Genomic DNA, 110,076 nt, shown 5'->3' with positions numbered 1-110,076 from the left:
AAGTCCTGATCGTTGAGGCGCAGCCGGGCGCCGTTTGGATGGGTGAGACCGGTGAATTTGATATCTCCGGCAGCATGCACGTTCATGGCATTCTCCGATCTGAGGCCATTCATCCCGGAGCCGAGCGCACGTAACTTGCCGCTCCTCACCGTGGCGGGGCAGGGACTTGGCTTGATGTCATCTTGCGAATTTCAGGCCAGTCGGAGCGCGATGCAGCGCGTCGGCCCGCCGGCTGCACGCGGCGCGCAAATAATCGAGATTGCACGGGGGGTTAGACGATAGGTGCCGCTGACGAGACTTACTCGTCCGCGCGTGCCGCAAGGCGGGTAGGGCGGCTTGCCTTGTCTAATTTGTCGGCATGTCCCGCAAAAGTGCATGCAGCCGCGACGGGCAAACGCCGGCGGCTCAGCGTCTGGTGCGGTTCACTCGAATGATCGACGGAGCGTCGGCGCGGGCTTGCCGGATGGGCTGTCAGCCCATTTCGCCATGTCCAAGGCGCGCGCGTCGAAGCCTTCGCACCAGAGGCAGCTCGGCTCGGCGCGGCCTTTGGCCGTCAGCATCGGGACAAGCGCATGGCCGCAGCCGGTGCAGGATATGATGCGATTCATGTGCTTCTCCACGATCGGCGAATTCAGGAATGGCAACTTCGTCGCCGAAGCTTGCGCGGGCGCTATGACGACGCAGGAGCGCTGCGTTGAACAGGCGCGCTCGTTCCGGACAGCGTCGAGGTAGCAATCCATTGTGACACGGCTGCGATGTCGTCGCCGCTTTCGCGATAGGCGCGAAGCTGGAATTCCGCCGAGCTGCCGCGCTCCACGATGGTTCGGCAATGCTCGATCTCGGCGGGGCAGTTCAGTGCGGCTGCATCCTCCGCAATATCGTCGATCAGGCGAGTGAGCAGCTCCGAGATCGTCACCGGTCCGTCCTTGGAGGCGAAGATGCAGTCGGTGCCATAGCGCTGGGCGCGCCATTTGTTCTCGACCGCAATCGCGCGTTCGACCGCGGTGACCTCCCGGGACAGCTGAGGGCGCAGATAGAGATGCCGCGTCAGGCAGCGGTAGAGCGAGGCAATCGCAATCGCGTCGTCGACGAAGGTGCAGGTGTCGGGCGCGCGAAGCTCCAGGGTCGGATGCTTCATGGAAGGACGCATCGCCCACCAGATGTGGCTTTCGTCCGGGATCACGCCGGAGCGCTGCAACGCGCCGACATAGGCGTCGAAATCCTGCTTGCCCTCGAACAATTCGGGCAGGCCGGTGCGCGGCAGCTCGGAATAGGCCGCGAGGCGGTAGCCCTTCAATCCGGTCTTGTGCGAATTCCAGAACGGTGAGGACGCCGACAACGCGATGAACAACGGCAGGTGCGGCAGCATCGCCCGCATCACCGCCATGCGCTTCTCGGGATCCGGCAACTGCACGTGCACATGCATGCCGCACATCATGTTGCGGTGACCGATGCTGCGCAGATCCTCGATCATCTCCTCGTAGCGCGGTTTCGGGCTGGGCTGGGACATGCGCCAGACCGCGCTCGGGTGCGTGCCGGAGGCCATGATCACGAAGCCGTATTGCGCAGCGACGTTCGCGACCTCGCGCCGCAGGAAGCGCAGCTCCTCGCGCGCATCGTTCACATCGACATGAACATTGGTTGCGACCTCGAGCTGCGATTGCAGCATCTCGCGCATGGCCTGGCCGCCGGTCGACCAGTTTGCCGATTCGAACAGCTCGTTGGGCGTGTGGATCGCGACCTCGAAGCTGCGGCGATCGGCGAGGAAGTATTCCTCCTCGATGCCGAAGGAATATTCCGCCGGATTGCCGCCGCCGCCGGCAGAACGGATGACGACGTGCTGCCTGTCCTCGGAGGGGGTGAGGCGCAGCAGCTTTGAAACGTCTGAAGCAAATGTCATTGGCCACCGGCGCAGTCACTTACCTGCGGGCGATAATCCGTCTGACTGTGGCCGGTTCCGCACCCGATGTACTGGAAATTGCAGGATCGAACGGAACAATTTTGACGGCTTCGGACGCTCGCGCGATCAGGGCGTGATTCGGCGGGACTTCCGCCCAGCTCGATTCCTTGTCGAACGGCTCGGAGACGACGATGACCTGCCCGCCGTCTTCGCGGAAGTAGAGCGTGTTGGCGGCATCGTTGACCGAGACGCGAAAGGCGTAGAGGTCGCGGCCGTTGGCGATCGCGCTGGTAAAGCGCAGCCGTTCGCGAAGCCCACCTTCGTTGACCAAGCCGACGAGGGATTGCAGCACGGATTGCGTCGCGCCGAGTGGATCATGCTCGAGACCGGCCCCCATCATCGCCAGGAACACGGCTTCGGAGTCGGTCGTGCCCAGCCGCGACGGGTAATGGGCATCGGGAATCAGCGCCTCGACCTTGCGTCGCAGCCGATTCCAGCTGCCGACGAATCCGTTGTGCATGAACATCCAGTGTCCGCAGGCAAAGGGATGACAATTCTGCCGCGTCACGGCTGTGCCGGTGGCGGCACGCACATGGGCGAAGAACAGATGAGAGCGCAGATGCCGGCAGAGATAGCGCAGGTTTTCATCCGACCACGCCGGGCGCGTCTCGCGATAAAGGCCCGGCTCAGGGTGCTCGCCATACCAGCCGAGACCAAAGCCGTCGCCATTCGAGCCCGCCGTGGACTGAAGCGAGCGGATGCTCTGCGCAATCAGCGAATGCTCGGGTTCGGTGACATAAGGCTCGAACGAGGTGGTTTCGCCCCGGTATGCGATCCAGCGGCACATGCGGGTTCCTGCCAGTCGATTGACGTGTCGCGAGGTGCACCAACACTCGGTGCGGCTGCATGGTTCCCGATGCAAGGGACTGCTTAACCAAAACCAGTAACGCCAATCCGATGCGGCCGCTGGTCGCAGCGGGATCGCCTTGATTCCGACAGGTCCACCTTTATCTCTGAGGCGAACAAGAATCCGGGCCCCTCTGGCGAGGACGCCGACAGACGTCGGCAAACCTCGTGATGTCGGATGACCTGTCCCGCGCGAATGCGATGGATCGGCCGATTGTCGGGCCCCTGTTCCTTCTCTCCGACCATTCGTCTCCATCGCAGCTCCGTGCGGCCATTTCGCAAGCAAAGGGAGCTATGATGTCTGACACCAAAACCTCAAATCCGATCGAGATCACGGAGCCGTCCAGCCTGAACGAGCAGGCCGCGGCCGCGTTGGTGATCGTTGGCGCCCTGGTTGCGGTTGCCGACCGGCGCGTCTCGCCGGTCGAACGAGACGAGGTGATCCGTTTCATCAGGGATCGCAAGCTGGCGCCGCACATCGCCGACGAACGGCTCTGTGCGATGTTCGACGAGCTGGCCGAGCGGCTCGATGAGCCGGATTTTGCCAATGTCGTGATCGACACGCTGCGGCCGGTTTCGAACCTGCCGCTCTCGTCGCATCTGGTGGAGCTGTCGGAGCGCGTTGCCGCCGCAGACGAGGACGTGCATCCGCACGAAGTCCAGGCGATCAAATTGCTGCGCTTGCTGACGCTGGTGCTGCCGCGCGCCAAGCCTGTCTTGGAAAGTGCAGCGGGTCCCAAGCTGCAGGCCGCCGCCAAGGAGTAAGCATGAGCACGGTTTCGAACGAGCGCGCCAGGCAAACCGAGGGCACCACCGGCCAGATCGCCGGTGGGGACCCGCGCCTGGCCAAGCTCGTCGACCGCCTGCCGCCGCGCATGGCCGACACGGTGACATATCTGCTCAAGCCGTCGAGCCGCTGGGTCAGGATTCCCTCGGGCGCGCTGCTGGTCGTCGGCGGTGTGCTCGCCTTCCTGCCGGTACTCGGCGTCTGGATGCTGCCGCTCGGCCTCGCGCTGCTCGCCGAGGATGTGCCTGCGCTGCGCTCCTCCCGTTCAAGGGTCTTCGACTGGATCGAGCGCCGCAAGCCGCATTGGCTCGATCCGTCGGCATCGAAGAATGATCAAACATGACAGAATTAATCACCCCCGAAGCGCTGACCGCGCTGTTCCAAGTCATCCTGATCGACCTCGTGCTCGCCGGCGACAACGCTGTCGTCATCGGTCTCGCCGCGGCGGGCCTGCCGGCCGGGCAGCGCCGCCGGGCCATCATCGTCGGTATTGCCGCCGCCACTGCGCTGCGCATCGTCTTCGCCGGCGTCGCAACCCAGCTCCTGCAGGTCATCGGCCTGCTGCTCGCCGGCGGCGTGCTGCTGCTCTGGGTATGCTGGAAGATGTGGCGCGAGCTGCGCGAGCAATCCGCGCATTCGCGGCAACTCGCGTTCAGCCATGGCGGCGGCCCGGATGCTGCACCCGTGCAGCGAAAGACCTTCGGCCAGGCAGCGGTGCAGATCGTCGCTGCCGACGTCTCGATGTCGCTCGACAACGTGCTCGCAGTCGCGGGTGCCGCGCGCGAGCATCCCTACATTCTGGTGTTCGGCCTGTTGCTGTCGGTCGCGATGATGGGCGTCGCCGCCGATCTGCTCGGCCGCGTGCTCCAGAAGCATCGCTGGGTTGGCTATGTCGGCCTTGCCATCATCATTTACGTCGCCTTCGAGATGATCTATCGGGGCTCCCTCGAGCTCGCGCCCGTTATCGCGAGTCTCTGAGACGCATGCCTGTCTGCCATCCGGAGTGATCAATGACGTCTGAACCCAAAGCACCTTCGGCGCCGCTGCCGCCGGTCGGCCTGCTTCCAAAGCTGATCTTTGGCTCGCGCTGGCTGCAATTGCCGCTCTATGTCGGCCTCATCGTGGCTCAGGCCGTCTATGTCCTGTTGTTCCTCAAGGAGCTCTGGCACCTCGTCCTGCACTCGTTCGACGCCAGCGAGCAGCAGATCATGCTGGTCGTGCTCGGGCTGATCGACGTGGTCATGATCTCGAACCTCCTGATCATGGTGATCGTGGGCGGATACGAGACTTTCGTTTCCCGGCTGAACCTGAGCGGCCATCCCGACGAGCCGGAATGGCTCGGTCATGTCAATGCCAGCGTGCTCAAGATCAAGCTCGCGATGGCGATCATCGGCATCTCCTCGATCTCGCTGCTCAGGACCTTCATCGAGGCCGGCAACCTCGGCACGACGCGAAGCAATTTCACTGAGACCGGGGTGATGTGGCAGGTGCTGATCCACATGACCTTCATCATCTCGGCGATCGGCATCGCCTGGGTCGACCGCCTCAGCGAGAGCGGCCATCGCAGGGAGGCCGAGCACGGCTGATCTGGCCGCCCAAAGACCTCCCGAGCGGCCAATCCTGGAGCCCGCCTGATCCGTCCCGTCGGGCGGGTTCTTCTTTCGAGATCGATAAAATCGTCTGCAATCGGTTCAGCGCCGGCAAACGCTGCGGACAAGAAGCGTGGCGCCTTAAACCAGGCCTTTGGAACCGATCTGCATCCTGCCCGCAAAAGGGCAGGGCTATCGGATGACAATTCTCAGGGAGATCGTCGCAGCGGTCGCGGGAGTCTACGCGCTCCTGCTGGTCTGTGACGCATTGTTCGGCGTCGGGGAGGCACGCTTCGACGACGCTTATTACCGCGCCAGCTTCTACGCACCGCGGCCGAAGGAGTTTCGGTTCGCGAGCGATACGCCGCCGGCGGTCCGCGTCAGCGACGCCTTCGCACAGTTCGCACCTAGCGAGGCCAAGCCGAACCGGCGCTACTCGTCGCTGACGACGATCATCCGCTAGTGGTTGATAATATCGGGCTGGGTCGGCTTGCTCCGCTACACCTCTCCCCAGCGAGGAGAGGTCGGATTGCGCAGCAATCCGGGTGAGGGGCCGCGGTAATTCGGTGAGACCGTAACCCCTCACCCGGATCGCATCTTTGATGCGATCCGACCTCTCCCTTCGGGAGAGGTGAACAAATCTCATTCCCCCTGAATCCATTCCGCGACGCCGCGCCAGAGCGTGTCGCGGTGCTCGGGGCGGAAGAAGCCGAAATGGCCTATTCCCTTGGCGCCGACGTCGGACGGTCTGACCGTCAGCACCTCCGGCTTGATCGCAGTGAAGCCGCCCGTGAGCAGCTCGACCGCGGGGCGCGTCGCCCAGGGATCGTCGGAGAAGCACAGCGCCCGCAGCTCGCCCTTGAAATTCGCGAAATTCGCCAGCGCCGACAGCTTTGAATCGAAGAGATAGCGGGGGCTCGAGACCCATTCGGTCCATTGCAGGAAGACGCCCTTGGGCAGGTCCTCGCCGACACCGGCCCAGCCCGGTGCGTAACCGAGTGCATGGGCCAGCGGCACGCCGACAAAATTCATGAAGGCGTAGACGCGGTATTTTTCCGGCGAGGTCATCAGCCGCCACGTCGCGGCCTGCGAGGCCACCAAGGCGGCGCGCGAGATCTCGGTGTTGTTGGCGATCAGCCCGAGCGCCTGGCCGCCGAAGGAATGGCCAATATAAGCGAGCGGCAGGGCACGATAGCGCTCGCGCATCCAGCTGACCGCGGCGGTGACGTCGAGCGCGGCCCAGTCGGACATCGAGGCCTTGAAGCCGACCAGCGATTTCGGCTGGTTGTAGCCGACCATCGCCGGCAGGCGGGAATCGCCGATGCCGCGATAATCGTAGGTCAGCACCGCGCAGCCGCGCTGGGCGAGGTAGGAGGCAAAGCCTCGATAGATCTTTCGCGGCACGGCGGTCGCCGAATTGATCAGGACGGCATGGCACTTGGCGCCGCGCGGCAGGAACAGGGTGCCGCCCAGGGCATAGCCGTCGGTTGCCGGGAAGCTGATCTCGTCGATGAAAACGTCGTCCAGTGCCGCGTCCATGGCGGTCGGTGTCCCGTCGGATTCCTTAGCCGGCCCAAGCAAATGCGAATTCGGCTTTGGCCGCAAGGGTTTGCGCTGCGAAATGGATTTACAACTGGCGGGGCGTGGCCGGCCTGTGTATAAGGCGGCCCTCGCAACCCCTAGATCAGGTTGTGGTTTTTGCTTCACGGAGAGATTGCGATGTCCGAGCTGTGGACGCCCGAGTCCTGGCGCAGCAAGCCGGTGCTACAGGTGCCCGACTATCCCGACGCCAGGGCTTTGGCCGACGTCGAGGCGCAGCTGGCGACCTTTCCGCCGCTGGTGTTCGCAGGCGAGGCGCGCAATCTGAAAAAGGCCTTGGGCCGCGTTGCGGCCGGCGAGGCCTTCCTGCTCCAGGGCGGCGACTGCGCCGAGAGCTTCGCCGAGCACGGCGCCAACAACATCCGCGACTTCTTCCGCGTGCTGCTGCAGATGGCGGTGGTGCTGACCTATGCCGGCGCCGTGCCGGTGGTGAAGGTCGGCCGCATCGCCGGCCAATTCGCAAAACCGCGGTCGTCGCCGACCGAGAAGGTGAACGGCGTCGAGCTGCCGAGCTATCGCGGCGACATCGTCAACGACATCGCCTTCACCAAGGAAGCGCGCATTCCCGATCCGCAGCGCCAGCTGATGGCCTATCGCCAGTCGGCGGCGACGCTGAACCTGCTTCGTGCCTTCGCCACCGGCGGCTTCGCCAATCTCGGCAGCGTGCATCAATGGATGCTCGGTTTCCTCAAGGATTCACCGCAGTCCCGCCGCTACAAGGAGCTGGCCGACCGCATTTCGGACGCGCTCAACTTCATGCGTGCCTGCGGCCTCGATCTCGAGAGCCATCCGGAGCTGCGCGCCACCGATTTCTACACCAGCCACGAGGCGCTGCTGCTCGGCTACGAGCAGGCCATGACCCGCGTCGATTCCACCACCGGCGACTGGTACGCCACCTCGGGCCACATGATCTGGATCGGCGACCGCACCCGCCAGCTCGATCACGGCCATGTCGAATATTTCCGCGGCATCAAGAACCCGATCGGGCTGAAGTGCGGCCCCTCGCTCAAGACGGACGAGCTGTTGAAGCTGATCGACGTGCTCAATCCCGACAACGAGCCGGGCCGGCTGACGCTGATCGGCCGCTTCGGCTCCGACAAGATCGGCGAGCATCTGCCGAACATGATCCGCGCCGTGAAGCGCGAGGGCCGGGTGGTGGTCTGGTCGTGCGATCCCATGCACGGCAACACCATCAGCTCGACGTCCGGCTACAAGACGCGGCCGTTCGACCGCATCCTGTCCGAAGTGAAGTCGTTCTTCGCGATCCATGCCGCCGAGGGCACCCATGCCGGCGGCGTGCATCTGGAGATGACCGGCCAGGACGTGACCGAATGTCTCGGCGGCGCCCGCGCGATCACGGACGAGGATCTCAACGACCGCTACCACACGGTCTGCGATCCCCGCCTCAACGCCGAGCAATCCATCGACATGGCTTTCCTGGTGGCGGAGCTGCTCAAGCAGGAGCGCGCCGGCAAGACCCAGCCGATTCCGGCCGCAGCGGGGCTGTAAGACCTTGCTGCGGATCTGGAAGGCCACGATCAATTCCCGCAACGGTCTGGCCTTTGCGTTCCAGTCGGAGCAGGCCGTCCGCGAGGAGATCTTTGCGTTGCTGTTGTCGGTGCCGCTGGCCTGGTTCATCGGCGCGACCGCGATGCGCGCGGTCGAATTGGTGTGCTCTGTCGCGTTCGTGCTGACGGTCGAGCTGCTCAATACCGCGATCGAGAAGCTCGCCGACCGGCTGACCATGGATCACGACAAGCAGATCGGCCGCGTCAAGGACATGGGCTCGGCCGCGGTCGGCATTGCGCTCTTGATGACCGGTGCGTTCTGGATCATTGCCGTCATCGAGCGATTGGGGTTCCTGTAACTCGGGATCGGATGGGGCGGCCATGACCGAACGTTTCGACACATTCGCGGTCACGCTCGCCCAGCTCAATCCGACCATGGGCGACGTGGACGGCAATGCGGCCAAGACGCGCGCGGCGCGGGCGCAGGCCAAGTCCGACGGCGCCGATCTCGTGCTGTTTCCGGAACTGTTCATCGCCGGCTATCCGCCGGAAGACCTGGTGCAGAAGCCCGCCTTCCAGGCCGCCTGCCGCGCCGCGATCGAAAGCCTCGCGCGCGAGACCGCCGATGGCGGGCCTGCGATGCTGGTCGGCACGCCCTGGGTCGAGGAGGGCAGGCTGTACAATGCCTGCGCGCTGCTCGATGGCGGGCGCATCGCGAGCCTGCGCTTCAAGTGCAACCTGCCGAATTATGGTGTGTTCGACGAGAAGCGGCTGTTTTCGCGCGGCCCTGCCGCCGGCCCCGTCACCGTGCGCGGCGTCCGCATCGGCGTGCCGATCTGCGAGGACATCTGGCTGGAGGAGTCCGAGGACTACGAGAACGTGGTCGAGACGCTGGCCGAGACCGGCGCCGAGATCATCCTGGTGCCGAACGGCTCGCCTTATGCCCGCGACAAGAACGACGTGCGCCTGTCGGTCGCGGTGGCGCGCGTGACCGAGAGCGGGCTGCCGCTGGTCTATCTCAACCAGGTCGGCGGCCAGGACGAGCTCGTCTTCGACGGCGCTTCCTTCGCGCTCAATGGCGATCTCTCGCTCGCGGCGCAGCTGCCGGCCTTCGAAGAGAGCATCGTCACGCTGCGCTTCAGCAGAAACGGCGACGACTGGCGCTGCACCGGGCCGATCGCCGAACAGCCCGAGGGCGACAAGGCCGACTACGCGGCCTGCGTACTGGGCCTGCGCGATTACGTCGCCAAGAACGGCTTTCCCGGCGTGCTGCTCGGCATTTCCGGCGGCATCGATTCCGCGCTTTGCGCGGCGATCGCGGTCGACGCGCTCGGCGCCGACCAGGTGCATGGCGTGATGCTGCCTTACCGCTACACGGCCGCACACTCCATCGCGGATGCCGGCGAGCTCGCCGGCCATCTCGGCGTCCGCTACGAGGTGCTGCCGATCGCGGAGGCCGTGACCGGGTTCGAGACGATCTTGTCCGGCATCTTCAAGAACCTGCCGCCCGATATCACCGAAGAGAATCTCCAGGCCCGCACCCGCGGCACGCTTCTGATGGCGATCTCCAACAAGACCGGGCTGATGGTGGTGACGACCGGCAACAAGTCGGAGATGTCGGTCGGCTACGCCACGCTCTATGGCGACATGAACGGCGGCTTCAACCCGCTCAAGGACATCTACAAGACGCAGGTGTTTCGGCTGGCGAACTTGCGTAACAGCTGGAAGCCCGATGGCGCGCTCGGCCCCGCGGGCGAAGTGATCCCGCCCGACATCATCACGCGCCCGCCGACGGCGGAGTTGCGCGAGAACCAGACCGATCAGGACTCGCTGCCGCCCTATGACGTGCTCGATGCCATCCTGGAGCGCCTGGTCGAGCGCGACGAGCCGCTGGATCAGATCATCGCCGCCGGCTTCGACCGCGAGATCGTCACCCGCATCGACCACCTGCTCAACGTCGCCGAATACAAGCGCCGCCAGGCCGCGCCCGGCGTGAAGGTGACGCGACGGAATTTCGGCCGCGACCGCCGCTATCCCATCACCAACCGCTTTCGTGACAAAGGCGAGCCGTTGCCCGCCGCGGATGAGGCGCTGGTGTCACGTGGCAGCACGGCGTCAATCGACGCGTTCGAGGGCTGAACTCCAGCTTGAGCACCGGCAGGCGCTACGACGGGGTTGCGAAAAACAGCACCCTCAGGAAGTGCGTGTATTCGGATTCGAGCACCATGATCGACACAAAAACCAATACCGCGACCGGGGGCAGCAGGATGGCATAGGTCAAGGCCAGCCGCTCCCAGGCCATGTGCATGAAGACGGCGACGATCAGGCCGGCCTTCAACATCATGAACAGCAGGATCAGCGACCACCTGAGATAGCCATGCAGGCCAAAGTAGTCGACGAGGTAGGAGCACGTGCTGAGGACGAACAACCAGCCCCAGACCACGAGGTAGAGCTTGATCGGGTGCTGTTGCCCCTTGGCGTGAACGGCTCCCGTTGCGACTGCGCCATGCGCCGGAGCGTGGAGCTGTCCTTCCATGTGTACCGCCGCGTTTGTCATGCGCCGACCTCACCAAAGATAGAAGAATGCGAAGATGAACACCCACACGAGATCGACGAAGTGCCAGTACAGGCCCGTGATCTCGACGATCTCGTAATACCCCTTGCGGCTCGTGAAGAAGCCGCGCCTCTCGACGTCGAAGTCGCCGCGAAAAACCTTTCGCGCAATGGCGATCAGGAAGATCACACCGATCGTCACGTGGGTGCCGTGGAAGCCGGTGATCATGAAGAAGCTCGCACCAAACTGCGGCGCACCCCATGGATTACCCCAGGGCCGGACGCCCTCCATGATCAGCTTGGTCCATTCGAAGGCCTGCATTCCGACGAAGGTTGCACCGAAGGCTGCAGTGATCAGCATCAGGATTGCGGTTCTCACGCGATCGCGGCGGTAGCCGAAATTGACGGCCATCGCCATCGTGCCGCTGCTGCTGATCAGGACAAACGTCATGATGGCGATCAGGATCAGCGGAATGTGCTGTCCGGCGATGTTGAGGGCGAAGACCTCGCTGGGATTGGGCCAGGGTACGGTCGTCGACATCCGCGCCGTCATGTAGGAGAGCAGGAAGCAACTGAAGATGAAGGTGTCGCTGAGGAGGAAGATCCACATCATGGCCTTGCCCCAGGACACGTTCTTGAAGGCGCGCTGATCGGACGCCCAGTCAGCGGCGATGCCGCGCCAGCCTTCAAGCCGCGCAGGCGATTGCCCCGGATTTGTCAGCACGGTCTCAGCCATCTGGTCTCGCCTCCCTAGCTCAGCAATTGGCGGCAAATGTTGACGAAATCGTCGGTCCAGCCGGTGAGAAGACCGAGCAGGACAAGCCAGACCAACAGCAGGAAGTGCCAGTAGATGGCGCACAGCTCGACGCTCAAGCGCATGTCGGCGATCTCGGCGCCGCGCCACATCTTGGCTGAGGTTCGGCCCAGGGCCACCAGACCGCCCGTCAGATGCAGCCCATGCACTGCGGTCAACACGTAGAAGAAGGAATTCGCCGGGTTGGACGCCACGAAATATCCCGCAGCCCCGAGCCGTTGCCAGGCCAGGAGCTGCCCGGCGAGGAAGATCACGGCAGATGCTCCGCCGGCGAGCAGACCGATCATAACGGTCTCAGTATCGTGGCGGCGCGCGGCCGCGTACGACCATTGCAGCGCGACACTGCTCAGGACAAGGACGCCCGTGTTGACCCACAGCAGCCGCGGTATCGGCAGCGGCCGCCAGTCCACCACGCTCATGCGCATCGAGTAGGCGCTGATGAAGAGGACGAACAAAGCGCTCGCGACCGCGAGAAACACGCCAAGACCGACCTTCGCTGCCGGCCAGGTCATGGCATCGCCGCCGGGGAAGTCGCCGGCCGCGCCTTCCTCCAGCCAGGGCTTGGCCGTCAGGCGCTGCTGCGACAGCCACCATCCGGCGATCACCGCAAGCACAGCCAGGAACAGGATGACGGCGCTCACGAAGCAGCTCCTTGAGCGAGCTGCGTCGCGCGCGGCGGCTGGTTCTGCGGAATGAAATCCTCCGCGGCGCCGGGCACACTGTAGTCATAGGCCCAGCGGTACACGACCGGGAGCTCCTTGCCCCAGTTGCCGTGCCCCGGGGGCGTCTCCGGCGTCTGCCACTCCAGCGTCGTCGCCCGCCACGGGTTGCCGCCTGAGGCCTCACCTTTGAACAAGCTCCAGACGAGGTTGAACAGGAACACCATCTGGCTGAAGCCGACGGTCAAGGCCACCACCGAGATGAAGGCGTTGAGTGAATGGGCCGAGGACGGGATGAACGTCGTATCTCCGAGTTCGAAATACCGGCGCGGGACCCCGAGCAGTCCTAGATAGTGCATGGGGAAGAAGATCAGGTAGGCGCCGAGGAAGGTGACCCAGAAGTGAAACTTGCCCATGGCCTCGTTCAGCATCCGCCCCGTGACCTTTGGGTACCAATGATAGATCGCGCCGAGCACGACCATGATCGGCGCCACGCCCATCACCATGTGGAAATGGGCGACCACGAACATGGTATCCGAGAGGGGCACGTCCACGACGACGTTGCCGAGGAAGAGGCCGGTGAGCCCGCCGTTCACGAAGGTGATGATGAAGCCGAGGGCGAACAGCATCGGCACCGTGAGATGAATGTCGCCGCGCCACAGGGTCAGCACCCAGTTGTAGACCTTGATCGCGGTGGGGATTGCGATGATGAGCGTCGTGGTGGCGAAGAAGTACCCGAATTGCGGGAACATGCCGCTCACATACATGTGGTGCGCCCAGACGATGAAGCTGAGCGCGCCGATGGCTACGATCGCCCAGACCATCATGCGATAACCAAAGATGTTCTTGCGCGCATGCGTGCTGATCAGATCCGAGACGATGCCGAAGGCGGGCAGGGCGACGATATAGACTTCGGGATGGCCGAAGAACCAGAACAGGTGCTGGAAGAGCAGCGGGCTGCCGCCGCCATATTTCGAAAGCGTACCCATCTCGACGAGGGAGGGCATGAAGAAGCTGGTTCCCAGGAGACGGTCGAGCAGCAGCATGACCGAGGCAACGAACAGTGCAGGGAATGCCAAGAGCGCCATGACGGTCGCGGTGAAAATGCCCCACACCGTCAGGGGCAGGCGCATCAAAGTCATGCCGCGCGTGCGCGCCTGCAACACCGTGACCACATAATTCAGCCCGCCCATGGTGAAGCCGATGATGAACAGGATCAGGGACGCCATCATGAGAATGATGCCCCAATCCTGCCCGGGCGTTCCGGAGAGGATTGCTTGCGGCGGGTACAGCGTCCAACCGGCGCCGGTGGGGCCGCCGGGCACGAAGAATGTCGAGGCAAGCACCAGGACCGCGAGCAGGTAGACCCAGTAGCTCAGCATGTTCACATAAGGGAAGACCATGTCCCGGGCGCCGACCATCAGCGGGATCAGGTAGTTGCCGAAGCCGCCCAGGAACAATGCGGTGAGCAGGTAAATCACCATGATCATGCCGTGCATGGTGATGAATTGCAGGTACTGATTGGCATCGATGAAAGAGAAGGTGCCGGGGAATCCCAGTTGCAGCCGCATCAGCCACGACAGCACCAGGGCCACCAGCCCGATGGCCGTGGCCGTCAGCGAATACTGAATGGCGATCACCTTGGCGTCCTGCGAGAAGACGTATCGTGTCCACCAGCTCCGCGGATGATAGAGCTCGACCTCAGGTACTTCGGCAGGCGGGATGCCGCGGATTCCTTCATATGGAATATCGACCATAGAAACCTCCTCGGTCGTTTCCATCGGGGGTGAGGCGTTGGCCTCTTGCGCCCGATCTATCTGCGGCGGCAGCTTGCTACTTGCCGCCGGATTGGTACGTCGCCTTCACGACGGCTTTCGCCGGCGATAACTCAGCGAACGTTTTTTGTTGCTCCAGCCAAGCGTGATATTCACCCTCTTCGTCGACGATGACCTTGGCCCGCATCTGATAATGAGCAGCGCCACAAAGCTCCGCACAGAGAACATCGAACGTTCCGGTTCGGATCGGCGTTATCCAGAAATAGGTCACCATGCCTGGAACCATGTCCATCTTGGCCCGGAATTCGGGCACGTAGAAATCGTGCAGGACATCAACCGAGCGGAGGAGAACCTTGACCGGCTTTCCGACTTGAAGGTGCAGGTCGCCGTTCTCGATCACGACATCGTCCTGCGCGTGCCGGTCGTCACGATTGAGGCCCATCGGATTGTCGGAAGCGATGTTGCGGACATCCGATGTGCCCAACTTCCCATCCTTGCCCGGAAGGCGGAAGCTCCACTGCCATTGCTGGCCCATGACCTCGATCTCGGTGGCATCCGCAGGCACCGTCACGAACTGGTGCCAGACCACGAGGCCAGGCGCCAGCATGGCCGCGACGCCGACGCCAGTCCCGACGCTCAGCCACCATTCGAGCCTTTTGTTTTCCGGATTGTAGTCAGCCCGTCTTCCCTCTCTGTGGTGAAAGCGGAAGACGCAGTAAGCCATGAAGGCGATCACGGCGACGAAAACAAAGCCCGTGATCCAGAATGTGATGTTGATGGTGTGGTCGATATAGGCCCAGTTCGTGGCGATCGGCGTCCACCACCACGGGCTGTAGATGTGAAACAGCACCGAGCCGATCGCGACCAGAAGCAGTATCAGTGCGACAGCCATCCTGATCCATCCTTGCCATCGAAGGCTACGGATACGAATCCAGGGCGGAGCTCATGTCTGTCGCGATGGCTGGCCTTTCTTGGCATATGCCATCGCCGGCCTCTTGCCTCGCCCATTCCACTGATCGCGAAATCAAGAGAACGCTCGCGACCATCAACTCTAAGGGCGTCTGCGTCTAAAATGATACCAGCCCAATCCGGCGTCAATAGAGCAATGTGGGTGTCCGAATTGGTGTGATCGCCGTGCTGGCAAACCACCCAAGAGCATGGGTGCGCATGTCTGGGTTTGGGTGATGCAGCGCACAAATCCGTGCTGGTGCGCAATTCACCCAACCGTGAGTGCAGCCGTGCTCCGCGCGCGCTAAGCTTGCCAGGCAGGTCGCGACGGGTTCCGTCCGGCCAGGCTCGGTTGCTGAACCTGGGTTGCCGTACCCGACCCATCGCGTTTCCTGCTCGTCAGGGGGACACGCGTGGCTGAAGAGCGCGTGTTGTCGAAAACCGCGATTTTCAGCACGGGAGGCTCCGTACATGGCCACTCTGTACTCCCACGACATCAGGCGGCACGCATTCGGCGAAGCGGCCTCCTATCCCATTCGCAAGATCAGCTTGTCCGACTTGACCGAGGCCCTGCGCCTGGGCTGGGACGATTTCCAGGCGATGCCGAGTCACGCGATCGTCGTGTGCCTGATTTATCCCGTTCTCGGTCTCGTCCTGTTCAGGATGGTGCTCGGCTATTCGGTGCTGCCGCTGCTGTTTCCGCTGGCCGCCGGCTTTGCCTTGATCGGTCCTTTTGCCGCGATCGGTCTCTACGAACTCAGCCGTCGTCGCGAGCGCGGCGAGGAGGTCGAAGCATGGGATGCGATCAAGGTGCTGCGCGCACCGTCGTTCGGCGCCATGATAGAACTCGGCGTGCTTCTGCTGGTGCTGTTCGGGGCCTGGATCGGTGTCGCGAACGCAATCTATGTCGCGATCTTCGGCCACGCTGCGGCCGCAAGCATTCCCGACTTCGCAACGCGCGTGCTGACGACACCGGAAGGCTGGTCGCTCATCATCGTCGGTTGCGGTGTCGGCTTCCTGTTTGCGGTTGTGGCATTGTGCGTCAGCGTCGTGTCATTTCCGTTGATGCTCGACCGCCATGCGACTGCGATCGACGCGATCCGCACGTCGCTCCGAGCGGTCGCGGCGAATCCGGTTGCGATGGCCGGATGGGGTCTCATCGTGGCGGCGCTGCTCGTGATCGGCTCGCTGCCGCTCTTCGTCGGTCTCGCCGTCGTTCTGCCGGTGCTCGGTCATGCCACCTGGCACCTCTATCGGCGGGTGGTCGAGCCCAATCCGAACCCACCGGACGCACCGCTGCCGCCGCCGAAGGGCAGGCGCTACGCAGCAGACTTTCCGGCCAATCTCTTCCCGTGGAGCCGCGAGGGTGAGCCTTAACAGCGGAACGGCTGCGCTGGGACGCCTGCGCGGAGCATGACAGAGTGACGGCCTACTTCTGCTGCTGCGGCAGGAAGGTCGGGCCGACCGAGCGGATCGGCTTGTTCTCTGAACCCGCCGCGGGCGTCCCGGCGTCCGCCGGCGGTGCCGCCGTGGCCGTCGTCGGAGGGGGCGCCGTGCCCTTCTTGGCATTGGCAGGCTGGGGCGCGCCCTTGTTGAGCCGCTGCTGCTGCATCTTCCTGGCACTTTCCTCGGTGACGATGATGTCGCCCTGCTGCTCGACGCTGGTCTTGTCGTCGGCGGATTTCAGCGCATCCGCCCAGGTCTGGCCTGCCGCCTTGCAGGAGCAGGACGGGTTGAACTCGCTGCGGAATTTGAATGCGGTCGGCAGCGCCGTGTAGGGCTGGCCGCCGATCGAGACCGCCGCGTTCATGTCCTCGCCGGGATTGCGATGGGTGTAGAGCACGGCTTCCGCAGCCGGACACAGCGCCTTGCAGGTCTTCTCGTCGTCGCCGAAGCGCGCCGGCACGGTGGCAAAGGAGATCGGGAAATAGGCGCCGTCGCAGGTGCGCACGCAGACGGTGCGGAAGGTGCCGGATTGCGGGCCGAGATCGGAGGGCGGCATGGCTTGCGGATTGTTCGGGTTGTTGCCGCCGAACAGATTGCTCAGGAAATTGCCGCCGCCTTGCGATTGCGCGGCGTTGGCATATTGCGGCCCGCAATTGTTCTGGGCCAGCGCCATCAGCACCGAGCGGCGCTGGTTATCGCGCTCCGGGCTGGCGCCGCTGCCGCCGCGCAGCCGCTCGAGATTGCCGGTGATCTGGTCCAGATTGGCGCGCATCTGCTGGATCTGGGTGTTGACCGGACCGCATTGCGCCTGCTGGCCACCGAACAGCGAGAAGAAGCCGGAGGAATCGCAGCCCATGCGCTTGGCTTGCATGGTGACGCGGTCGAGCTCGGCCTGCTGCTTGGCCTGGGAATCCTGATAGCGGCGGATCTGCTCCTCGCGCGCGGCATCACCCCCGCCGCCGCGATCGAGCGCGGCGAGCTGGGCCTCCAGGCGCACGCACATCGGATTGGGTCCGAGCCCGTTCTGGCCCGGCTGGGGCGGCGGGCCGGCCTGCGCGAATGCGCCATTGGCGAGCACGACGGTGCCGAGGAGCACGGTGCAGGCAAGGAGGGAACGGGCACGGAAGAGAGAGAGGAATTCAGGCATATCCGCCATTCTAGCGAGGTCACGGCCCAGCGTGATCGTCCAAGTGACTTCCCAAGTGAGTTGGGGGCCGAAGCGCGCCCTCCCAATAGCCGCTTCCTGCGGCATCGTCACGTCGTTTCAGGGGCCGAAGACTGGTCCTAAGGTCCGCCAGCTCCGAGCGAATTCAGCGCTGGCAGGTGATTGCGACATATTCGTCGCAATGGCCATGGGAGCAGTTTGTGCCGGTTTTGGGGACGGAGCCGGTAATTTCGTCGGGGTCGACCCGGCGATAGCTTGATGCCTTTGCAAAATCTCGTGACTGGCAATAGGTCCGCGCGGCGGAGGCGCCGCATGTGTCGCCCTTGGTGTCGCTCTTGGCCAGGCACTGGTCGGCGATGATGAAGACGCGGCTCTCGGCCCACGCCTGAGGTGCTGCAAGGAGCGAGGCGCCAAAAATGAGCGCGAGCAGGGATCGCATGAAAATACCGGGGGCAAAAAATCAGGGAACCGCAGGTTCCAGAATGGGCTCAAATGGTTAGGGGATCATGAACCCTGAAGGCCGGCCGCGCCCTTTGCGGAGGCAAAAACGGCATTTTCGCGGCCCTTGACGCCGGGGCCCGTGGTGGCCCATATGTGGCCGCATGAACGGTCTCCTCGCCATTTGCGCCATTTGCCGCGAGATTACGAGCTAGCGATTCGCTGGCTGGAGCCGTCTTTTCTCAAACACATTGAGAGCCTTGGACGCCCGGCCGAGAGGGATGGGTTGTCATGGAATTGCGTCTTTACGATACGTTGAGCCGGGAAAAGCGCACCTTCGTGCCGCTCGATCCGAACAACGTCCGCATGTATGTCTGCGGACCGACGGTCTACGACTTCGCCCACATCGGCAATGCCCGGCCGGTGATCGTGTTCGACGTGCTGTTTCGCCTACTGCGCCACCTCTATGGCGAGGCGCATGTCAAATATGTCCGCAACATCACCGACGTCGACGACAAGATCAACGACCGCGCCGCGCGCGATTTTCCCGGCCTGCCGCTGAACGAGGCGATCCGCAAGGTCACCGAGCAGACCGGCAAGCAGTTTCACGCCGACGTCGACGCGCTGGGCGCGCTGCGGCCGAGCGTCGAGCCGCGCGCGACCGAGCATATCGGCGAGATGTGCGAGATCATCGAGCGGCTGGTCGCCGGAGGCTTTGCCTATGTCGCCGAGGACCACGTGCTGTTCTCGCCGCAGGCGATGAATGCGGCCAATTCCGCGCTGCCGCGCTATGGCGCGTTGTCGAAGCGCTCGCTCGACGAGATGATCGCGGGCGCGCGGGTCGATGTTGCGCCCTACAAGCGGGATGCGACCGACTTCGTGCTGTGGAAGCCGTCCAAGCCGGGCGAGCCGTCCTGGCCGTCGCCATCCGGCATCAGGGTGGAGGGGCGTCCGGGCTGGCACATCGAGTGCTCGGCGATGGCCTGGAAGCATCTCGGCGAGCACTTCGACATCCACGGCGGCGGCATTGATCTCGTGTTTCCCCATCACGAGAACGAGGTCGCGCAGACCTGCTGCGCGTTCCACCGCGAGCGCATGGCGAACTATTGGATGCACAACGGCTTCCTGCAGGTCGAGAGTGAGAAGATGTCGAAGAGCCTCGGCAACTTCATCACCATCCACGAGCTGCTTGGGGATTGGCCGGGCGAGGTGCTGCGCCTCAACATGCTCAAGACGCACTATCACTCGCCGATCGACTGGACCATGAAGTCGCTGGAGGAGAGCGCCAGGACGCTCGACGACTGGTATCGTGTCGCGGCGGCCGACGTCGCGCCCGGCGAGCCGGCTGCATCGGTGGTCGAACCACTGCTCGACGACCTCAACACGCCGCAGGCGATCGCGGCGCTGCACGGCCTGCGCGGCAACGACATCGCCGGTCTTGCGGGCTCGTTGCGGCTGCTCGGATTCCTGTCCGAGAGTGCGGCGCAGTGGGAAGGACGCAAGCAGCAGGCGAGCGGGGTCGATGCCAAGGAGGTCGAGCGCCTGCTCGCGGAGCGGACAGCCGCCCGTAGCCGGAAAGATTTCAAGGAGTCCGACCGCATCCGCGATCTGCTCGCCGCGATGGGCGTTGCGATCAAGGATTCCAGGGATGGCACGACTTGGGAGATCGCGCGATGAAGCGGCCCGACACGCCGTTTCCGCGGCACTGGCTCTATTACATCGCGCTGAAGATCGCGCTGCTCGCCGGCGCGGTGGCGATCGCGCTCAAGCTCTATGGGATGTGGTGAGGACGATGGGACAGACTTTGCCAAAGCCCGCATTGAGGCCTTTCCTCCCGGCGGATGTGCCGATCCTCGCCGCGATCTTCGCCGCCAGCATCGAGGAATTGACCGGCGACGACTATAGCGAGGCGCAGCAGGAAGCCTGGATGGCGGCGGCCGAGGACGAGGAGTTTGGCAAGCGGCTCGCGTCCGACCTGACGCTGATCGCAACGCTGGAAGGCTCGCCCGTCGGCTTCGCCTCACTGCGCGGCAACGATCATATCCGCATGCTCTATGTGCATCCGGCCGTGGCCGGGCAGGGCATCGCGACCATGCTGGTCGACGCGCTGGAGAAGCTCGCCGGCGGCCGCGGCGCCAAGAGTCTCTCGGTCGACGCCAGCGACACCGCGGAGGGCTTCTTCGCCAAGCGCGGCTACACCGCCCAGCAGCGCAACAGCGTCACTGTGAATGACGAGTGGCTCGCCAACACCACCATGAAAAAGACGCTCGGAGCGGGGCAATGAGCAAGGAGCGTCTCTATCTGTTCGACACCACGCTGCGCGATGGGGCGCAGACCAACGGCGTCGACTTCACGCTGGCCGACAAGCAGGTCATCGCGGCGATGCTCGACGATCTCGGCATCGATTATGTCGAGGGCGGCTATCCCGGCGCCAATCCGCTCGACAGCGAATTCTTCGCGACCAAACCCAAGCTCAATCATGCGCGCTTCACCGCGTTCGGCATGACGCGCCGGGCAGGGCGGTCGGTGTCCAACGATCCGGGCGTCGCAGGCCTTTTGGAAGCGAAGGCGGATGCAATCTGCTTCGTGGCGAAGTCGTCGGCCTATCAGGTGCGCGTCGCGTTGGAGACCACGAAGGAAGAGAACCTCGCCTCGATCCGCGACAGCGTCGCGGCGGCAAAGGCGGCCGGCCGCGAGGTGATGCTCGATTGCGAGCATTTCTTCGACGGCTACAAGGAAGACGCGGCCTTCGCGCTTGCCTGCGCCAAGGCCGCCTATGAGGCCGGCGCGCGCTGGGTGGTGCTGTGCGACACCAATGGCGGCACCATGCCCGATGAGGTCGAAGCCATCGTCAGAGACGTGACCAGGCACATCCCCGGCGATCACGTCGGCATCCACGCCCATAACGACACCGAGCAGGCGGTGGCCAATTCGCTCGCGGCGGTGCGTGCCGGCGCGCGGCAGATCCAGGGCACGCTGAACGGCCTCGGCGAGCGCTGCGGCAACGCCAATCTCTGCTCGCTGATCCCGACGCTGAAGCTGAAAGCGGGGTTTGCCGAGGCTTTCGAGATCGGCGTCACCACGGGGAAGCTAGCGACGCTCGTCAAGGTGTCGCGCACGCTCGACGACATGCTCAACCGCGTGCCGAACCGGCATGCGGCTTATGTCGGCGAGAGCGCCTTCGTCACCAAGACCGGCATCCATGCCTCCGCCGTGCTGAAGGATCCGCAGACCTACGAGCATGTCTTGCCGGAGCTGGTCGGCAATCACCGCAAGGTGCTGGTGTCCGATCAGGCCGGGCGCTCCAATGTCATCGCCGAGCTCGACCGCGCCGGTATCTCTTATGAAAAGAGCGATCCGAAGCTGACGCGTCTCGTCGAAGAACTGAAAGAGCGCGAGGCGGCCGGCTATGCCTACGAATCCGCCAACGCCTCGTTCGAGCTCCTGGCGCGCCGCACGCTCGGCAAGGTGCCGCATTATTTCGAGGTCGAGCAGTTCGACGTCAACGTCGAGCAGCGCTACAACGCGCTCGGCGAGCGCGTCACGGTGGCGCTCGCGGTGGTCAAGGTCGACGTCGCCGGCGAGCATCTGATCTCGGCCGCCGAAGGCAACGGTCCCGTCAACGCGCTCGACGTCGCGCTGCGCAAGGACCTCGGCAAGTACCAGAAATTCATCGAGGGCCTGACGCTGATCGACTATCGCGTCCGTATCCTCAATGGCGGCACCGGCGCGGTCACGCGCGTGCTGATCGAGAGCGAGGACGAGAACGGCGATCGCTGGACCACGGTCGGCGTGTCCCCGAACATCATCGACGCCTCGTTCCAGGCGTTGATGGATTCGGTGATCTACAAGCTGGTGAAGTCGGGGGCGCCGGCTTAGACGGGCGCGACCACAAACACCGTCATTGCGAGGAGCGAAGCGACGAAGCAATCCAGACTGCCTCCGCGGAAAGATTCTGGATTGCTTCGCTTCCGCCGTCGCTCTTCGAGCTATGGCGGACAAGTCGCTCGCAATGACGAGGAGAGAGGGGAGCGCGACCAATGATCGATCACATCTCCGTCGGCGTCAGCGATCTCGATCGCGCCGCGAAATTCTACGAGGCGACGCTCGCCGCACTCGGCCTCACGCGCCTCGTCACGCGGCCGCGGACGGTCGGGTTCGGCAAGACCTATCCGGAGTTCTGGATCAATCTGCGCGAGGGCATGCCGCCTGTCGCGCCGGAGAGCGGCGTGCATATCTGCCTGCGGGCGAAAACCACGGCCGAGGTCGATGCGTTTCACGCAGCGGCGCTGTCCGCTGGCGGCGCCTCCGACGGCGCACCGGGCATCCGCCCGCACGATCGTGTGCGCTATTACGCCGCCTTCGTCACCGATCCCGACGGCAACCGGATCGAGGCGGTGACGTTCCCGGCAGAGTAGGCGTTACAACTTACGCGCCACTTCCGGCGCGAGATCGCGCTGGCTGTCGGGAATCTGCGCAGCTGCAGAGCGCAGCCGCGGGATGATCTCCTCGACCTTGTCCGCCTTGAGGATGTCGACCGAAAGGCCGGCGCGGATGAACTCGGTCTGGCGCATGTGGTACACCAGCGAGAACAGCGGCTCCCAGAAATTATCGATGTTGGCGAGCAGCACGGGCTTGGCGTGACGGCCGAGTTGCTGCCAGGTCAGCTGCTCCACCAGCTCCTCGAGCGTGCCGAGCCCGCCGGGCAGGGCCACGAAGGCGTCGGAGCGCTCGAACATCAGCCGCTTGCGCTCGTGCATGTCGGGCGTGACGACCATCTCCTGCACGCGCGTCAGGGCGTTCTCGCGCATCCGCAGGAAGTCGGGGATGATGCCGGTGACCATGCCGCCGTGATCGAGCACGGAGGTTGCGACCGCCCCCATCAGGCCGAGCGAGCCGCCGCCATAAACGAGGCGGATCTTGCTTTCCGCCAGCGCTCTGCCTAGCGCCTTCGCCGCTGCGATGAAGTTGGGATTTGTTCCAGGGCCGGAGCCGCAATAGACACAGACGGTTTTGATCGTGCTCATTGGTGCCATGATGCATTGCAGCGAAGTGGCGTCAAGCCCAAACGGTGATTCGGTGCTTCCGGGAATTTACCGGTAAATCGCGACAAACGATCCAGGATTCGCCATCTGGCGGGGTGCGCGGGCATCGGGAAGGCTCTATATGACGGGCGAAAATCGTTAATCGCAGTTGCGCCCGCATCCGGCGGGCTTTCAGGTTTCTTGATGGACCAACCTCAATCGTTCGACGGCGCCGACGTTCCTGATCCTGCCGCGGCAGGACCGCAGGCTGGGGCCACGCTGATGGGCACGCTCGCGCATCTGTGGCCCTATATCTGGCCGGGCGACCGCTTCGACCTGAAGATGCGGGTGGTCTGGTCGCTGGTGCTGCTGCTCGCCGCCAAGCTGATCACGCTCGCGGTGCCGTTCAGCTTCAAATGGGCGACGGATGCGCTGACGGGCGCCAACACCGCGCCGGTCGCGCCCGACAATTGGCATCTCTGGGTGATCGCCTCGCCTTTCCTGCTGACCGCGAGCTACGGGGTGATGCGCATCCTGATGGCGGTGCTGACGCAATGGCGCGACGGCATCTTCGCCCGCGTCGCCATGCATGCGGTGCGCAAGCTCGCGACCCTCACCTTCATCCACATGCACGAGCTGTCGCTGCGCTTCCACCTCGAGCGCAAGACCGGCGGTTTGACGCGCGTGCTCGAGCGCGGCCGCGAGGGCATCGAGGTCATCGTGCGCATGGTGATCCTGCAGCTGATCCCGACCATCGTCGAGGTCTCGCTGCTGCTGGCGGTGCTGCTCTGGCAATTCGACTGGCGTTACGTGGTCGCGACCCTGATCACGGTCACGCTCTACATGTACTACACCTATATCGCGACCGAGTGGCGGATCGGCATCCGCCGCAAGATGAACGATTCCGACACCGAGGCGAATACCAAGGCGATCGACTCGCTGCTCAACTACGAGACGGTGAAGTATTTCGGCGCCGAAGCGCGCGAGGCGCAGCGCTACGACAAATCGGTCGAACGCTACGAGGAGGCGAGCGTCCGCACCTATACGTCTCTCGCCGTGCTCAATACCGGACAAGCCGTGATCTTCACGCTTGGCCTGACCGCAACCATGCTGATGTGCGCGATCGGCGTGCGCAACGGCACCAACACGGTCGGCGATTTCGTGCTGGTCAATGCCATGATGATCCAGCTCTACCAGCCGCTGAACTTCATGGGCATGGTCTATCGCGAGATCAAGCAGGCGATCATCGACATCGAGAAGATGTTCGGCGTGCTGGGCCGCGAGGCCGAGATCAAGGATGCGCCTGGCGCGAAGCCGCTGGTCATCTCCGCCGGCACGGTGCGCTTCGAGGACGTGCGCTTTGCCTATGAGCCGACGCGCCCGATCCTGAGGGGCATCAGCTTCGAGGTGCCGGCCGGCAAGACCGTTGCCATCGTCGGCCCCTCCGGCGCCGGCAAGTCGACCATCTCGCGGCTGCTGTTTCGCCTCTATGACATTTCCGGCGGGAGGATCCTAATCGACGGCCAGGACATCCGCGAGGTCACGCAGGCCAGCTTGCGCGCATCGATCGGCATGGTGCCGCAGGACACGGTGCTGTTCAACGATACCATCCGCTACAACATCCGCTATGGCCGCTGGGACGCCGGCGATGCCGAAGTCGAGGAGGCCGCCCGGCTGGCGCAGATCGACCACTTCATCCGCATGGCGCCGAAGGGCTACGAGACCCAGGTCGGCGAGCGCGGCCTGAAATTGTCGGGCGGCGAGAAGCAGCGCGTGGCGATCGCACGCACGGTGCTCAAGGCGCCGCCGATCCTGGTGCTGGACGAGGCGACCTCGGCGCTCGACACCCACACCGAGCACGAGATCCAGGGGGCGCTCGACCGCGTGGCCAAGAACCGCACCTCGCTGGTGATCGCGCATCGGCTTTCCACCATCGTCGGCGCCGACGAAATCATCGTGCTGGACCAGGGACGCATCGCCGAGCGCGGCACTCACGCGAGCCTGCTCGCGCAGGGCGGGCTCTATGCCAGCATGTGGAACAGGCAGCGCGAGGCCGAGGCGGCCCGCGAGAAACTGGCCAAGATGGCCGACACCAATGCCGCGCCCAACCGGGAGCCGCCGCCGGTCGACGACATCCTGACGACGCCCGCTGCGGCGGAGTGACCTTGTCTCCGGTCCCAAGTCTGGCCTAAACAAGCCCGCGCAACGACCCGTGCCATCAACCCCGAACGGCAGATAGCGATGTCCATTCTCGATTCGATCCAGCGTCAGATCCCGCCGATCCACAAGGAGGGCTATCCCTTCATCGGCGGCTTTGCGGTGGCGAGCCTGATCCTGTTCTGGCTGTGGTCGCCGCTGGGGTGGATCGGCACGGTCCTGACCGTGTGGTGCGCGCTGTTCTTCCGCGATCCCGTCCGTGTGACGCCGGTGCGCGAGGGTCTCGTGGTGTCGCCGGCCGACGGGCGCGTCTCGATGATCACCATGGCACTGCCCCCGGCCGAGCTCGGGCTCGGCGACCGGCCGCTGCCGCGCGTCTCGATCTTCATGAGCGTGTTCAATTGCCATGTGAACCGGGCGCCAGTGGCGGGCAGGGTGGACCGCATCGCCTATCGGCCCGGCCTCTTCATCAACGCCGAGCTCGACAAGGCGAGCGAGGACAACGAGCGCAACTCGCTGGTGATCACGACGCCGACGTCCCGGATCGGGGTGGTCCAGATCGCCGGCCTCGTCGCCAAGCGCATCGTCTGCTTCGTCAGGGAGGGGCAGGCGATCGGCGCCGGCGAGCGCTTCGGCCTGATCCGCTTCGGCTCCCGCCTCGATGTCTACCTGCCCGTGGGCACCAAGGCGCTGGTCTCGGAAGGGCAGACCGCGATCGCCGGAGAGACGATCCTGGCCGACCTTGCCGGCGACGACCCGGGCCGCGCGTTCCGCGCCAATTAACCAATAGTCGGTGCTTGCAGGCCTTCCGCCGCAATGGCGGAGGGCGGCTTGGCTTGCTATATCTCGCCTCGAGATAAGGACGAGCCATGACGCCTTACGACTCTAGGGATCCCGACGTCCGCCGCCGGCGGTTCCGCCCCATTCCGGTGCGGATGCTGGTGCCCAACGTCATCACGCTGCTGGCGATCTGCGCCGGCCTGACCTCGATCCGCCTGTCGATCGAAGGGCGGATGTCGCTCGCCGTCTACGCCATCGTGTTCGCGGCCGCGCTCGACGGCATCGACGGCCGCATCGCGCGCATGATCAAGGGGCAGTCCAAGTTCGGCGCCGAGCTCGACAGCCTCGCCGACTTCGTCAATTTCGGCGTGGCGCCCGGCCTGATGCTGTATTTCTGGCAGCTGCACGAGCTCGGCAATGCCGGCTGGATCGCCGCCATGGTGTTCGCGATCTCCGGCGGCCTGCGGCTCGCCCGCTTCAACGCCACCATGGACGATCCGAACAAGCCGGCCTTCGCCGCCAATTTCTTCACCGGCGTGCCGGCGCCCGCCGGCGCGATCACCGTGCTGCTGCCGATCTATGTCGCATTCCTCGATCTCGGCCGCACGCCTGCGGCGGTGACCGCGGCCTACACGCTTCTGATCGCGTTCCTGATGGTGTCGCGCCTGCCGGTGTTCTCCGGCAAGACCAAGCGCATGCGCGTGCCGCCGGAGCTGGTGCTGCCGGCCTTCGTCGCCGTAATCGTCTTCATCGCGCTCCTGATCGCCTATCCCTGGCACGTGCTGTCGATCGGCACGGTGCTGTACCTTCTCGCGCTGCCGCTCGGCTACAAATCCTATCGCGACCAGGCGCGCGCGGTGGAAGCCACCGCGCCGGCGGGAGGCGAGGTCCCGTCACCGCCGTCGGCACCGACGCTGGCGAATTTGTCGGAGCCGCCCCAGGACGACAGGCCCGGGCGGCTGCACTAAAGCGCGATGGGATTCCTCGCGCTTTAGGTTGTTGTTTGAGCATGATCTTTTCGGAAAACCGCTACACACTTTTCCGGATCATGCTCTAACGGCCGCACGCGGATATCTGCCATGAGGCCTGCCTGAGTTGGGTCGAGGCCCGATCTCGGCTATATCGCCCCTTGTGCCGGCGGCATCGCGCTATCAACCGCCGCCAATCTGGGAGAGAACGCCGTGACCAATTCCGCGACCGGGCCGCTGCCCGCTTCCGTCCTCGAAGCGCTGGGCCGCTACGACACGCCGACGATCTGCAATGCCATGGAGATCGTGGCGCCCGAGCGGCGGCTGATCGGCTACACCACCAAGCAACTGGTCTGCCCGTTCCCCGACCTGCCGCCGATCGTCGGCTATGCCCGCACGGTGGCGATCCGCTCGGTGCTGAAATCATCGCTTCCGGCCGAGGAGCAGTCCAGGCGCCGCATCGAATATTACGAATATGTCGGCACCGGCCATGGCCCGCGCATCTCGGTGATCCAGGACATCGACGGACCCGACGTCGGCTATGGCGCGTTCTGGGGCGAGGTGCAGAGCAACGTCCACAAGGCGCTCGGCTGCCTCGGCGTGATCACCGACGGCTCGATCCGCGACATCCCGCAATGGGCGCCCGGCTTCCAGGCGCTGGCTGGCTCGATCGGCCCGTCGCACGCCTGGGTGCACGCGGAAAGCTTCGGCGGCGAGGTGCGCGTCGCCGGCATGACCGTGAAGTCGGACGATCTCATCCACGCCGACCGCCATGGCGCCATCGTGATCCCGCTCGACGTTGCCGCAAAGCTGCCGGAGGCCGCCGAGCTCTGCGGCCGCCGCGAGACGCCGATCCTGGAGATCGCCCGCAGTCCGGATTTCTCGCTCGAGAAGCTGAAGGCGGCGCTGAAGCGCTCGGCGGAGATCCATTGACGGCCAATGGGGCGATCTACGGCCGCGAATCCGGCCGTAGATCGCCTTGCTCGGTCAGAAACAAGGCGGCCTGATCGGGCTCGCCGAGCACGGCGGCGGCGCATCCGATCAGGGTGAAGCCGCCGGCAAAATCCCACATTGTTAGGTCGTCTGCGCTGTCGGGGCTGTGCATCAACCGTGCTGCGATCACGGCGAAGGCGGCCTCGACGAAGAGCAGCACGCTGAACGCCGGAAGCACGAGCTCCGGCTCGAGCAGGTGGAACGCCAGCGCCGCGGGCAGCGCCGTGAGAAGACTGAACAGCGTCAACATTGCGATGGCTCCACGATCGGCCATGTCGCAACGCCAGCAAACACCAGCTGATCCCCGACCACGATGTGGCGGAGGGCCGCAGCCGATGTGACGTCGTGGCGCGGCTCCTTATGGTTAGCGAAATGTTGAAATTCCTATCGCTGGACGGCAATTGCGGCGGCGGGCGGCACGCGGTCCAGACTTAACCTTTACGCGGCTTTAAGGGCGGCGCTCTAGGGTTTCCGATGCGGTTCGGGGTTGGGCCGCGCCAGCGGCCAGGACGGCCGTTGTTGCGTACGCGTCGGAGTTTCCCATGGATATCATGACGAGCGTCGGGCTCATTGCGGGCACCATCGTCATCGTGGCGATGATCTTCATGGGCGGCGATCTTCACATGTTCATCTCCGAACATGCGATGATCATCATCTTCGGCGGCTCGATCTCCGCCACCATGATCCGGTTTCCGCTTTCGGCGCTCCTGCACGGCCTTCCGCTCGGCGCCAAGTTCGCCTTCACCATGAGCCGGCTGTCGGCGCACGACCTCGTCGACGAGCTCGCCCGCATCGCCGAGATCGCCCGCAAGCAGGGCCCGGTCGGACTGGAAAAGGTCGAGACCGACGAGCCCTTCCTCGCCAAGGGCATCCGCTACGTCGCCGACGGCTACGACCTCGACTTCATCCGCGACAATCTCGAGCGCGACCGCGACAACTTCCTCATGCATCTCGACGAGGGCAGCAAGATCTACCGCGCCATCGGCGATTGCGCTCCGGCGTTCGGCATGATCGGCACCTTGATCGGCATGGTGCAGATGTTCGCCAACATGACCGATCCTTCCAAGCTCGGCCCGTTCATGGCGACCGCGCTGCTCGCCACCCTTTACGGCGCGCTGGTCGCGAACCTGTTCTGCCTGCCGATCGCCGACAAGCTGCACGGCAAGCTGCTGGACGAGGAGACCAACCGCACTCTGATCATCGACGGCATCCTGATGATCCGCGACTCCAAGAGCCCGACGCTCGTGCGCGAAATGCTGCTGGCCTATCTGCCGGAGAAGCATCGTCACGCCGATGGCGAGCCGGTGCCGGCGTAAGCCGCCCGCCGGGATTTGAGACATGGCCAAGAAGAAACGCGGCGATGCGCATGGAGGCGGTCACGGCTGGTTCGTGACCTTCGCCGATCTGATGGGCCTGATGATGAGCTTCTTCGTGATGCTCGTCGCGTTCTCGACGCAGGACGCCAACAAGCTGAAGATCGTCGCCGGCTCGATGCGCGACGCCTTCGGCGTGCAGAGCGAGGCGCGCTACGCCGGTATCGTCGAGTCCGACGGCCTGCCGACCCGTCCGCGGCTGAAGAACGTCGATCACATCCAGCCCGAGGACGCCTCCAATACGCCGACGCCGGACCAGGAAGACCGCGACAAGACGTCCGGCGCGAAGATCAAGGTTGATCGCAATTTCGCGCTCGCGGCAGCCTCGCTGCGCCAGGCGCTGCAGGACATGCCGGAGCTGACCGAGATGTCCAAGCACATCATGTTCGAGGAGACCAAGCAGGGCCTCAACCTGGAGATCGTCGACCAGGACGGCCGCTCGATGTTCGCCGACGGCTCCAAGGTGCCCTACGACCGCACCCGCCGCCTGATCGAGAAGCTCGCGGTCCCGCTCAAGGCGACGCCGCTGCGCGTTTCCATCGCCGGCCACACCGCGGCGGGGTTCGTGCCGACCCGCAGCGACTACGGCGCCTTCGATCTGTCGGCCGACCGTGCCAATGCGGTGCGTCAGATCCTCGAACGCCAGGGCCTGCCGCCGTCGCACATCTTCGCCGTCTCCGGCAAGGCCGATACCCAGCCGCTGTTTCCGGACGATCCCTCGCTCGCCGCGAACCGGCGGGTGACCATCACCCTGATGCGCGAAGATCCGCCGCTGCCGCCGAATCTGAAGCCGTAACCCTCTTGCGCTACCATCTTACCTGAGGCATGTCGTCGCGCTGGCGATGAACGTTGCAGCCGCGTCACAGCTTCTGTCCCTGCGCCTGCTAAGGTGATGGGCGATTGACAGGCGCGGCGGAAGCGTCAAAAGGCGCCGGATCAAAATCAGGGACGAAGCGTTTTCCATCCTCATGACGGCGAGCATCACATCGACTGAGACCCATGAAGGGCCGGTCAAGTCGGGCTTTTGGTCCCTTACGCTCGGGAGCATCGGCGTCGTCTTCGGCGATATCGGCACTTCGCCGCTCTACGCATTCCACGAGGCGGTCAAGGCCGCGGCCCATGGCGAGCCGGTCTCGCGCATCATCGTACTGGGCGTCCTATCGTTGATTCTGTGGGCGCTTCTGATCGTCGTCACCGCCAAATACGTCCTCTTGCTGCTGCGCGCCGACAATAACGGGGAGGGCGGCACGCTGTCGCTGATGGCACTCGGCCAGCGCGCGCTCGGGCGGCGAAGCTGGGTTCTGCTTGCGCTCGGCGTGATCGGCGCCTCGATGTTCATCGGCGATTCCATGATCACGCCGGCGATCTCGGTGCTCTCGGCGGTGGAAGGTCTGAAGCTCGCAACCCCCGCGCTCGAGCACTATGTCGTGCCGGTCACCGTCCTCATTCTGGTGCTGCTGTTTGCGGTCCAGAGCAAGGGGACCGCGCTGGTCGCCTCGGCCTTCGGGCCGGTGATGGTGATCTGGTTCACCGTCATCGCGGTCATGGGGGCGGTCCATATCGCCGACGACCCCTCGGTGCTGGCGGCCATCAATCCCTATTACGCGGTGCAGTTCGTGCTGTCGCACGGCACGATCGGCCTCGTGACCCTCGGTGCCGTGTTCCTGGCGGTGACGGGGGGCGAGGCGCTTTACGCCGATCTCGGCCATTTCGGCCGCAAGCCGATCCAGTCGGCCTGGATGTTCTTCGTGCTGCCCGCGCTCCTGATCAACTATTTCGGGCAGGGTGCGCTGGTGCTGTCCGATCCCAGCGCGATCCAGCATTCCTTCTATCGCATGGTGCCCGATAAGCTGGTGCTGCCGCTGGTCGGGCTCGCGACGGCCGCCACCGTGATTGCGAGCCAGGCGGTGATCACCGGCGCCTATTCGCTGGTCTATCAGGCCGTGCAGCTCGGCCTCCTGCCGCGTTTCGAGGTGCGCTACACCTCCGAATCCCATGCCGGCCAGATCTATCTGCCGCGCGTGAACCGGCTGCTGCTGATCGGCGTGATGCTGCTGGTGCTGCTGTTCCATACCCCCAGCAATCTGGCCTCGGCCTACGGCATTGCGGTTTCAACCACCATGGTGGCCGACGGCATCATGGGCTTCGTCGTGATCTGGAAGCTGTGGAACTGGCGTGCGGCGGCGGCTGCGGCGGTGATCATCCCCTTCGTCGTCGTCGATTTGAGCTTCTTCAGCGCCAATCTGCTCAAGCTGCTCGAAGGCGCCTGGGTGCCGCTGCTGTTCGGCATCGTCATGGCGGGGACGATCTGGACCTGGCGCAAGGGCTCCGGAATCCTGGTTCAGAAGACGCGACGGATCGAGGTGCCGCTGGACGATCTGATCCGCAGCCTGGAGAAGCGGCCGCCACACATCGTCAAGGGTACCGCAGTGTTCCTGACCAGCGATCCCTCGTTCGTGCCGACCGCGCTCCTGCACAATCTCAAGCACAACAAGGTGCTGCACGAGCACAACGTGATCCTGACCATCGAGACCGCGCAGACGCCCCGGGTCGATCTGTCGGAGCGGTTCAGGATGGAGAAGATCAGCGACAAGTTCTCCAAGGTCCGCCTGCGCTTCGGCTTCATGGAGCAGCCGAACGTGCCCAAGGCGCTCGCGATCGCGCGCAAGCAGGGCTGGCAGTTCGACATCATGTCGACGTCGTTCTTCGTGTCGCGACGATCGCTGAAGGCCTCGGCGCAGTCGGGCATGCCGCTCTGGCAGGATCATCTGTTCATCGCGCTGAGTCGGTCGGCCAACGATGCCACCGACTACTTCCAGATTCCCACCGGCCGGGTGGTAGAAGTCGGAACTCAGGTCACCATCTAGAATGCAACTGGTGCAGCCATGCATATCTGCATGGCCACGGCCCAGAATCGGGCTAGGCTATGCCGGTGGCGCAGGACTATAAGCCGCGCGCTCTTCCGCCATTGTGCAGTGAAGCATTCTAGAGGCCACTGGGCTCTCCCATGACAAGCGACATAGCAGTTCCCGCCCCGGAAACGGTGGCGGCTAATGGGCATGGCGATGCCCACACCACCGCCCGTTTCGGCGCGCTGACGCTCGGCAGTATCGGCGTTGTCTACGGCGATATCGGCACCAGCCCGCTCTACGCGTTCCGCGAGGCCGTGATGGCCGCCTCGGGCGCGGAGGGGTTGCCGACGCCGGCAGCCGTGCTCGGCGTGGTGTCCCTGATCCTGTGGGCCCTCATCGTGGTGGTGACGCTCAAATACGTCGTGATCCTGCTGCGCGCCGACAATAATGGCGAGGGCGGCACGCTGGCGCTGATGGCGCTGGCCCAGCGGGCGGTTGGCACCGGTGGGGCGACCATCGTGCTGCTCGGCGTCATTTCCGGAGCTTTGTTCTACGGCGATGCCGTGATCACGCCGGCGCTCTCGGTGCTGTCGGCGATCGAGGGCATGAAGGACGTCACGCTGAGGTTCGAGCCCTACATCGTTCCGCTGACGGTGGTGATCCTGGTCTGCCTATTCGCCGTGCAGTCCCGCGGCACGGCGCGCGTTGCGGCCTTTTTCGGCCCGATCATGTGCGTCTGGTTCGCGGTCCTTGCGGCCGCAGCGATCCATCCGATCATCCAGCAGCCGCAGGTGCTGTACGCGCTGAACCCGCTCTACGCGGTGAACTTCATGCTGCACCATGGCATCATCGGCTTCGTGACGCTGGGCGCGGTGTTCCTGGCCGTGACCGGCGCCGAGGCGCTCTATGCCGATCTCGGCCATTTCGGCAAGCGGCCGATCCAGACCGCCTGGCTGTTCATCGTGCTGCCCTCGCTGGCGCTGAATTATCTGGGGCAGGGTGCGCTGGTGCTCGGGGATCCCGGCGCGATCGTGAGCCCGTTCTTCCAGCTGTTCCCGCAAGGCTTCTTCCGCGGCTGCATGGTCGTGCTGGCGACCATGGCGACCGTCATCGCGAGCCAGGCCGTCATCACCGGGGCCTATTCGCTGACGCGCCAGGCGATCCAGCTCGGGCTGCTGCCGCGATTCGAAATTCGCCATACGTCGGAAGCCCATTCCGGCCAGATCTTCATTCCGCGCATCAACCAGCTGCTGCTGGTCGCTGTGGTGCTGCTGGTGCTGCTGTTCCGCTCGTCCAGCGCGCTGGCGTCCGCCTACGGCATCTCCGTCACCGGGACCATGGTGGTCACGGCCATGATGGGCTTCGTCGTGGTCTGGAAGGGCTGGCGCTGGTCAGGGCTCGCCGCCGGCGCGCTGATTGCGCCGTTCCTGTTTCTCGACCTGACCTTCCTGACCGCGAACCTGTTGAAGGTGTTCGAGGGCGGCTGGGTGCCGCTGGCCCTCGGTGCCGTCATGATCATCCTGATGTACACATGGCGGCGCGGCAGCCGGCTTTTGTTCGAGAAGTCGCGCAAGCTCGAGTTCCCGCTCGCAGATCTCGTGGCCATGCTGGAGAAGCGGCCGCCGCAGCGCGTGCCTGGTACCGCGGTGTTCCTGACCTCGGATCCGCTCAGCGCGCCGACCGCGCTGATGCATAGTCTGAAACACTACAAGGTGCTGCACGAGAAGAACGTCATTCTCACCATCGAGACCGCGCAGACCCCGCGGATCGATCCGGCGGAGCGGGTGAAGCTGGAGCAGATCTCACCGACATTCTCCAAGGTGACGCTGAAGTTCGGCTTCATGGAATCGCCCAACGTGCCGAAGGCCCTCGCGATCGCCCGCAAGCTGGGCTGGCAGTTCGACATCATGTCGACCTCGTTCTTCCTGTCGCGCAGGGCGCTCAAGCCCGCCGCCCATTCCGGCATGCCGCGCTGGCAGGACCGGCTGTTCATCTCGCTCAGCCGCTCCGCCAACGATGCCACCGACTATTTCCAGATCCCTTCCGGCCGCGTGGTCGAGGTCGGAACCCAGGTGACGATCTGACTCCACCGCTGTCATCGCCCGGCTTGACCGGGCGATCCAGTATTCCAGAGGCCGGCGTTGAAGAGCTCGCTCTCGCCGCATCCGCCGCGGCGTACTGGATTCCCCGTCTTCGCGGGGGATGACATCGAGTGTGAGCCCCGAAAGCCGGACTTCAAGTCGCTGCGATTTAGCTTTAACTTGCGCTGCGCGGCTCAAGCCTTTGTGGCGCTTGATTTTCGTCTCCCGAGAGGCGAGGTTGCCGCCGGCCGGGATCGCCCCGGCACGCGGCCCGCGACGTTGGAGGATGATGTGGCAAATCAAGTGCAGGATCTGACCCCGGACGAGGTCGCCAAGGGTGTCGCGGAAGGGCGCTATCTCCTGGTCGACGTCCGTGAGCCGAACGAGGTCGAGGCCGAGGCCTATCCTTACGGCGTCGTGGTTCCGCTCTCGACCTTTGATCCCAAGGCGATCCCCGATCCCCAAGGCAAGGAGGTCGTGTTCGCCTGCCGCTCAGGCAAGCGTTCGGTGACGGCCTCGCTGGCGGCACAGGCGGCGGGCCTGCCTTACGACAAGCATCTGGCCGGCGGCATGCTGGGCTGGAAGGCGGCGGGGCTTCCCAGCAAGGTCGGTGGCTGATCCGATCGATGTCCAAAAGCTCTTCGCTGAACAAGGTCTTCGCCGACCTTCCCGTCACCATCTTCGAGGCGATGTCGCAGGCCGCGCGCGACAACAATGCCATCAATCTCGGCCAGGGATTTCCTGACGATCCCGGCCCCGAGGATATCCGCCGCGCCGCGGCCGAGGCCTCGCTGAACGGCTACAACCAGTACCCGTCGATGATGGGCCTGCCGGAGCTGCGCCAGGCGATCGCGACCCATTACGGCCACTGGCACGGCCTCAAGCTCGACCCGATGAGCGAGGTGATGGTCACATCAGGCGGCACCGAGGCGCTGACCTCGGCGATCCTCGCGGTGGTCCGGCCCGGCGACGAGGTGGTCTGCTTCCAGCCGGTCTATGATTCCTATCTGCCGATCATCCGCCAGGCCGGCGGCATTCCGCGCCTGGTTCGGCTGGAGCCGCCGCACTGGCGGCTGAATGAGGACATGCTGAAAAGCGTGTTCAATTCAAAGACCAAGGCGGTGCTGTTCAACAATCCCTTGAATCCTTCGGCGGTGGTCTATCCACGCGAGGACCTCGAGCTCTTGGCACGCTACTGCCAGGAGTTCGACGTCATCGCGATCTGCGACGAGGTCTGGGAGCACGTCACCTTCGACGAGCACAAGCACATCCCGCTGATCACCATCCCCGGCATGCGCGAGCGCACCATCAAGGTCGGCTCGGCCGGCAAGATTTTCTCGCTGACGGGCTGGAAGATCGGCTTCGTCTGCGCCGCGCCACAGCTCTTGCGCGTCGCCGCCAAGGTGCACCAGTTCCTGACCTTCACCACCGCGCCGAACCTGCAGGCCGCGGTGGCCTACGGCCTCAGCAAGTCCGACGACTACTTCCTGTCGATGCGCAAGGATTTGACGCGGAGCAGGGACCGCCTGACCAAGGGCCTGGAGAGCCTCGGCTTCCCCGTGCTGAAGTCGCAAGGTACCTACTTCCTCACCGTCGACCTGTCGCCGCTCGGGCTCAACGAAAGCGACACCGAGTTCTGCTGGCGCATCGTGAAGGACTACAAGGTGGCCGCCATTCCGGTCTCGGCGTTCTACGAGCAGGACCCGGTGACCTCGGTGGTGCGCTTCTGCTTTGCCAAGAAGGACGAGACGCTGGACACCGCGCTGGAGCGGCTGTCGGACGCGGTGCGTGGACGCAAGAGGTAGATCGAGATGACGAACGTCGGCCGCTCCGGGATTGGTTTCGCGATCGCCGCGGCACTGACGTTGCTCTCCGCTCCCGCGGGGGCCGAGGAGCGGGTCGTCAACTTCTACAACTGGTCCAACTACATGGCGCCTGACGTCCTGGAGGCCTTCACCAAGGAGACCGGCATCAAGGTGGTCTACGACACCTTCGACGCCAACGAGACGCTGGAGACGCGCCTGATGGCCGGCAAGTCCGGCTATGACGTCGTGGTGCCCACCGCCTATTTCCTGCAGCGCCAGATCAAGGCCAACATCTTCCAGAAGCTCGACAAGTCGAAGCTCCCGAATCTGGCCAATGCCTGGCCCGTGGTGACGCAGCGCCTCGCCACCTACGATCCCGGCAACGTCTACGCCGCCAACTACATGTGGGGCACGACGGGCATCGGCTACAACGTCGCCAAGGTGAAGCAGATCCTCGGGGCGGACGCGAAGATCGACAGCTGGGACATCGTCTTCAAGCCGGAGAACCTGGCAAAGCTCAAAGACTGCGGCGTGCACATGCTGGACTCCGCCGACGACATCTTCCCGGCGGCGCTGAGCTGGCTCGGGCTCGATCCGAACTCGACCAAGCAGGCCGACCTCGAGAAAGCTGCCGACGCCGTGGCAAAAGTCCGCCCGTCGGTGCGGAAGTTTCACTCGTCCGAATATTTGAGCGCGCTCGCCACCGGCGAGATCTGTTTCGTGGTCGGCTGGTCCGGCGACATCATGCAGGCCCGTGCCCGCGCGGCGGAAGCCAAGAGCGGCGTCGAGATCGGCTACACCATTCCGAAGGAGGGCGCGCAGATGTTCTTCGACAATCTCGCGATCCCGGCGGATGCGAAGAACGTCAAAGAGGCCTACGAGCTGATCAATTATCTCTATCGGCCCGACGTCGCCGCCAAGAACTCGGACTTCCTGTCCTACGCCAACGGGAACCTCGCCAGCCAGAAGCTGGTCGATCCGAAGATTTTAAACGACAAGAACATCTACCCGGACGAGGCGACGCTTTCAAAACTGTTCGTCATTACGGCGCGCGAGCCGGCGACCCAGCGGATCATCAATCGGCTCTGGACGAAGGTGAAGACGGGGAGGTAGGGCAGATGGGTTCCAAATTCGCCGTGCGGCGGGAATTGGTGTACTATCTGCTTCAGATTGAACGAACTAGGCCTTGAGCAATGACCGATCATTCTCGCATCTCGCTCGCACCTGATGTCCTTGCTGGCAAGCCCGTGATTAGTGGGACCCGCATTGCGGTCGAGTTCATCATCGGATTGATGGCAGACGGTTGGAGCGAAGCCGACATTTTGGCCAACTATCCAGGCCTTTCGCGCGAGGACATTCTCGCGTGTCTGGCTTACGCACGCGATTCCCTTAGCGGCGAACGGGTTCACCCGACCGCAGCTTGAGACGCGTTTTCTCGCGGACGAGAATTTTCCTGGCTCCGCCGTCGATGCACTTCGTGCATCAGGTCACGACGTCATCTGGATCAGAGCTTCGGCGCCTGGTAGCAGCGATCGCGAAGTATTGGCGCAGGCGTCGCACGAACAACGGATCCTAATCACCTTTGATAGGGACTTTGGGGAGTTGGCTAAAGCGTCGTCGCTCCCGACCGCATGCGGTATCGTATTGTTGCGCATCCCACCGTCGGCACCCGGGCGGATTGGCAAGGTGCTCGCCGACCTGATCTTGGCCCGTGACGATTGGGCGGGCCATTTTTCTGTGATCGAGCCTGGCCGAGTCCGAATGCGGCCGCTGAGCAAATAGCGCCAGCGTCTACCGCCACCTTCTATGCAGCCACAGCCACTGCTCGGGATGCTCGCGCACCCAGCTTTCCACCACGCTGGTGATCGCCTGCGTCGTGCCCTGGATGTCGATCCTGCCGTCGGCATCGCGCACCGGCTGGATCTCTTCGGTGAGCTCGCCGCGGAAGCGGCCGTCGGGCAGGCGGATGATGCGCACGCCGTGGATCGGGCATTCGACCTGGCGCAAGAGGCGCGCCAGCATCGGATTGGCGCGGGTCTTGCGGCCGAAGAACGTGACCTCGACGCCAGCGGTGAGATACTGGTCGATCAGCATGGCGACGTGCTTGCCGTCCTTCAGCGCCTGCGCGAGCCGCAGCGGCGCCTCGCGGCCGGCCGGGATCAGCGTGCCCATGTTGACCTGGCGCATCTCCTGGATGATGCGATCGGCCGAGGCGATGTTCGGGCGGCGATAGAGGATTGCGGTGTCCAGTCCATGCGCGACCGCGGCGAGCGCCGGCAATTCCCAGTTCGCAAGATGCGCGGCGAAGATCAGCGCCGGCTTGCCGTCGTCGCGGATCTGGTCGAACAGCTCGATGCTGCGCGGGGAAATCTCGATTCGACTCTTCTCCGGGGCATCGCGCTCGTAATTCCAGACCTGGTCGATATGGGCGAACTCGGCGCCGACGCGGCCGAGATTGTCCCAGACGCCCATCAGGATCCGTTCGATCTCCTCCGGTGACTTCTCGGGGAAGGCGGCGGCGAGGTTGGCGCGGCCGATGCGGTGCTCGCGCAGGCGCGGTCCGATCAGCTTCACGGCACGCGCGAAAAAGTCCGAGGTCTTGGCGGGATCGAAATAGCGCGTGGTGCGCAGCATCGCGACGGTCGCGGCGCCGATCAGGCTGCCGCCGAGCGATTTGGCAGCCTCCCGCGCGCGGGCCTTCGTGCTCGCAGGAAGCAGCCTCATGCGTCCGGTCAGGCCGGTTCGCGGGTCAGGATCAGCGAAGCGTTCTGGCCGCCGAAGCCGAACGAGTTCGACATCACCGCAGTGACGCGGGCATCGCGCGCCTTGTTGCCGACGACGTTGAACAGGATCGTGGGATCCGGATTGTCGTAGTTGATCGTCGGCGGAATGCGCTGATGCTCGAGCGTGAGCAGCGAGAAGATCGCCTCGACCGCGCCGGCGGCCGAGATGGTGTGGCCGACCATCGACTTGTTGGAGGTGACCGGAATCTTCTGCGCGAGCTCGCCGAACACCGCCGACGTCGTGTTGAACTCCATCTTGTCGTTCTCGGGCGTCGCGGTGCCGTGCGCGTTGATGTGGTCGATCTGGTCCGGCGCCATGCCGGCGTCGGCCAGCGTCTTGTTCATGCAGCCGATGATCGGCTTGCCGTCGGGCGAGGAGCGGGTGCGATGGAACGAATCCGTGAGCTCGCCGCAGCCGGCGATCACACCGAGAATCTTTGCGCCGCGCGCGGTGGCGGCTTCATAGCTTTCAAGCACGAGCGCGCCGGCACCTTCTGCCATGACAAAACCGTCGCGGTTCTTGGAGAAGGGCCGGGAGGCCGCCTGCGGCGGGTCGTTCTGGGTCGACAGCGCCGACAGCAGCGAGAAGCGCACCAGCGCTTCCGGGTTGACGGTGCCATCGGTCGCGACGCACAGCGCCGCGTCCGTCTCGCCGCGGCGGATCGCCTCGACGCCGAGCTGGATCGAGGTGGCTCCGGACGCGCAGGCCGTCGACAGCGAGATCGGCGAGCCCTTGGTGCCGAAGGTCTCGGCGAGAGAGGCGGCAACCGAGCCGAACATGAAGCGATGATGATAGGCGCTGAACTTGCCGCCGCCGGAGATGCGGAGCAGATCGTCGTAGCTGATGTCTTGCTGGCCGACGGCGCGACCGAGCTCGCGACGCTGCGGCCATTCGACCTCGACCGGTGCAACCGCGAGGAAAAGCGGACCCGGGAAATCGGCCTTGGCGCCGATGCCGGCCTGCTCCAGCGCTTCCTGCGTCACCAGCTCGGCCATCCGCTCGGACAGGGCGGTGGACGAGAACGGATCGGCGCTGACGAAATCGACCGTGCCGGCCATCGTGGTCTTGAGGCCGTCGACCGGAAAACGCGTGATGGTGCGGATGCCGGATTCGCCGGCGACGAGCTTTGCCCAATTGTCGGATTTGCCGGCACCGAGCGAGGTCATGATGCCCATGCCGGTGACGACGACGACGGGACGCCCGAGTTTGTCGCGTGGTGCAGTCATGTCGATCCCCGCTTGAGCTGGTTAAACTGCCTCGACCAGCGCCATGCCTTCGCCGCGCCAGTGTCCGGCTCCCACCACCACGATCTGGGTGGGCGCGCCCTGCATTTCAATCTCGGTCCCCGTGGAATCATTCGGTGGGAACAGCGCGCCGCGCGAGATCGACAGTGCTGCGAGGGCAATGCCGAGCGGAAATTGCGTTTCCATGGCGTGGCCGAACACCGTGCCGGTCGAGCGCACCGGAAAGTCGGCATGGCTCTTCAGGAAGTCGCGCTCGTCCGAGGTCGCGGGCTCCGCGCCGGTCGCCCCGGTGATGATCGCGCCCTTGCCCTCGCGCCTGGGCAGCTTGGCCCACAGCTTCTCGAGTGTCGCGGTCATGTCGCCGGGCTGTTTGCGTTTGGCGAGGTCTGCGACGACGCTCGACAGCTTTGCGAACGGCTTGGCGCCGCGCGCTTCCGCATGGGCCTTCGATTCCAGCACCAGGAAGGCGCCGGCCGAGCCCAGCGCGAAGCCGGGATGGTCCTTGCGCGCCCACACGGGCGCGAACTTGTCCTTCAGGTTGAAGTCGCCGAATTCGTAGAGGACGAGCAAGTCCTTGCGTTCGCCATTGTGCGAGCCGCCGACCAGCGCGATGTCGCTTTCGCCCGAGGCGATGCGCGCGAGCGCGATGCGGGCGGCATCCGCGCCGGCGACCTCTTCGCCCATGAAGGTGCGCGAGGTGCCTCCTAAGCCGTGCACGATGGCGATGTTGCCGGCGAGCAGGTTGGAGAGCTGGGCCAGGAACAGCGTCGGCCTGAGATCGCTCATCAGCCGCTCGTTGAGGAAGCCCGGCGCGTTGGCGCCCTTGGCCTCGGCGGTGAGAATGCCGCTATCGACGTTGATGTCGCGCTCTCCGCCGCCGGCGGCGACGACCATGTCGATCTTCGACAGGATGTCCTTGTTGCCTTTGATGCCGGCGGAATCCAGCGCAAGACCGGCGGCATAGGTGCCGATGCGCTGCCAGGCTTCCATCTGGCGCTGGTCGCCCTTCTTCGGAATCTGGCTGTCGAAGGATACGGGCATCAAGGGATGCACGATGTAGGGCGCAAAGACCTTCTCGTCGACATTGATGCGCTTCTCAGAAAGCGCGGCCCAGTTGGCGTCGAGGCCCTCGCCGAGCGAGGTGGCGAGCCCAATGCCGGTGATCCAGACCTCGGTCTGGCCGGGCCTCGAAGCGGTGTTAGTCATTGCGATAGGACCTGTTGCGGAAACCCGACGCGCTCGGCGACCTTCGCCATGTATCCGCGCATATCCGCATTGGGGAAGGGGATCAACGTGAAGGTGAGCGCGGAATTGGCGCGCAGCTTGCCGCCGACCCGGATCTTGGCCTCGGTCATGGCATAGCCGGAGCCTTCATGGGTGAGGCTCGCCTCGATGCTCATAAGGTCGCCCGGGAAGACCGAGCCGCGGACCTTGGCCTCCTTCACGGCGGCCAGGATCGGCATGCGTTCGAACCTGAAAACGCCGAGTTGAAGCCAGCCCGAGGCCTGCGCCATCGATTCGATCAGGAGCACGCCGGGCATCAAGGGATAACCGGGGAAGTGCCCCTCGAAAATGGTGCTTTCCTGCGGGACCTGCGCTTCGACGACGATCGTCTTCTCGTCGACCTTGAGGTCGACGATGCGATCGATCATGTGGAAGTATTCGAGTTGCATGACTGCGCCCTTAGGCGCTCGCGCCCTTGGCCGCAACCAGTTCGTCGATGCGGGCGCACAGGTTCTTCAGCACGAAATATTGCTCGGTGGTCGCCTTGCCGTCGTTGACCTCCTGAGTCCACTTCTCCAGCGGCAGCTTGATGCCGAACTGCTTGTCGATCGCAAAAGCGATATCGAGGAAATCGAGGCTGTCGATGCCGAGGTCATCGATGGCATGACTATCCGGCGTGATCGTGTCGCGCGGGATGTCGCAGGTTTCAGCGATGATCGTGGCGACCTGATCGAATGTGGAGGACATCACTAAGCCTTTGATATATTGCAGGTATTTGTCAGATTGTCCAGAGTGGCACGGTGGCTGGGCATCGCGCCCCTGATGACGCCCTCAAACCCCCCTCTGGCCGGGTCGAAAGCCCGTATATCGGAGCGCCGCCCTGAGTTCAATGGAGCCGGGCAGGCCCCGGGGGACAGCAACGGACGGGGCTGGGGATGCCGGCTGGGACCCTTCCGCCGCGAGGTCCGCGCCGGGCCGGTCCTAAATGTGCGGTGTCGTGATCTTGACGCAGTCGCGGCGGCCCATCAGCACGCAATCCTGAGTCCGGCGCAGGTCGGCGATGCTGACCGCGAGCCAGATCCCGATCGCGGTCAGCGCGATGGTGAAGGCGAGCGCCGCGATATTGGCAAGCATGCGCTGGCGGAAATTATCGGGCTCGGCGCGCGGCTGCTCGTAGCGCGACAGGTCCAGCCGTTCGGGCGTGGCGCGCAGCGGCTGCACGCTGGCATCGCCGCGCTGGACCCTTGGGGAAGGCGGGGTGCGCGGCCTGAACTGGAGCACCCGGTGCTCCTCATCAGAGCTTATGGGCCGCTGGTTGTTCATGGGGCGGGGATCACTCCGAAGCAGCAATTTAGATAGCATAGGTGAGGCACGCGTTGCAGAAAAACTTCTCAATGCCCGCGTGTATTCGTGCGTTCGTACCATTTGTGCACGGGCCGGTGTGCAGCGATCTGGAAACCGGCCGTCGCGCCCGTGATCCGCGCGTTGCGCTGCAATGCGGGCACAGCGACACCGTCCTTCGTCCGATCGGTATCGACTTGTGATCTGCGCGTGCTTCGAACGGATTTTGCCGCCCTGGGGCCCATGGCATAGTGGCGGGAACCCGAACCGCTAGTTGCATCCATCCGAGGGGCTTCGATCATGACCACGACCAACGCGCGCGAGCCGAGAGTGCATCCGGTTCCGATCCTGTCGCTCCGGCCGACGCAGATGACGGTCGGCATGCGCGAGGTCAAGGAGAAGCGGAAGCGCTGGCGCGAGCATGACACGACGAAGCAGGCGGATCTGCTCGGCAAGCACATGATCCCCGTCGTTTACGGCCCCGATGCACGTTACTACGTGATCGACCATCATCACCTCGGCCGCGCGCTGCACGATGAAGGCGTCAAGGAGGTGCTGGTGACCATCGTGGGCGACCTCAGGATGGTGGAGCGCGAGGCCTTCTGGGGCGTCATGGACAACAAGCGCTGGGTCTATCCTTACGACGCCAAGGGCGAGCGGCGGTCGTTCCGCGACCTGCCGAAATCGGTCGCCGACTTGAAGGACGATCCGTTCCGCAGCCTTGCCGGCGAATTGCGCCGCATGGGCGGCTTCGCCAAGGACACGACGCCATTCTCCGAATTCCTGTGGGCCGATTTCCTGCGCCGACAGGTCTCGCGCAAGGCGGTGGAGGCCGATTTCGACAAGGCGCTCGAGAAGGCGATGGCCGCCGCCAGAAGCAAGAATGCGATCTATCTGCCCGGCTGGTGCGGCCCGGCGGACGACGATTAAAAGTATCTCGTCAGTCGCGCTGGAAGATCCTGGCGCCGGGGTAGGCGCGGCGGGCGTAAGTGACCACCAGCGCGCGGTCCTGGGTGTCCAGGAACGGCGTTCGGATCTGGGACGATCCGACGATGAGGTGCCACAGGCCGTTGAGCTTCTGGATCACGATCTTCATTTGCGTAGACCTCGATAACTCCCATTCCAGCGAACGTTGCTTGTCGCCGCAGTGCCTGGAATCGCGGTCGCGGATACGAAATTCCCAACACGGCCGGCGCTCCAAAACACGTCGACCCTTGTTAGTTGGTTACGGAATGCCCCCAGATAAGCCGGATCTCATCACAGCCGCTTGAGCGAAATCAATTTCCGCGCCCACGACACCGTCCTGAAACAGAGCCGTCCCATTTCTATGGGGTAGTCGAGCTCACACAGGAGGCGAACATGCGCCGTCTGGCTTTCATAGTTGCCGTGCTCGCGGTCGCTTCGGCGGGAATCTCTGCATCCTTTGCCGCAGTCCACCACGCCAAGACGTTGACGTTCGCGGAGCGCTTTGCTCCGGCGCTCGAGTTGATGGCGAAGCGCTAGCGGCATAGCGCCGCGCAGCCGTGAGCGCGGCTGCGCGCTCCGAGGCGGACATCGCGTCGCACCTGCCGGCAGATGATGGCCGGGCCAGGCTTGACCTGTCGCAAAGGTGCCTCGCCCTGACCGGCTAAAGTCTGCCTGCATGTTTGCAGAGACAGCGTTGTGCCCCGATGCCGAGGGCCCGGGCTCCAAGTCATGCAGATTTTGGAGGCACGGCCATGAGCGTCATCTTTCGCATCCTCTTTGTCCTCGCCGGCGCGATCACGGCGCTGTTCGTCGCGCGTGATGCGCTGAATTTCACCATCATCCAGACCTTCGTCGCCGTCCTGCTCGCGACCGCAATCGTCGGTGCCGGCAGCCTCTGGAGCCTGCGGCGGAAACCGTGAGCGAGACGGAACGCCGCAGTTCGGCCGGCCTGAGCGAAACCGAGGCCCGGGCGAAGCTCGCGGCAGACGGCCCCAACGAATTGCCTCGGCCGGAACGACGCAGTCCCCTGCGCATCGTGGTGGAAGTGCTGCGCGAGCCGATGCTCCTGCTGCTGCTTTGCGGCGGGCTCATCTATCTCGTGCTCGGCGATCTCAAGGAGGCGCTGATCCTGCTGGCGTTCGGGGCGATGTCCATCGTGATCACGGTGGTGCAGGAGACCCGGACCGAGCGCGTGCTGGAAGCCTTGCGTGACCTGACCAGCCCGCGGGCGCTGGTGGTGCGCGACGGGGTGCGCCGGCGAATTGCCGGCCGCGAGGTCGTGCAGGGCGACCTTCTCGTCCTCGGTGAAGGCGATCGCGTCCCCGCCGACGCCGCGCTCGTCGAGGCGCGGGACCTGCAGATCGACGAGTCCCTGCTGACCGGCGAGTCGATGCCCGTCCGCAAGAAGACGGCCGACAAGGTCACCGAGGCCGGTCACCGGCCCGGCGGCGAGGATCAGCCATTCGTGTATTCCGGTTCGCTCGTCGTGCGCGGCGAGGGGCTGGCGCTGGTCGAGGCCACCGGGCCGCGCAGCGAGATCGGGAAGATCGGGCTGTCGCTTCGCGGCCTGCAGGCCGAGCCGCCGCGGCTTCAGCAACAGACCGCAAGGCTGGTGCGGCTCTGCTTTCTCGGCGGCGCCATCATCAGCCTGGCCGCGATTGTGCTCTACGGCGTCTCGCGCGGCGACTGGCTGCAGGCGCTGCTCGCAGGCGTCGCCATCGGCATGTCGATGCTTCCGGAAGAATTTGGCGTCGTGCTCACGGTGTTCATGGCCATGGGCGCGTGGCGGATTTCGCAGGCCCGCGTCCTGACGCGGCGAGCCGCCGCCATCGAGGTCCTCGGCTCGGCGACAGTCCTGTGCACCGACAAGACCGGGACGCTGACGCAGAACCAGATGTCGGTCGCCGAGCTGCGGCTGCGCGACGGCGCGCGCCTGCGTGCGGAGGCGTCCGGACCGGATCAGGTCGGGCCCGAATTCGCCGAGCTGGCGCGCTGCGGGGCGCTGGCAAGCTCTCCGGAGCCGTTCGATCCGATGGAGAAGGCGCTGCACGCGTTCGCGCGTGATGTCCTGCGGGACGCAGACGCGACGGATGGCGGGCGGACGCTGGTGCGTACCTATGGTCTGCGCCCCGAGCTGCTCGCCATGACCCAGGTTTGGCGGACATCCGCAGCGGCGGATCTCATCGCATGCGCCAAGGGCGCGCCGGAAGCGATTGCGCGGCTGTGCAGGCTGAACGAGGCCGATCGGGAGGCCGTGCAAGCTGCCGTCGGGGCCATGGCGAAGGACGGGCTTCGCGTGCTGGGGATGGCGGTTGCCGCGTGTGATGACACTTCCCTGCCGGCATCCCAGGAGGCTTTCGTATTTCGCCTCGTTGGCCTGGTCGGGCTCGCGGATCCGTTGCGGCCTCACGTTCCGGAGGCGGTTCGCGAATGCCGTTCGGCCGGCATCCGCGTCGTCATGATCACGGGCGACTATCCGGCGACCGCTCTGGCGATTGCCGGGCAAGCCGGGCTCGACGTCAATGAGGTCGTGACCGGGGAGCAGATCATGCTCGCTGACGACACCGGGCTCGAGGCACTCGTCAGGAAGGTGAACGTCTTCGCGCGGGTTCTGCCGGAGCAGAAGCTGCGGATCGTGCAGGCGCTGAAGCGCGGCGGCGAGATCGTTGCGATGACGGGCGACGGCGTCAACGACGCGCCGTCGCTGAAGGCCGCCCATATCGGGATCGCGATGGGTGGCCGCGGCACAGACGTCGCCCGCGAGGCATCCTCGATCGTCCTGCTCGACGACGATTTCAGCTCCATCGTCGCATCGATCCGCCTCGGACGCCGGATCTACGACAATCTGCGCAAGGCCATGGCCTTCATCTTCGCGGTTCACGTGCCGATCGCGGGTCTTGCGCTGCTTCCCCTGCTGTTTGGCCTGCCGCTGGTGCTCGGCCCGGTTCACATCGCCTTTCTGGAGCTGATCATCGATCCCGTCTGCTCGCTGGTGTTCGAAGCCGAGCGCGAGGAGCGCGACGTCATGAAGCGTCCGCCGCGGCGTGCCGATGCGGAGCTGTTCTCGTGGCCCCTGATCGCCTGGAGCGTCCTGCAGGGCGCGATGGCCTTCGCCTTGATCGCGGTGATCTTTGTCGCAGCGCTTCGTTCCGGGCTTCCGCCCGATGAGGCTCGCACCCTCGCATTCATTGCGCTCGTCGTCTGCGTCCTCGCGCTGGTGCTGGTCAATCGATCCTTCAGCGCATCCTTCTTGTCTGCCTTCTTCCGTCCAAACGCGGTATTGCTCTGGATATTCCTCGCGATTGCGCTTGTCCTCGCCGCAGCCCTGTTCTGGCCGCCGGCCTCCGGTCTCTTTCGCTTCGGTCCGCTGCATCTTGACGATTTGATGATCACGCTCGGCGCTGGACTATTGGTGCTCACGGCGCTCGAACTGCTGAAGCCGTTTTGGGGCCGGCGGTTACGATTCTAGATCGTGACGCGGCAGCCCGGCCATGCGCCGAGCGCGACGAGTCGACGTCCGGAAATCATGCAGGCCGCGGAAGACGCGTGCGAGATGCTGACAGCATTTCATTAGAACGGATCCAGTCTACATAGATTCTACGACGCGAACGTCCGAAACACTTTGATTGTGCGCTCGGAGTCTCTGCATGGTCGTTCCCGAAAGTTCGGGGACTGGGAATGCTGGAATTGCTGTTTGACGCACGCGCAACGAAGCGCGGGCGCGTGTCGATGTTGTGCGGTCTTGTCGCGCTTCCTTCCGCCATCGCCTTCGGCCAAAACGCGCAGGCTCAGAGCGCGAGCGGAGCATCGGTTCTTCCTCCCGTCGTGGTCGAGCAAAGCCGCCCGAGCAAGCGCCAGGTCACCACACCGCGCAACTCGCGATCTGCGAGCGCCCGCCAGACGCGATCGCGTGCGGCAGGACAGGCAGTCCAAGCAGCTTCCCAGCCGGCTGCCGCTGCAGCGGAACGCGGTACCGATCCGGTGAGGGGGTTTGTACCCGTCGTCAGCTCGGCTGCGATGAAGTCCGACGTACCGATCCTGGAGACACCGCAATCCGTTTCCGTCGTCAGCCGCGACCAGCTCGATGCGCGCTCGGTCACGACACTGGTCGAAGGATTGCAGTATGTCGCAGGTCTCGCCATCCAGCCCGGCGGCAAGGATCCGCGCTTCGACAACGTTTACATCCGCGGCTTCGACAACAACGGCTACGGCGCCTATCGCGACGGGCTTCGCGAGGTCGGCGATCCCGCCTTCTTGTCGCTGTTCCGCAACGAGCCCTACGGCTTCGAGCGCATCGACGTCATCAAGGGTCCGAGCTCCGTCATGTACGGGCAGGGGGCGCCGGGCGGTCTTGTCGACGTCATCAGCAAGCGCCCGCCCGACAAGGCCTTCGGCGAGATCGTCGGTCAGTTCGGCAATTACGATCGGTTTCAGGGGGCCTTCGATTTCGGCGGGCCCGCGACCAACGATGGGACGCTGCTCTATCGGTTGACCGGTGTGTTCCGGGATTCCGATGCGCAGATCGCCAATTTCTCGAATTTCGTGAAGGACAACCGGACCTATATCGCGCCCGCCGTGACCTGGAAGCCGACCAACGATACCACGCTGACCATCCTCGCCGACTACACGCACGATGTGACCGGCAACGCCTTTCCGCTGTCGATGGCGCATCTGAGCGGCGGTAAGGTCACCGGCATCACCGCACTGCCGCTGTTCCTCGGTGACCCCAGCTACAATAGGTTCGACCAGGAGCAGGAGCGCATCGGCTATCAGTTCGAGCACCGCTTCAACAACGATCTGATCTTCGAATCGAAGGCTCGCTACGGCCACACCGAGCTCGATTATCGCTATCTGACGTTCATCGGAACCCCGCTCGATACGGCCACGGTCTTTCCGCGTCGCGCGATGCGCATCCAGGAGCAAGTCGATACCCTGTCGACCGACAACCACCTGATCAGCAAGTTCGGCACGGGGCCGCTTCAGCACACGGTGGTCTCCGGCGTCGACTATCTGACGTTCAACATGACGGACCGGACCTATTCCGGAAATGCGCCGCCGCTCAGCAAGATCAATCCGGTCTACGACCAAGCCATCGCGGCTCCGACTGCGCTCGTCACCCCCTCGGCGAACCAGACAATCGATCAGGTCGGCGTCTATGTGCAGGACCAGATGAAGATCCAGAACTGGATCTTTACATTGGGCGGCCGCTACGATGTCTCCGAACAGAACACCTACGCCTTGGCGACCAACAAGACGACCGACACCAAGGACACGGCCTTCACCAAGCGCGGAGCGGTCTCGTACGTGTTCGATTCCGGAGTGGCGCCGTATTACAGCTATTCGGAATCGTTCCTGCCGACGCCGGGCACGGATTTTGCGGGGAATCCGTTCAAGCCGACGACGGCGCAGCAGCACGAGCTCGGCGTGAAGTACCAGCCGTCGCGGACCCTGCTGATGACGTTGGCGCTCTATGATTTGACGCGGCAAAACTCGCTCACGAGCGATCCATCGCATCTCGGCTTCTCGGTCCAGCTCGGCGAGGTGAATTCGCGCGGCATCGAGTTCGAGACGCTGGCGCAGATCATGCCCGGACTGAACCTCGTGGCCACCTACACCAACCAGGATGTGAAGGTGACGCAAACCACCACCGCCGCCGATCTCGGCAAGGTGCCGACGCTGGTGGCCCGCCAGATGGCATCGGCCTATCTCGACTACACGGTCCAGGGCGGGACATGGGACGGCTGGGGGTTGGGCGGCGGCGTCCGCTACAACGGGCCGACCTTCGCCGACACCACCAACACCATCGTCAACGAGGGCTACGTCGTGTTCGATGCGGGCCTGCATTATCGCCAGCCCAAGGGTGTCAACCTCGCGCTGAACGTAAAGAACATCGCCGATCGCGTCACCGTTGCGTGCACCACGAATGGCGGTTGCCAATACACCAGCCCGCGCACCATCACGGGCACGGTCAGCTATCGCTGGTAAGGATCGCCATGGTTCAGGCCCGCACGATCCGGCTCTGGTCCCGCATTCACACCTGGACCTCGCTCGTGTGCATGCTGTTCCTGCTGATGCTGTGCGTGACGGGACTTCCGTTGGTCTTTCACGACGAGATCGACGATCTGCTCGAGGACGAGATCTCGGCGCCCGCGATGCCGGAAGGAACGCCGCGTCTGTCGCTCGACCGGATGATCGCGGCGGCGCAAGCGCGTTTTCCCGGTCAGTATGTCCTGCTGCTCAATCTCAAGCAGACCGAGCCACTCGTGACTGTGGCCGTTTCTCCGACCGCTGTCCCGGCGCCGGGCAACTTCCATCGCCTGACGTTCGATGCGCGAACGGCCGAAATGCTCGGCGAAGAAGCCCCGCATCAGGACGTCATGGATATCGTGCTGCGGATACACAAGGACATGTTCGCAGGGCTCCCCGGCGAGCTGTTTCTCGGGGCGATGGGACTCGTGTTCGCCGTGTCGATCATCTCCGGCATCGTTGTCTATTGGCCGTTCATGCGGCGGCTGGATTTCGGGACGATCCGTCGGCGGTCGTCGCCCCGGCTCAAATGGCTCGACACCCATAATCTCCTCGGCATCGTCACGTTGACGTGGACGTTGGTGGTCGGTCTCACCGGCATGATCAACACGCTGGCGACGCCGTTGTTCGACCTGTGGCGGGCGCAGCTCATCCCCGTCTTGCTGGCGCCTCATCTGGGCAAGCCCGTGGCTCCGATCCCTTCGGTTCAAGCCGCCGTCGAGCTTGTCCGCACCAGATTTCCGGATCGCCTCGTCACCTCGGTGACGATGCCGACCGCGGCGCGTTTCGGCAGCCCGCAGCACCTCGTGGTCTGGACCAAGGGAGCGACGCCCTTCACGGCGCGCATGCTTCAGCCGATGCTGGTCGATGCCAATGACGGCAAGACGATCGTGGCGCCCGAGGTGCCGTGGTATCTGAAGACGCTTCAGGTCTCGCGTCCGCTGCATTTCGGCGATTACGGCGGGCTTCCGTTGAAGATCGTTTGGGCGGTTCTCGACATCATGACGATCATCGTTCTCGTCAGCGGAATCTATCTCTGGGCGGCAAGGCGAAAGCCGTCGGTCCGCAAGCCGCTGCGCCCAGAGCGGACCGCGGCAGTCGGTGTCTGATCCCATGCGTCGTTCCGTGTCCAAGGCGGACGCTCAGAATCTGGCCCGGCACCACAGAAGCGTGTGGGACGTGTTCCGGGCGCCGCTCCTGGTCGGCTTGGTCTGCGCCGTGGGGCTGGGTCTGGCGCTCGTCGGAGATGGGATCTGGGACGGCCTGTCGTGGTTGGCTCTTTCGCTGCCGGTTGGGCTTGCGGCGTTCTACTGGCACCGCGCAGGCCGCCGGCGCTGACAGCGAATCCGCCGAACCGACGGTTATCGGTGCTGCTCTTCCGGGGCGCCTTCGACCTCATGCGCCTCGTCCTTGCCGCCAAGCATGCGATGCAGCCGGCGCTCGAGGCGGCGGCCGATCGTCAGCAGGACGAAGGCCAGCGCAAGGGCGACGATGACGATCCTCCACTGTCCGGCGCCGCAGACGATGCCGAGGCAGGCGGCAAGGAAAGTGCAGGCGGCGCTGGTGAGGCCCCGAACGCGAAACCCCGTGCTTTGGTGCACGATGACGCCAGCACCGAGAAAGCCGATGCCCGTGAGGATGCCCTGGATGACACGGCTGGCGGCGTCGACGACCCTGGCAGGTTCGGCGAGCTGCAGCGCGAGCAGAACCACGCTCGCGGTGGAGAGACCGACGATGCCGAGCGTCTTCAGCCCGATCGGCTTGCCGTGCAGGTCGCGGTTGAGGCCGATCGCGCCGCCGGCGAGCGTCGCCGTGCCGAGGCGCAGCAGGGTTTCGGGCCAATCGAGCTCGGTCATGGCGCCTCGATCATGTCTTCGGCAGGCGGCCCATCACATAGAACTCCTCGTTCGGCCGCATGCCCGTGAAATTCGCCAGCCGGTTCGACAGCGCGAAGAAGGCGGAGATCGCGGCGATGTCCCAGATGTCGTCGTCGCTGAAGCCGTGCGGCGCGAGCGCGGCGAAATCGTCCTCCGAAATCCGCTGCGCGTCAGCCGAGACCTTCATGGCAAAATCGAGCATCGCCTTCTGCCGCGGCGTGATGTCGGCCTTGCGGTAGTTGATCGCGACCTGGTCGGCGATCAGCGGGTTCTTGGCGCGGATGCGCAGGATCGCGCCATGGGCGATCACGCAATATTGGCACTGGTTCGCCGCCGACGTCGCCACCACGATCATCTCGCGCTCGGCCTTGGTGAGGCCGCCGTCCTTCTCCATCAGCGCATCGTGATAGGCGAAGAAGGCGCGGAACTCGTCGGGGCGGTAGGCCAGCGTCAGGAACACGTTCGGCACGAAGCCGCTCTTCTCCTGCACGGCGAGGAGGCGCGTGCGGATGTCGTCGGGCAGCGTGTCGAGGGCGGGGGCGGGAAAGCGTTGCGCGGCTGTCTTTGTCATGGGCATGGTTCCGGCTTTTAGGCGGGAACCATAGTCGATGCGGAAGGCGGGCTCAACGTGCCAGCCGTTCTGGCCGCGACGAACGTGCGAGTTATGAGCGACGCTCCATCCGCCGTCATTGCGAGCGCAGCGAAGCCGTCCAGAAATCCCTCCGCGGAAAGACTCTGGCTTGCTTCGCTGCGCTCGCAGTGACGGGGTGGAGAGAGCTTTGCCTTACCGCAGCGGCTTCTTCAGCAGCGAGAAGCGGTCCGGGTCGAGGCCCATCGACGGCTGCAGCATCGGCGCTTCGACGCTGGACATGGTCTTCGCCGGCGGCGCCGAGAACACGGGGTCGTTCGGTACGTCGCGCTGCGATGTGGCGCCGCGCCAGCGTTCGAGCACGGCGCTGACGAAATGCATGTCGTGACCGGAGGTGACCGACGGCACGCTGGAGATGGTGGCCTCGCCGCGCGGCAATTGGTGCGGCGGCACTTCCTTGAAGCGCAGGCGGGTCGGCAGCGCCACGCCTTCGCCGAACGCCAGCACCTCGCGGGTGCCGAGCGACGGAACGAAGGAGAGCAGATTCGCGGCGGCATCCGACACCGCGGCGCGCAGCAGCGCCTGGTCGCGGTCGTTGGCGAGGCGCATCGTGAACAGCGTGTTGCACTGGGAGATGATGGTGGCGTCGAGCTCGGCGGGGCGCTGGGTGATGAGGCCGAGATAGACGCCGTATTTGCGGCCTTCCTTGGCGATGCGCGACACCGCCTTGCGGGTCGGGCCGAAGCCGATGTTGCGGTCGGCGGAGGCATAGCGGTGAGCCTCCTCGCAGACGAACAGCAGCGGCGAGACGCCGTCGCTCCACAGGCCGAAGTCGAAGGCCATGCGGCAGAGCACGGACACGACCGAATCGATCACCTCGGCCGGGAAGCCGGCGAGCTGCATCACGGTCATCGGCTTGCCGTTGGCGGGCAGGCGGAACAGATGGCTGATCACCTCGGCCATGGTGTCGCCGCCGACATTGGCGTTGTCGAACATGAAGGCGTAGCGCGGGTCGTTGCGTACCGCCTCGATGCGCGAGATCAGCTTGTGATAGATGATGCGCGAGGAGCGGTTCTCGAGCTTGCCCATGCGCTCGTCGATCAGCGACAGCAGGTCGACCAGGCGATAGGGCACCGGCGTATCGACGGTGTAGCCGATCTGCTTGGGATCGATGCGCTTGAGGCCGATGCGGTCGGCGTTCTGGTACTGGGTGTAGACGCCCTTGGCGAGCGGAATCACCTCGGCCAGGATGTCGAGCTCCTCGGGCACGCCGGCGCGGCCGCCGAACAGCACGTCGACGATTTCCTCGAAATTGAACAGCCAGAACGGCAGCTTCAGGTTCCGCGGGTTGAGCACCAGCGCGCGGTCGCCGAAGCAGCGGCCATATTCGTTGTGCACGTCGAGCAGGAAGATGCGCAGGTTCGGCCGCGCCTTCAGGATCTCGTTGAGCAGCAGCGAGACGCCGGTCGATTTACCGACGCCGGTCGATCCGAGCACGGCAAAATGCTTGGACAGCATTTCCTCGACGTCGACATAGGCGATGACCGAGCGGTCCTGCTGGAGGAAGCCGACATTGATCTGGTCCGAGCCGGTCGGCGCGTAGATCGTGCGCAGCTCCTGGCTGGTGATCAGGTCGACGGCATCGCCGATGGTCGGATAATTGGTGACGCCGCGCTGGAATTTGGCCTTGTCCGCGGCATTGAGGATCTCGCCGAGCAGGTCGACCGAGGCGATCGCGATGTAATTGTCCGAGCCTGACAGGTTCTCGCAGGAGACCTCCGTGATCATCGCAACGATGACCGAACTGCTGCAACGGATGCTGACGAAGCGTCCGACGGTGGCCCGCACCTCCGAGATCGGCATCCGGCTTTCCGCCAGAAGCCCGACCCGGGCGAGCGATCCGCGAACCGAAATCACGCGTCCAAAGGATGTCACGATGAATGAACCTGGCAAGAGCAAGGGATTTGCCCGGACTATGCCCGGCCGTCGCTGCACAAACGGTTAAACGGCGGGCGCGCCCGCTCCGTTAAATCCGTGGTAATTCGGTCCGGAGACTTGTCGCCGATGGCTGCTCATGGCTGGAATCGCCGGGAAAATACTGCATTTCCGGGCCTTTAGGGCGAGATGGTCCTTAAGGAAAAGTTTACCATTCGAGCAGGCCCTTTCGTCCGGCGGCGGACCGACATTGGTCGGACAGGCGCCGTTCGCAGCAGCGACGCTGGCTGCTTTGTTGACGGGACCTAATGATTTGTACATTAGTACAAATGAGGTCCGTCACTGTCGGCACACCCGCACGAGGGCCCGCCCGCGCGTTGTGCCGTGCGCGTTCCAATTGCGCCGCCCGGACAGGCGGATCGCAGCCATGCTCCAGGAGGAAACCATGCAGCCCGAACCGATCCTCGATCTCGCCCATCTCGGCCACATGGAGCTGCTGACGCCGAAGCCGGACGAGAGCCTGAAATTCTTCGTCGATGTCATGGGTATGACGGTCAGCGGACAGAAGGGTGAGTCGGTCTATTTGCGCGGCTGGGACGATTACGAGCGTTATTCGCTCAAGCTCACGGCGGCAAAGACCTCGGGCATGGGCCACATGGCGCTGCGTGCGCGCAGCCAGCAGGCGCTGGAGCGGCGCGTCGCAGCGCTGAAGGGGTCCGGCTTCGACATCGGCTGGATCGACGGCGACATGGGGCAGGGGCCGACGTTCCGCTGCCGCGACCCCGATGGCCACATCGTCGAGCTCTATTACGAGACCGAATGGTATCAGGCGCCGCCCGAACTCAAGCCTGCGCTGAAGAACCAGGCACAGCGCTTTCCCGCCCGCGGCGTCAATGTCCGCCGCCTCGACCATCTCAACTGCCTTGCCGTCGACATCAAGGCCAACCGCCAGTTCTTCGAGACCTATCTCGGCTGCCGTCTCACCGAGCAGATCGTGCTCAACGACGGCCGTGAGGCCGCGATGTGGCTGACGATGTCGAACAAGAGCTACGATTTCGCCTATTCGCTCGATCATTCGGGCGTGCGGGGCCGCTTCCACCACGTCACCTACGCCCTCGACAGTCGCGAGGAGATTCTGCGCGCCGCCGACATCTTTCTCGAGAACGGCATTCACATCGAGACTGGGCCGCACAAGCACGCGATCCAGCAGACCTTCTTCCTCTACGTCTACGAGCCCGGCGGCAACCGCGTCGAAGTCGCCAATGCCGGCGCACGCCTTATCCTGGCGCCCGACTGGAAGCCGATCGTGTGGACCGAGGAGGAGCGCAAGAAGGGCCAGGCCTGGGGATTGAAGACGATCGAGTCCTTCCACACCCACGGCACGCCGCCGGTGGAGGTGACGAAGCACGCCTAATTGGCGGAGGCGCGCACCTTTGCGATCGTCTCGCGCACGCCGGTCCAGGCCGGCTTGTCCGGCGCGAACTGCCGGCGCAGGAAGCCGACGAGCTCCTCGATCTGGGTGTCGCTCATGCTGTTCCTGAACGCGGGCATGTAGCCGAGATCGCTCGAGACGGGCTCCGCGATGCCGTGCAGGATGACCTGTACGAGATTGTCCGACGTGGCGCTGTGCAGGTTGCTGTTGAGCGCGAGCGAAGGCCTTGTGCCGAACAGCGGCAGGCCGCCGACCTCGTGGCAGACGGCGCAGGCGCCCTGATAGAGGCGCGCGCCGGCGGAGGAGGCGACGGTCACTTGCGTTGCATTTTCGAGCTTGGCGGCCAGCGCATCCTGCGCCTGGTGGTCGACCGCAGTGTCATTGAACGAGTTGAGATAGACCGCCATCGCACGGATGTCCTGGTCGGGCAGCGCCTTGAGGTCCCGGACGATCGGTGCCATCGGGCCGGCGGCGACGCCGTGGTAACGCGAATGGCCGGTGCGCAAATAGGCGTACAGCTCATTCTCGCTCCACGGGATCGGCGCGTGCGAGAGCGAGGTCAGCGACGGCGCTTCCCAGCCCTCGGCGAAGCCGCCGGCGAGATAGGCGTTGCGTTGCTCGGCGCCGAGCGCGTTGCGCGGCGAATGGCAGGCGCTGCAATGGCCGAGGCCCTCGACCAGATAAGCACCGCGATTCCAAGCCTCGGACTTTGTGGGGTCGGGCTTGAAGTCGGGCGTTCGGTGGAACAGCGCATTCCAGCCCGCCAGCAGCGGGCGGAGATTGAACGGGAAGGCCAGCGTGTTGGCCGGCGTCGTCGCGCGCACCGCAGGTTGCGCCATCAGGTAAGCGTAGAGCGCCTGCAGATCGGAATCGCTGGTCTTTGCAAAATGCGTGTAGGGGAAGGCGGGATAGAGCTGGCGTCCGTCGCGATGCAGGCCATCGCGCATGGCGCGCTCGAATGCGGGGTAGGACCAGGCACCGATCCCGGTCTCGACGTCGGGCGTGATGTTGGTCGCGTAGATCGTGCCGAACGGTGTTTCCAAGGCGCGACCGCCGGCATTTGGTGCGCCGCTGACGATGGTGTGGCACTCGGCGCAATTGCCGAGCGCGGCGAGCTGCTCTCCGCGCGCGATCGTTGCAGCTGAATAGACCGACGGATCGGGGCGCGCGATGGGTGCAATCGCGCGGCCGGGAAGAAGCGCCGCGCCGATGCCGATCGCGGCGGTGCAGACGGCTGCAATCGTTGCGAAGATGCCGGCGCGCCTGGCGAACGGATTTTCCCAGATACGAGACGGAGGCGAGGCTGCGGGCGGGGGCAGGGACTGCGGCGTCGCCGGTGCTTCGCCGTGCAATCCCTTGAGGATTCGCTCAGGCGTGAACGGCGGCTCGCGAAAGCGCACGCCGGTGGCATCGAAGATGGCGTTCGCGATCGCGGCTGCGCTCGGCACCGAGGCGGACTCGCCGACGCCGAGCGGCGGCTGATCCTGCCGCGGCAGCATCAGCACGTCGATCTTGGGAACGTCGGGGAAGGGGATGATCGGATAAGCGCCCCATTCACGCGCGGCCACCGCGCCGCGCTCGAACGACACCTCTTCCATCAACGCGCGGCTGGTGGACTGGATGACGTTGCCCTGGATCTGGTGGCGCACGCCGTCCGGGTTGATCATCAGGCCGGAGTCCTGCCCCGCGACGACGCGCGTCACGCTGACGTCGCCGGTCGTCTTGTTCACCGCGACGTCGGCGACCCACGCCGACCACGCCGCGCCATAGCCCGGAAACTTGCTGTGGACGTAGAGCGCATAGGCAAAGCCGCGGCCATGCACGACCTCACCGTCCTTCTCCTCGCGAACGGGGCGGGACGTCCAGCCCGCGCGCTCGGCGACCGCATTGACCAGATCGACCGCGCGCGGGTCCTTCAGATGGCGCAGGCGATATTCGATGGGATCGACGCCGGCTTCGGTTGCGGCCTCGTCGATATAGGATTCATGCGCAAAAGTGTTCGGCAGGGCCGAGACGCCGCGAAACCAGGAGGCACGCACGATCGGCGGCGTGTCGTGGGCGACGACGCGCATGTGCTCGTAATCGTAGGGCGGGATCGCGGTGCGGTCGCCCATCTGGAGCACCGCAGGTTCGGGCGAAAGGCGGCCGGTCAGCAGCAGCGCCAGCGTCGGCGCGGCATTCGAGGGATAGCGCGTGGCAAGGTCGTAAGCAGCGATGCCGCCGTCAGCATCGAGGCCGCCATTGACGTCGATGAGTTGTGCGGTGCCTTTGGGCTCCCAGGCGTGCTCCTGCTCGCGCGTCAGCTGCACGCGGACAGGACGGCCGACGGCGCGCGACAGCAGCAGCGCATCGGCGGTGACATCGTCAGCGCAGTTGCGGCCGTAGCAGCCGGCGGCCTCCAGCCGGATCACCTCGATCTCGCTCTCGGGGCGCTCGATCAGCAGCGCCAGATCGCTGCGCAGCACGTGCGGGTTCTGCGTGCCCGACCAGACGCGGATATTGCCGTCCTGGAAGTCGGCAACCGCGCAGGACGGGCCGATCGAGGCGTGCATCTGATACGGCCAGACGTAAGTGCGCTGCATCGGCTTGGCCGCGCCTGATATCGCCTTGTCGACGTCGCCCTTGTCGATCAGCGTGCGCGGTGTCGATGGATTGGCGCGCAGCGCGGTCTCGACATCGGCGAGGTCGGTCAGCGTCGGCATCGGCTTCCAGCTCAGCTTGAGCTGCTCTGCTGCACGGATTGCATTCTCCTCGCGCCCGGCGACCACGCCGACGAAATCGCCGATCCGCACCACGGCCAGAAGGCCAGGAATGTCGCGCACGGAGGATTCGTCCACGGCGATCAGGCTGGTGCCGACGAACGGCCCGGCATCGACGCCGGCATAGGGCGGCCGCACCACGCGTCCGTGCACCATGCCTGATATGCGGATGTCGTGCACGAAGGTCAGCTCGCCGGTGGCTTTGGCAGGTAAATCGACGCGCGGCACCGACTGGCCGACGATGGCGTAATCGCCGACCGGCTTGACCTGCACGTCATCGGCCAGCTCGAGGCGGATCGCCTCCTCGCCGATCAGCTCGCCATAGCTGACGCTGCGATTGTCGTGGCCGCGAACGAGTCCATCCTCGATCTTGAGCTCGGCTTCGGGCAAGTCCAGGTGTTCCGCCGCGCGCGCGATCAGAAAGTGCCGGGCCTGCGCCGCGGCCTTGCGCAGCGGCACGGCCGTGATCTGGATGGTTTCGCTCGCGATCGTCGCGCCCTGGTTCGGTACCACGGCCGTGTCGCCGAGCACGACGACGACGCGCGCAAAGGACACGTCGAGCTCTTCGGCGACGATCTGGCCCAGCGCAGTGCGGATGCCGGTGCCGAGATCGACATGGCCGTTATAGGCCGTGACCGAACCGTCCGCAGTGATGCGGACGAAGGTCTCGGATGTGACCTCGTCCACGCTGCGGGCGACGATGAGCGAACCCGCGCGTTCAGCTCGGTTCGAAACAAGGGAGGCCATCAATCTGCGGCCTCGGTGAGCTGGCTAGAGGCGCGCATCACCGCGCGGAGGATCTCGACATGCGTGCCGCAGCGGCAAAGATTGTAGCGCAGCGCCGCCAGCGCCTCCTGCTCGGTTGGCCGCGGATTGATCGCGAGCAGCGCCTTGGTGGTCATGATCATGCCGTTGAGACAATAGCCGCATTGTGCGGCCTGCTCGTCGATGAAGGCCTGCTGCACGACGTCGGGCTTGTCGCGTGTGCCGAGGCCTTCGAGCGTCACGATGTCGCGGCCGGCGCAGCCGCTCACCGGAATCACGCAGGAGCGTGCCGCCAGTCCGTCGATCAGGACAGTACAGGTGCCGCATTCCCCCAAGCCGCAGCCGTATTTCGGGCCGTTCAGCGCGAGGTCATTGCGAAGCACATAGAGCAGCGGCGTGTCCCGCGCTGCCGTGACCTCGTGGATCCTGCCGTTCACGGTGAGGCGGATCGGTGTCTGCGTCATCCTCGTTCCCAAGCCCAAGACAAAGCCAAGAGACAAACCCAAAATCATGCGATCGCGAAAATTCGACGCCGCGACGATACCGTTTGTACACAAACGTGCAAGCCGTGCATGCCGCACTGCAGCGCGACTGCCTTCTTTGTGGACAGAGCGGATAGGCAAATGAGGTTTTATGCGGCAGCGGCATCTTTTGCGCTGCACCGCCGCTTGACAGCCCCGGGGCACCGCGCGCAACATCGTTCGTATACGAATGATAACTGCGATGTCCGCCGGCTCCGACATGGTGACAGAAACGACGAGCGCCGTCATCGACAAGATCCGCTGCGATGCTTGTCCGGTGATGTGCTACATCAAGCCCGGCGCGGCGGGGGCCTGCGACCGCTATGCCAATCACGACGGCAAGCTCGTCCGCGTCGATCCGCACGTCATCCTGGAGCGCACCGTCTCGCACGGCGGCAAGCTGGTCCCGTTCAGCCGCACCGAGGACTGGGACGGCAAGATCGTCCATGAGCCCTCGACTTTCGTGACGGCGATCGGCGCAGGCACGACCTATCCCGACTACAAGCCGGCGCCGTTCATCGTTTCGGCAGAGGTCGACGGCGTCGACATGGTGACCGTCGTCACCGAGGGCATCTTCTCCTATTGCGGCATCAAGGTGAAGATCGACACCGACCGCTATCTCGGCCCGGAGACTGCGACCGTGCGCGCGCAGGGCGAGGCGGTCGGCCATGTCACGACCAGCGAATACGGCTCGCAGATGCTGTCGCTCGGCGGCGTGCATCATCTCACCGGCGGCTCCAAGAAGGAGGGCCGGGTCACCTGCGACACGCTGATGGACCTCGCCAATTGCAAGGCGGTGGAGCTGACCATCGACGGCGGCGCCACCGTGGTGGTGCAGGCCGGCCAGCCGCCGATCGTCAACGGCGTGAAGGAAGAGCGCATGCGCGTCGGCTGCGGCTCGGCGACGATCGGCATGTTCGCCAAGCAATGGCACGGCAAGGTGGACGAGGTCGTCGTGGTCGACGACCACATCACCGGCGTGCTCTCGGAGCACCAGGCCGGCAAGCTGCTCGACATCGCCGACACCGGCATCAAGATGAAGGGCCGCCGCTCGACGCCCGGCCGCTATTTCCAGGTGGCCGATCCCGGCACGGGCTGGGGCGGCACCAACATCTCCGATCCCTTGTCGATCCTGGGCCCGTTCGATGCCAAGGAAGCAAAGCCCGGTTTGACCATGCTGATGGTCTCCACCACCGGCGAGCATTCGTCCTATTACGTGCTCGACAAGGCCCTGAAGCCGGTCGAGACCGAGATGCCGGCCGACCTGAAGTTCTCGGTCGAGCGGATCCAGGAAAACTGCGAGCCCGCGCTGTGCACGGTGCTGTTCATGGCGGGCGCGGGCGGCTCGCTGCGCGCCGGCGTCACCGACAACCCGGTGCGGCTGACGCGCTCGGTCAAGGACGCGCTGACGCGTGTCACCAGCGGCGGTGCGCCGGTCTATGTCTGGCCGGGCGGCGGCATCACCTACATGGTCGATGTGACGCAGATGCCGTCAGGCGCGTTCGGCTATGTGCCGACACCGGCCCTGGTCGCGCCGATCGAGTTCACGATGAAGCTGTCCGACTATGCCGCACTCGGCGGACACATGGATTATGTGAAGCCGCTCTCCGAGGTGCAGAACGGCGACGATGTCCGCCAGTTGCCCTGGCAGAACCCGATTCCAGGGCCCCGCACATGACCAGGCGCCCGCAAATCGCATTGCTGTCTGATGGCCGGCGGCTGCATTTGCAGGATGGACCGATCGATCTGATCGTCGAGGCGAGGGGACGTGCGGATGCGGTGCGGGCCGCCTATGAGGCTGCGGCGCTGCGGTTCACCGGATTGCTCGACGAGCTTTGCGCAGAGCTGCCCGAATTGCGGTCCGGCGCCGGGACGCGGACGTCGCTAAAGGGCGTCGTCGCGCGCCGCATGCATGCCGCGGTGGCGCCCTATGCCGCCGATTGCTTCATCACGCCGATGGCGGCCGTTGCCGGTAGCGTCGCGGAGGAAATTCTGGCTGCGATGCTGCGCGCTGCGACGCTCGATCGGGCTTACGTCAACAATGGCGGCGACATCGCGCTGCATCTCGGCAAGGGCGAGCAATTTTCGGTCGGGCTGATGGATCGCCCCGACCGCGACGGTGTGATGCGGACGATGCGGATCGATGCGGACGATCCGGTGCGGGGCGTTGCGACCAGCGGCCGGCACGGCCGCAGCTTTTCGCTCGGGATCGCCGATGCCGTGACCGTGCTGGCGGCGACCGCTTCGCAAGCCGATGCGGCCGCGACCGTGATCGCCAATGCCGTCGATCTTCCCGGACATCCCGCCATCATCCGCAAGCCTGCGAACGAGCTTCAACCCGACAGCGATCTGGGCGGGCGCCTCGTGACGCGCGATGTCGGCGAGGTGTCTCACCATGAGATCGCCGCCGCGCTCGAATCTGGCGCAGAATGTGCACGGCATTTATTCGATCGTCGGCTGATCGAGGGTGCCGTGCTGCAGCTTTGTGGTGATATGCTTGTCATCGGACCGAAAGATATTGAGCGGCTGGAATCGCGCCCGCGTCAGCTGGAGAACGCGGTTCATGCCTGAGCAGGGAAGTGTCCAGAGGAAGCAGCCATGAGCGCGATCATCCGCAAGATCGTCACTGTCGTCGAAGAGACGCAGATGGAGATGGGCCGACAGGTATCGCCGCCGACCCGGCGTGCTGCGGCGATTGCCGTCATCGAGAATCCGTTTGCCGGAAAATACGTCGAGGATCTTTCGCCGCTGATCGCGATCGGCGAGGAGCTGGGCGAGCTCTTGTCAAAACGCGCGGTGGCGGCGCTCGGCATCGATGGCGCCAAGGCGCACAGCTACGGCAAGGCCGCGGCGGTCGGCGAGAACGGCGAGCTGGAGCATGCCGCCGCGATCCTCCACCCCAAGATGGGCGCGCCGGTGCGCAAGGTTCTGGGCAAGGGCGCGGCGCTGATCCCCTCGTCGAAGAAGCGCAGCGGTCCGGGCACGACGCTGGACATCCCGCTCGGGCACAAGGACGCTTCCTTCGTGCGCAGTCATTTCGACGGTATGGAAGTGCAGATCAACGACGCGCCGCGTGCCAACGAGATCATGGTCGCGGTCGCCGTCACCGACAGCGGCCGTCCGCTGCCGCGGGTCGGCGGGCTGACGGTTGCGGAGATCAAAGGCGAAGACGGTCTGAGATAGAAGTCATAAGCGAGTTCAAACTGGAGGTTGGGATGCGAGCAAGAAATTACTTCGTCGGCGCGGCCTTCGCGCTTCTGGCGAGCGGCATGGCTCATTCGGCCCTGGCGCAGGACATCAAGATCGGCGAGATCAACAGCTATTCGCTGCTGCCGGCATTCACCGAGCCCTATCGCAAGGGCTGGCAGCTTGCGGTCGAGGAAGTCAACGCGGCCGGCGGCATCAACGGCAAGAAGCTCGTCGTCATCTCCAAGGACGACGGCGGCAAGCCGGCGGACGCGCAGACCGCGGCCAACGAGCTCGTCTCGAGCGAGAGCGTCGCGATGCTCGCCGGCACGTTTCTGTCGAACATCGGTCTTGCGGTCTCTGACTTCGCCAACCAGAAGAAGGTGTTCTTCCTCGCGGCCGAGCCGCTCACGGACGCCATCACCTGGTCCAAGGGCAACAGGTACACCTTCCGCCTGCGCCCCTCCAACTACATGCAGGCGGCGATGCTGGTGGAGGCCGCCAGCAAGCTGCCCGCAAAACGCTGGGCGACGATTGCGCCGAACTATGAGTACGGCCAGTCGGCGGTCGCGGTGTTCAAGAAGCTGATGTCGGAGAAGCGCCCCGACATCCAGTGGGTCGACGAGCAATGGCCGCCGCAGGGCAAGATCGACGCCGGCCCGGTGGTGCAGGCGGTTGCCGCGGCAAATCCGGAAGCGATCCTCAACGTCACGTTCGGCGCGGACCTCGTCAAGCTCGTGCGTGAAGGCAACACGCGTGGCCTGTTCAAGGGGCGCGAGGTGGTCTCCTTCCTGACCGGCGAGCCCGAATATCTCGACCCGCTCAAGGACGAGACGCCGGAGGGCTGGATCGTCACCGGCTATCCCTGGTACTCGATCAAGACGCCCGAGCATGATGCGTTCCTGAAGGCGTATCAGGCCAAGTACAACGACTATCCGCGCCTCGGCTCGATCGTCGGTTACCAGACCATCAAGTCGGCGGCCGCGATTCTGGCGAAGGCCGGCTCGACCGATCCGGAGAAGCTGATTGCCGCGGCGGAGGGGCTGACCACGCCGTCGCCGTTCGGCGAGATCACCTTCCGCAAGATCGACCACCAGTCGACGCTCGGCGCTTACGTCGGCAAGACCGCGCTGAAGGACGGCAAGGGCGTGATGGTGGAGTCGTCCTACAAGAAGGGCGCGGACTATCTGCCTGGCGATGCCGAAGTCGAGAAGCTGCGTCCGAAGGATTGAGTTCTGCTGCCGTAGGGTGGGTTAGCCCTGCGGACTGCGCGTAGCGCAGATCGCTCGGCGTAACCCACCACTTTCGGTGCCACACGAGAAAAGGCGGTGGGTTACGCCGAGCAGATGCGCTCTGCGCATCTGCAGGGCTAACCCACCCTACGATTTCAACGAACCCGGACCGCCGATGGCCTTTTACGTCGTACAGTTTCTGACCGGTCTCGCCAGCGCGGCGTCGCTGTTCCTGGTGGCGTCGGGCCTGTCGATCATCTTCGGCGTGACGCGAATCGTGAATTTCGCGCATGGCGCCTTCTACATGATCGGCGCCTACATCGCCTTCACGCTGACCGAACGCCTGTCCGGCGCGTTCGGCTTCTGGGGCGGCATCGTGCTGGCCGCGTTCGCGGTGGCGCTGATCGGCGTCATCGTCGAGATGGTGCTGCTCCGGCGCATCTATCATGCGCCCGAGCTGTTCCAGCTGCTCGCGACCTTCGGCCTGACCTTGATGGTCGAGGATCTGGTCGTGCTGATCTGGGGGCCGGACGACCTCGTCGGGCGCCGCGCGCCAGGCTTCAAGGGCGCGATCGATTTCTTCGGCCAGAACATTCCGAGCTACGATCTGTTCCTGATCGTGCTCGGCCCCGTCGTGCTCGGCATTCTCTGGCTGCTGTTCCAACGCACGCGCTGGGGCGTGCTGGTGCGCGCGGCGACGCAGGACCGCGACATGGTGGCAGCCCTCGGCGTCAATCAGAAATGGCTGTTCACGAGCGTGTTCGCCGTCGGCGTCTTCCTCGCAGCGCTCGGCGGCGCGCTCCAGATCCCGCGCGATGCCGTGCATCACGCCATGGATCTGCGCATCATCGTCGAGGTGTTCGTCGTGGTCGTGATCGGCGGCCTCGGCAGCATCGTCGGCGCTTTCGTCGCGGCGGTGCTGGTCTCCGAGCTGAATGCCTTCGGCATTCTGATCTTCCCGAAGATCTCCATCATCCTGGTCTTCCTGGTGATGGCGGTGGTGCTGATCGTGCGTCCCTGGGGCCTGTTCGGCAAGCCGGAAGCGGCCGCGCGCAAGACGCCGGGCCTCACCGTCAATCCCTGGCGGCCGCTGACCTCGAGCGAGCGGCTGATGGCGCTTGCGGCGCTCGTGATCGCAGCGATGCTGCCGCTGTTCGCCGGCAATTATCTGCTGACCGTGGGCTCGGAGATCGCGATCTTCGTGATCTTCGCCGTCAGCCTGCACTTCCTGATGTCGGTCGGCGGCCTCGCCTCGTTCGGTCACGCCGCCTATTTCGGCCTGGGCGCCTATGGCATTGCCTTCCTCGCCAAGATGGCGGGGCTGCCGATGATCGTCTGCCTGCTGCTCGGCCCGCTGCTCGGCTGCATGGGCGCGGCGGTGTTCGGCTTCTTCGCGGTGCAGCTCTCCGGCGTCTATTTCGCGATGCTGACGCTCGCCTTTGCGCAGATCGTGTGGTCGATCGCGTTCCAGTGGGTGAACGTGACCGGCGGTGACAACGGCATTCTCGGCCTCTGGCCCTCGAGCTGGGCGGCAAGTCCGTCGCGCTTCTACTGGCTTGCGCTCGGCGTCGCGGCGCTGGTGACCGTCGCGCTGCGAGCCATGGTGTTCTCGCCGTTCGGCTACGCGCTTCGCGCCACGCGCGACTCAGGCCTGCGCAGCGAAGCCATCGGCATCGATGCCAAGCGCATCCAGTGGACCGCCTTCGTGATCGCAGGCACGACCGCCGGCATCGGCGGCGCATTGTTCGCCTATCTCAAGGGCAGCGTGTTCCCCGACAATCTCGGCATCTCGCTGTCGGTCGACGCGCTGGTCATGGTGCTGCTCGGCGGCGTCGAGACGGTGTCGGGCGCGGTGATCGGCGCCATTGTCTACAAGGCGTTGAACATCTGGCTGGTGAGCCAGACCGATCTGTCGAAGCTCGTGCTCGGCGGCTTCATCATGTTGATCGTCGTCGTCTTCCCCAAGGGCATCGTCGGCATGCTGGAGATGCTGGCGCAGCGCCGGAAGAAGTCATCGCCGCCGGGATCCACCTTGCTCGCCAAGCCGATCGAGTCTGCCGAATGAGCGTTGCACCCCCACTTCTCGCGGTCGAAGGCCTGACCAAATCCTATGGCGGCATCCATGCCGTGCGCGGCGTGTCGTTCTCGCTGCGGGCCGGCGAGATCCTGGCCCTGATCGGGCCGAACGGGGCGGGAAAAAGCACCTGCTTCGACATGCTCAACGGCCAGAACAAGCCTGATAGCGGGCACGTCCGCCTGCTCGGCGAAGAGATCACGGGCCGGAAGCCGCGTGAGGTCTGGCGGCTCGGCGTCGGCCGCACGTTCCAGATCACCGCGACCTTCGCCACCATGACCGTGCGCGAGAACGTGCAGGTCGCGCTGATCTCGCATGGGAAGCAACTGTTCAATCTGTTCGGCTCGGCGCCGAAGTTCGACCGCGCCGAGGCCGGCCGCCTGCTCGAGCTGGTCGGCATGGGCGGTTATGCGGACCGGCCCTGCGGCGAGCTTGCCTATGGCGATCTCAAGCGGCTCGAGCTTGCGGTCGCGCTCGCCAACCAGCCCAAACTGCTGCTGATGGACGAGCCGACGGCGGGCATGGCACCGCGCGAGCGCGTCGAGTTGATGCGGCTGACCGCGGGCATTGCTCGGGAAAAATCCATCGGGGTGCTCTTCACCGAGCACGACATGGACGTGGTGTTCGAGCATGCCGACCGCATCATCGTGCTCAACCGCGGGACGTTGATCGCGGAGGGCTCGCCGGCGGACGTGCGCGGCAATCCCCAGGTGCAGGCGGTCTATCTCGGCGAGGGCCTGGTCTACGATGCCCGCCATCGCGAGGGGGCATCGACATGAAGCTCACGGTGCAAGACCTCAACAGCCATTACGGTCCGGCGCATATCCTGTTCGACATCGGCTTCGAGGTCGGCGAGGGCGAGGTGGTGGCGCTGCTGGGGCGCAACGGCGCCGGCAAGTCGACGACGTTCCGCTCGATCGTCGGCCTCGTCGCGCAGCGCTCCGGCCGCATCACGTTCGAGGGCAAGGACGTCTCGTCGAAGCCGACCCACGAGATTGTGCGCGAGGGCCTCGGCTACGTGCCGGAGGAGCGGCGAATCTTCACGGACCTGACCGTCGAGGAAAACCTCGAAGTCGGCCGCCAGCCGAAGCGTCCGAACGCGCCGCACTGGACGCGCGAAAAGCTGTTCACGCTGTTTCCGAACCTGGGCGAGATGAAGAACCGCCCGGGCGGACGCATGAGCGGCGGCGAGCAGCAGATGCTCACCATCGCGCGTACGCTGATGGGCAATCCCTCGCTGGTGCTGCTGGACGAGCCGTCGGAGGGCCTGTCGCCGAAGATCGTGGAGCAGATGGTCGATGCCATCCTGACCATGAAGAAGGAAGGCGTCAGCATCGTCGTCTCCGAGCAGAATCTGCATTTCGCGCGGCTGATTTCGGATCGCGCCTACATTATCGAGCGCGGCCGGATCTGCTTCGGCGGCACCATGGCCGAGCTCGACGCGCGCCCGGATATCCGCGACGCGCATCTGTCGTTGTGAGGGACGCGCAGCGGATGGCGAGAAGTGTTACGGCAAAGAAGAGCGTCAAACCAGCGAAACCGCCTTACGTGCTCGACGAACAGGTCGGCTTCATCCTGCGTCAGGTCTGGCAGCGCCACAGCTCGATCTTCACCCGCGATATCGGCACCAACCTGACGCCGACGCAATGGGCGGCGCTGTCGAAACTGGCCGAGACCGGGCCGTGCTCGCAGAATCAGCTCGGGCGCCTCACGGCGATGGACGTCGCGACCATCAAGGGCGTGATCGATCGTCTCACCGCGCGCGGCCTGACCGAAACGAGCCAGGATCCCGAGGACGGCCGGCGCCTGCTGGTAAGCCTGACCCGCGCCGGTCAGCAGCTTGTCGAAAAGCTCGCGCCGAATGCGCTGGCGATCACCCGCGAGACGCTGGCGCCGCTCGATGCGAAAGAGCGCGACACGCTGATGGCGCTGCTGAACAAGCTCAGATGAAAGTGCCGTAGGCTGGGCAAAGCGAAGCGTGCCCACCATCCTTTCTCGAATCGCAAAAATCGTGGGCGCGGCGCTTCGCGCCTTTGCCCACCCTACGGCAGTTGAACAAGGTGCCGGAACTGGCGACTAACCTCGATGAAGGATTTATCGAGGTTTTGGTCATGAGAGTTGCGAGGCGCTTTGCGGTTGTCTTGAGTCTTGGTGCCGCGCTCGCCGGCCAATGCGCTCCTGCCCTTGCCGCGGAGCCTTACGAAGGCTTCTGGGCCTCGACCAAAAAGGACTGTCGCAACGAGGATAGCCCCAACCGCATGAGCATCGAGGGCGGCAATCGCCTCTACTGGTACGAGACGCGGTGCCGCGCCAGCGAGATCACGGCCGACGGAAGCCTCGGTTGGAAAATGAAGCTCGCCTGCGAAGGCGAGGGCGAAAAATTTCGCTCCAACCCTCGCGTCTCCATCGCTGCGGACGGCAGGCTGGTGATGGACAATGGTCCAGTTGGGCAGGCCAAGCGCCAGACCTATGTGCGCTGTGAGATCGCAAAGAAGCGCTGATCTCTTACGTCTTTCCCGGCCATTTGGCGCGGTAGCGGATCTCGCTGCCGTCACCAAGCCGCCGCCACGTTCCGAATTCCGGCGTATGCGGCGCCCGGGCCGTCAAATCGATCGGATAGATCCGGCTCGGCTGGCCCTGGATGTTGACGGCGAGCTGCCGGTACGAGGTCCGAAACGCCAGCTCGACTTCGCCGGCGATAACGGCCTGATCGCCGTCGCGATAGAACGCGGCCGGGCTGACTTCGCCCGGCATGGTGTTGAGGTCGGTCTGCAGTTCGATGGTGATGCCCTGCGCTGATGTCGGCACCGTGACCCCCGCCGGAAAGCGGACCTCGAACACGAGCAGGGGATTGGCGCCGTTGCGGTTGAGCCAGGGCGTGGCGGTCGCGTAAGCGTAGGCGATGTAGGCGCCGATGCCGGCGGTGCAGAGCAGGGCGACGATGCCGAGCGACTTCAAGCTGTTCCGCGCGACGCCACCGATGCCTGCGTCCTGCCCTGTATCTTTGCCCGAACGCGTCACGAGCCAATTGGCGAGGACCGCGCCGGCGATTGCACCCATGGGTGAGTAGACGAACAGTCCCAGCAGACCCGATGCGATCGGGTCCGCCCGGTTGCCGACACCGAGCAGGGAGAACAGCACGAAGATCGCGATATAGCCCGCCACCGCGCCAGCAGCGCCGGCGGCTATCCGTGATGAGTTCTTCATGTCTCCCTCGATGGTCAAACAATGAACTGCCGCCGCCGAGGGCTGCCTGCGTTAGACGCAACAGGCTTGCGACTTGTTCAATGCCTTCGAGGGACGATGCGGAGCGGCGGGCCGCTCCGGCTGCGTCACTTCGCTACCACCTCCGGCACCTTGCCGGCCGGCGGCGTGTTGCGGCTGCGCTGGGTGCGCACGATGCCGTCGATGATGGTCATGCCGATGCCGGGGAGGTCGCCGAGCTGCACGCTCTCCAGGATGTTCTTGCCCGGCGAGTGCTGCGCCTTGTCCATGATGACGAAGTCGGCGGAGCGGCCGACCTCGATCAGGCCGCAGTCGAGCTGCCGCATCCGGGCGGTGTTGCCGGTGGCAAGGCAGAACGCGATCTCGGCCGGGAGGTCGCCGAGCGAGGACAGCATCGAGACCATGCGCAGGATGCCGAGCGGCTGCACGCCGGAGCCGGCGGGCGCGTCGGTGCCGAGGATGACGCGGTGCAGGTCGCCCATCTCGCGCGCGGTGCGCAGCGTGAACAGGGCCGAGCGCTCGTTGCCGTTGTGCACGAGCTCGAGGCCGCGCTTGCAGCCCTCGCAGATGCAGCGGATCTGGTCGTCGGGCAGGGCGGTGTGGCCGCCGTTGATGTGGCCGACCACGTCGGTATCGGCCTCCAGCACCACGTCCTTGTCGATCAGGCCGGAGCCGGGGATCGACGGGCCGCCGGTGTGGATGGTGCTCTGGATGCCGTATTTGCGCGCCCAGCCGACCATCTTGCGCGCGGTCGGGCCGTCCTTGACGCCGCCGAGGCCGACCTCGCCGAGCAGCTTGACGCCGTTGGCGGCCATCTCCTTGAAGTCTTCTTCCACCATCTCGCATTCGATCACCGGCGCGCCGGCGTGAACCTTCACGCCGCCGGGCCGCAGGGTCCAGAACGCGCGCTGGGCGAACACGGCCATCGCCTTGAGTCCGACGACGTCGCGGGGCCGGCCGGGCATGTGGACTTCGCCGGCGGAGATCATGGTGGTGACGCCGCCGTGGAGGTAGCTGTCGATCCAGTTGATCTGGTTCTGGCGCGGCGTCCAGTCACCGGCGACAGGGTGGACGTGGCTGTCGATCAGACCCGGCGCCACCGTGGTGCCGTTGGCGTCGACGATGGTGGTGGCGCCTTCGATGTCGACGTCCTTGAAGCGGCCGATCGCGGTGATCTTGCCGTTCTCGGCGACGATGGTGTCGCCGTCCAGGATCGGCTTTTCCAAAGCGCCGGACAGGATCAGGCCGATATTCCGGATCACCAGCTTCGAGGGTCCGGTGGCCTGGGGTGCGTCATGCGCCATGGAAGGGGCTCCTTATTCGTAACTGCAACGCTTCCGATCTTGGGCAGCCTTGACCGCGGGATCAAGCCGGATTATTCATTAGTATACGAATGATCGTGTACAAACGACGCATAGCTGCCGGCCTCGGAACCGCAATTGACGCGACAGGGAAGGTGAGATGAGCAATTTCAATCAGGAAAGCGTTTTGAGCGTCCACCACTGGACCGACACGCTGTTCTCCTTCAAGACCACCCGCAGCCCGACCTTCCGCTTCCGTAACGGCGAATTCACCATGATTGGGCTCAAGGTCGGCGAGAAGCCGCTGCTGCGGGCCTACAGCGTTGCCAGCGCTAATTACGAGGACACGCTGGAGTTCTTCTCGATCAAGGTGCCTGATGGACCGCTGACCTCGCGGCTCCAGCATTTGAAGGAAGGCGACGAGATCATCGTCAGCCGCAAGGCCACCGGCACGCTGGTGATCGACAATCTGGAAGAGGGCCGCAACCTCTACCTGATCGGCACCGGCACCGGCCTTGCGCCGTTCCTGAGCGTGATCAAGGACCCCGAGACCTACGAGCGGTTCGAGAAGGTGGTGCTGCTGCACGGCTGCCGGCACGTCAAGGAGCTCGCCTATGGCGAGATGATCACCGAGCACCTGCCGAAGGACGAGCTGCTCGGCGAGTACATCCAGAACCAGCTGATCTACTACCCGACCGTGACCCGCGATCCCTTCCGCAACCGCGGCCGCATCACCGACCTCATCACCTCGGGCAAGCTCTTCGCCGACATCGGCCTGCCGGCACTGGAAGCCGCCCATGATCGCGTCATGATCTGCGGCAGCCCGGCGCTGGTGGCGGACACCCGCGTCCTCTTGGGCGAGCGCGGCTTCGTCGAGGGCAATCACGGCGAGCCGGCCCAATTCGTGGTCGAGAAGGCGTTCGCCGAGCGTTAAAGCGTTTTCGAGCGAAGTGGATACCGGTTCGCGTCAAGAAAACGCGTCCAAATAAGAACCTAGAGCCCCGTTCCGGGGCTCTAGGCCCGGAATTTCTGCGCGAGAAGATCGCATTTTCGCCACCGCCGGGGCGTTGCGGCGCCGATTCGGCGCACGATACTATGTGGGACCGAATCAGCGGAGTTCCCACATGGTTGCGGACAGCGACAGCAATATCGCCTGGCACCGGGTTCAGTTGAAGAAGAACCGCGCCGAGTTGAAGGCGCTGGAGACCGCGCGCTTCACGATGGGCGAGATCGCCACCTCGAAGCGCAATGGCCAGACGCAGAAGACGATCACGGAACTCAAGCGCAAGATCGCGCAGTCGGAGCGGGTGATCGCCGATCACGACAAGCGCACGCGCCGTCCCCTCGCAACGGACCTGCAGAGCCTCAGCAATGGCAGCTGGAGCCATTGGGACGCCTACACCCAACAGCAGCGCAAGAGCGGCCAGCGCTCCTCTGGGCGCGGATAGAGCTCTCCACGCCTGCGGCCGACGCGCAGACGCGCCCTTGCGCCGGCCGCGCCGTGCACCATCTCGGTGATACGCCACCAATCGCTCCGGTGATCCCATGACAGCGCGCCTCGATTTCACCAGCGAGGCCTTCTTTCGCGATCCGCCCAAGGCGATCGCGAACTTGCGCATGTCAGGCCCTGTGGTCGCGACGCGGTTTCCTCTCGTCGGCAATGTCTGGATCACCACGACCCATGACGCCACCGCGCAGGTGCTGAAGGACGGCGCAACCTTCACGTTGCGCAAGGACGATGGCGACGTCGCGGGCTTGCGCTGGTGGATGCCGAGGTTCGTCAGGACTATCGCCAACAGCATGCTGACGATGGACGAGCCGGATCACACGCGGCTGCGCAGCATAGTGGACGAGGCGTTTCGCCGCCGCGCGATCGTCGCGATGGAGCCGCGCATCCGGGCCATCGCCGACGGTCTGGCCGACGAGCTGTTCGCGGAGGAATGCCCGGCCGATCTGGTCCAGCGCTATGCGCGCATCCTGCCGCTCGCGGTGATCTCGGAGCTGCTCGGCCTGCCGCTGGCAGATCGTCCAAAGTTCATCGCCTGGGCCAATGCGATGTCCTCGCTGACGAACGCCGTCAGCTTCTTGTCCCTGCTGTTCGCGTTCCGCAAGATGCGCGCCTACCTCGAGCAGCAGTTGCAGACCGCGCGCGTGCAGGGCGGCGAGGGCCTGATTGCCGAGCTGATTCAGGTCGAGCGCGAAGGCGGTCAGATCACGCCGGATGAAATGGTTTCGATGGTGTTTCTGCTGCTCGCCGCGGGATCGGAAACCACCACCCATCTCATCAGCGGTTCCGTCTACGAGCTGCTCAGGAATCCCGAGCTGCGCGACTGGCTGGAACAGGACTGGAGCCGTGTCGGGCTCGCGGTCGAGGAGTTCCTGCGCTTCGTCTCGCCGGTGCAATTCTCCAAGCCGCGCTATGTGCGGCGCGATGTCGAGATCGAAGGCGTGCGCCTGAAGAAGGGCGATCGCGTCATGGTGATGCTTGCCGCTGCGAACATGGATCCCACGGTTCATGATCGTCCCGAGACCCTCGATCTCGAACGCAAGCCGAACCGCCATATCTCCTTCGGCACGGGAATCCACTTCTGCCTCGGCCATCAGCTTGCGCGCATCGAGGCGGCCTGCGCGCTGCAGGCGCTGTTCGTGCGCTGGCCGAAATTGAGTCTGGCCGTCGATTCCGCCGAGGTCCGCTGGCGCAAGCGGCCGGGCCTGCGCGCGATCGCGAAGCTTCCTGTCACGCCAGAGGGCCGCGGAACAGAGACGACGTCACGCACGGGAACGAGAGACGATCGTTCCCTCACCGCGGCGAACTGACGTCGGCAACGCCCTTTCGGAAAATCTTTGCCGGATGTGAACGATCAGGAACGGTGTGCCGATCGTGCTGTTGTTATCCCGACATGACGCGGAGGAGAGTTCCTTGAGCGCATGTCGCAGATCGACGTCTTAACGGGAGACAAGATCATGGCCAGCAAGATGCCACCTGTTCCACCGGACAATCAGAGCCACAAGGGAACTGGAGATCGCAAGCAAACGCCCGCCGATCAGGTCCCGCACGGTCAGCAACGTGCGCAGAATCCGGATCAGCAGGGACAGCAGGGCAACATCAAGCAGAACACGACCAATCAAGGCTATCAGCAAGATCGCTGAGGAGGCGACATTGTCGACATCCACGAAGACACCGAACAGCATTCGTCAGGGCGGACCCGGCGCCTCGCACGAGAACGCGAAGGCACCGCTTGAGGTGAAGAAACCGCCGGCGGATGATCCGCAGCGCAGCCACAGCCGGGTTTCCGGCGGCGGTGGCGAGCACGATTCCCATCACAGGCACGACGAGGCCGGAAAGGGCGGAGGTAGGTGACGATTGGAGATCAATATGCAGGGCAAGAAGACACACGAACAGCAGGTGCGCATCCTCGAGCGGAAGCCCGATGTTCCGGATGCGCGAGAGCTCGAGCAGGCCGCCGGCCATAACCCGCAAGACACGCGCGTCCATCGTGCCAACCCGGAGGTGCGTCACAGCGAGTTTCCGGTGAGCCGCGGCGGCCTCAACCAGGAAAGCGATCACAACAAGCACAACGATCCCGGCCAGAGCGGCCACAAGCCGCCCAAGCCGACGACGGCACAACAGAAGCACTAATCTTCGCAAGACGACTGCAAGAGATCACTGCAAGAGGAGAGACTGATGCCAGGTGGCCACGGCAGCAAGACGCATTTCAGATCGGGCATGCATGGCAAGGGCGACGGCACCGGCGCGTTGACCGACGTGCCGAAGGAGATGATCGGCGACAACATGGTCCTGTCCAACCGAGACAAGAAACAGCATTCGGACATCCGCGGCATGGACAGCAAGGCCATTCAGACCGAGCAGTATCAGGATCACGCGGCCAACCGGCTCGAACGGGAGCCAGACGCCGACGAGACCTGAGAGGGGCGTTCCCCCCGCCAACTTGCGGACCGGCGTTCAGCCGGTCCGCTTTTTTGTAGACGCAAGATCGCGCTCCCAGCCGAACACCGAGCGGCCATCGAGATCCGGTGAGGCCGCACGCTCACCGGCGATCAAAGCCGCGACCGAGGGGCCGCGCGCGGTCCGCTCCAGCCGCCGCGCCTGGTCGTCGAGGCGCTTGATCGCCTGCATCTCCTCCTCGCGTCCGAGCTTCGCGTTCTGGATCGCGCCTTTCAGCACCCGGATGGTCTCGTCATAGACCTTGATCGGAACGGGGTAGGGATGCCGGTCCTTGCCGCCATGGGCGAGCGAGAAACGCGCGGGGTCGGTGAAACGATAGGGCGCGCCGTGCACGACCTCTGCGACCATCGCCAGCGAGCGCACGGTGCGCGCGCCGACGCCCGGCGTCAGCAGCAGTTCCGGAAAATCCGCCGGGCCGCGCTCGGCCGCCGCGGCCAGCGTACCGTGCAGGCGGCGCGCGAACACGTCCTTCGGCTGCACATCATGATGTGCCGGCATGATCAGATGCGGCAGCATGCCTTGCGCCGGTGTGGACGCGGTCCCCGCGAGCCGTTCGAATTCGGAGACGATGCGATCCGGACCGAGATCGGAGAGCAGCTCGAGCTGCGCCGTCCGAGACATATCGGCGCGATGATCGGTGAGATTGACGATCTCTCCCTGCTGCGGCCCGTCGATTGCGCTATGCGGCGTATCGACAAAGCTCTTCAGTGCCTCGGAATGCCAGTGATAGCGCCGCGCCTGCCGCTTGTCGCCGTTCATGCCCTGCTGCACCACCGTCCATTTGCCCTCAGTGGTGACGAAGAAGCCGTGCAGGTAAAGGTCAAAGCCGTCCTGGACCGCGGCACTGTCGACCTTGGCCACCAGACGGCTGGCACGCGTCAGCTCGATGCCGTCGAATCCGACGCGCTCGCCGAGTTGCAACAGCTCGTCCGGCGTCTTGCGCGAATGCTGACCGCGGCCGCCGCAGACGTAAATCCCGAGCTCGTCCTGGAGCGGTCCGAGCCCGCGCTTCAGCGCGCCGATCACCGAGGTGGTGATGCCGGAGGAGTGCCAGTCCATCCCCATCACGGCGCCAAACGACTGGAACCAGAATGGATGCGACAGCCGCTGCAGAAACGCGTCGCGGCCGTAATGATGCACGATCGCCTGGGTGACGATCGCCCCCAGGGAGGACATGCGGCTTGCCAGCCAGGGCGGAACCCGCCCGGTGTGAAGAGGAAGATCGGCGCTGCCGGTACGTCGAGTCATGCCGGCAAGCCTAGCGCAGCTCAGCGACGGTTGCACCTGCGGGATGCTGCATTGCACGGAGCGGGGGGAGCGAAGCCGGCCAGGAGGCGTTGTGCGGTTGCGTGAATGCAATGATGGGGACAATCCATGGATTGGCAGGCCCTTACGGCCGAAATCGACGCGATGTTCGGCTGGATACCGTCATGGTTCATCGGGCTCAGCCTGGTTGCCGGTGCGATCCTTCTGGCCTTGGTGGCCTACCGGATCGCCACGTGGGTGCTCACGCGCGCTTTCGGAACGCGCCTTCCGCTGCTGAGCGTGTTCATCGAGCGGACCGCTGGCCCGGCGCAAATGGCGCTCTGCCTTGCCGCGGTCGCAATGGTGCTGCCGCTGGCGCCGCTGGACGACACGATCCGCAACCCCCTGACGCGGCTGTTCGTGGTGGCCTTCATCGCGTTGATCGGCTGGATTTCGATCCGGATCGTCGACATGAGCGCGGCGCGCTACTTGCAGAACTTTCGCGATGTCACCGAGAATTTCGTCGCGCGCAAGCATGTGACGCAGGTGCGCGTGTTCAAGCGCGTCACCGACACCATTATCGTCATCATCACGGTCTCCGCCGCGCTGATGACGTTCGACTCCGTGAAGCAATACGGCGTCAGCCTGTTCGCCTCCGCAGGAGCGGCCGGTATCATCGTCGGTCTTGCCGCGCGCCCGCTGCTGAGCAATCTGATCGCGGGCCTGCAGATCGCGATCACCCAGCCGATCCGCATCGAGGATGCCGTGATCATCGAGAACGAATGGGGCTGGGTCGAGGACATCGCCTCGACCTATGTCGTGATCCGGTTGTGGGACTGGCGCCGCATGGTGGTTCCGCTGTCCTATTTCATCGAAAAGCCGTTCCAGAACTGGACGCGCGACACCGCATCCCTCATCGGCGTCGTCGCGCTGCATGTCGACTATCGCGCCGACGTCCCGCGCATCCGGCGCGGGCTGGAGGAGGCGGTAAAGGCGTCAAAGCTGTGGGACGGGGAGGTGGTGAATCTGCAGGTGATCGATGCCGATTCGCGCACCATCGAGCTTCGGGCGCTGGTCAGCGCCAGGAACGCGCCGCAGTCCTGGGACCTGCGCTGCGAGATCAGGGAAAAGCTCATCGCCTTCATCCGCGACGAGATGCCAGAGGCGCTGCCGCGCGACCGCGCCATCCTGATCCCGTCGGGAGACGAAGACGGCGATTTCGCGCGGCGCTTCGCACTGCCGGAGAAGATGCGGGCGAGCGCCACCAGCTGAATAGCGCCGATCTCTTGCCAGGACGCGCCTTGCCTCATTGCGCGCGGATGTTGGCGGCCTTCAGCACGGGCTCCCATTTGGCCGCCTCCGCACGCATATAGGCATCAAACTCCTTGGACGAGGAGCCGACCGGGGTGGCGCCGATCTTGCCGAGCGTCGACAGCACGCTCGGATATTGCAGCGCCGCCTTGAGATCGGTCTCGAGCTTCGCAACGATCTCCGGCGGCATCTTTGCAGGACCAAGCACGCCCCACCAGACCGAGACGTCGTAGCCGGGTACGCCGGCCTCGGCGATCGTCGGCACGTTTGGCAGCGCCTTGGAGCGTTCGGCCGAGGTCACGGCGAGAGCGCGGACCGGGCCGCCTTCGAGCTGGCCGATTGCTTCCGCGAGCGGATTGATGCTGAGCGGGATCTCGCCGGCGATGACGGCCGTCAGCGCCGGTGCGCCGCCCTTGTAGGGGATCGCGACGATCTTGGTGCCGGACATGTGCTTCAATAGCTCGCCGGCGAGATGCGCCGAGGTGCCGTTGCCGGACATGCCATAGGAGAGCTTGTCCGGCTCCTTCTTGGCCGCGGCAAGGAGATCGCCAAGTGTCTTGTAAGGGCTGTCCTTCGCCACCACGATCGCCAGTGGCGAGGAGGCGACCTCGGTGATGGCGGTGAAATCCTTGAACGTGTCGTAGGGCACGCTCGGATAGATGAACTGGTTGAGCGGATGACCGCTGGCGACCAGGATCAGCGTGTAACCGTCAGGCGCGGCTTGCGTCAGGGCTTGCGAGGCGACGATGCCGCCCGCGCCGGGACGGTTGTCGATCACCGGCTGCTGCCCCCAGGTCTTGGCCAGCGCCTGGCCCAGCGTGCGCGCGAGCACGTCGACGGCGCCGCCGGCGGCGTAGGGGACCAGAATGTGGACCGGCTTGCTCGGATAATTTTCGGCCTGCGCGGCGCTACCGGCCAGCAGCAAGGCGGCACCCAGCATCAAGCCGCCGATCTTCTCGTTCAAACCCAGCATATGTTCCAGCACTCCTCGAGGGCATTCGCGTCCATCGATGGTCTCCACGCGGTCCTGCCATCACCACGTTCTTGTTGACGAGACCTGATCTTTTGTACAATAGTACAAATCACATGGTACGCAAGCCCACCAGCAAGGAAGCGGCCCGCAAGCCGAACATGCGCGAGGCGATCCTCGCCGCCGCCGAGGAGCTGTTCGCTACCAACGGCTTCAATGCCGTGTCGGTGCGCGACATCGCGCAAGCCGCCGGAGCGAATCCGGGCAGCGTGACCTATCATTTCAAGACCAAGGACGGTTTGCTGCTGGAGATCTACCGGCGCCATTGCGGGCCGATGAATCTGCGCCGTTCCGAGCTGCTCGCGGCCGCAAAGCGCGTGCGCGATCTCCAGGACCGGCTGGAGGCGATCGTGCGCGCCTATGTGGTGCCGGCCTTCACCTCCGGCAGCGATCTCGCCGGTGGCGGGGCGCGTTTCACGCGGCTGCGCGCGGTGATGTCGGCGGAAGGCAACGAGGTCGCGCGAAAGATCATCGCACAGACTTTCGACGACACCAGCCACGCCTTCATCGACGCGGTCCACGAGAGCCTGCCGCACATTCCGCGCACGGACATCGTCTGGCGCAGCCATTTCCTGCTCGGCGCTCTCTATTATTCGCTGGTGACGCCGGAGCGCGTGTCGCGCCTTTCGCGCGGCGAGGCCGACGGCAGCGATGCCGCGGCCGCCATCGAGCAATTGGTGCAGGCCACCGTCGCCGCGTTCCAGGCGCCGGCGCTGGATCAGGCCGCGCCGGCGCGGCGGCGGCCGATCGTCGCCAGCAAGGCGTGAAGCGAGCGGGCTCGCTTCGGCGGTTTACGTGATGACGATGATGTATACGCCGACCATTCCACCGCCCGATCCGAACACGCGCACGCCGAAGTTCAGGCTGCCGAAGCTGTCATGTGATGCGCATTGCCATATCTTCGGGCCCGGCGCGAAATATCCTTACGCGCCGGAGCGTTCCTACACGCCGCCGGATGCGCCGCTGGAGGATTTTCGAGCGCTGCACGCCAAGCTCGGCGTGGAGCGCGCCGTCATCGTCAATGCCAGCGTGCACGGCACCGACAACAGGGTGGCGCTCGATGCCATCGCTGAGAGCAATGGCGCCTACCGTGCGGTCGCCAACATCGACGATACCATCACCGAGCGCGACCTGCGCGTGCTGCACGAGGGCGGTTTTCGCGGCTGCCGCTTCAATTTCGTCCGCCATCTCGGCGGCGTCCCCGACAAGCGCGTATTCGACCGCATCGTCGCGATGGTCACGCCGTTCGGCTGGCACATCGATCTGCATTTCGATGCGATCGATCTGCCCGAATATGCCGACATGCTGACGAGGCTGCCGCTGAACTACACCATCGACCATATGGGCCGGGTCAAGGCGGCGGACGGGCTCGACCAGCTGCCGTTCAGGATCCTAATCGAGCTGATGCAGCGCGACGAGAAGTGCTGGGTGAAGATCTGCGGTTCGGAGCGGGTCTCCTCGGCCGGTCCGCCGTTCACCGATGCGGTGCCGTTCGCGCGAAAGATCGTCGAGACCGCGCCGGATCGCGTCATCTGGGGCACGGACTGGCCGCATCCCAACGTCAAGGTGATGCCGAATGACGGCGATCTCGTCGATTTGATCCCGCTGTTTGCGCCGGAGCCGGAGCTCCAGACCAAGATTCTGGTCGACAATCCCGCGCGCCTGTTTGCGTTCGAGACGTGACGACGTCTTCGCGATCGATACGTTGCGCGGACATGCGTAGCGGACGCCGGCGCATGCATACGAACGAAAAGGAGTAGCCCATGAAAACAGGCCTCGTCGTCACAGCCCATCCCGGCGATTTCGTCTGGCGCGCCGGCGGCGCCATCGCGCTGCATGCGAAGAAGGGCTATCGGATGAAGATCGTGTGCCTGTCCTTCGGCGAGCGCGGCGAGAGCCAGTTCGCCTGGAAGGAGAAGGGCGCGACGCTGGAATCGGTGAAGGCCGGCCGCAAGGACGAGGCGGAGCGGGCGGCCAGGCTGCTTGGCGCCGAGATCGAGTTCTTCGACTGCGGCGACTATCCGCTGAAGCTGACGGAAGCGCATTTCGACCGCATGGTCGACATCTACCGCGAGCTCAATCCGAGCTTCGTGCTGACGCATGCGCTGGAAGACCCCTACAATTTCGACCATCCGAACGCGGCGCATTTTGCGCAGGAGACCCGCGTGGTCGCGCAGGCCATGGGCCACAAGCCCGGCGCGCAGTACAAATATTCGGCCCCGCCGGTTTTCCTGTTCGAGCCGCATCAGCCCGAGCAGTGCAATTACAAGCCGGACACCATTCTCAAGATCGACGAGGTCTGGAAAGAGAAGTACGAGGCGTTCCAGATCCTCGCCGCGCAAAAACATCTCTGGGGCTATTACGAGCGTGTCGCGCTCAACCGGGGCATCCAGGGCAGCCGTAACACCGGCGTTCCCATGACCTATGGTGAGGCCTATCAGCGTCTGTTTCCGACCGTGGCGGAGGAGCTCGCGTGAAGCCGGTCGTCGTTCGTAACATCAAGCGTGCCGATCCCGCCGGAATGGCGGAGTACGGCGTCTCCACCGTGCACGAGGCTTACGGCCGCATCGGCCTGATGAAGCCTTACTTGCGTCCGGTCTGGGCGGGCGCGTCGATCGCCGGTCCCGCGGTCACGGTGCTGGCGCAGCCCGGCGACAACTGGATGATCCATGTCGCCGTCGAGCAGTGCCGGAAGGGCGATATCCTCGTCGTCGGCTGCACCACTGACAATACCGACGGCATGTTCGGCGAATTGCTCGCGACCTCGCTTCAGGCGCGCGGCGTGCAGGGGCTGATCATCGATGCCGGCTGCCGCGACGTCAAAGCGCTGCACGAGATGAAATTCCCGGTGTGGTCGCGCGCGGTTTCGGCCAAGGGCACGGTCAAGGCGACGCTCGGCTCGGTCAATGTCCCCGTGGTCTGCGCCGGCGTCAATGTCGATCCCGGCGACATCGTTGTGGCCGATGATGACGGCGTTGTGGTGGTGCCGAAGCGCTATGCGGCCGAAGTCGCGGAGAAGGCGAAGAAGCGCAACGCGGATGAGGGCGGCAAGCGCAAGCGCCTCGCCGCGGGCGAGCTCGGCCTCGACATGTACAACATGCGCGAGGCCCTGGCGAAAGCGGGCCTCGTCTATGTCGACAATCCCGAGGAAGCCTAAAGGTACAAGAAGCGGAGCGGGCGGATGGATCGTCTCAAGCTGAAAGCCGTGCTCGGCAGCCACCCTCACGTCAAGGCGGTGAAGAGCGGCGAGCTCGGCTCCGACCTGTTCGAACTCGACTTCATCGGGTACACGCCGACCAATATGGCATTCAAGCCGATGGTGCGCGAGCAGGCCTTCGACGTCTGCGAGATGGCGATCGTCACCTATCTGATGGCGAAAGCGCACGGCAAGCCGCTGGTGCTGTTGCCAGCAACCATGCTCGGCCGCTTCCAGCATTCATATGCTCTCTATAATCCGGCGCATGGGACGCTCGGGCCGTCCGATCTCGAAGGCAAGCGCGTCGGTATCCGCTCCTTCACGACCACGACCGGCGCCTGGATCAGAGGCATCCTCGCCAACGACTACGGCGTCCATCTCGACAGGATTCGCTGGATCACCTTCGAGGATCCGCACGTCGCCGAATATGTCGACACCACTGAGCGCGCGCCGAAGGACAAGAAGATCCTGCAGATGCTGCTCGACGGCGAGCTCGATGCCGTCCTCGGCGAGACCTCCGATGACCCCAAGCTGAAGCCGCTGTTTCCTGATCCGGCCGCAGAAGCGGCCAGATGGTACGCGCGGCGCGGCGTGGTCCCGGTCAACCATCTCGTGGTCGTGACCGAGAGCCTCACGAAATCGCGCCCCGACGTGATCGCGGGCGTTTATGATCTGCTGAAGCGGAGCAAGGCGCAGGCAGGGCCCGCGGCAACGCCCGACCTCGTTCCGTTCGGGATCGAGGCCAACAGGAAACCGCTCGAGCTGATCGTCGACTATGCATTCCAGCAGGCGCTGATCCCGCGCCGCTATGCAGTCGATGAGCTCTTCGATGAGACCGCACGAGGACTAAACTGATGGCAGGTGATCCCAGGCGCTGGCAGATCGGGCTGATCGGCTATGGCGAGGTCGGCCGGATTCTGGCCGAGGATTTGCGCCAGCAGGAGATCAAGGTCTCGGCCTACGACATCAAGCTCGGAGGCGAGCAGGGTGTGCCGCTGAAGGAGCATGCGGCGAAATTCGGTGTCGTTCTCGCAACCTCTCACGCGGAGCTGACCGCAAAATCCGATTTCATCATCTCGGCGGTCACGGCGAGCCAGGCCGTTCCGGTGGCAAAGGCCTGCGCCGCGGCGATCAACCAGGGCACCTGGTTTCTCGATTTCAACTCGGCCTCTCCCGGCGCCAAGCGGCGCGCGGCGGCGCTGATCGATGGTGCAGCTGGGCGTTATGTCGAGGGCGCGGTGATGACCTCGGTGCCGCCTTATCGCATCAAGGTGCCGCTCTTGCTCGGCGGGCCCGGCGCCAGAGAGCTCGAGCCGCTTCTGAACGTGATCGGCTTCGCGGCCAAGGTGGCCAGCGACAAGCTCGGCGTGTCCTCGGCCGTCAAAATGTGTCGCAGCATCATGATCAAGGGCCTCGAGGTCATGGTCATCGAGAGTTTTACGACCGCGCGCGCCTATGGTGTCGAGGATGCGGTGCTGGCTTCGCTTGCGGAAACGTTTCCCAGCATCGACTGGGAGAAGCAGGGTGCCTACTGCTTCCAGCGGGTGATCGAGCACGGCCGCCGCCGGGCCGAGGAGGTGCGGGAGGTTGCCGAGACCGTGCGCGAGGCGGGGCTGACGCCGTGGTCGGCGCAAGGCACGGCCGAGCGGCAGGCCTGGATGGCCGATCTCGCCGATGAGGGGCTGTTCGGGTTGAGGGGCAGCAGCGAGTTCGCCCGCAGTGCGGATTGGCGTACCGAGGCGGACCGGATCCTCGCCAGGATCAGTCGGACGAAATAGTCAGCTCAGGACCGGATCGCGGGCTTCGAAGCTCCCGACCTGGTCGCGCGCGCGCTCGATCAGGTCGATCAGATTGCGGGATTTACGGACGAGCTGCTCGGTGGCCGGCTGGGTGCGGAACTCCGCCAGCACGGCGCGAACGCACTTGCTGGCGGCATCGAGCGTCCAGAGCGTACGGTTCACGTCGGCCTGGGTCTGGATAGCCGAGATATCGAGACCCGAGAGAACGTGGCCGATGCCGTCGAGCCGCTTCACCGCCGTATCGGTTGGCGTTCGGGCCTGGACGGAATCATCAATGCTGGTGAATGCGTTGAACAGACTCATACTTCCCCACTGAACGCAGATGGTCAGTGCACGTCCTAGTTATGGCGGGCGTGGCCTGCCTCGCAATGCGTTGGGCTACGGTCCGGGATTCTACCGAACTCGGGTGGGCGCCAACCGGCGGTAAAATAGAACTGTGGGAACGCTCCAACGGCATCGTGATCACCGATTCGGAATGTTCCGCGCGCACACGTGTCCCGGACAAGGTGCGGCACGAAGTGACGCGCCGCCGAGCCGGGACCCAGCTCTTCGTGAATTGCGTTTCGAAACATGGGCCCCGGCTCTGCAGCGCATCACTGAAGGAGTGCTGCGCTGCGTCCGGGGCACGCGACCTATGTCTGAAAAAGGAAAAGGCAGGGCCGGGAGATCGAGCGGGGTCGCTCTCAGCTCTTCGGACTGAACAGGGTCGGCCGCGCCCGCGCAAATGTCTGCCGGCCGCCCTTGAAGCCCATCAGGACGTCAGGCAACTCGGCGATGGCGAATCGGCTGTCCTTCGTATCGAGCACGATCAGATCGGCGGGATTGCCGACCTTGATGCCGTAATCACCGAGGTTCATCAGCCGGGCCGGCAGCTCGGTCACGAGGTCCAGGCACGTGTCGAAGTCGCTGACCGAGGCGTGCGCGACATTGGCGTAGAAGTTCGCCATCCGCAGCAGCGAGGCATCGCCGAACGGCGTGAAGGGGTTGAGCACGTTGTTGGTGGCGACCGAGCAGAGCACGCCATCGCCGGCAAGCTTGTGGGCGAGGGTCAGCCCGCGCGGCGCGTTGTGCGTGGCCTCGCGCCCCATCAGATAGAGATCGGTCGCGGGCAGCACCGTGACCGCAACGCCCGATCTTGCCAGTTGCGCAGTGGCCGCCTTCATCCGCTCCGGCGGCAATGCCGACAGTTTTGTCGCATGGCCGATCGCGACGCGTCCGCCGTAGCTGCGCTGCTCGGTCTGGCGGCAGACCTCGTCGAGATGCCACCAGGAGGGATCGAGGTCGAAGTCGAGATGGAGGTCGACGTCGACGTCGAATTCCTGGGCGAGATCGAAGATGCGCGCGAGATGGGCGTTCGGGTCGGTGTCCATGTAGGGACAGCCGCCGATGACCTCGCCGCCGTCGCGCAGCGCCTGGGCCAGCAGCTCCTCGGCTCCGGGATCGTTGGTCAGGCCTTCCTGCGGGAAGACGCAGAGCTCGAGATCAATCGCCCAGGCGTAATCGCGCTTCAGCGCCTTGACCGCCTCAAAGCCGCGGAGGCCGATGCGCGGGTCGATCTCGACATGCGTGCGCATGCGCGTCGTGCCGTTGACGATGGCGCGTTCGAGCACTCTGGCGCCGCGTGCGTAGACGTCCTCGATTGTGAAGTCCTTCTTCATCCCGGCAACGGCGCGGATCGCCTCCGAGACGCTGCCGTGATCGTGGCCGCAGCGGCCGAGCAGGCAGGCCTTGTCGAGATGGATGTGGGTGTCGACGAAGCCGGGCAGGGCGAGGAGGCCGCCGAGATCGACCTCGGCGGCCTCGCAGGCCAGCTTTGGCGCGACCGCGGCGAAACAGCCGTCCTTCACGCCGATATCGACGGGTGCGGCGGAAGAGCGCAACAGCGCGTTGCGGAAGATCAGGTCGAAGGCGGTTTGGGTGGTCATGGCGTTGGATTCAGCCGGGGCAGCCTAGCGCAAGCCGTTGGAGCGGGCAGCTCCAGATTGTGTGCAAGGCTCGGGTCAGATTGTCCAAAAAATGTGCATGCACTTTGAGGCCCTGATTGTAGAATGGCGGCATCCGGAGAACCCCGCGATGTCCACTCCCGCAAAAGCCGAAAGCCCGATGACTGACGCAGAGATTGTCGAAGCCTATCTCACCGCTTCGATGATACCGGATCCCGACGCCGCTGCGGCCTATATGAAGCCGGGCACGGTGATCACGTTCACCGGCGGTCGAACGTTCGACCATCCGCGCGGGCCGACCGGCTTCAATGCGAAACGCTATCGCTGGGTCAAGAAGAAGATGGACCGGTTCGACGTCTGTCCGGGCCCGGACGAGACCGTCGTCTACAGCGTCGGCACGCTCTATGGCGAGTGGATGGACGGCACGCCGTTCGAGGGCAACCGCTATGTCGATCGCTTCGTGGTGAGGGGTGGGCAGATCGTGAAGATGGACGTCTGGAATGACAGCGCCGAGCGCATCCTCGTCCAGCGCGGGATCGAGGCCTAACTTCTTCGAGCCACCTTCGGCAGCTTGATCACCCGATTGCTCGTCACCTCGTCCGCGTAGGGTGCGAGGATGTCGAGCAGATCGCGGCCGCGCTGCGGAGTGGGGGCGACCAGTGCGCGATTGGCCACGGAATCCAGGTGATGATGCATCAATTCCATCACCTTGGCCGCGTCGCCCTTCGCCAGCGCTGCGATGATGGCGCGGTGCTCGTTGATGGCGCATTCGGTGGAATGCGGCCGGCTGTAGAGTGACAGCGTCAGGCAGCAGCGATAGGCGACCTCGCTGACATAGCGCACCAGGATCGGGCTGTTCGTCATGTGGGCGAGCAGAATGTGGAATTCGGTCGCGAGCCGGATCGACACCGCATCCGTCCCGCCGCGGGCGCGATCCTCGGCATCGACATGGGCGTTCAGCTCGGCGATCTGCGCCTTGGTCAGCTTGCCCGCGAGCTGGCGCACGACGAGGCGTTCGAGCTCGATACGGATGTCGAAGGCATCGCGCGCCTCCTGCCAGCTCGGCGTCGCCACCACCGCGATCCGGTTGCGGCGGAGTTCGACCAGGCCTTCGGCGGCGAGTTGGCCCAGCGCGTGGCGGGCAATGGTGCGGCTGACGCCGAAACGTTCGCCGAGCGCATCTTCCGGCAGCTTGGCGCCGGGCTCCAGCGCCTGCTCGATGATGGCGCGCCGGAGCGCGCGGCAGATCACGCTGACCTTGTCCGACGATTCAGAAGTCTTGCTGCTGGCGCGCGCCGCCATCGGCGAATCCCATAGGAGTGAGATCTCTCTTTAGCACAGGCTCGCGTCTATACAGCGCACTAATTGCATGCAGTTTGGCTCCCGAATTGCCTAAACCGAATCCGGCGGTTTGGCGCGGGTCTCGGCTAGGTCGTTGATTTCGCGGGCCGCGGCCGCTGGCATCCGGTTTGCATGCACTTTGCCTGTGACGCGCATGCAACCCAACGCCCAGTTCGACGGCCAGCCCGTTCCCGAAGGCTCTGCGACGACCGCCATCGAGCTGTCCGAGGCCTCGGTGACCTTCGGGCGCGGCGACCGCGCCGTGCCTGCTTTGTCGAAGACCACGCTCAAGATTGCCGACGGCGAGTTTGTCGCACTGGTCGGCCCGTCCGGATGCGGCAAATCGACCATTTTGCGTCTGGTCAGCGGCCTGGTGCAGCCGACCAGCGGCGTCGTCATCGTCGGCGGCCGCGAGGTCGCGGCGCGGGCGATGCGGGTTGGCATGGCCTTTCAGAACCCGACCATGCTGCCCTGGATGACAATCGAGCGGAACATCATGCTGCCGCTGAAGATCGTCGAGCCGTTCCGCTCGAATTTCCGGAAGCTCCGCAAGACCGAGTTTCGCGACAAGGCCAACGCCCTGCTGGAGCAGGTCGGCCTCAAGGGCTTTGGCAATCGATATCCCTGGCAGCTCTCCGGCGGCATGCTCCAGCGCGCCAATCTCTGCCGCGCGCTGATCCACGAGCCGCGCATGCTGCTGCTCGACGAGCCCTTCGGCGCGCTCGACCAGTTCACCCGCGAGGAGCTGTGGGCGATCCTCCAGAATCTCTGGATGACGCACAAGCCGACGGTGCTGCTGGTCACGCACGATTTGCGCGAGGCCGGCTTCCTTGCCAGCCGCATCTGCGTAATGAGCGCGCGTCCCGGCCGCATCCTCGACGACAGCCGCGTGGAGTTCGCGCGGCCGCGCACCGTGGCGATGACGTTCGAGCCGGATTTCGTCGCGCTGAACCAGAAGCTGCGCGCCTTCATCGAGGATGCGCGCAGCGCGGCCCAGCAGGGAATAGGCTGATGTTCGGGATCGATGTCAGGCAGAAGGCGTGGTCGGCGGGGCTGATCGTGCTGTTCTTCGTCGCCTGGGAGCTGTTCTGCCTGATGACCGGCATGTCCGACCTGGTGCTGCCGCGGCCCTCGCAGGTGTTCGTGACGCTGGTCCAGCGCTTCCCGGTGCTGTGGCCGCACATCGTGCAAACGCTTGCCACCACCATGTTCGGCTTCGTCCTTGGCGTCGCGCTTGGCGTCGCTCTCGGCGCGATCATCGGCGTGTCGAAGACGGCCTACGACACCTGCTATCCGCTGCTGATCGGCTTCTCCTCGATCCCGAAGGTCGCGGTGGTGCCGATCTTCGTGCTGTGGTTCGGCTCCGGCACGGTGCCGGCGGTGCTGACGGCACTGTCGATCTGCTTCTTCCCGATCGTCGTCAATATCGCGACGGGCCTTGCCACCACCGAGCCCGAGCTCGAGGACGTGTTGAAGGCGCTCGGCGCCAGCAAGCTCGACATCCTCTGGAACGTCGGCTTGCCGCGCACCATGCCGTTCTTCTTTGCTTCGCTGAAGGTCGCGATCTCCTATGCCTTCGTCGGCGCGGTGCTGTCGGAGACCGTCGCCTCCAACCGCGGCATCGGCAACGTCATGATGACCGCGTCCTCCAATTTCAACGTGCCGCTGGTGTTTGCCGGCCTGTTCGTGCTCGCCGGCCTCGGCGTCGCGCTCTACGTCGTGTTCTCGCTGATCGAAGGGCAGGTCACCGGCTGGGCCACCCGCAAGAACGACGTGATCGCCACCTGATTTCCTAAACCGTCACGCAACGAAGCTGAGGAGGTCTCGATGTTGAGGAAAGTCACCGCCGCGCTGCTGGGATTGGCGCTGTCCGCAGGGGCCGCCACGGCGCAGGACACCACGATCAAGTTCACGCTGGGCTGGAAAACCCAGGGTAGCGATGCCGCCTTCTTCTATGCCAAGGACAACGGCTTCTTCAAAGAGGAAGGCCTCAACGTCGTCATCGATCAGGGCGAGGGCTCCGGCGCCACCGTCACGCGCGTGATGTCCGGTGCCTACGACGCCGGCTTCGGCGACGTCAACGCCATCATCCAGAACGCCTCGACCAAGCCGCAGGAGGCGCCGGTCATGGTCTACATGATGTGGAATCAGCCGCCGTTCGCGATCGTCGCCAAGAAGACCAGCGGCATCAACACCATCAAGGATTTCGAAGGCCACACGCTCGGCGGTGCGCAGGGCACGCCGACGACGCGCCTGTTGCCGGTGTTCACCCGCAAGAACGGGCTCGACGGCGAGAAGATCAAGATCTCCAACATGGCGCCGAACCTGCAGGAGCCGATGCTGATCAAGGGCGACATCGATGCGGCCCTGGTCTTCAACATCACCAGCTATTTCAACCTGGTGCTCAACCGCCAGGATCCGGACAAGGACTTCAAATGGTTCTCGTTCGGCGAGTATGGTCTCGATCTCTATTCGAACGGCGTGATGGTCTCCCGCAAGCTGATCGCCTCGAATCCGAAGGCCGTCGCGGGCCTGGTGCGCGCCATCAACAAGGGTGCGATTGCGGTTGCCAAGGACCAGAATGCCGGCATGAAGGCGGCGCTGAACTACGACAACCTCATCAACGCCGAGGTGGAGAAGCGCCGGCTGCAATATTCCTTCGAGAAGCTGATCGTCTCGGCGGAGATGAAGGAGATCGGCATCGGCGACATCAAGGACGACCGCATGACCCGCGCCATCGGCATCGTGGTCGAGGGCTATCAGCTCGCCCGCGCCCCGACGCCGGCGGAGGTGTTCTCGCGCGAATTCCTGCCGCCGCGCGCGGAGCGGGAGCTGGTGTATACTGCCAACTGAACTTGGAGGGACAGCGATGGCCACGGAGATCTCGGCAACCAGCCTGTTCCGTGGCCCTGACCGTGGCGTCAGCGACAACGTCGTGCTGCGGCACGACGGCGGCGTTATCACCGATATCTCGGAAGGTGCGGGGACGGGGCCGCGCTCCTTCGTCATCCCCGCCTTCGTCAACGCCCATGATCATGCCCGCGCCACCGCCTCGTCCTTCGGCGCGGTCGGCATGCCCCTGGAAAGCTGGATTCTGCGCACCGCGCTGGGCGCGCCCGTTGATCCCTATCTGACCGCCGTCTCTGCGCTGGCCCGCTCCGCCAAGGCAGGCTGCGCGGCGATGATGGTCCACTACACGCGCCCGAGCGGGACGATGCCGCTGGTGGACGAAGCCAAGGCCGTTGCGAAAGCCGCGTCCGACGTCGGCATCCGCATCGCGTTTGCATTGGCGGTGCGCGACCAGAACCCCATCGTCTACGGTGATGCCGAGCCGGTGCTCTCAGGGCTTCCCGGGAACGATCGCAAGACCATCGAGGATCTCTTCGTTCGCGCGCCGCTCTCGCCGAGGGCCTATATCGAGCTGACCGATGCGATTGCCGCAGCCATCGCCGGGCCGATGGTCGACGTGCAGCTTGGACCCGCCGGCGTACAATGGTGCTCGAAGCCGCTGCTGGAGGCGGTGGCGGAGAACTCCGCGCGGACCGGCCGCCGCATTCACATGCATCTGCTGGAAACAATGTACCAGCGCGCCTGGGCCGACCGGCACTTTCCCGACATGGTACGCTGGCTGCGCGATGTCGGCTTTCTCTCGGAGCGGCTGACGCTGGCGCATTGCATCCACGCCCGTCCCGAAGAGCTCGAGATGATCGCGGCCTCCGGCGCGCGCATCGTCACCAATTTCAGCTCGAACATGCATCTGCGCTCGGGCCTTGCTCCGATTGCCGCCGCGCACAGATGCGGCTGCGCCATCACCGTCGGCGTCGACGGCCTGGCGCTGGACGAGGATGACGACATTTTGCGCGAGATGCGGCTGGTGCAGATGGTCCATGGCGGCGTCGGCTTCAAGGCGACGTGGACGCCGACCGAGATGTTTTCGCTCGCCGTCCGCAACGGCCGCCGCGCAACCGGCGCGCCTGGAAGTGGGGAGCTCGCCGCCGGCAATCCGGCCGACTACGTCGTGATTGATCTCGATCGGCTCGATCGAGACCAGGTCATGCCGGTCGATCCCATGGCGCTGCTGTTTGCGCGTGGCAACGCGTCGCTGGTGAGGGAGGTCGTCGTCGCCGGCAAGACGATCGTGCGGGACGGGATCTGCGCCGGCATCGACCTGCCAGCCGTCGAGCAGGAATTGCGGGCGATGTACCGTGCCAATGTCGGCAAGCTCGACAGCTTCCGGCGGATGTGGCCGTCCCTGTCGGATCGGCTGAGCGGCTGGTTCGAGCAGCAGCTGACCTGCGAGTGACGCGCCGATGGGCCGCGACGGAATGTATATCAAACAGCGATAGCTGGTAGACGCAGCCGCGTCTGGCGCTCGACTGATCTGTAGGCTATCAGCTCCTCGATAGCTCGACGCCAATTCCCTTCGAGGAGCCCCTGATGCGCCTACCGACCGTTCTCCTGGCCCTGACATGTCTTGCGGGCGCAGCTTCAGCCGAAGACCTCACGGGCACGCTTCAGAAGGTGAAGGAGACCAAGAAGATCACGCTGGGCTATCAGGAGGCCTCGGTCCCGTTCAGCTATCTCGACGGCAACCAGAAGCCGGTCGGCTTTGCCATGGACATCTGCCTTGGGATCGTTGATGCCGTGAAGAAGCAACTCGGCATGCCCGACATTTCGGTCGAGACTGTCGCGGTGACGTCGTCGAACCGCATCCCGCTGATGGTCAACGGCACGCTTGACCTGCATTGCTCGGCGACCACCAACAACGCCGACCGCCAGAAGCAGGTCGCCTTCACCAACACGCATTTCCTCAGCGCGACGCGGTTCGCGGCCAGGAAGGCGGCGAACGTCAAGACCATCGACGATCTCAAGGGCAAGGCGGTCACGGCGGTGGCGGGATCTGTGAACCTGACGCAGCTCGCCAAGGTCAACACCGAGCGCAATCTCGGCATCAACATCATGCCCGCCAAGGACCAGGCCGAGGCCTTCCTGCTGCTGGAGACCGACCGCGCCCAGGCCTATGCGCTCGACGACGTCCAGCTCGCGGTCGCGATCGCGCGGTCGAAGGAGCCGCAGGCTTACATGATCAGCGAGGAAGCGTTCTCCAAGCCCGAGCCTTACGGCATCATGCTGCGGCGGGAGGATGCGCCGTTCAAGGCACTTGCCGATCGCGCCACCGCGGAGCTTTATGCCAGCCCCGAGATCGAGGTTCTCTACAAGAAGTGGCTGCAATCGCCGACGCCGCCGAACGGCCTCAACTACAACGTCCCGATGTCATCAGCCTTGCGCAACGCCTTCAAGAAGCCGAGCTCGAGCGCCGACCCTGATGTCTACGTTGTGAACTGAGGCGGGCTGGGCGCTGACGGGCGTTAGGCGACGCGGTACTCCCTGAAGCGCTCGCGCAGCGCCGATTTCAGCACCTTGCCAGTGCCGGTCATCGGGAATTCGTCTAGGAATTCGACGGCGTCCGGCAGCCACCAGCTCGCGAGCTTCGGACGCATGTGCTCGAGCAGCGTCTTGCCGTCGACCGTCGCTCCCTTCTTGCGGACGACGAGGAGCAGGGGGCGCTCCTGCCATTTCTCGTGGCTGATCGCGACGACGGCCGCTTGCAGCACGTCGGGATGGGACAGGGCGATGTCCTCGAGCTGGATCGAGGAGATCCACTCGCCGCCGGACTTGATCACGTCTTTGGAGCGGTCGGTCAGCGTGACGTGGCCTTGCGGGTCGATCACGGCCATGTCGCCGGTGATCAGCCAGCCGTCGCGGTCGAGGCCTTCGTCCAGCTTCATGTAGCCGGATGCGACCCAGGGCCCGCGGGCGCGCAGATGCCCGACGGTCTTGCCATCGCGCGGTAGCTCGACGCCGGAATCATCGACGATGCGCAAATGCGTGCCGAAGCAGGCGCGGCCGGAGACCTGACGGCGGTCGAATTTCTCCGTCTCGCTGAGATGCTCCGAGCCTGGCCGCAGCCCCGGCATCGAGCAGCCCAGCGCCTCGGTCATGCCCCAGGCCTGGATGTAATCGACATTGTACTCGCGCTTGAGCTTCTCGACCATCGCGCGCGGCGGGGCCGAGCCCGACGACAACGTCGCCCGTAAGGTTGAGAATCTGTTGCCTGTCCGCGCGAGCCAGTCGAGCAGGATCAGCCAGAAGCTCGGCACGCCCGCCGACAGCGTCACCTTCTCGCCTTCCAGCAATTCGTAGAGCTTGTCCGGCTCATAGTTGCGGCCGGGCAGCACGAGCTTGGAGCCGGTGTAGGGCGCGCTGAACGGCATGTTCCAGCCATTGCCGTGAAACAGCGGCGCCATCGGCATCATCACCTCGCGCACGCCTTCGACATGTCCCGACAGGAAGTCGAAATTGCAGCAGGTCATGGTCTGCAGGATCGCGGCGCGGTGCGAATAGATCACGCCCTTTGGATTGCCCGTCGTGCCCGAAGTGTAGCAGATCGTCGAGGCGGATTTCTCGTCGAACTCCGGCCAGGCGAAGCCGGCATCGGTCTCCTTCTCAAGAAGCTCTTCGTAGCAATGCACATTCGTAAGCTTCGTCTCGGGCATTCGCTCGCGCGAGGACATCACGACATAGGCCTCGACCGTCTTCAGCTGCGGCGCGATCGCCTCCACGAACGGCAGCGTGGCGCGGTCGATGAAGAGCAGGCGGTCCTCGGCGTGGTTGATGATGTAGACGAGCTGCTCGGGAAACAGCCTGGGATTAACGGTGTGCAGCACGTAGCCCATGCCTGGCGCCGCATAGAACATCTCGAAATGCCGGTGCGTGTTCCAGGCCAGCGTTCCGACGCGGTCGCCTTGCCTCATGCCGAGCCGCTTCAGCGCCAGCGCCATGCGCCTGATGCGCGGATGGGCCTCGGCATAGGTGTAGCGATGAATGTCGCCCTCGATTTCGCGTGCGACGATCTCGGCTTCGCCATGATAGTCGGCCGCATATTGGATCAGGCCGCTGATCAGCAGCGGCATGTCCATCATCAATCCCTGCATGTTTCCCTCCGGATTGCCACGTCGTTGCATGGCGTAGGCTTGTGATTTGCGCTTGAGGTTAGCGGAACGTCACGCGGCGTTCACGTAAAAAACAATCAGCGTGATTGCATGCCGCGCTTTTTCGGCGCTAACGTGCGGTGAGCTGCCGGCGAAGCAGCATGCGCGGGAGGAATCGAATGTCAGCGGAAAGACACAAGACCGATGCAGCCGGCGCATCTACGGTTGATATTTCCGCCCTCCGTGCCCGTTATCGCGACGAGCGCGACCGCCGTCTGCGCGCCGAGGGCAAGGCGCAATATGTCGAGGCGACAGGCGAGTTCGGCCGTTATCTCGACGATCCCTGGGCCGATCCCGGCTTTGCGCGCGCAGCGATCAGTGAAGCGACCGAAGTGCTCATCGTCGGCGGTGGGTTCGGCGGCCTGCTGTGTGGCGCGCGATTGCGCGAGGCCGGCATCGCGGATTTTCGTATCGTGGAAAAGGCCGCCGACTTCGGCGGCACCTGGTACTGGAATCGTTATCCCGGCGCCGCCTGCGATACCGAGAGCTATATCTATCTGCCGCTGCTGGAAGAGACCGGCTACATGCCGGTGCGCAAATATGCCCGGGCGCCGGAGATCTACGAGCATTCGCGCCGCATCGGCCGTCATTTCGGGCTGTACGAGCGCGCGCTGTTTCAGACCGTGATCTCGCGGATGTCCTGGCAGGAGCAGGAAGCGCGTTGGCTGGTCGAGACCGATCGCGGCGACCGGATCGCCGCGCGCTTCGTCATCCTCGCCGGCGGACCGCTCAGCCGTCCGAAGCTGCCGGGCATTCCCGGCATCGAAACGTTCAGAGGTCACAGCTTTCATACCAGTCGCTGGGATTACGGCTACACCGGCGGCAATGCGGACGGTGGCCTGACCGGCCTTGCCGACAAGCGCGTCGGCATCATCGGCACCGGCGCCACCGCCGTGCAATGCGTGCCGCATCTCGGCCGTTCGGCCAAGGAGCTCTATGTATTCCAGCGCACGCCGTCCGCGATCGGCATTCGCGACGATCGTCCGACGGAGCCGGACTGGGCGCAGAGCCTCAAGCCAGGCTGGCAGCGCGAGCGCATGGACAATTTCACGGCCGTGATTTCAGGCGAGCCGTTCGAGCAGGATCTGGTGCAGGACGGCTGGACTGGCCTGCTCGGCGAGATCCTGCTGGCGCCGCGCCGGCAACCCCAGCCGGTGACCTCGCTGGAGGAGGCGCTGAAGGTGATCGAGCAGGCCGACTACCGCAAGATGGAGGAGATCCGCGCGCGCGTCGACACGGTGGTCAAGCATGGGGCGACCGCGGCAGCGCTCAAGCCCTGGTACAAGGCGTTCTGCAAGCGCCCCTGCTTCCACGACGAATATCTCGATACGTTCAACCGTCCCAACGTGCATCTGGTCGATACCGGGGGGAAGGGCGTCGAACGCATCACCGAGAACGCCGTCGTCGCCAATGGCAAGGCCTACGAGCTCGACTGCCTGATCTATGCCAGCGGCTTCGAGGTCGGCACCGATTACGCGCGCCGCATGGGCTTCGAGGTCTACGGCCGCGACGGCATGAGCCTGTCCGAGCGCTGGCAGGACGGCGTCAAGACGCTGCACGGCTTCTACAGCCGCGGCTTTCCGAACTGCTTCCTGATCGTCACCGTTCAGGCGGGACAGAGCGCCAACTTTCCGCACATCATCGACGAGCAGTCGCAGCACATCGCCTATGTCGTCAAGGAGGCGCGCGAGCGCAAGGCACGCGCCCTGGAGCCGACGCATGCCGCCGAGAACGCCTGGGTCGAGGAGGTCGTGAAGGCCGCGCTCGGCCGCCAGACCTATCTCGCCGAATGTACGCCGGGCTACTACAACAACGAAGGCGTGTTCGATCCGATCGCGGCGAGAAACAGCCAATATTGGCGCGGGCCGGTGGCATTCCTGCGGCTGCTCGAGAAATGGCGCAAGGAGGGCAATCTGGAAGGTCTGGAATTGAGCTATGGGACCGCCGCGCCGGCCCAGGCTTGAGCGGCATGATCCCGGCCCCCACAGGTGCCACGCGACTCTACGTCATCGTCGGCGATCCCATCGCGCAGGTGCGCTCGCCGGCGGGCGTATCGGCCGCCTTTGCCGCGCGCGGGCACGACGGTCTGCTCGTGCCTGTCCAGGTGACGCCAGGGGATCTGCCTGACTTTCTCTCGGTGGCCGGGCGGCTGAAGAACCTCGACGGCATCGTCGTGACCATCCCGCACAAATTTGCCTGCTACCAGGCCTGTGCGAGCGCGACGGCACGCGCGCATTTCCTGCGGACCGTGAATCTGATGCGGCGGCGTCCCGACGGGGGTTGGCACGGCGACATGGTGGACGGCCTCGGCTTCGTCGGTGCGGCGCGGGCGACGGGCATCGATCCAAAGGGCATGCGGGCGCTGCTTGTCGGTGCGGGCGGGGCGGGCTCGGCGATCGCACTCGAACTGCTCGAGGCCGGCGTTCGCGAGCTTGCGATCCATGACAGTCTGCCCGAGCGGCGCGACGTACTGGTCGGCCAGCTCAACAGACTAGGCAAGGCACCGGTCCGGGTCGGCTCGGAGGATCCGGCCGGCTTCGACTTCGTCGCCAATGCCACGCCCGCCGGTATGAAGGATGGCGACCCGCTGCCGGTCGATGTGGCGCGGCTCGTACCGTCGACCTATTGCGGCTGCGTCATCACCAAGCCCGAAGTATCGCCCTTTATCGCAGCGGCCCGCAGGATCGGCTGCGTCACCGGGACCGGCACCGATATGTACCAGCAGCACCAGAGCATCATGGTGGATTTTTTGCTGGGCGCGGAGGGGACGTAAGGCGCCGGTGTCAAGGGCTTTGCTTGTATTGATTGTAGCATCCGGGACTTGAGCGAGTGCAACTGACGTAGGATCATGCGATCTCGCGCGAGCCGGTCGCGCCATCCGGAGAGGTCGTAATGATGAAGGGCAGGACAGTCGCAACCGCGGTGATTGGCGCGACCGCGCTGCTTCTCTCGCTGCCTGTGGCCGAGGCCGCGCAATGCGGCAGCTCGCCGGCCGGCTTCGAGGCCTGGAAGCGCGAGTTCAGCGCGGAGGCGCAGGGCAAGGGCATCGGTCCCACCGCGCTGTCGGCGCTGATGCAGACGAACTATGCCAGCGCCACCATCGCGGCTGACCGCGGCCAGCGCAGCTTCTCGCTGACGCTCGACCAGTTCCTGGCCAAGCGGGGTGCCACCACCATCGTCGCCAAGGGCCGGCAGCTCAAGCAGTCACAGGCCGCCTTGTTCGCCTCGATCCAGCAGCGCTATGGCGTGCCGCCCGGGCCGCTGATCGCGATCTGGGGCATGGAGACCGGCTTCGGCAGCCAGCGCGGCAACCAGAACATGCTGTCGTCGATCGCGACCCTCGCATATGATTGCCGCCGTCCCGAATTCTTCACCGACCAGCTCTATGCCGCCCTGAAGCTGATCGACCGTGGTACGCTGTCGGGATCGACCCGCGGCTCCATGCATGGCGAGGTCGGCCAGACCCAGTTCATGCCCAAGAACATTCTGGCCTACGGCACGGGCAATCTCGAAGTTGCGGCCAATGCGCTGAACTCGACGGCGAATTTCCTCAAAGGCCATGGTTGGCGCGCGGGAGCCGGATACCAGCCGGGCGAGCCCAATTTCGCCGCGATCGAGGCCTGGAATGCTGCGGGCGTCTATCAGAAGGCGATCGCGCTGATGGGCCGGCAGATCGACGAGGGCGGGGGTGCTGCGGCCTCGCGCTGAGCTCTGGCTCAGCGACGTGTGATGCGACGGTGCGAGAAAGTTGTTGCCTTCTGGAACCGACGGCACGAGGTTTGCTTTGATCAAGTTCAGGGCTGGGCATGAGGAGACTCAACATGGCTACCCAGATCGTGATGGACCAGACTGGCGATACGCGCCACGAGTTTGATCCTGGCAATGCCGAAGCGCTGGCGCGAGCCGAACGGCGCTTTCGGGAGCTCACCGGAGCCGGCTTCACCGCCGCGCTTCGAACCGGACCCGGCGAAGTGACCCGGATCCGATCATTCGATCCGACCGCGCAGGAAACGCTGTTCTATCCCCGCCTGGTCGGCGGTTGATCTGAGCTGCTCATGATCGCGGCAGTTTGGCTCCGCGCGCCAGCGCGTGCGCGTCTGCATGCGCTGCGTGAACTCTATCGCCGCTTCTTCGGCGAGAATACGCCGGATGCCCGCGGCCGCCGGCTTCTGGCCGAATGGCTGTCGCCGGCGCAGCGCGCGCAATTCGAGCAATACCGGTATTTCGACGTCGTCGGTTGCGACACCGGCAGGATCTATCGCATTCACTACGGCACAGCCGCGAACGTCCACGAGGTCGACAGTGACGGGCGTGCGACGATGGGGTGGTGCTTCGTCCCGTCAGGCTTCCTGGTGCCGGGCGACGTGATGCTGGCGCAGAAGATCGCGCTCGAGACGGACGAGAAGGGGGCGCTTGCGCTCGCCAACCGGTTTCCGCCGGCGACGCATTCCGAGCACTTCTACCGGCGGCCTTTCTAGCGTCGGGAAGGGGGCAACTTTCAGGAATGCGTGGTGCGGTAGGCGTCGAGCGCATGCGCCGCGAAGACGCCGATGCTGCACAGTGCGAGCAGGGCCGAGATCAGCTCGATCATCGCTCGTCCTCCCGTAGCGGCTGGGCAACGAGGTTCTGGCAGCACGAATATTCGTAGATCAGGTCGAGGATGAACTGCATGGTGGCCGTCCCTGTATTTATTTTGACAACCACTTAAGCCGCGATCTGTTTCAGGCGTGTTTCGTCGCATCGGGAAAGGGGTTTCACGAGGAACCTTGCGCTGGTTTGTGCGCTGCGGGCCCGCTATATCCCTCATGGCTCAGGCGATTTTGAGCCGTCTCTTCGGGAGCGGCACATCATATTGCGAGGCAAAATCATGGCGCAGGTCGAGTGGTTCGACGATCTCACCATCGGAATGCGGTTCAAATCCCCCGAAGTCGTGGTTACCGAGGCCGACATCAAGCGCTTCGCTGCCGAGTTCGATCCGCAGCCGATGCATCTCGACCACGAGGCGGCGAAGCAGACCCTGTTCAAGGGGCTTGCCGCCTCGGGATGGCACACCGCCGCGATCGCCATGAACCTTGCGATCCAGACCCGTCCGTTCGGCCCGCATCCGCTGATCGGCGCCGGTGTGGACGGGCTGCGCTGGACCATGCCGGTGCGGCCCAACGACCGCCTGCATTTGGTCGGCGAGGTCATGAGCCTGACGCCGTCGAAATCGAAGCCGCAGGGGATCGCGCTGGTGAAATGGACCATGTTCAACCAGAACGGCGAGGAGGTTTACACCTTCACTCCGATCGCGATCGTGCCGCGGTCGGGATAGGACGGCCGCCGGCCATTCGCCTCGCCCTCTTGCGAGCCGCCGGCGGAGGTGGTCATCTCGGCGCGGGGAACGCGCTGGAGGCCGACATGAAACGATCTCTTCTCGCCGCCGGAATTCTCGCTTGCGCCTTGAGCGCAACCGTGTTGGGCCCAAGCGCTGCGCTTGCGCAACAATCCAAGGTCGGCGACTGGACCATCGAGAAGCGCACGCAGGACACCCACTGCAATGCCAGCCGCGGCTACAAGGACAAGGATGACGAGAATCGCGACTACGTCATCGTGATCACCTATTCCGAGCAGGCGATCGTGATCGTGATGATCTACGACGGTTGGGAATGGGACAAGGTCGGCGAGATCCTCCGGGCCGATGTCGCCACTGACGATGCCGACATCATGAAGAAGGCCAAGTGGGAGGTCATGGACAAGACCACGGTGCGCGGCATCTTCGCATACGATCAGTCGATCATGGATCGCCTCGCGAAGGCCAAGCGCCTCACGCTGGATTTCGAGGACGACGACGATGACAGCATCGAGATGCAGATCCCGCGAGCCGGCGAGGCGCTGGCGGCGCTGAAATTCTGCGAGGAGAACCGGAAATAATCGATCGACCTTGTTGGTCCCGCCGGGGGCGTGCCGCGGCGGGACACTGTTCACTCGGCAGGCCCGTGGACCGGCGCCGCGCCGATGTCGCTGCCGTGATGGATCAGCGGCTTCATGCCCGTGACGGTTCGGAGCAGCACATAGAACACCGGCGTCAGGAACAGGCCGAACACGGTGACGCCGATCATCCCGGAGAACACGGCAACGCCCATCGCGCGCCGCATCTCCGAACCGGCACCAGTCGAGAGCACCAGCGGCAGCACGCCCATGATGAACGCCATCGAGGTCATCAGGATCGGACGCAGCCGCAAGCGACTGGCTTCGATCGCGGCCCGGATCGGCGTGCGCCCGGCGAATTCGAGTTCGCGCGCGAATTCGACGATCAGGATCGCGTTCTTGGCGGAGAGGCCGACCAGCACGATGAGGCCGATCTGGGTGAAGACGTTGTTGTCGCCCTTTGAGATCCAGACGCCGAACATCGCGGCGAGCAAGCCCATCGGCACGATCATGATGATCGACAGCGGCAGGGTCAGGCTCTCATAGAGCGCGGCCAGCACCAGGAACACCAGCAGGATCGCCAGCGGAAACACCCAGATGCCCGAATTGCCGGCGATGAACTCCTGATAGGTCAGGTCGGTCCATTCGAAGGCAAAGCCCGGCGGCAGCACTTCCGCGGCGATCCGCGTCGCCGCCTCCTGTGCCTGTCCCGACGAGAAGCCGGGCGCGGCCGCCGCGTTGATGTCGGACGACAGGAAGCCGTTGTAGCGGATCGCGCGCTCCGGTCCCGCGCTCTGGCGGATCTTGAGCAGCGCCGACAATGGCACCATGTCGCCGGACGACGAGCGCACCTTCAATTGCCGGATGTCGTCGGCGCGGGCGCGGAACGGCGCGTCGGCCTGCACGCGGACGGAATAGGTGCGGCCGAACTTGTTGAAGTCGTTGACGTAGTAGGAGCCGAGGTAGATCTGCAGCGTGTTGAACACCTCCGTCACGGGCACGCCGAGCTGAAGCGCCTTGGTGCGGTCGATGTCGGCGAACAGCTGGGGCACGTTGACCTGGAAGCTTGAGAACACGCCGGCGATCTCCGGCGCCTTCTGCATCGCAGCCATGAAGGCGTTGGTCGCCTCGTTCAGGGCGTCATAGCCGAGACCGGCGCGGTCCTCGATCTGCAGCTTGAAGCCGCCGATGGTGCCGAGGCCGTTGACGGGCGGCGGCGGGAACATGGCGATGAAGGCTTCCTGGATCCCGGCATATTTCTTGTTCAGCTCGGCCGCAATCGCATTCCCGCTCAGGGCCGCATCCTTGCGCTCGTCGAACGGCTTCAGCGTCGAGAACACGATGCCGGCGTTGGAGGAGTTGGTGAAGCCGGAGATCGACAGGCCCGGGAAGGCTACCGAGCTCTCGACACCGGGCTGGGTCAGCGCGATGTCGCTCATCTTGCGGATCACCTCCTCGCTGCGGTCGAGCGTGGCGCCATCGGGCAGGCGGGCGAAGCCGACGAGGTACTGCTTGTCCTGGCCCGGCACGAAGCCGCTCGGCACCTGCTGGAACAGAAACGCCGTCAGCCCGACCAGCACCACATAGAGGCCCATCACCGCGGCCTTGCCCGAGATCACCTTGCCGACGGTGCCGCTGTAATTGTCCGAGGAACGCGTGAAGGCCTTGTTGAAGCCGCGGAAGAACCAGCCGAGGCTCTTTTCCATGATCAGCGTCAGCCGGTCCTTCGGTTCGTTGTGGCCCTTGAGCAGCAGCGCCGACAATGCCGGTGACAGCGTCAGCGAGTTGATGGCGGAGATCACGGTCGAGATCGCGATCGTCAGCGCGAACTGCTTGTAGAATTGCCCGGTGAGACCGGAGATGAAGGCGAGCGGCACGAACACCGCGATCAGCACCAGCGCGATCGCGATGATCGGGCCTGAGACCTCGCGCATCGCTTGATAGGTGGCATCCCGCGGTGACAGCCCCGCTTCGATGTTGCGCTCGACATTCTCGACCACGACGATGGCGTCGTCGACGACGATGCCGATGGCGAGCACGAGCCCGAACAGGCTGAGCGCGTTGATGGAGAAGCCGAACACGTGCATCACCGCGAACGTGCCCACGATCGACACCGGCACGGCCAGCAGCGGAATGATCGAGGCCCGCCAGGTCTGCAGGAACAGGATCACCACCAGCACCACCAGCGCGATCGCCTCCAAGAGCGTGTGGATCACGGCCTCGATCGAGGACCGCACGAACTGGGTGGGGTCGTAGACGATCTGGTAGGACACGCCCTCCGGCATGTTCTTCTTGATCTCCGCCATGGTGGCGCGGACATTGTCGGAGATCTGCAGCGCGTTGGAGCCGGGCGCCTGGAAGATCGGGATCGCCACCGCCTGCTTGTTGTCGAGCAGCGAGCGCAGTCCGTATTCGGAAGCGCCAAGCTCGATGCGCGCGACGTCGCGCAACCGCACGACCTCGCCGCGCGTACCGGTCTTGACCACGATGTCGCCGAACTGCTCCTCGTTGGCAAGCCGGCCTTCCGCATTGACCGAGAGCTGGAGATCGATGCCCTTGACGTTCGGGGAGGAGCCGACCACGCCGGCGGCGGCCTCGACGTTCTGCGCCTGGATCGCCCGCACGATGTCGCTCGCGGTCAGCCCATGCTCGGCGGCCTTCTGCGGATCGACCCAGACCCGCATCGAATAGTCGCCTGCGCCATAGAGCTGGACGTCGCCGACGCCGTCGATCCGCGCTAGCCGGTCCTTGACGTTGAGCACCGCGTAATTGCGCAAGTACGTCATGTCGTAGCGGCCGTTCGGCGACAACAGATGCACGACCATGGTGAGGTCGGGCGACGACTTCTTGGTGATGATGCCGAGCTGGCGCACCACGTTGGGCAGGCGCGGCTCGGCCTGCTGCACCCGGTTCTGCACCAGCTGCGTCGCTTTGTCGGGATCGGTGCCGAGCCGGAACGTCACCGTCAGCGTCATCGCGCCGTCGGTGGTCGCCTGGCTCGACATGTAGAGCATGTTTTCGACGCCGTTGATCTGCTCCTCGATCGGGGTCGCCACCGTCTCCGCGATCACCTTGGGGTTGGCGCCGGGATAGGTCGCGCGCACCACGACGGAGGGCGGCACCACGTCCGGATATTCCGAGATCGGCATCGCGAACAGCGAGATCAGCCCGGCGAGGAAGATCAGGACCGACAGCACGCCGGCGAAAATCGGACGGTCGATGAAGAACTTTGAGAGATTCATGGCCTTGCCCCCTCCGTCATTCCGGGGCGCGCGCGAACCCGGAATCCAGAAGTGAAGTAATCGGAGTTTCGTAACTGCGAGATCCCGGGTTCGGGCTTCGCCCGCCCCGGGATGAACTAACTAGCGCTGCACCACGTCCTGGTTGCTGTGGTTTGACGCCTGCTGGGGCCCCCGCGCGCCCATCGCTGCCACCTCCGTCTTGAGGAGGGCGCCCGGACGCACGCGTTGCAAACCGTTGACGACGATGCGGTCGCCGGACTTCAGGCCCGAGGTGACGATGCGAAGTCCATCGACGGCACCGCCGAGGGTGACCGGCCGGTAGACGGCGCGGCTGTCGTCGCCGACCGCCATCACGAACTTCTTGTCCTGGTCGGTGCCGATGGCGCGCTCGTCGATCATCACCAGTGCCTGTTGCTTGGGCTGGCCCATGCGCACGCGCGCGAACTGGCCGGGAATGAGGCGTCCGTCGTCGTTGCGGAATAGGGCGCGGACACGGATGGTGCCGCTCTGGCCGTTGACCTGGTTATCGATGAGCTGGATGTGGCCCTTTGCGGACAAGCCGCCCGACGTCGTCATCTCGACCGGGATCTGGTCGAGCTTGCCGCGGCTGCCGGTGCTATCTGCGATCGAGTTCAGTGCGCGCAGCACCAGCTCTTCGTCCGCATCGAACGAGGCGTAGATCGGATTGACCGAGACCAGCGAGGTCAGCACCGGCGAGGCGGTGCCGGCGGCGACGAGATTGCCGACGGTGACCTCGATCTTGCCGACGCGGCCATCCACGGGGGCGCGCACTTCGGTGTAATCGAGATTGAGCTTTGCGGTCTGCAGCGTCGCCTCGGCCGCCTTGACGTTGGCGATCGCTTCGCGATTGGCGTTGTCGCGCTGGTCGTAGTCGCGCCGGGTGACCACGGCGTTGCCGACGAGCTGCGCGCCGCGCTCGAGCTCGCTCTGGGTGAAGACGACGCGCGCTTTGGTGGCCTCGAGCTGGGCGGCCGCCTTGTCGACCTCGGCCGCATAGGGGGCTGGATCAATCTTGAACAGCACGTCACCGGCCTTCACCAGCGCGCCTTCGGTGAAGTTCGCCGACAGGATCGCGCCCGCGACGCGCGGGCGGAGCTCGACGCGGTTGATCGCCTCGAGCCGGCCGGAGAAATCGTCCCACAGCACGGTCTGCCGCGGCTCGATCATCGCCACCGTGACGGAAACAGCCTGTTCAGCTGCGGCCGCCGGTGCGGTGGCTTGCGCCGCATGAAAATAGCGGCCGGTCACGACCGAGCCGGCGGCGGCGAGGGCGCCCACGATGGCGACGCCACCCAGAAGGCGGCGGAAACGGCCGGTGCGGGAGGTATTTTGGGAGGGGGGCATTTGCGCGCTCCAGATATGTAGTGTTCACTACAGATGTGGAGCTGGATACCGCAGTGCAAGATACTTATGTACCATTCACTAAGAAAATTGTACGCCGATACCGCGACGATTGGAAGACACAAGAAAAAGAAAGCTAGAACAAATAGATAGGATCCTGCGTTAGGCTGAGGACAAACGCCGATCCGAGGAGACAGGCACATGGGCATGGGACGCCCCCGGGAATTCGACGCCGAAATGGCGTTGGACCAGGCGATGGAAGTGTTTTGGCGCCATGGCTATGAGGGCGCGACCATTGCCCAGCTCACCGAGGCCATGGGCATCAATCCGCCCAGTCTCTACGCCTGCTTCGGCAACAAGGAAGGGCTGCTGAAGGCCGCGCTCGACCGCTACACCAGGCTGCGCAACATCTGGATGGACGAGGTGGTGGCAGCCCCCAACGCCCGAGCCGTGGCCGAGCGCATGTTGATGGGCATCGCCGACAGGCAGACCGATCCCGCCAATCCGCCCGGCTGCCTGCTGGTGCAAGGCGGCATTGCCTGCGGCACAGGCTCCGAGAACGTCCCGTTCGAGCTCGCCGCGCGCCGCGCCCAGAACGAAGACCAGCTCCGCGACCGTTTCGTCCGCGCCAGGGCCGAGGGCGATCTCAAGGAGAGCGCCGATCCGGCTGCGCTCGCGCGCTATGTCTCGGCGGTGTCGGTCGGCATGGGCGTGATGGCGTCCTCGGGCGCGGATCGTGAAGCGCTGCGGCAGGTCGCGAGCGTGGCCGTGCAGGCGGTCGAGGCGCAGTCGGTCGATCGAACTTAGACCAGGGTGCGATCTGGACTGGTTTCAGCGAGGTACGGCTGTTGCCGCTTAGCCTCATTCCCGAGGAGGCTCGCGCAGAAGGAACCATGCCTTCCGATCGGTTAACGGCCTTTGGTGTGAGCCACACGCGATGGCGATCATGCAATCGTGCCGCTGTTTTGCCCGACGCATCAAGCGCCCCCACTAGGCTCGACTCACGAGGCGAAATTCTTCAACGATTTCTACTTTGCATGGGGTTGTTTTCGCATTTTTGTTTTGAGTGACGGCCATCATCGCCGAAACGGATCGACACGAAAGCTCCTAAGAGTTTCTACACACAGTTGTGTCAGCTTCCCGCGCGTCAATATCCGCAACCTGCATCGTCGCCTCTCATTGCGCGCACGAAAAGATGGGACCCGCGGGAATCGAGGGGGCGTAAGCCATGACTGCACTTGCTTCGGACGCCGGTCGCGCCAGGAGCGGGATCGTGCCGATCCTGTTGTGTGTCGTGCCGTTCAGCCAGATTCCGCTCGATGCCTATACGCCCGGCCTGCCGCAGATGGTGGTGGATCTCGCCGCCGATCCCGCCTCGATGCAGAACACCGTTACCGCTTACATGCTCGGTATGTCTCTGGCGCTGGTGCCGGTCGGTATTGCCTCGGACACAATCGGCCGCCGCAACGTGCTGCTCGCGGGCCTGTCGGTGCTGATTGCGATGAGCATCGCCTGTGCGCTCGCCACCAGCGCCTCGCTGCTGCTGGGCTTGCGCTTCCTGCAAGGCATCGGCGGCTGCACTTGTCTCGTTGTCGCCTATGCGGTCGCCGCTGATTGTTTCCGCGGCCGCGAGCTCACCGCGATCTCCGGCCTGCTTGGCGCAGCCTGGGGGCTTGCGCCGGTGCTGGCGCCGGCGGCCGGTGGCTTCATCGTCGAGCTGACCTCGTGGCGCGGTGTCTTCGTCGTCATTGCCCTCGCCGCGGCGATCGTTGCCACGATCGTCGTATTCCTTCTGCCTGAAACATTGCCGGCCGAGCGGCGTGCGCCGTTCGATCCGCGCCGCACCGCCGGCATCTTGCGCGATGCGCTGGTGCGGCCGGGCTTCCTCGCTTTCGTGCTGGTCTTTGCTGCCGCAGCCAGCGCGCAGCTGGCGTTCGGCGTGGTAGCGCCGTTCTTCTACCAGACTGGTCTTGGCTATTCGGCGGCAATCTACGGCCTCGTCGCACTCGGCCTTGGCGGGGTCAATCTCGCCGGCGAACTCGGCTGCGCGCATTTCGCGCGCTTCATGCCGGCGCGCATGCTGGGCTTCGGCGCCTTCGCGCTGTTCCTCGCCGGCGCCGCGGTTCTGACTGTAACAGGCATGACCCTCGGTCTCGATTTCACGTCGATCACGATCGGCGGCGCGCTGGTGCTCGGCGGCTGCGGCGTGCTGTGCCCGATGATGTACGGCATGGCGCTCGGCCTGTTCGAGCGCGACCACGGCTTGATCGGCGGCCTGATCAGCGCGCTCTGCTATCTCGCCGTCAGCGGCGCCATGGCGATCACGGCGGTGTTGCCCGAAGCGACGCAGGCGCCGATCGGATGGCTCTATCTCGGCCTCTGCGCCGTCGCCGGTACGCTGCTAGCGATCTCGCTGCCGTCGGCGCGGCAGGCCACACAGCCTTAAGGAAGGAACTCGATCATGACCACTGTCGGTATTCGCGGCACGTTCTTCGACTTCGTCGACGATCCCTGGAAGCATGTCGGCAACGAGCAGGCCTCCGCACGCTTTCACCAGGACGGCCTCATGGTCGTCGCGGACGGCGTGATCAAGGCCTTCGGCCCCTATGACAAGATCGCCGCCGCGCATCCCGGCGTTGAGGTCACTCATATCAAGGACCGCGTCATCGTCCCCGGCTTCATCGACGGCCACATCCATCTGCCGCAGACCCGGGTGCTGGGCGCCTATGGCGAGCAGCTGCTGCCGTGGCTGCAGAAGTGGGTCTATCCGGAAGAGCTCAAATACCGGGATCGCAACTACGCGCGCGAGGGCGTAAAGCGTTTCCTCGATGCGCTGCTCGCCTCCGGCACCACCACCTGCCAGGCCTTCACGAGCTCCTCGCCGGTCTCGACCGAAGAGCTGTTCGAGGAAGCGAGCCGGCGCAACATGCGCGTCATCGCGGGCCTCACCGGCATCGATCGCAACGCGCCGGCCGATTTCATCGATACCCCCGAGAATTTCTACCGCGACAGCAAGCGGCTGATCGCGCAGTATCACAACAAGGGCCGCAACCTCTACGCCATCACGCCGCGCTTCGCCTTCGGCGCCTCGCCGGAGTTGCTCAAGGCGTGCCAGCGCCTCAAGCACGAGCATCCGGATTGCTGGGTTAACACCCACATCTCCGAAAACCCGGCCGAATGCAGCGGCGTGCTGGTCGAGCATCCCGATTGCCAGGACTATCTCGGCGTCTACGAGAAGTTCGACCTGGTCGGGCCGAAATTCTCCGGCGGCCACGGCGTCTATCTCTCCAATAACGAGTTCCGCCGCATGTCGAAGAAGGGCGCGGCGGTGGTGTTCTGCCCGTGCTCGAACCTGTTCCTCGGCAGCGGCTTGTTCCGTCTCGGACGCGCCACCGATCCCGAGCATCGCGTCAAGATGTCGTTCGGCACCGACGTCGGCGGCGGCAACCGCTTCTCGATGATCTCCGTGCTAGATGACGCCTACAAGGTCGGCATGTGCAACAACACCCTGCTTGACGGCAGCATCGATCCCGCACGCAAGGACCTCGCGGAAGCCGAGCGCAACAAGCTCTCGCCCTATCGCGGCTTCTGGTCGATCACGCTCGGCGGCGCCGAAGGCCTCTACATCGACGACAAGCTCGGCAATTTCGAGCCCGGCAAGGAGGCCGATTTCGTCGCGCTCGATCCGAACGGTGGGCAGGTCGCGCAAGCGTGGCATCAATCGCTGATCGCCGACGGCGCCGGCCCGCGCTCGATGGATGAGGCCGCGAGCATGCTGTTCGCCGTCATGATGGTCGGCGACGATCGCTGCGTCGACGAGACCTGGGTGATGGGCAAGCGTCTCTACAAGAAGAGCTGAGACGGCCGCCGATGAGCGCATCTCCTGAAACAGCCGGCCAGCCGGTCGCCCTCGTCATCCAGCGCCGCATCGCCGACGACGGCTTTGCCGCGTTCGCACGGTGGAACGGTGAGGTCGGCGAAGTGCTCAAGGCCTGGCCCGGCTTTCTCAGCCAGGAGGTGGTGCCGCCGCAACCCCCCGCGCATGTGGACTGGGTGACGATCCTGCGTTTCGCCAGCCCGGCTGCAGCACGTGCCTGGCTCCAGAGCGATGTACGGGCGCGCCGCATCGCAGAGGTGCAGCGCTTCTTCGTCGGTTCGGAGGACGTCCATATCCTGCCCGACACCGGCGTCCAGCGCGACAGCGCGGTCTCGGCGGTGATCTCCTTCAAGGTCCCCGATGGGCTCGAGGATGCGTTCCTGAAATGGCAGCAGCGCATCCAGGCGGCGGAGGCCGAGTTCAAGGGATTTCTGCGCCACAAGATCGAGCGGCCAATTCCGGGCCTGCACGACGAATGGATCATCATCCTGTCGTTCGACAGCGATGCCAATCTCAATGCATGGCTCGACTCGCCCTTGCGGCAGACCCTCCTTAAGGAGGGCGAGCGCTTCAATGCCGGAATGCACGTGAAGCGGGCGAGCTACGGCTTCAATTTCTGGTTCCCGGCCGGCAAGACGTCGGCCCCCGAGCAACGGCCCGGTTTCATTTGGAAGAGCAACCTGATCGTTCTCCTGGTTCTCTATCCCGTGGTGTACCTCTGGGGCTTTTTCATCAGCAGGCCGCTGATCGATAGTCACGGCGTGCCGGTCTGGCTGTCGCTGTTCGTCGGCAATCTCGTCAGCACCCAGCTGCTCGGCTGGTGGCTGGTGCCCGCGGCTTTCAGGGCGCTCGACTGGTGGGTTACGTCGAAGGCTGCGATCAGTCGCCAGATCGGCGGCTACGTGCTGCTCGCCGTGCTCTATGCCGCCTCGATGGGCCTGTACGCGCTGCTGCTCGCGTGGCATTGGGGACGGTGAGACCGTCGACCGCGTTGTCGCGGAGAGGGGCGGTCGCTGGATATCGACGACCATGTTCGCCCTGACATTTCTCGGGACATCGGCCAGCGTTCCCTCAGCGGAGCGCAACCATCCAGCGCTGCTCGTGGAAGCCGCAGGCAAGCGCGTCCTGGTCGATTGCGGCGAGGGCACGCAGCGCCAGTTGCTGCGCAGCGGCGCCGGCTTCCGGCGGCTCGACCGCATCCTGCTCACCCACGCCCATCTCGACCACGTGCTCGGCATCCCCGGACTGTTCTCGACGCTCGGCTTGCGGCAGACGTCCGAGGCAATGACCATTCACGGCGGCGAAGGCACGCTCGACCTCGTCACCCGAATGCTCGCCGGCCTGTGGGGCGCGGGCAGGGCGCCGATCGCCGTTGAGTTCGCGGCGCTGACCGAGGGACAAGTCATCGACGCCGGTGAATTCACCATCGGCTGTTTTCCGGTCCGCCACCGCGACACTGACAGCTTTGGCTTCGTTTTCCAAAGCCCCGCCCGCCGTCATCTTCGGCCCGATCGCCTCATCGCGCTCGGTGTCCCCGACGGTCCCTTGCGCGGCGAGTTGGCCGCGGGCCGACCGATCGTGCTTGCCAACCGAACCATCGATCCGGAAGACGTCCTCGGTCCGCCGAGCGGCGGCAGCAAGCTCGTCGTGATCGGCGACACCGAGACCACCGAGGGGCTGTCGCAATACGTGGCCGGTGCCGACACGCTGGTGATCGAGGCCACGTTCCTCGATCGCGACGCGCCGACCGCGCGGAGTTACGGCCATCTCACCGCGGCAGAAGCGGCCTCCTTTGCGGCCACGAACAAGGTCGGACAACTCGTGCTGACGCATATGTCAGGACGCTACGAAGACGCAGAGATTCTCGCCGAGGCGGCAGGAATCTTCCCGAACACCCGGATCGCCGCAGATTTCGATCGCATCGTCGTCTGATCAAGCTGGCCTTGGCTCGATCATTCATGGAGCGCTTGCCAGCCCAGATGCGAGCGGGTAGAACGCTGCCACGCCTGAGCCGTGATTTGCGCGCTGCGCTTCCGGCCACAGTCGAGCAATTCAGGCAAGCCTTTGAATTTGTTCGGCTATTCCGTTGGGGAATGGTGTAACGGTAGCACAACAGACTCTGACTCTGTTTGTCTTGGTTCGAATCCAGGTTCCCCAGCCAGCTCCGGGCGGTTTTCGAGGACATGATTCCGAAGCGCT

The 110,076-nt window shown here is 64.7% G+C and carries 111 protein-coding genes and 1 tRNA gene (1 of these 112 running past the window's edge); 76 read left to right on the top strand and 36 right to left on the bottom strand.

Annotated features, from left to right (window positions below; translation table 11 throughout):
* The 4 genes from ACNJYA_RS23055 to ACNJYA_RS23040 all read right to left on the bottom strand — a co-directional run.
* Positions 1-86 carry the beginning of a hypothetical protein gene (locus ACNJYA_RS23055; protein WP_439400770.1) on the bottom strand. It extends 1,054 nt beyond the left edge of the window, so only the first 86 of its 1,140 coding nucleotides appear in the window; its start codon is at positions 84-86; the stop codon falls past the left edge of the window.
* A gap of 336 nt (positions 87-422) precedes the next feature.
* Positions 423-608 carry a hypothetical protein gene (locus ACNJYA_RS23050; RefSeq protein ID WP_271503512.1) on the bottom strand — a complete coding sequence of 62 codons (186 nt, stop codon included), beginning with the start codon at positions 606-608 and terminating at the stop codon, positions 423-425.
* Between the two features lie 62 nt (positions 609-670).
* Positions 671-1,900, bottom strand: a complete 1,230-nt coding sequence (locus ACNJYA_RS23045; RefSeq protein WP_439363406.1) for a carboxylate-amine ligase — start codon at positions 1,898-1,900, stop codon at positions 671-673.
* Positions 1,901-1,919: 19 nt separating this feature from the next.
* Entirely contained in the window at positions 1,920-2,747 is an 828-nt protein-coding gene (locus ACNJYA_RS23040) for a class II glutamine amidotransferase (protein ID WP_212257608.1), read from the bottom strand.
* A gap of 356 nt (positions 2,748-3,103) precedes the next feature.
* Here ACNJYA_RS23040 and ACNJYA_RS23035 point away from each other — a divergent pair, with 356 nt between their 5' ends.
* From ACNJYA_RS23035 to ACNJYA_RS23015, 5 genes are all read left to right on the top strand, one after another.
* Positions 3,104-3,571, top strand: a complete 468-nt coding sequence (locus tag ACNJYA_RS23035) for a TerB family tellurite resistance protein (protein ID WP_212257349.1) — start codon at positions 3,104-3,106, stop codon at positions 3,569-3,571.
* A gap of 2 nt (positions 3,572-3,573) precedes the next feature.
* Positions 3,574-3,936 carry a hypothetical protein gene (locus tag ACNJYA_RS23030; protein ID WP_172788074.1) on the top strand — a complete coding sequence of 121 codons (363 nt, stop codon included), beginning with the start codon at positions 3,574-3,576 and terminating at the stop codon, positions 3,934-3,936.
* Positions 3,933-4,571 (top strand): TerC family protein, encoded by a 639-nt coding sequence (locus ACNJYA_RS23025; protein ID WP_260383252.1) that lies wholly within the window; start codon positions 3,933-3,935, stop codon positions 4,569-4,571. The genes ACNJYA_RS23030 and ACNJYA_RS23025 overlap by 4 nt, the downstream gene beginning before the upstream one ends.
* 32 nt (positions 4,572-4,603) lie before the next feature.
* Positions 4,604-5,179 (top strand): TIGR00645 family protein, encoded by a 576-nt coding sequence (locus tag ACNJYA_RS23020; RefSeq protein ID WP_439363402.1) that lies wholly within the window; start codon positions 4,604-4,606, stop codon positions 5,177-5,179.
* Positions 5,180-5,381: 202 nt separating this feature from the next.
* Entirely contained in the window at positions 5,382-5,645 is a 264-nt protein-coding gene (locus ACNJYA_RS23015) for a hypothetical protein (RefSeq protein ID WP_172788077.1), read from the top strand.
* Between the two features lie 179 nt (positions 5,646-5,824).
* On the opposite strand, the gene ACNJYA_RS23010 is transcribed toward ACNJYA_RS23015, so the two are convergent.
* Positions 5,825-6,721, bottom strand: coding sequence for an alpha/beta hydrolase family protein (locus tag ACNJYA_RS23010; protein ID WP_439400769.1), 897 nt, complete (start codon positions 6,719-6,721; stop codon positions 5,825-5,827).
* A 180-nt stretch (positions 6,722-6,901) separates the two neighbouring features.
* Here ACNJYA_RS23010 and ACNJYA_RS23005 point away from each other — a divergent pair, with 180 nt between their 5' ends.
* The 3 genes from ACNJYA_RS23005 to ACNJYA_RS22995 are packed head-to-tail and all read left to right on the top strand — an operon-like array spanning position 6,902 to position 10,428.
* Positions 6,902-8,290, top strand: a complete 1,389-nt coding sequence (locus ACNJYA_RS23005) for a class II 3-deoxy-7-phosphoheptulonate synthase (RefSeq protein WP_439363398.1) — start codon at positions 6,902-6,904, stop codon at positions 8,288-8,290.
* Positions 8,291-8,294: 4 nt separating this feature from the next.
* A complete protein-coding gene (locus ACNJYA_RS23000) occupies positions 8,295-8,648 on the top strand; it encodes a diacylglycerol kinase (RefSeq protein ID WP_260383255.1) in 354 nt (117 codons plus the stop codon).
* Between the two features lie 22 nt (positions 8,649-8,670).
* Positions 8,671-10,428: an NAD+ synthase gene (locus ACNJYA_RS22995; RefSeq protein WP_439363397.1), complete on the top strand. Its 1,758-nt coding sequence runs from the start codon at positions 8,671-8,673 to the stop codon at positions 10,426-10,428.
* A gap of 25 nt (positions 10,429-10,453) precedes the next feature.
* Here the strand turns inward: ACNJYA_RS22995 and ACNJYA_RS22990 are convergent, their stop codons facing one another.
* The 5 genes from ACNJYA_RS22990 to ACNJYA_RS22970 form a co-directional block, all read right to left on the bottom strand.
* Positions 10,454-10,846, bottom strand: coding sequence for a cytochrome C oxidase subunit IV family protein (locus ACNJYA_RS22990; protein ID WP_172788081.1), 393 nt, complete (start codon positions 10,844-10,846; stop codon positions 10,454-10,456).
* A 9-nt stretch (positions 10,847-10,855) separates the two neighbouring features.
* Complete coding sequence (locus tag ACNJYA_RS22985) at positions 10,856-11,578, bottom strand: heme-copper oxidase subunit III family protein (RefSeq protein ID WP_172788082.1); 723 nt, start codon at positions 11,576-11,578, stop codon at positions 10,856-10,858.
* 14 nt (positions 11,579-11,592) lie between these two features.
* Positions 11,593-12,297, bottom strand: coding sequence for a cytochrome c oxidase subunit 3 (locus tag ACNJYA_RS22980; RefSeq protein ID WP_439363395.1), 705 nt, complete (start codon positions 12,295-12,297; stop codon positions 11,593-11,595).
* Positions 12,294-14,072: a cbb3-type cytochrome c oxidase subunit I gene (locus tag ACNJYA_RS22975; protein WP_172788084.1), complete on the bottom strand. Its 1,779-nt coding sequence runs from the start codon at positions 14,070-14,072 to the stop codon at positions 12,294-12,296. Before ACNJYA_RS22975 ends, ACNJYA_RS22980 begins: the two co-directional genes overlap by 4 nt.
* 76 nt (positions 14,073-14,148) lie before the next feature.
* Complete coding sequence (locus tag ACNJYA_RS22970) at positions 14,149-14,982, bottom strand: cytochrome c oxidase subunit II (protein ID WP_439363392.1); 834 nt, start codon at positions 14,980-14,982, stop codon at positions 14,149-14,151.
* A gap of 527 nt (positions 14,983-15,509) precedes the next feature.
* Between ACNJYA_RS22970 and ACNJYA_RS22965 the strand changes: the two genes are divergently transcribed.
* On the top strand, positions 15,510-16,415 hold the full coding sequence (locus ACNJYA_RS22965) for a DUF2189 domain-containing protein (protein WP_439363390.1): 906 nt from the start codon (positions 15,510-15,512) through the stop codon (positions 16,413-16,415).
* Positions 16,416-16,467: 52 nt separating this feature from the next.
* Here ACNJYA_RS22965 and ACNJYA_RS22960 read toward each other — a convergent pair whose 3' ends face one another.
* Positions 16,468-17,640: a DUF2865 domain-containing protein gene (locus ACNJYA_RS22960; protein ID WP_439363388.1), complete on the bottom strand. Its 1,173-nt coding sequence runs from the start codon at positions 17,638-17,640 to the stop codon at positions 16,468-16,470.
* Between the two features lie 154 nt (positions 17,641-17,794).
* A complete protein-coding gene (locus tag ACNJYA_RS22955; RefSeq protein WP_172788088.1) occupies positions 17,795-18,088 on the bottom strand; it encodes a hypothetical protein in 294 nt (97 codons plus the stop codon).
* Between the two features lie 290 nt (positions 18,089-18,378).
* Here ACNJYA_RS22955 and cysS point away from each other — a divergent pair, with 290 nt between their 5' ends.
* From cysS to ACNJYA_RS22935, 4 genes are all read left to right on the top strand, one after another.
* Complete coding sequence (gene cysS / locus ACNJYA_RS22950; protein WP_439363386.1) at positions 18,379-19,764, top strand: cysteine--tRNA ligase; 1,386 nt, start codon at positions 18,379-18,381, stop codon at positions 19,762-19,764.
* Between the two features lie 115 nt (positions 19,765-19,879).
* The gene (locus tag ACNJYA_RS22945; RefSeq protein WP_212257360.1) at positions 19,880-20,371 is read left to right on the top strand and encodes a GNAT family N-acetyltransferase; all 492 of its coding nucleotides are present in this window, start codon (positions 19,880-19,882) and stop codon (positions 20,369-20,371) included.
* Positions 20,368-21,966, top strand: coding sequence for a citramalate synthase (cimA, locus tag ACNJYA_RS22940; RefSeq protein ID WP_439363384.1), 1,599 nt, complete (start codon positions 20,368-20,370; stop codon positions 21,964-21,966). Before ACNJYA_RS22945 ends, cimA begins: the two co-directional genes overlap by 4 nt.
* 161 nt (positions 21,967-22,127) lie before the next feature.
* Positions 22,128-22,505, top strand: coding sequence for a VOC family protein (locus ACNJYA_RS22935; protein ID WP_439363382.1), 378 nt, complete (start codon positions 22,128-22,130; stop codon positions 22,503-22,505).
* A gap of 3 nt (positions 22,506-22,508) precedes the next feature.
* Here the strand turns inward: ACNJYA_RS22935 and ACNJYA_RS22930 are convergent, their stop codons facing one another.
* Positions 22,509-23,114 (bottom strand): TIGR00730 family Rossman fold protein, encoded by a 606-nt coding sequence (locus ACNJYA_RS22930; RefSeq protein ID WP_439363380.1) that lies wholly within the window; start codon positions 23,112-23,114, stop codon positions 22,509-22,511.
* A gap of 201 nt (positions 23,115-23,315) precedes the next feature.
* Here ACNJYA_RS22930 and ACNJYA_RS22925 point away from each other — a divergent pair, with 201 nt between their 5' ends.
* The 4 genes from ACNJYA_RS22925 (at position 23,316) to ACNJYA_RS22910 (ending at position 27,949) form a co-directional block, all read left to right on the top strand.
* Positions 23,316-25,274, top strand: a complete 1,959-nt coding sequence (locus tag ACNJYA_RS22925; protein WP_439363379.1) for an ABCB family ABC transporter ATP-binding protein/permease — start codon at positions 23,316-23,318, stop codon at positions 25,272-25,274.
* 78 nt (positions 25,275-25,352) lie between these two features.
* On the top strand, positions 25,353-26,051 hold the full coding sequence (locus ACNJYA_RS22920; protein ID WP_172788095.1) for a phosphatidylserine decarboxylase: 699 nt from the start codon (positions 25,353-25,355) through the stop codon (positions 26,049-26,051).
* Positions 26,052-26,137: 86 nt separating this feature from the next.
* On the top strand, positions 26,138-27,016 hold the full coding sequence (locus ACNJYA_RS22915; RefSeq protein ID WP_172788096.1) for a CDP-alcohol phosphatidyltransferase family protein: 879 nt from the start codon (positions 26,138-26,140) through the stop codon (positions 27,014-27,016).
* A gap of 213 nt (positions 27,017-27,229) precedes the next feature.
* Entirely contained in the window at positions 27,230-27,949 is a 720-nt protein-coding gene (locus ACNJYA_RS22910) for an RraA family protein (RefSeq protein ID WP_212257363.1), read from the top strand.
* Positions 27,950-27,965: 16 nt separating this feature from the next.
* Here the strand turns inward: ACNJYA_RS22910 and ACNJYA_RS22905 are convergent, their stop codons facing one another.
* Positions 27,966-28,283: a hypothetical protein gene (locus ACNJYA_RS22905; RefSeq protein WP_246571313.1), complete on the bottom strand. Its 318-nt coding sequence runs from the start codon at positions 28,281-28,283 to the stop codon at positions 27,966-27,968.
* Positions 28,284-28,551: 268 nt separating this feature from the next.
* Between ACNJYA_RS22905 and ACNJYA_RS22900 the strand changes: the two genes are divergently transcribed.
* From ACNJYA_RS22900 to ACNJYA_RS22860, 9 genes are all read left to right on the top strand, one after another.
* Positions 28,552-29,325: a motility protein A gene (locus ACNJYA_RS22900; protein ID WP_172788099.1), complete on the top strand. Its 774-nt coding sequence runs from the start codon at positions 28,552-28,554 to the stop codon at positions 29,323-29,325.
* 22 nt (positions 29,326-29,347) lie between these two features.
* Positions 29,348-30,178 carry an OmpA/MotB family protein gene (locus ACNJYA_RS22895; RefSeq protein ID WP_212257364.1) on the top strand — a complete coding sequence of 277 codons (831 nt, stop codon included), beginning with the start codon at positions 29,348-29,350 and terminating at the stop codon, positions 30,176-30,178.
* A gap of 172 nt (positions 30,179-30,350) precedes the next feature.
* The gene (locus ACNJYA_RS22890) at positions 30,351-32,249 is read left to right on the top strand and encodes a potassium transporter Kup (protein ID WP_172788101.1); all 1,899 of its coding nucleotides are present in this window, start codon (positions 30,351-30,353) and stop codon (positions 32,247-32,249) included.
* A gap of 140 nt (positions 32,250-32,389) precedes the next feature.
* The gene (locus tag ACNJYA_RS22885) at positions 32,390-34,318 is read left to right on the top strand and encodes a potassium transporter Kup (protein WP_172788102.1); all 1,929 of its coding nucleotides are present in this window, start codon (positions 32,390-32,392) and stop codon (positions 34,316-34,318) included.
* A 288-nt stretch (positions 34,319-34,606) separates the two neighbouring features.
* Positions 34,607-34,933 (top strand): rhodanese-like domain-containing protein, encoded by a 327-nt coding sequence (locus tag ACNJYA_RS22880; RefSeq protein WP_197946948.1) that lies wholly within the window; start codon positions 34,607-34,609, stop codon positions 34,931-34,933.
* 8 nt (positions 34,934-34,941) lie between these two features.
* Entirely contained in the window at positions 34,942-36,120 is a 1,179-nt protein-coding gene (locus tag ACNJYA_RS22875) for an aminotransferase (protein WP_439400768.1), read from the top strand.
* Between the two features lie 6 nt (positions 36,121-36,126).
* Positions 36,127-37,233, top strand: coding sequence for a polyamine ABC transporter substrate-binding protein (locus tag ACNJYA_RS22870; RefSeq protein ID WP_439400767.1), 1,107 nt, complete (start codon positions 36,127-36,129; stop codon positions 37,231-37,233).
* Positions 37,234-37,313: 80 nt separating this feature from the next.
* Complete coding sequence (locus ACNJYA_RS22865) at positions 37,314-37,544, top strand: DUF433 domain-containing protein (RefSeq protein ID WP_172788106.1); 231 nt, start codon at positions 37,314-37,316, stop codon at positions 37,542-37,544.
* On the top strand, positions 37,453-37,902 hold the full coding sequence (locus ACNJYA_RS22860) for a DUF5615 family PIN-like protein (protein ID WP_439403462.1): 450 nt from the start codon (positions 37,453-37,455) through the stop codon (positions 37,900-37,902). The genes ACNJYA_RS22865 and ACNJYA_RS22860 overlap by 92 nt, the downstream gene beginning before the upstream one ends.
* A gap of 9 nt (positions 37,903-37,911) precedes the next feature.
* Here the strand turns inward: ACNJYA_RS22860 and ACNJYA_RS22855 are convergent, their stop codons facing one another.
* The 6 genes from ACNJYA_RS22855 to ACNJYA_RS22830 all read right to left on the bottom strand — a co-directional run bounded on the left by ACNJYA_RS22855 (position 37,912) and on the right by ACNJYA_RS22830 (position 42,695).
* A complete protein-coding gene (locus ACNJYA_RS22855; protein ID WP_212257370.1) occupies positions 37,912-38,844 on the bottom strand; it encodes a lipid A biosynthesis lauroyl acyltransferase in 933 nt (310 codons plus the stop codon).
* Positions 38,845-38,852: 8 nt separating this feature from the next.
* Positions 38,853-40,130, bottom strand: coding sequence for a beta-ketoacyl-ACP synthase (locus tag ACNJYA_RS22850; protein ID WP_439363376.1), 1,278 nt, complete (start codon positions 40,128-40,130; stop codon positions 38,853-38,855).
* A 21-nt stretch (positions 40,131-40,151) separates the two neighbouring features.
* On the bottom strand, positions 40,152-41,354 hold the full coding sequence (locus ACNJYA_RS22845; protein WP_172788109.1) for a beta-ketoacyl-ACP synthase: 1,203 nt from the start codon (positions 41,352-41,354) through the stop codon (positions 40,152-40,154).
* Entirely contained in the window at positions 41,351-41,821 is a 471-nt protein-coding gene (locus tag ACNJYA_RS22840; protein ID WP_172788110.1) for a 3-hydroxyacyl-ACP dehydratase FabZ family protein, read from the bottom strand. Before ACNJYA_RS22840 ends, ACNJYA_RS22845 begins: the two co-directional genes overlap by 4 nt.
* Before the next feature lie 10 nt (positions 41,822-41,831).
* Complete coding sequence (locus tag ACNJYA_RS22835) at positions 41,832-42,119, bottom strand: acyl carrier protein (protein ID WP_007592476.1); 288 nt, start codon at positions 42,117-42,119, stop codon at positions 41,832-41,834.
* A 234-nt stretch (positions 42,120-42,353) separates the two neighbouring features.
* Positions 42,354-42,695, bottom strand: coding sequence for a hypothetical protein (locus ACNJYA_RS22830; protein WP_172788111.1), 342 nt, complete (start codon positions 42,693-42,695; stop codon positions 42,354-42,356).
* A 318-nt stretch (positions 42,696-43,013) separates the two neighbouring features.
* Between ACNJYA_RS22830 and ACNJYA_RS22825 the strand changes: the two genes are divergently transcribed.
* Positions 43,014-43,643: a ParB-like protein gene (locus ACNJYA_RS22825; protein WP_439400766.1), complete on the top strand. Its 630-nt coding sequence runs from the start codon at positions 43,014-43,016 to the stop codon at positions 43,641-43,643.
* Positions 43,644-43,653: 10 nt separating this feature from the next.
* On the opposite strand, the gene ACNJYA_RS22820 is transcribed toward ACNJYA_RS22825, so the two are convergent.
* The gene (locus ACNJYA_RS22820) at positions 43,654-43,809 is read right to left on the bottom strand and encodes a hypothetical protein (RefSeq protein WP_165637160.1); all 156 of its coding nucleotides are present in this window, start codon (positions 43,807-43,809) and stop codon (positions 43,654-43,656) included.
* 263 nt (positions 43,810-44,072) lie between these two features.
* Here ACNJYA_RS22820 and ACNJYA_RS22815 point away from each other — a divergent pair, with 263 nt between their 5' ends.
* The 5 genes from ACNJYA_RS22815 to ACNJYA_RS22795 all read left to right on the top strand — a co-directional run bounded on the left by ACNJYA_RS22815 (position 44,073) and on the right by ACNJYA_RS22795 (position 50,815).
* Positions 44,073-44,216 (top strand): hypothetical protein, encoded by a 144-nt coding sequence (locus tag ACNJYA_RS22815; protein ID WP_439363374.1) that lies wholly within the window; start codon positions 44,073-44,075, stop codon positions 44,214-44,216.
* A gap of 215 nt (positions 44,217-44,431) precedes the next feature.
* A complete protein-coding gene (locus tag ACNJYA_RS22810; protein WP_172788114.1) occupies positions 44,432-44,599 on the top strand; it encodes a hypothetical protein in 168 nt (55 codons plus the stop codon).
* Entirely contained in the window at positions 44,596-47,148 is a 2,553-nt protein-coding gene (locus ACNJYA_RS22805; RefSeq protein WP_439400765.1) for a cation-translocating P-type ATPase, read from the top strand. Before ACNJYA_RS22810 ends, ACNJYA_RS22805 begins: the two co-directional genes overlap by 4 nt.
* Positions 47,149-47,696: 548 nt before the next feature.
* Positions 47,697-49,664 carry a TonB-dependent siderophore receptor gene (locus ACNJYA_RS22800; protein WP_439363372.1) on the top strand — a complete coding sequence of 656 codons (1,968 nt, stop codon included), beginning with the start codon at positions 47,697-47,699 and terminating at the stop codon, positions 49,662-49,664.
* Between the two features lie 8 nt (positions 49,665-49,672).
* The gene (locus tag ACNJYA_RS22795; protein ID WP_439363371.1) at positions 49,673-50,815 is read left to right on the top strand and encodes a PepSY-associated TM helix domain-containing protein; all 1,143 of its coding nucleotides are present in this window, start codon (positions 49,673-49,675) and stop codon (positions 50,813-50,815) included.
* Positions 50,816-51,067: 252 nt separating this feature from the next.
* Here the strand turns inward: ACNJYA_RS22795 and ACNJYA_RS22790 are convergent, their stop codons facing one another.
* The 3 genes from ACNJYA_RS22790 to ACNJYA_RS22780 form a co-directional block, all read right to left on the bottom strand.
* Positions 51,068-51,562 (bottom strand): MgtC/SapB family protein, encoded by a 495-nt coding sequence (locus ACNJYA_RS22790; protein ID WP_260383274.1) that lies wholly within the window; start codon positions 51,560-51,562, stop codon positions 51,068-51,070.
* A gap of 10 nt (positions 51,563-51,572) precedes the next feature.
* Positions 51,573-52,154, bottom strand: coding sequence for a peroxidase-related enzyme (locus ACNJYA_RS22785; protein WP_439363370.1), 582 nt, complete (start codon positions 52,152-52,154; stop codon positions 51,573-51,575).
* Positions 52,155-52,367: 213 nt separating this feature from the next.
* Positions 52,368-53,960: an ATP-binding protein gene (locus tag ACNJYA_RS22780; RefSeq protein WP_246708867.1), complete on the bottom strand. Its 1,593-nt coding sequence runs from the start codon at positions 53,958-53,960 to the stop codon at positions 52,368-52,370.
* On the opposite strand from ACNJYA_RS22780, the gene ACNJYA_RS22775 reads away from it, so the two are divergent.
* Together ACNJYA_RS22775 and ACNJYA_RS22770 are read left to right on the top strand one after the other, a co-directional pair.
* Positions 53,953-54,177: a hypothetical protein gene (locus tag ACNJYA_RS22775; RefSeq protein WP_246708868.1), complete on the top strand. Its 225-nt coding sequence runs from the start codon at positions 53,953-53,955 to the stop codon at positions 54,175-54,177. The two genes, ACNJYA_RS22780 and ACNJYA_RS22775, sit on opposite strands and share 8 nt — an antisense overlap.
* Positions 54,178-54,552: 375 nt before the next feature.
* Positions 54,553-55,521 (top strand): catechol 2,3-dioxygenase, encoded by a 969-nt coding sequence (locus ACNJYA_RS22770; RefSeq protein ID WP_439363369.1) that lies wholly within the window; start codon positions 54,553-54,555, stop codon positions 55,519-55,521.
* Here ACNJYA_RS22770 and ACNJYA_RS22765 read toward each other — a convergent pair.
* Positions 55,518-59,045 carry a molybdopterin cofactor-binding domain-containing protein gene (locus ACNJYA_RS22765; RefSeq protein WP_439363368.1) on the bottom strand — a complete coding sequence of 1,176 codons (3,528 nt, stop codon included), beginning with the start codon at positions 59,043-59,045 and terminating at the stop codon, positions 55,518-55,520. The two genes, ACNJYA_RS22770 and ACNJYA_RS22765, sit on opposite strands and share 4 nt — an antisense overlap.
* Positions 59,045-59,527 (bottom strand): (2Fe-2S)-binding protein, encoded by a 483-nt coding sequence (locus tag ACNJYA_RS22760; protein ID WP_439363367.1) that lies wholly within the window; start codon positions 59,525-59,527, stop codon positions 59,045-59,047. Before ACNJYA_RS22760 ends, ACNJYA_RS22765 begins: the two co-directional genes overlap by 1 nt.
* 277 nt (positions 59,528-59,804) lie before the next feature.
* On the opposite strand from ACNJYA_RS22760, the gene ACNJYA_RS22755 reads away from it, so the two are divergent.
* The 9 genes from ACNJYA_RS22755 (at position 59,805) to ACNJYA_RS22715 (ending at position 68,577) form a co-directional block, all read left to right on the top strand.
* Entirely contained in the window at positions 59,805-61,262 is a 1,458-nt protein-coding gene (locus ACNJYA_RS22755; RefSeq protein ID WP_439367503.1) for a 6-hydroxynicotinate reductase, read from the top strand.
* The gene (locus ACNJYA_RS22750; protein ID WP_439363366.1) at positions 61,259-62,155 is read left to right on the top strand and encodes a UPF0280 family protein; all 897 of its coding nucleotides are present in this window, start codon (positions 61,259-61,261) and stop codon (positions 62,153-62,155) included. The genes ACNJYA_RS22755 and ACNJYA_RS22750 overlap by 4 nt, the downstream gene beginning before the upstream one ends.
* Positions 62,156-62,182: 27 nt before the next feature.
* A complete protein-coding gene (locus ACNJYA_RS22745; protein ID WP_439363365.1) occupies positions 62,183-62,767 on the top strand; it encodes an amino acid synthesis family protein in 585 nt (194 codons plus the stop codon).
* Positions 62,768-62,799: 32 nt separating this feature from the next.
* On the top strand, positions 62,800-64,002 hold the full coding sequence (locus ACNJYA_RS22740) for an ABC transporter substrate-binding protein (protein WP_439363364.1): 1,203 nt from the start codon (positions 62,800-62,802) through the stop codon (positions 64,000-64,002).
* Between the two features lie 175 nt (positions 64,003-64,177).
* Positions 64,178-66,067 (top strand): ABC transporter permease, encoded by a 1,890-nt coding sequence (locus tag ACNJYA_RS22735; protein ID WP_439363363.1) that lies wholly within the window; start codon positions 64,178-64,180, stop codon positions 66,065-66,067.
* Complete coding sequence (locus tag ACNJYA_RS22730; protein WP_172786251.1) at positions 66,064-66,855, top strand: ABC transporter ATP-binding protein; 792 nt, start codon at positions 66,064-66,066, stop codon at positions 66,853-66,855. The genes ACNJYA_RS22735 and ACNJYA_RS22730 overlap by 4 nt, the downstream gene beginning before the upstream one ends.
* A complete protein-coding gene (locus ACNJYA_RS22725; protein WP_439363362.1) occupies positions 66,852-67,556 on the top strand; it encodes an ABC transporter ATP-binding protein in 705 nt (234 codons plus the stop codon). Before ACNJYA_RS22730 ends, ACNJYA_RS22725 begins: the two co-directional genes overlap by 4 nt.
* A gap of 14 nt (positions 67,557-67,570) precedes the next feature.
* Positions 67,571-68,026 carry a MarR family winged helix-turn-helix transcriptional regulator gene (locus ACNJYA_RS22720; RefSeq protein WP_439400764.1) on the top strand — a complete coding sequence of 152 codons (456 nt, stop codon included), beginning with the start codon at positions 67,571-67,573 and terminating at the stop codon, positions 68,024-68,026.
* A gap of 161 nt (positions 68,027-68,187) precedes the next feature.
* Entirely contained in the window at positions 68,188-68,577 is a 390-nt protein-coding gene (locus ACNJYA_RS22715; protein ID WP_439363361.1) for a hypothetical protein, read from the top strand.
* Between the two features lie 4 nt (positions 68,578-68,581).
* Here the strand turns inward: ACNJYA_RS22715 and ACNJYA_RS22710 are convergent, their stop codons facing one another.
* Together ACNJYA_RS22710 and ACNJYA_RS22705 are read right to left on the bottom strand one after the other, a co-directional pair.
* A complete protein-coding gene (locus ACNJYA_RS22710) occupies positions 68,582-69,283 on the bottom strand; it encodes a hypothetical protein (RefSeq protein WP_439363360.1) in 702 nt (233 codons plus the stop codon).
* Positions 69,284-69,408: 125 nt separating this feature from the next.
* The gene (locus tag ACNJYA_RS22705; RefSeq protein ID WP_172786255.1) at positions 69,409-70,605 is read right to left on the bottom strand and encodes an amidohydrolase family protein; all 1,197 of its coding nucleotides are present in this window, start codon (positions 70,603-70,605) and stop codon (positions 69,409-69,411) included.
* A gap of 157 nt (positions 70,606-70,762) precedes the next feature.
* Between ACNJYA_RS22705 and ACNJYA_RS22700 the strand changes: the two genes are divergently transcribed.
* The 7 genes from ACNJYA_RS22700 to ACNJYA_RS22670 all read left to right on the top strand — a co-directional run bounded on the left by ACNJYA_RS22700 (position 70,763) and on the right by ACNJYA_RS22670 (position 74,530).
* Positions 70,763-71,536, top strand: a complete 774-nt coding sequence (locus ACNJYA_RS22700; protein WP_172786256.1) for a ferredoxin--NADP reductase — start codon at positions 70,763-70,765, stop codon at positions 71,534-71,536.
* Positions 71,537-71,726: 190 nt separating this feature from the next.
* Positions 71,727-72,050 (top strand): hypothetical protein, encoded by a 324-nt coding sequence (locus tag ACNJYA_RS22695; RefSeq protein ID WP_172786257.1) that lies wholly within the window; start codon positions 71,727-71,729, stop codon positions 72,048-72,050.
* Between the two features lie 97 nt (positions 72,051-72,147).
* Positions 72,148-73,419, top strand: coding sequence for a cytochrome P450 (locus tag ACNJYA_RS22690; RefSeq protein ID WP_439363359.1), 1,272 nt, complete (start codon positions 72,148-72,150; stop codon positions 73,417-73,419).
* 147 nt (positions 73,420-73,566) lie between these two features.
* Positions 73,567-73,752 (top strand): hypothetical protein, encoded by a 186-nt coding sequence (locus ACNJYA_RS22685; RefSeq protein WP_212257611.1) that lies wholly within the window; start codon positions 73,567-73,569, stop codon positions 73,750-73,752.
* A gap of 10 nt (positions 73,753-73,762) precedes the next feature.
* Positions 73,763-73,963: a hypothetical protein gene (locus tag ACNJYA_RS22680; protein WP_124158690.1), complete on the top strand. Its 201-nt coding sequence runs from the start codon at positions 73,763-73,765 to the stop codon at positions 73,961-73,963.
* Positions 73,964-73,978: 15 nt separating this feature from the next.
* Positions 73,979-74,242: a hypothetical protein gene (locus tag ACNJYA_RS22675; protein ID WP_439363358.1), complete on the top strand. Its 264-nt coding sequence runs from the start codon at positions 73,979-73,981 to the stop codon at positions 74,240-74,242.
* Between the two features lie 45 nt (positions 74,243-74,287).
* Positions 74,288-74,530 carry a hypothetical protein gene (locus tag ACNJYA_RS22670; RefSeq protein ID WP_172786261.1) on the top strand — a complete coding sequence of 81 codons (243 nt, stop codon included), beginning with the start codon at positions 74,288-74,290 and terminating at the stop codon, positions 74,528-74,530.
* A gap of 36 nt (positions 74,531-74,566) precedes the next feature.
* Here ACNJYA_RS22670 and ACNJYA_RS22665 read toward each other — a convergent pair whose 3' ends face one another.
* Positions 74,567-75,817, bottom strand: a complete 1,251-nt coding sequence (locus tag ACNJYA_RS22665; protein WP_439363357.1) for a DUF763 domain-containing protein — start codon at positions 75,815-75,817, stop codon at positions 74,567-74,569.
* Positions 75,818-75,943: 126 nt separating this feature from the next.
* Between ACNJYA_RS22665 and ACNJYA_RS22660 the strand changes: the two genes are divergently transcribed.
* On the top strand, positions 75,944-77,086 hold the full coding sequence (locus tag ACNJYA_RS22660; RefSeq protein WP_439400763.1) for a mechanosensitive ion channel family protein: 1,143 nt from the start codon (positions 75,944-75,946) through the stop codon (positions 77,084-77,086).
* Between the two features lie 34 nt (positions 77,087-77,120).
* Here the strand turns inward: ACNJYA_RS22660 and ACNJYA_RS22655 are convergent, their stop codons facing one another.
* The gene (locus ACNJYA_RS22655) at positions 77,121-78,098 is read right to left on the bottom strand and encodes a tripartite tricarboxylate transporter substrate binding protein (RefSeq protein WP_439400762.1); all 978 of its coding nucleotides are present in this window, start codon (positions 78,096-78,098) and stop codon (positions 77,121-77,123) included.
* A 113-nt stretch (positions 78,099-78,211) separates the two neighbouring features.
* Between ACNJYA_RS22655 and ACNJYA_RS22650 the strand changes: the two genes are divergently transcribed.
* The 6 genes from ACNJYA_RS22650 to ACNJYA_RS22625 all read left to right on the top strand — a co-directional run bounded on the left by ACNJYA_RS22650 (position 78,212) and on the right by ACNJYA_RS22625 (position 83,129).
* The gene (locus ACNJYA_RS22650) at positions 78,212-78,922 is read left to right on the top strand and encodes a TetR/AcrR family transcriptional regulator (protein WP_439400761.1); all 711 of its coding nucleotides are present in this window, start codon (positions 78,212-78,214) and stop codon (positions 78,920-78,922) included.
* A gap of 31 nt (positions 78,923-78,953) precedes the next feature.
* Positions 78,954-79,838, top strand: a complete 885-nt coding sequence (locus tag ACNJYA_RS22645; RefSeq protein ID WP_439400760.1) for an amidohydrolase family protein — start codon at positions 78,954-78,956, stop codon at positions 79,836-79,838.
* An 80-nt stretch (positions 79,839-79,918) separates the two neighbouring features.
* Entirely contained in the window at positions 79,919-80,632 is a 714-nt protein-coding gene (locus tag ACNJYA_RS22640) for a PIG-L deacetylase family protein (protein WP_025035640.1), read from the top strand.
* On the top strand, positions 80,629-81,312 hold the full coding sequence (locus ACNJYA_RS22635) for a 4-carboxy-4-hydroxy-2-oxoadipate aldolase/oxaloacetate decarboxylase (RefSeq protein WP_212257394.1): 684 nt from the start codon (positions 80,629-80,631) through the stop codon (positions 81,310-81,312). Before ACNJYA_RS22640 ends, ACNJYA_RS22635 begins: the two co-directional genes overlap by 4 nt.
* A gap of 24 nt (positions 81,313-81,336) precedes the next feature.
* Positions 81,337-82,206, top strand: coding sequence for a hypothetical protein (locus ACNJYA_RS22630; protein WP_439400759.1), 870 nt, complete (start codon positions 81,337-81,339; stop codon positions 82,204-82,206).
* A complete protein-coding gene (locus ACNJYA_RS22625; protein ID WP_439363349.1) occupies positions 82,206-83,129 on the top strand; it encodes a DUF1932 domain-containing protein in 924 nt (307 codons plus the stop codon). Before ACNJYA_RS22630 ends, ACNJYA_RS22625 begins: the two co-directional genes overlap by 1 nt.
* On the opposite strand, the gene ACNJYA_RS22620 is transcribed toward ACNJYA_RS22625, so the two are convergent.
* Together ACNJYA_RS22620 and ACNJYA_RS22615 are read right to left on the bottom strand one after the other, a co-directional pair.
* Positions 83,130-83,453, bottom strand: coding sequence for a hypothetical protein (locus ACNJYA_RS22620; RefSeq protein ID WP_439400758.1), 324 nt, complete (start codon positions 83,451-83,453; stop codon positions 83,130-83,132).
* 380 nt (positions 83,454-83,833) lie between these two features.
* The gene (locus ACNJYA_RS22615) at positions 83,834-85,075 is read right to left on the bottom strand and encodes an amidohydrolase family protein (RefSeq protein ID WP_439363347.1); all 1,242 of its coding nucleotides are present in this window, start codon (positions 85,073-85,075) and stop codon (positions 83,834-83,836) included.
* Positions 85,076-85,223: 148 nt separating this feature from the next.
* On the opposite strand from ACNJYA_RS22615, the gene ACNJYA_RS22610 reads away from it, so the two are divergent.
* Positions 85,224-85,640: a nuclear transport factor 2 family protein gene (locus tag ACNJYA_RS22610; RefSeq protein WP_439363346.1), complete on the top strand. Its 417-nt coding sequence runs from the start codon at positions 85,224-85,226 to the stop codon at positions 85,638-85,640.
* On the opposite strand, the gene ACNJYA_RS22605 is transcribed toward ACNJYA_RS22610, so the two are convergent.
* Positions 85,637-86,395 carry a GntR family transcriptional regulator gene (locus ACNJYA_RS22605; RefSeq protein WP_172786273.1) on the bottom strand — a complete coding sequence of 253 codons (759 nt, stop codon included), beginning with the start codon at positions 86,393-86,395 and terminating at the stop codon, positions 85,637-85,639. The two genes, ACNJYA_RS22610 and ACNJYA_RS22605, sit on opposite strands and share 4 nt — an antisense overlap.
* A gap of 193 nt (positions 86,396-86,588) precedes the next feature.
* Between ACNJYA_RS22605 and ACNJYA_RS22600 the strand changes: the two genes are divergently transcribed.
* The 5 genes from ACNJYA_RS22600 to ACNJYA_RS22580 all read left to right on the top strand — a co-directional run bounded on the left by ACNJYA_RS22600 (position 86,589) and on the right by ACNJYA_RS22580 (position 91,780).
* Complete coding sequence (locus ACNJYA_RS22600) at positions 86,589-87,446, top strand: ABC transporter ATP-binding protein (protein ID WP_439363345.1); 858 nt, start codon at positions 86,589-86,591, stop codon at positions 87,444-87,446.
* Entirely contained in the window at positions 87,446-88,222 is a 777-nt protein-coding gene (locus ACNJYA_RS22595) for an ABC transporter permease (RefSeq protein ID WP_225171320.1), read from the top strand. The genes ACNJYA_RS22600 and ACNJYA_RS22595 overlap by 1 nt, the downstream gene beginning before the upstream one ends.
* A gap of 39 nt (positions 88,223-88,261) precedes the next feature.
* The gene (locus ACNJYA_RS22590) at positions 88,262-89,287 is read left to right on the top strand and encodes an ABC transporter substrate-binding protein (protein ID WP_212257400.1); all 1,026 of its coding nucleotides are present in this window, start codon (positions 88,262-88,264) and stop codon (positions 89,285-89,287) included.
* Between the two features lie 16 nt (positions 89,288-89,303).
* Positions 89,304-90,737, top strand: a complete 1,434-nt coding sequence (locus ACNJYA_RS22585) for an amidohydrolase family protein (RefSeq protein WP_439363344.1) — start codon at positions 89,304-89,306, stop codon at positions 90,735-90,737.
* Between the two features lie 134 nt (positions 90,738-90,871).
* A complete protein-coding gene (locus ACNJYA_RS22580; RefSeq protein WP_439363343.1) occupies positions 90,872-91,780 on the top strand; it encodes an amino acid ABC transporter substrate-binding protein in 909 nt (302 codons plus the stop codon).
* A gap of 23 nt (positions 91,781-91,803) precedes the next feature.
* On the opposite strand, the gene ACNJYA_RS22575 is transcribed toward ACNJYA_RS22580, so the two are convergent.
* Positions 91,804-93,429 (bottom strand): long-chain fatty acid--CoA ligase, encoded by a 1,626-nt coding sequence (locus ACNJYA_RS22575; protein WP_439363342.1) that lies wholly within the window; start codon positions 93,427-93,429, stop codon positions 91,804-91,806.
* A 176-nt stretch (positions 93,430-93,605) separates the two neighbouring features.
* On the opposite strand from ACNJYA_RS22575, the gene ACNJYA_RS22570 reads away from it, so the two are divergent.
* The 7 genes from ACNJYA_RS22570 to ACNJYA_RS22540 all read left to right on the top strand — a co-directional run bounded on the left by ACNJYA_RS22570 (position 93,606) and on the right by ACNJYA_RS22540 (position 99,399).
* Positions 93,606-95,450 carry a flavin-containing monooxygenase gene (locus ACNJYA_RS22570; RefSeq protein ID WP_439363341.1) on the top strand — a complete coding sequence of 615 codons (1,845 nt, stop codon included), beginning with the start codon at positions 93,606-93,608 and terminating at the stop codon, positions 95,448-95,450.
* Positions 95,451-95,455: 5 nt separating this feature from the next.
* Positions 95,456-96,259, top strand: a complete 804-nt coding sequence (locus ACNJYA_RS22565; protein ID WP_212257405.1) for a shikimate dehydrogenase family protein — start codon at positions 95,456-95,458, stop codon at positions 96,257-96,259.
* A 119-nt stretch (positions 96,260-96,378) separates the two neighbouring features.
* Positions 96,379-97,194, top strand: coding sequence for a lytic murein transglycosylase (locus ACNJYA_RS22560; RefSeq protein ID WP_172786282.1), 816 nt, complete (start codon positions 96,379-96,381; stop codon positions 97,192-97,194).
* Positions 97,195-97,307: 113 nt separating this feature from the next.
* Complete coding sequence (locus ACNJYA_RS22555; RefSeq protein WP_007592399.1) at positions 97,308-97,529, top strand: hypothetical protein; 222 nt, start codon at positions 97,308-97,310, stop codon at positions 97,527-97,529.
* 12 nt (positions 97,530-97,541) lie between these two features.
* Complete coding sequence (locus ACNJYA_RS22550; RefSeq protein WP_172786283.1) at positions 97,542-97,964, top strand: hypothetical protein; 423 nt, start codon at positions 97,542-97,544, stop codon at positions 97,962-97,964.
* A gap of 389 nt (positions 97,965-98,353) precedes the next feature.
* Entirely contained in the window at positions 98,354-98,800 is a 447-nt protein-coding gene (locus tag ACNJYA_RS22545; RefSeq protein WP_172786284.1) for a MaoC family dehydratase, read from the top strand.
* A gap of 86 nt (positions 98,801-98,886) precedes the next feature.
* Positions 98,887-99,399 carry a hypothetical protein gene (locus ACNJYA_RS22540; protein ID WP_439363339.1) on the top strand — a complete coding sequence of 171 codons (513 nt, stop codon included), beginning with the start codon at positions 98,887-98,889 and terminating at the stop codon, positions 99,397-99,399.
* Between the two features lie 50 nt (positions 99,400-99,449).
* On the opposite strand, the gene ACNJYA_RS22535 is transcribed toward ACNJYA_RS22540, so the two are convergent.
* On the bottom strand, positions 99,450-102,638 hold the full coding sequence (locus ACNJYA_RS22535) for an efflux RND transporter permease subunit (protein ID WP_212257409.1): 3,189 nt from the start codon (positions 102,636-102,638) through the stop codon (positions 99,450-99,452).
* 120 nt (positions 102,639-102,758) lie between these two features.
* Entirely contained in the window at positions 102,759-104,003 is a 1,245-nt protein-coding gene (locus ACNJYA_RS22530) for an efflux RND transporter periplasmic adaptor subunit (RefSeq protein WP_212257410.1), read from the bottom strand.
* 198 nt (positions 104,004-104,201) lie between these two features.
* Between ACNJYA_RS22530 and ACNJYA_RS22525 the strand changes: the two genes are divergently transcribed.
* The 6 genes from ACNJYA_RS22525 to ACNJYA_RS22500 all read left to right on the top strand — a co-directional run bounded on the left by ACNJYA_RS22525 (position 104,202) and on the right by ACNJYA_RS22500 (position 110,038).
* The gene (locus ACNJYA_RS22525; protein ID WP_439363338.1) at positions 104,202-104,807 is read left to right on the top strand and encodes a TetR/AcrR family transcriptional regulator; all 606 of its coding nucleotides are present in this window, start codon (positions 104,202-104,204) and stop codon (positions 104,805-104,807) included.
* A 421-nt stretch (positions 104,808-105,228) separates the two neighbouring features.
* Positions 105,229-106,446 (top strand): multidrug effflux MFS transporter, encoded by a 1,218-nt coding sequence (locus ACNJYA_RS22520; RefSeq protein WP_439363337.1) that lies wholly within the window; start codon positions 105,229-105,231, stop codon positions 106,444-106,446.
* Positions 106,447-106,461: 15 nt separating this feature from the next.
* Positions 106,462-107,859: a guanine deaminase gene (gene guaD, locus ACNJYA_RS22515; protein WP_439363336.1), complete on the top strand. Its 1,398-nt coding sequence runs from the start codon at positions 106,462-106,464 to the stop codon at positions 107,857-107,859.
* 11 nt (positions 107,860-107,870) lie between these two features.
* Entirely contained in the window at positions 107,871-108,854 is a 984-nt protein-coding gene (locus ACNJYA_RS22510) for an antibiotic biosynthesis monooxygenase (protein WP_439363335.1), read from the top strand.
* A 52-nt stretch (positions 108,855-108,906) separates the two neighbouring features.
* Positions 108,907-109,809 carry a ribonuclease Z gene (gene rnz, locus ACNJYA_RS22505; RefSeq protein WP_212257415.1) on the top strand — a complete coding sequence of 301 codons (903 nt, stop codon included), beginning with the start codon at positions 108,907-108,909 and terminating at the stop codon, positions 109,807-109,809.
* Positions 109,810-109,964: 155 nt separating this feature from the next.
* A tRNA-Gln gene (locus ACNJYA_RS22500) sits at positions 109,965-110,038 on the top strand.
* Positions 110,039-110,076: the final 38 nt, after the last annotated feature.

Source organism: Bradyrhizobium sp. BLXBL-01, from assembly GCF_051853025.1.
In the GTDB taxonomy this organism is placed as follows: Bacteria; Pseudomonadota; Alphaproteobacteria; order Rhizobiales; family Xanthobacteraceae; genus Bradyrhizobium.
The sequence above is the reverse complement of the archived record's forward strand: the minus strand, read 5'-3'. Positions and strand labels throughout refer to the sequence as shown.

Excerpts from the sequence above, each read along its gene's own strand:
- ACNJYA_RS23015 (WP_172788077.1), top strand. The coding sequence starts at position 5,382 with ATGACAATTCTCAGGGAGATCGTCGCAGCGGTCGCGGGAGTCTACGCG.
- ACNJYA_RS22595 (WP_225171320.1), top strand. The coding sequence starts at position 87,446 with ATGTTCGGGATCGATGTCAGGCAGAAGGCGTGGTCGGCGGGGCTGATC.
- ACNJYA_RS22715 (WP_439363361.1), top strand. The coding sequence starts at position 68,188 with ATGAGAGTTGCGAGGCGCTTTGCGGTTGTCTTGAGTCTTGGTGCCGCG.
- ACNJYA_RS23050 (WP_271503512.1), bottom strand. The coding sequence starts at position 608 with ATGAATCGCATCATATCCTGCACCGGCTGCGGCCATGCGCTTGTCCCG.
- ACNJYA_RS23020 (WP_439363402.1), top strand. The coding sequence starts at position 4,604 with ATGACGTCTGAACCCAAAGCACCTTCGGCGCCGCTGCCGCCGGTCGGC.
- ACNJYA_RS22510 (WP_439363335.1), top strand. The coding sequence starts at position 107,871 with ATGAGCGCATCTCCTGAAACAGCCGGCCAGCCGGTCGCCCTCGTCATC.
- ACNJYA_RS22580 (WP_439363343.1), top strand. The coding sequence starts at position 90,872 with ATGCGCCTACCGACCGTTCTCCTGGCCCTGACATGTCTTGCGGGCGCA.
- ACNJYA_RS22785 (WP_439363370.1), bottom strand. The coding sequence starts at position 52,154 with ATGACAAAGACAGCCGCGCAACGCTTTCCCGCCCCCGCCCTCGACACG.
- ACNJYA_RS22645 (WP_439400760.1), top strand. The coding sequence starts at position 78,954 with ATGACGATGATGTATACGCCGACCATTCCACCGCCCGATCCGAACACG.
- ACNJYA_RS22915 (WP_172788096.1), top strand. The coding sequence starts at position 26,138 with ATGACGCCTTACGACTCTAGGGATCCCGACGTCCGCCGCCGGCGGTTC.
- ACNJYA_RS22800 (WP_439363372.1), top strand. The coding sequence starts at position 47,697 with ATGAAGTCCGACGTACCGATCCTGGAGACACCGCAATCCGTTTCCGTC.
- ACNJYA_RS22875 (WP_439400768.1), top strand. The coding sequence starts at position 34,942 with ATGTCCAAAAGCTCTTCGCTGAACAAGGTCTTCGCCGACCTTCCCGTC.
- ACNJYA_RS22655 (WP_439400762.1), bottom strand. The coding sequence starts at position 78,098 with ATGCTGGGTTTGAACGAGAAGATCGGCGGCTTGATGCTGGGTGCCGCC.
- ACNJYA_RS22810 (WP_172788114.1), top strand. The coding sequence starts at position 44,432 with ATGAGCGTCATCTTTCGCATCCTCTTTGTCCTCGCCGGCGCGATCACG.
- ACNJYA_RS22895 (WP_212257364.1), top strand. The coding sequence starts at position 29,348 with ATGGCCAAGAAGAAACGCGGCGATGCGCATGGAGGCGGTCACGGCTGG.
- ACNJYA_RS22640 (WP_025035640.1), top strand. The coding sequence starts at position 79,919 with ATGAAAACAGGCCTCGTCGTCACAGCCCATCCCGGCGATTTCGTCTGG.
- ACNJYA_RS22900 (WP_172788099.1), top strand. The coding sequence starts at position 28,552 with ATGGATATCATGACGAGCGTCGGGCTCATTGCGGGCACCATCGTCATC.
- ACNJYA_RS22530 (WP_212257410.1), bottom strand. The coding sequence starts at position 104,003 with ATGCCCCCCTCCCAAAATACCTCCCGCACCGGCCGTTTCCGCCGCCTT.
- ACNJYA_RS22565 (WP_212257405.1), top strand. The coding sequence starts at position 95,456 with ATGATCCCGGCCCCCACAGGTGCCACGCGACTCTACGTCATCGTCGGC.
- ACNJYA_RS22995 (WP_439363397.1), top strand. The coding sequence starts at position 8,671 with ATGACCGAACGTTTCGACACATTCGCGGTCACGCTCGCCCAGCTCAAT.
- ACNJYA_RS22555 (WP_007592399.1), top strand. The coding sequence starts at position 97,308 with ATGGCTACCCAGATCGTGATGGACCAGACTGGCGATACGCGCCACGAG.
- ACNJYA_RS22935 (WP_439363382.1), top strand. The coding sequence starts at position 22,128 with ATGATCGATCACATCTCCGTCGGCGTCAGCGATCTCGATCGCGCCGCG.
- rnz (WP_212257415.1), top strand. The coding sequence starts at position 108,907 with ATGTTCGCCCTGACATTTCTCGGGACATCGGCCAGCGTTCCCTCAGCG.
- ACNJYA_RS22830 (WP_172788111.1), bottom strand. The coding sequence starts at position 42,695 with ATGAACAACCAGCGGCCCATAAGCTCTGATGAGGAGCACCGGGTGCTC.
- ACNJYA_RS22760 (WP_439363367.1), bottom strand. The coding sequence starts at position 59,527 with ATGACGCAGACACCGATCCGCCTCACCGTGAACGGCAGGATCCACGAG.
- ACNJYA_RS22730 (WP_172786251.1), top strand. The coding sequence starts at position 66,064 with ATGAGCGTTGCACCCCCACTTCTCGCGGTCGAAGGCCTGACCAAATCC.
- ACNJYA_RS22625 (WP_439363349.1), top strand. The coding sequence starts at position 82,206 with ATGGCAGGTGATCCCAGGCGCTGGCAGATCGGGCTGATCGGCTATGGC.
- ACNJYA_RS22755 (WP_439367503.1), top strand. The coding sequence starts at position 59,805 with ATGGTGACAGAAACGACGAGCGCCGTCATCGACAAGATCCGCTGCGAT.
- ACNJYA_RS22675 (WP_439363358.1), top strand. The coding sequence starts at position 73,979 with ATGCAGGGCAAGAAGACACACGAACAGCAGGTGCGCATCCTCGAGCGG.
- ACNJYA_RS22955 (WP_172788088.1), bottom strand. The coding sequence starts at position 18,088 with ATGCGATCCCTGCTCGCGCTCATTTTTGGCGCCTCGCTCCTTGCAGCA.
- ACNJYA_RS22960 (WP_439363388.1), bottom strand. The coding sequence starts at position 17,640 with ATGGCGGATATGCCTGAATTCCTCTCTCTCTTCCGTGCCCGTTCCCTC.
- ACNJYA_RS22855 (WP_212257370.1), bottom strand. The coding sequence starts at position 38,844 with ATGAGGCTGCTTCCTGCGAGCACGAAGGCCCGCGCGCGGGAGGCTGCC.
- ACNJYA_RS22660 (WP_439400763.1), top strand. The coding sequence starts at position 75,944 with ATGGATTGGCAGGCCCTTACGGCCGAAATCGACGCGATGTTCGGCTGG.
- ACNJYA_RS22720 (WP_439400764.1), top strand. The coding sequence starts at position 67,571 with ATGGCGAGAAGTGTTACGGCAAAGAAGAGCGTCAAACCAGCGAAACCG.
- ACNJYA_RS22670 (WP_172786261.1), top strand. The coding sequence starts at position 74,288 with ATGCCAGGTGGCCACGGCAGCAAGACGCATTTCAGATCGGGCATGCAT.
- ACNJYA_RS22700 (WP_172786256.1), top strand. The coding sequence starts at position 70,763 with ATGAGCAATTTCAATCAGGAAAGCGTTTTGAGCGTCCACCACTGGACC.
- ACNJYA_RS22545 (WP_172786284.1), top strand. The coding sequence starts at position 98,354 with ATGGCGCAGGTCGAGTGGTTCGACGATCTCACCATCGGAATGCGGTTC.
- ACNJYA_RS22615 (WP_439363347.1), bottom strand. The coding sequence starts at position 85,075 with ATGACCACCCAAACCGCCTTCGACCTGATCTTCCGCAACGCGCTGTTG.
- ACNJYA_RS23035 (WP_212257349.1), top strand. The coding sequence starts at position 3,104 with ATGTCTGACACCAAAACCTCAAATCCGATCGAGATCACGGAGCCGTCC.
- ACNJYA_RS22540 (WP_439363339.1), top strand. The coding sequence starts at position 98,887 with ATGAAACGATCTCTTCTCGCCGCCGGAATTCTCGCTTGCGCCTTGAGC.
- ACNJYA_RS22735 (WP_439363363.1), top strand. The coding sequence starts at position 64,178 with ATGGCCTTTTACGTCGTACAGTTTCTGACCGGTCTCGCCAGCGCGGCG.
- ACNJYA_RS22575 (WP_439363342.1), bottom strand. The coding sequence starts at position 93,429 with ATGCAGGGATTGATGATGGACATGCCGCTGCTGATCAGCGGCCTGATC.
- ACNJYA_RS22985 (WP_172788082.1), bottom strand. The coding sequence starts at position 11,578 with ATGGCTGAGACCGTGCTGACAAATCCGGGGCAATCGCCTGCGCGGCTT.
- ACNJYA_RS22765 (WP_439363368.1), bottom strand. The coding sequence starts at position 59,045 with ATGGCCTCCCTTGTTTCGAACCGAGCTGAACGCGCGGGTTCGCTCATC.
- ACNJYA_RS22550 (WP_172786283.1), top strand. The coding sequence starts at position 97,542 with ATGATCGCGGCAGTTTGGCTCCGCGCGCCAGCGCGTGCGCGTCTGCAT.
- ACNJYA_RS23040 (WP_212257608.1), bottom strand. The coding sequence starts at position 2,747 with ATGTGCCGCTGGATCGCATACCGGGGCGAAACCACCTCGTTCGAGCCT.
- ACNJYA_RS22570 (WP_439363341.1), top strand. The coding sequence starts at position 93,606 with ATGTCAGCGGAAAGACACAAGACCGATGCAGCCGGCGCATCTACGGTT.
- ACNJYA_RS22850 (WP_439363376.1), bottom strand. The coding sequence starts at position 40,130 with ATGACTGCACCACGCGACAAACTCGGGCGTCCCGTCGTCGTCGTCACC.
- ACNJYA_RS22705 (WP_172786255.1), bottom strand. The coding sequence starts at position 70,605 with ATGGCGCATGACGCACCCCAGGCCACCGGACCCTCGAAGCTGGTGATC.
- ACNJYA_RS23030 (WP_172788074.1), top strand. The coding sequence starts at position 3,574 with ATGAGCACGGTTTCGAACGAGCGCGCCAGGCAAACCGAGGGCACCACC.
- ACNJYA_RS22605 (WP_172786273.1), bottom strand. The coding sequence starts at position 86,395 with ATGGCGGCGCGCGCCAGCAGCAAGACTTCTGAATCGTCGGACAAGGTC.
- ACNJYA_RS22560 (WP_172786282.1), top strand. The coding sequence starts at position 96,379 with ATGATGAAGGGCAGGACAGTCGCAACCGCGGTGATTGGCGCGACCGCG.
- ACNJYA_RS22930 (WP_439363380.1), bottom strand. The coding sequence starts at position 23,114 with ATGAGCACGATCAAAACCGTCTGTGTCTATTGCGGCTCCGGCCCTGGA.
- ACNJYA_RS22975 (WP_172788084.1), bottom strand. The coding sequence starts at position 14,072 with ATGGTCGATATTCCATATGAAGGAATCCGCGGCATCCCGCCTGCCGAA.
- ACNJYA_RS22870 (WP_439400767.1), top strand. The coding sequence starts at position 36,127 with ATGACGAACGTCGGCCGCTCCGGGATTGGTTTCGCGATCGCCGCGGCA.
- ACNJYA_RS23010 (WP_439400769.1), bottom strand. The coding sequence starts at position 6,721 with ATGGACGCGGCACTGGACGACGTTTTCATCGACGAGATCAGCTTCCCG.
- guaD (WP_439363336.1), top strand. The coding sequence starts at position 106,462 with ATGACCACTGTCGGTATTCGCGGCACGTTCTTCGACTTCGTCGACGAT.
- ACNJYA_RS22620 (WP_439400758.1), bottom strand. The coding sequence starts at position 83,453 with ATGAGTCTGTTCAACGCATTCACCAGCATTGATGATTCCGTCCAGGCC.
- ACNJYA_RS22865 (WP_172788106.1), top strand. The coding sequence starts at position 37,314 with ATGACCGATCATTCTCGCATCTCGCTCGCACCTGATGTCCTTGCTGGC.
- ACNJYA_RS22890 (WP_172788101.1), top strand. The coding sequence starts at position 30,351 with ATGACGGCGAGCATCACATCGACTGAGACCCATGAAGGGCCGGTCAAG.
- ACNJYA_RS22590 (WP_212257400.1), top strand. The coding sequence starts at position 88,262 with ATGTTGAGGAAAGTCACCGCCGCGCTGCTGGGATTGGCGCTGTCCGCA.
- ACNJYA_RS22520 (WP_439363337.1), top strand. The coding sequence starts at position 105,229 with ATGACTGCACTTGCTTCGGACGCCGGTCGCGCCAGGAGCGGGATCGTG.
- ACNJYA_RS22740 (WP_439363364.1), top strand. The coding sequence starts at position 62,800 with ATGCGAGCAAGAAATTACTTCGTCGGCGCGGCCTTCGCGCTTCTGGCG.
- ACNJYA_RS22920 (WP_172788095.1), top strand. The coding sequence starts at position 25,353 with ATGTCCATTCTCGATTCGATCCAGCGTCAGATCCCGCCGATCCACAAG.
- ACNJYA_RS22970 (WP_439363392.1), bottom strand. The coding sequence starts at position 14,982 with ATGGCTGTCGCACTGATACTGCTTCTGGTCGCGATCGGCTCGGTGCTG.
- ACNJYA_RS22710 (WP_439363360.1), bottom strand. The coding sequence starts at position 69,283 with ATGAAGAACTCATCACGGATAGCCGCCGGCGCTGCTGGCGCGGTGGCG.
- ACNJYA_RS22905 (WP_246571313.1), bottom strand. The coding sequence starts at position 28,283 with ATGGCCGATCGTGGAGCCATCGCAATGTTGACGCTGTTCAGTCTTCTC.
- ACNJYA_RS22780 (WP_246708867.1), bottom strand. The coding sequence starts at position 53,960 with ATGATCACGGAGGTCTCCTGCGAGAACCTGTCAGGCTCGGACAATTAC.
- ACNJYA_RS22820 (WP_165637160.1), bottom strand. The coding sequence starts at position 43,809 with ATGAAGATCGTGATCCAGAAGCTCAACGGCCTGTGGCACCTCATCGTC.
- ACNJYA_RS22650 (WP_439400761.1), top strand. The coding sequence starts at position 78,212 with ATGGTACGCAAGCCCACCAGCAAGGAAGCGGCCCGCAAGCCGAACATG.
- cysS (WP_439363386.1), top strand. The coding sequence starts at position 18,379 with ATGGAATTGCGTCTTTACGATACGTTGAGCCGGGAAAAGCGCACCTTC.
- ACNJYA_RS22795 (WP_439363371.1), top strand. The coding sequence starts at position 49,673 with ATGGTTCAGGCCCGCACGATCCGGCTCTGGTCCCGCATTCACACCTGG.
- ACNJYA_RS22815 (WP_439363374.1), top strand. The coding sequence starts at position 44,073 with ATGCGCCGTCTGGCTTTCATAGTTGCCGTGCTCGCGGTCGCTTCGGCG.
- ACNJYA_RS22845 (WP_172788109.1), bottom strand. The coding sequence starts at position 41,354 with ATGACTAACACCGCTTCGAGGCCCGGCCAGACCGAGGTCTGGATCACC.
- ACNJYA_RS22745 (WP_439363365.1), top strand. The coding sequence starts at position 62,183 with ATGAGCGCGATCATCCGCAAGATCGTCACTGTCGTCGAAGAGACGCAG.
- ACNJYA_RS22690 (WP_439363359.1), top strand. The coding sequence starts at position 72,148 with ATGACAGCGCGCCTCGATTTCACCAGCGAGGCCTTCTTTCGCGATCCG.
- ACNJYA_RS22665 (WP_439363357.1), bottom strand. The coding sequence starts at position 75,817 with ATGACTCGACGTACCGGCAGCGCCGATCTTCCTCTTCACACCGGGCGG.
- ACNJYA_RS22825 (WP_439400766.1), top strand. The coding sequence starts at position 43,014 with ATGACCACGACCAACGCGCGCGAGCCGAGAGTGCATCCGGTTCCGATC.
- ACNJYA_RS22535 (WP_212257409.1), bottom strand. The coding sequence starts at position 102,638 with ATGAATCTCTCAAAGTTCTTCATCGACCGTCCGATTTTCGCCGGCGTG.
- ACNJYA_RS22525 (WP_439363338.1), top strand. The coding sequence starts at position 104,202 with ATGGGCATGGGACGCCCCCGGGAATTCGACGCCGAAATGGCGTTGGAC.
- ACNJYA_RS22685 (WP_212257611.1), top strand. The coding sequence starts at position 73,567 with ATGGCCAGCAAGATGCCACCTGTTCCACCGGACAATCAGAGCCACAAG.
- ACNJYA_RS22945 (WP_212257360.1), top strand. The coding sequence starts at position 19,880 with ATGGGACAGACTTTGCCAAAGCCCGCATTGAGGCCTTTCCTCCCGGCG.
- ACNJYA_RS22600 (WP_439363345.1), top strand. The coding sequence starts at position 86,589 with ATGCAACCCAACGCCCAGTTCGACGGCCAGCCCGTTCCCGAAGGCTCT.
- ACNJYA_RS22840 (WP_172788110.1), bottom strand. The coding sequence starts at position 41,821 with ATGCAACTCGAATACTTCCACATGATCGATCGCATCGTCGACCTCAAG.
- ACNJYA_RS22610 (WP_439363346.1), top strand. The coding sequence starts at position 85,224 with ATGTCCACTCCCGCAAAAGCCGAAAGCCCGATGACTGACGCAGAGATT.
- ACNJYA_RS22885 (WP_172788102.1), top strand. The coding sequence starts at position 32,390 with ATGACAAGCGACATAGCAGTTCCCGCCCCGGAAACGGTGGCGGCTAAT.
- ACNJYA_RS23045 (WP_439363406.1), bottom strand. The coding sequence starts at position 1,900 with ATGACATTTGCTTCAGACGTTTCAAAGCTGCTGCGCCTCACCCCCTCC.
- ACNJYA_RS22835 (WP_007592476.1), bottom strand. The coding sequence starts at position 42,119 with ATGTCCTCCACATTCGATCAGGTCGCCACGATCATCGCTGAAACCTGC.
- ACNJYA_RS22990 (WP_172788081.1), bottom strand. The coding sequence starts at position 10,846 with ATGACAAACGCGGCGGTACACATGGAAGGACAGCTCCACGCTCCGGCG.
- ACNJYA_RS23025 (WP_260383252.1), top strand. The coding sequence starts at position 3,933 with ATGACAGAATTAATCACCCCCGAAGCGCTGACCGCGCTGTTCCAAGTC.
- ACNJYA_RS22750 (WP_439363366.1), top strand. The coding sequence starts at position 61,259 with ATGACCAGGCGCCCGCAAATCGCATTGCTGTCTGATGGCCGGCGGCTG.
- ACNJYA_RS22630 (WP_439400759.1), top strand. The coding sequence starts at position 81,337 with ATGGATCGTCTCAAGCTGAAAGCCGTGCTCGGCAGCCACCCTCACGTC.
- ACNJYA_RS22925 (WP_439363379.1), top strand. The coding sequence starts at position 23,316 with ATGGACCAACCTCAATCGTTCGACGGCGCCGACGTTCCTGATCCTGCC.
- ACNJYA_RS22585 (WP_439363344.1), top strand. The coding sequence starts at position 89,304 with ATGGCCACGGAGATCTCGGCAACCAGCCTGTTCCGTGGCCCTGACCGT.
- ACNJYA_RS22965 (WP_439363390.1), top strand. The coding sequence starts at position 15,510 with ATGGCCACTCTGTACTCCCACGACATCAGGCGGCACGCATTCGGCGAA.
- ACNJYA_RS22770 (WP_439363369.1), top strand. The coding sequence starts at position 54,553 with ATGCAGCCCGAACCGATCCTCGATCTCGCCCATCTCGGCCACATGGAG.
- cimA (WP_439363384.1), top strand. The coding sequence starts at position 20,368 with ATGAGCAAGGAGCGTCTCTATCTGTTCGACACCACGCTGCGCGATGGG.
- ACNJYA_RS23005 (WP_439363398.1), top strand. The coding sequence starts at position 6,902 with ATGTCCGAGCTGTGGACGCCCGAGTCCTGGCGCAGCAAGCCGGTGCTA.
- ACNJYA_RS22725 (WP_439363362.1), top strand. The coding sequence starts at position 66,852 with ATGAAGCTCACGGTGCAAGACCTCAACAGCCATTACGGTCCGGCGCAT.
- ACNJYA_RS22695 (WP_172786257.1), top strand. The coding sequence starts at position 71,727 with ATGGTTGCGGACAGCGACAGCAATATCGCCTGGCACCGGGTTCAGTTG.
- ACNJYA_RS22790 (WP_260383274.1), bottom strand. The coding sequence starts at position 51,562 with ATGACCGAGCTCGATTGGCCCGAAACCCTGCTGCGCCTCGGCACGGCG.